This window comes from Gilliamella sp. CG25 (genome assembly GCF_046635705.1).
GTDB lineage: Bacteria > Pseudomonadota > Gammaproteobacteria > Enterobacterales > Orbaceae > Gilliamella > Gilliamella apicola_I.
This window is the reverse complement of the sequence record NZ_JBIDFJ010000004.1, coordinates 57,672-173,014: the sequence shown is the minus strand read 5'-3', so window position 1 is coordinate 173,014 and position 115,343 is coordinate 57,672. Positions and strand designations below refer to the sequence as shown.

96 protein-coding genes, 3 pseudogenes and 1 riboswitch (2 of these 100 cut by a window edge) are annotated in these 115,343 nt (G+C 34.7%); of the genes and pseudogenes, 72 read left to right on the top strand and 27 right to left on the bottom strand.

The genetic code is table 11. The features are described 5' to 3' along the window. The 3 genes from ACGH6P_RS04955 to glnE all read left to right on the top strand — a co-directional run. Positions 1 to 322, top strand: partial view of a ClpXP protease specificity-enhancing factor gene (locus ACGH6P_RS04955; RefSeq protein WP_411596865.1) — the 3' portion only. It extends 89 nt beyond the left edge of the window; the window shows 322 of its 411 coding nt (coding positions 90–411); the start codon falls outside the window, past its left edge; the stop codon is at positions 320 to 322. Positions 323 to 476: 154 nt separating this feature from the next. After that, a complete protein-coding gene (locus tag ACGH6P_RS04950) occupies positions 477 to 1,421 on the top strand; it encodes an inorganic triphosphatase (RefSeq protein WP_411596864.1) in 945 nt (314 codons plus the stop codon). Positions 1,422 to 2,555: 1,134 nt separating this feature from the next. Continuing rightward, positions 2,556 to 5,384: a bifunctional [glutamate--ammonia ligase]-adenylyl-L-tyrosine phosphorylase/[glutamate--ammonia-ligase] adenylyltransferase gene (glnE, locus tag ACGH6P_RS04945; RefSeq protein ID WP_411596863.1), complete on the top strand. Its 2,829-nt coding sequence runs from the start codon at positions 2,556 to 2,558 to the stop codon at positions 5,382 to 5,384. A 168-nt stretch (positions 5,385 to 5,552) separates the two neighbouring features. On the opposite strand, the gene ttcA is transcribed toward glnE, so the two are convergent. Together ttcA and yeiP are read right to left on the bottom strand one after the other, a co-directional pair. Further along, complete coding sequence (gene ttcA / locus ACGH6P_RS04940; RefSeq protein WP_411596862.1) at positions 5,553 to 6,449, bottom strand: tRNA 2-thiocytidine(32) synthetase TtcA; 897 nt, start codon at positions 6,447 to 6,449, stop codon at positions 5,553 to 5,555. A 14-nt stretch (positions 6,450 to 6,463) separates the two neighbouring features. Then, positions 6,464 to 7,036 (bottom strand): elongation factor P-like protein YeiP, encoded by a 573-nt coding sequence (gene yeiP, locus ACGH6P_RS04935; RefSeq protein ID WP_220216846.1) that lies wholly within the window; start codon positions 7,034 to 7,036, stop codon positions 6,464 to 6,466. 116 nt (positions 7,037 to 7,152) lie between these two features. On the opposite strand from yeiP, the gene ACGH6P_RS04930 reads away from it, so the two are divergent. Continuing rightward, positions 7,153 to 7,419, top strand: coding sequence for a YkgJ family cysteine cluster protein (locus tag ACGH6P_RS04930; protein WP_065559301.1), 267 nt, complete (start codon positions 7,153 to 7,155; stop codon positions 7,417 to 7,419). A gap of 213 nt (positions 7,420 to 7,632) precedes the next feature. Continuing rightward, positions 7,633 to 9,075, top strand: coding sequence for an amino acid permease (locus tag ACGH6P_RS04925; protein ID WP_267360167.1), 1,443 nt, complete (start codon positions 7,633 to 7,635; stop codon positions 9,073 to 9,075). 123 nt (positions 9,076 to 9,198) lie between these two features. On the opposite strand, the gene infA is transcribed toward ACGH6P_RS04925, so the two are convergent. The 5 genes from infA to leuS form a co-directional block, all read right to left on the bottom strand. After that, entirely contained in the window at positions 9,199 to 9,417 is a 219-nt protein-coding gene (gene infA / locus ACGH6P_RS04920; protein WP_025315083.1) for a translation initiation factor IF-1, read from the bottom strand. Positions 9,418 to 9,648: 231 nt separating this feature from the next. Further along, the gene (nadD, locus tag ACGH6P_RS04915; RefSeq protein ID WP_411596861.1) at positions 9,649 to 10,305 is read right to left on the bottom strand and encodes a nicotinate-nucleotide adenylyltransferase; all 657 of its coding nucleotides are present in this window, start codon (positions 10,303 to 10,305) and stop codon (positions 9,649 to 9,651) included. Next, the gene (gene holA / locus ACGH6P_RS04910) at positions 10,299 to 11,303 is read right to left on the bottom strand and encodes a DNA polymerase III subunit delta (RefSeq protein WP_411596860.1); all 1,005 of its coding nucleotides are present in this window, start codon (positions 11,301 to 11,303) and stop codon (positions 10,299 to 10,301) included. Before holA ends, nadD begins: the two co-directional genes overlap by 7 nt. A 7-nt stretch (positions 11,304 to 11,310) precedes the next feature. After that, positions 11,311 to 11,805, bottom strand: coding sequence for an LPS assembly lipoprotein LptE (lptE, locus tag ACGH6P_RS04905; RefSeq protein WP_267352465.1), 495 nt, complete (start codon positions 11,803 to 11,805; stop codon positions 11,311 to 11,313). Positions 11,806 to 11,838: 33 nt separating this feature from the next. Beyond that, the gene (leuS, locus tag ACGH6P_RS04900; protein ID WP_267380744.1) at positions 11,839 to 14,421 is read right to left on the bottom strand and encodes a leucine--tRNA ligase; all 2,583 of its coding nucleotides are present in this window, start codon (positions 14,419 to 14,421) and stop codon (positions 11,839 to 11,841) included. Between the two features lie 227 nt (positions 14,422 to 14,648). On the opposite strand from leuS, the gene ACGH6P_RS04895 reads away from it, so the two are divergent. The 3 genes from ACGH6P_RS04895 (at position 14,649) to ACGH6P_RS04885 (ending at position 16,360) form a co-directional block, all read left to right on the top strand. Next, positions 14,649 to 14,837, top strand: coding sequence for a hypothetical protein (locus ACGH6P_RS04895; RefSeq protein ID WP_411596859.1), 189 nt, complete (start codon positions 14,649 to 14,651; stop codon positions 14,835 to 14,837). Continuing rightward, complete coding sequence (locus ACGH6P_RS04890) at positions 14,831 to 15,265, top strand: hypothetical protein (protein WP_411596858.1); 435 nt, start codon at positions 14,831 to 14,833, stop codon at positions 15,263 to 15,265. Before ACGH6P_RS04895 ends, ACGH6P_RS04890 begins: the two co-directional genes overlap by 7 nt. A 474-nt stretch (positions 15,266 to 15,739) precedes the next feature. Next, positions 15,740 to 16,360, top strand: coding sequence for a hypothetical protein (locus ACGH6P_RS04885; protein WP_065559308.1), 621 nt, complete (start codon positions 15,740 to 15,742; stop codon positions 16,358 to 16,360). A 177-nt stretch (positions 16,361 to 16,537) separates the two neighbouring features. On the opposite strand, the pseudogene bamD reads toward ACGH6P_RS04885, so the two are convergent. Next, a pseudogene (gene bamD, locus ACGH6P_RS04880) lies at positions 16,538 to 17,260 on the bottom strand (outer membrane protein assembly factor BamD); the annotation flags it as partial. A gap of 89 nt (positions 17,261 to 17,349) precedes the next feature. Between bamD and rluD the strand changes: the two are divergent. Then, positions 17,350 to 18,324: a 23S rRNA pseudouridine(1911/1915/1917) synthase RluD gene (gene rluD, locus ACGH6P_RS04875; protein ID WP_411596857.1), complete on the top strand. Its 975-nt coding sequence runs from the start codon at positions 17,350 to 17,352 to the stop codon at positions 18,322 to 18,324. 10 nt (positions 18,325 to 18,334) lie between these two features. Next, the gene (gene pgeF, locus ACGH6P_RS04870) at positions 18,335 to 19,102 is read left to right on the top strand and encodes a peptidoglycan editing factor PgeF (RefSeq protein ID WP_411596889.1); all 768 of its coding nucleotides are present in this window, start codon (positions 18,335 to 18,337) and stop codon (positions 19,100 to 19,102) included. A gap of 353 nt (positions 19,103 to 19,455) precedes the next feature. Here pgeF and ACGH6P_RS04865 read toward each other — a convergent pair whose 3' ends face one another. Next, on the bottom strand, positions 19,456 to 20,070 hold the full coding sequence (locus tag ACGH6P_RS04865) for a 7-carboxy-7-deazaguanine synthase QueE (RefSeq protein WP_267352472.1): 615 nt from the start codon (positions 20,068 to 20,070) through the stop codon (positions 19,456 to 19,458). A 2-nt stretch (positions 20,071 to 20,072) separates the two neighbouring features. Further along, positions 20,073 to 20,495, bottom strand: a complete 423-nt coding sequence (queD, locus tag ACGH6P_RS04860; RefSeq protein ID WP_411596856.1) for a 6-carboxytetrahydropterin synthase QueD — start codon at positions 20,493 to 20,495, stop codon at positions 20,073 to 20,075. 3 nt (positions 20,496 to 20,498) lie between these two features. After that, a riboswitch (PreQ1 riboswitch) is annotated at positions 20,499 to 20,544 on the bottom strand. A gap of 283 nt (positions 20,545 to 20,827) precedes the next feature. On the opposite strand from queD, the gene clpB reads away from it, so the two are divergent. Both clpB and ACGH6P_RS04850 read left to right on the top strand, forming a co-directional pair. Next, a complete protein-coding gene (clpB, locus tag ACGH6P_RS04855; protein WP_411596855.1) occupies positions 20,828 to 23,398 on the top strand; it encodes an ATP-dependent chaperone ClpB in 2,571 nt (856 codons plus the stop codon). A gap of 342 nt (positions 23,399 to 23,740) precedes the next feature. Further along, the gene (locus tag ACGH6P_RS04850; protein WP_411596854.1) at positions 23,741 to 24,544 is read left to right on the top strand and encodes a Cof-type HAD-IIB family hydrolase; all 804 of its coding nucleotides are present in this window, start codon (positions 23,741 to 23,743) and stop codon (positions 24,542 to 24,544) included. Positions 24,545 to 24,581: 37 nt separating this feature from the next. Here ACGH6P_RS04850 and ACGH6P_RS04845 read toward each other — a convergent pair whose 3' ends face one another. Then, the gene (locus tag ACGH6P_RS04845; protein ID WP_411596853.1) at positions 24,582 to 25,343 is read right to left on the bottom strand and encodes a DeoR/GlpR family DNA-binding transcription regulator; all 762 of its coding nucleotides are present in this window, start codon (positions 25,341 to 25,343) and stop codon (positions 24,582 to 24,584) included. A 242-nt stretch (positions 25,344 to 25,585) separates the two neighbouring features. Between ACGH6P_RS04845 and alr the strand changes: the two genes are divergently transcribed. Together alr and mltG are read left to right on the top strand one after the other, a co-directional pair. Beyond that, entirely contained in the window at positions 25,586 to 26,674 is a 1,089-nt protein-coding gene (gene alr, locus ACGH6P_RS04840; RefSeq protein WP_411596852.1) for an alanine racemase, read from the top strand. A gap of 6 nt (positions 26,675 to 26,680) precedes the next feature. Continuing rightward, positions 26,681 to 27,694, top strand: coding sequence for an endolytic transglycosylase MltG (mltG, locus tag ACGH6P_RS04835; RefSeq protein ID WP_411596888.1), 1,014 nt, complete (start codon positions 26,681 to 26,683; stop codon positions 27,692 to 27,694). Between the two features lie 99 nt (positions 27,695 to 27,793). On the opposite strand, the gene ACGH6P_RS04830 is transcribed toward mltG, so the two are convergent. Next, complete coding sequence (locus tag ACGH6P_RS04830) at positions 27,794 to 28,111, bottom strand: YqcC family protein (protein WP_411596887.1); 318 nt, start codon at positions 28,109 to 28,111, stop codon at positions 27,794 to 27,796. Beyond that, positions 28,112 to 28,654 (bottom strand): annotated as a pseudogene (gene ampD, locus ACGH6P_RS04825) (1,6-anhydro-N-acetylmuramyl-L-alanine amidase AmpD); the annotation flags it as partial. A 200-nt stretch (positions 28,655 to 28,854) separates the two neighbouring features. Here ampD and ppdD point away from each other — a divergent pair. From ppdD to ACGH6P_RS04800, 5 genes and pseudogenes are all read left to right on the top strand, one after another. Beyond that, on the top strand, positions 28,855 to 29,286 hold the full coding sequence (gene ppdD, locus ACGH6P_RS04820; RefSeq protein ID WP_411596851.1) for a prepilin peptidase-dependent pilin: 432 nt from the start codon (positions 28,855 to 28,857) through the stop codon (positions 29,284 to 29,286). A 44-nt stretch (positions 29,287 to 29,330) separates the two neighbouring features. Continuing rightward, positions 29,331 to 30,422: pseudogene (locus tag ACGH6P_RS04815) on the top strand (GspE/PulE family protein); the annotation flags it as partial. Then, complete coding sequence (gene hofC, locus ACGH6P_RS04810; protein WP_411596850.1) at positions 30,419 to 31,594, top strand: protein transport protein HofC; 1,176 nt, start codon at positions 30,419 to 30,421, stop codon at positions 31,592 to 31,594. The pseudogene ACGH6P_RS04815 and the gene hofC, both read left to right, overlap by 4 nt. Further along, positions 31,594 to 32,343, top strand: coding sequence for a prepilin peptidase (locus tag ACGH6P_RS04805; protein ID WP_411596849.1), 750 nt, complete (start codon positions 31,594 to 31,596; stop codon positions 32,341 to 32,343). Before hofC ends, ACGH6P_RS04805 begins: the two co-directional genes overlap by 1 nt. 205 nt (positions 32,344 to 32,548) lie before the next feature. After that, positions 32,549 to 33,703 carry a M20 aminoacylase family protein gene (locus ACGH6P_RS04800; protein ID WP_411596848.1) on the top strand — a complete coding sequence of 385 codons (1,155 nt, stop codon included), beginning with the start codon at positions 32,549 to 32,551 and terminating at the stop codon, positions 33,701 to 33,703. Positions 33,704 to 33,842: 139 nt separating this feature from the next. Here ACGH6P_RS04800 and ygfZ read toward each other — a convergent pair whose 3' ends face one another. Further along, entirely contained in the window at positions 33,843 to 34,721 is an 879-nt protein-coding gene (ygfZ, locus tag ACGH6P_RS04795) for a tRNA-modifying protein YgfZ (protein WP_267352485.1), read from the bottom strand. Between the two features lie 271 nt (positions 34,722 to 34,992). On the opposite strand from ygfZ, the gene ilvI reads away from it, so the two are divergent. The 24 genes from ilvI to ACGH6P_RS04675 all read left to right on the top strand — a co-directional run bounded on the left by ilvI (position 34,993) and on the right by ACGH6P_RS04675 (position 70,655). Then, on the top strand, positions 34,993 to 36,711 hold the full coding sequence (gene ilvI, locus ACGH6P_RS04790; protein ID WP_267352486.1) for an acetolactate synthase 3 large subunit: 1,719 nt from the start codon (positions 34,993 to 34,995) through the stop codon (positions 36,709 to 36,711). Continuing rightward, positions 36,711 to 37,208: an acetolactate synthase small subunit gene (ilvN, locus tag ACGH6P_RS04785; RefSeq protein ID WP_267352487.1), complete on the top strand. Its 498-nt coding sequence runs from the start codon at positions 36,711 to 36,713 to the stop codon at positions 37,206 to 37,208. The genes ilvI and ilvN overlap by 1 nt, the downstream gene beginning before the upstream one ends. Before the next feature lie 75 nt (positions 37,209 to 37,283). Continuing rightward, positions 37,284 to 38,993, top strand: a complete 1,710-nt coding sequence (locus tag ACGH6P_RS04780) for an IgaA/UmoB family intracellular growth attenuator (protein WP_411596847.1) — start codon at positions 37,284 to 37,286, stop codon at positions 38,991 to 38,993. A gap of 231 nt (positions 38,994 to 39,224) precedes the next feature. Then, positions 39,225 to 40,862, top strand: coding sequence for a glutamine hydrolyzing CTP synthase (gene pyrG, locus ACGH6P_RS04775; protein WP_411596846.1), 1,638 nt, complete (start codon positions 39,225 to 39,227; stop codon positions 40,860 to 40,862). Positions 40,863 to 40,911: 49 nt separating this feature from the next. After that, the gene (eno, locus tag ACGH6P_RS04770; RefSeq protein ID WP_065559328.1) at positions 40,912 to 42,213 is read left to right on the top strand and encodes a phosphopyruvate hydratase; all 1,302 of its coding nucleotides are present in this window, start codon (positions 40,912 to 40,914) and stop codon (positions 42,211 to 42,213) included. Positions 42,214 to 42,461: 248 nt separating this feature from the next. Further along, positions 42,462 to 43,388, top strand: coding sequence for a VirK/YbjX family protein (locus tag ACGH6P_RS04765; protein WP_267360204.1), 927 nt, complete (start codon positions 42,462 to 42,464; stop codon positions 43,386 to 43,388). A 145-nt stretch (positions 43,389 to 43,533) separates the two neighbouring features. Next, entirely contained in the window at positions 43,534 to 44,436 is a 903-nt protein-coding gene (locus tag ACGH6P_RS04760; RefSeq protein ID WP_267360206.1) for a lysine exporter LysO family protein, read from the top strand. A gap of 125 nt (positions 44,437 to 44,561) precedes the next feature. Next, entirely contained in the window at positions 44,562 to 45,434 is an 873-nt protein-coding gene (locus ACGH6P_RS04755) for a helix-turn-helix domain-containing protein (RefSeq protein WP_267360208.1), read from the top strand. A gap of 25 nt (positions 45,435 to 45,459) precedes the next feature. Then, entirely contained in the window at positions 45,460 to 46,743 is a 1,284-nt protein-coding gene (gene aroA / locus ACGH6P_RS04750; protein WP_411590566.1) for a 3-phosphoshikimate 1-carboxyvinyltransferase, read from the top strand. After that, positions 46,744 to 47,424, top strand: coding sequence for a (d)CMP kinase (gene cmk, locus ACGH6P_RS04745; protein ID WP_267352494.1), 681 nt, complete (start codon positions 46,744 to 46,746; stop codon positions 47,422 to 47,424). A gap of 111 nt (positions 47,425 to 47,535) precedes the next feature. Further along, positions 47,536 to 49,218 carry a 30S ribosomal protein S1 gene (gene rpsA / locus ACGH6P_RS04740; RefSeq protein ID WP_267352495.1) on the top strand — a complete coding sequence of 561 codons (1,683 nt, stop codon included), beginning with the start codon at positions 47,536 to 47,538 and terminating at the stop codon, positions 49,216 to 49,218. Positions 49,219 to 49,316: 98 nt separating this feature from the next. After that, positions 49,317 to 49,607, top strand: coding sequence for an integration host factor subunit beta (gene ihfB, locus ACGH6P_RS04735; protein ID WP_065559335.1), 291 nt, complete (start codon positions 49,317 to 49,319; stop codon positions 49,605 to 49,607). A gap of 384 nt (positions 49,608 to 49,991) precedes the next feature. Next, a complete protein-coding gene (locus tag ACGH6P_RS04730; protein WP_411596845.1) occupies positions 49,992 to 52,229 on the top strand; it encodes a DNA internalization-related competence protein ComEC/Rec2 in 2,238 nt (745 codons plus the stop codon). Positions 52,230 to 52,815: 586 nt separating this feature from the next. Next, the gene (locus ACGH6P_RS04725) at positions 52,816 to 54,252 is read left to right on the top strand and encodes a MotA/TolQ/ExbB proton channel family protein (RefSeq protein WP_267360214.1); all 1,437 of its coding nucleotides are present in this window, start codon (positions 52,816 to 52,818) and stop codon (positions 54,250 to 54,252) included. Between the two features lie 98 nt (positions 54,253 to 54,350). Next, positions 54,351 to 55,748: a TolC family protein gene (locus ACGH6P_RS04720; RefSeq protein WP_179855830.1), complete on the top strand. Its 1,398-nt coding sequence runs from the start codon at positions 54,351 to 54,353 to the stop codon at positions 55,746 to 55,748. A 19-nt stretch (positions 55,749 to 55,767) separates the two neighbouring features. Then, on the top strand, positions 55,768 to 56,328 hold the full coding sequence (locus ACGH6P_RS04715; RefSeq protein WP_267352498.1) for a hypothetical protein: 561 nt from the start codon (positions 55,768 to 55,770) through the stop codon (positions 56,326 to 56,328). Positions 56,329 to 56,421: 93 nt separating this feature from the next. Then, a complete protein-coding gene (locus tag ACGH6P_RS04710) occupies positions 56,422 to 57,720 on the top strand; it encodes an HlyD family type I secretion periplasmic adaptor subunit (RefSeq protein ID WP_267352499.1) in 1,299 nt (432 codons plus the stop codon). 27 nt (positions 57,721 to 57,747) lie between these two features. Then, positions 57,748 to 61,635: a hypothetical protein gene (locus ACGH6P_RS04705; protein WP_411596844.1), complete on the top strand. Its 3,888-nt coding sequence runs from the start codon at positions 57,748 to 57,750 to the stop codon at positions 61,633 to 61,635. 26 nt (positions 61,636 to 61,661) lie between these two features. After that, positions 61,662 to 65,585: a beta strand repeat-containing protein gene (locus ACGH6P_RS04700; RefSeq protein ID WP_411596843.1), complete on the top strand. Its 3,924-nt coding sequence runs from the start codon at positions 61,662 to 61,664 to the stop codon at positions 65,583 to 65,585. A 15-nt stretch (positions 65,586 to 65,600) separates the two neighbouring features. Further along, entirely contained in the window at positions 65,601 to 67,643 is a 2,043-nt protein-coding gene (locus ACGH6P_RS04695) for an ATP-binding cassette domain-containing protein (protein ID WP_411596842.1), read from the top strand. A 338-nt stretch (positions 67,644 to 67,981) separates the two neighbouring features. Further along, positions 67,982 to 68,989 (top strand): tetraacyldisaccharide 4'-kinase, encoded by a 1,008-nt coding sequence (gene lpxK, locus ACGH6P_RS04690; protein WP_411596841.1) that lies wholly within the window; start codon positions 67,982 to 67,984, stop codon positions 68,987 to 68,989. 3 nt (positions 68,990 to 68,992) lie between these two features. Next, positions 68,993 to 69,178, top strand: coding sequence for a Trm112 family protein (locus ACGH6P_RS04685; RefSeq protein ID WP_267352504.1), 186 nt, complete (start codon positions 68,993 to 68,995; stop codon positions 69,176 to 69,178). A gap of 16 nt (positions 69,179 to 69,194) precedes the next feature. Beyond that, a complete protein-coding gene (kdsB, locus tag ACGH6P_RS04680) occupies positions 69,195 to 69,959 on the top strand; it encodes a 3-deoxy-manno-octulosonate cytidylyltransferase (RefSeq protein WP_267352505.1) in 765 nt (254 codons plus the stop codon). 3 nt (positions 69,960 to 69,962) lie between these two features. Further along, on the top strand, positions 69,963 to 70,655 hold the full coding sequence (locus ACGH6P_RS04675; protein WP_267352506.1) for a DUF2461 domain-containing protein: 693 nt from the start codon (positions 69,963 to 69,965) through the stop codon (positions 70,653 to 70,655). An 81-nt stretch (positions 70,656 to 70,736) separates the two neighbouring features. Here the strand turns inward: ACGH6P_RS04675 and ACGH6P_RS04670 are convergent, their stop codons facing one another. Further along, positions 70,737 to 71,399 carry a MarC family NAAT transporter gene (locus ACGH6P_RS04670; protein ID WP_411596840.1) on the bottom strand — a complete coding sequence of 221 codons (663 nt, stop codon included), beginning with the start codon at positions 71,397 to 71,399 and terminating at the stop codon, positions 70,737 to 70,739. A gap of 108 nt (positions 71,400 to 71,507) precedes the next feature. After that, positions 71,508 to 72,026 carry a single-stranded DNA-binding protein gene (locus ACGH6P_RS04665; RefSeq protein WP_267380701.1) on the bottom strand — a complete coding sequence of 173 codons (519 nt, stop codon included), beginning with the start codon at positions 72,024 to 72,026 and terminating at the stop codon, positions 71,508 to 71,510. Positions 72,027 to 72,239: 213 nt separating this feature from the next. On the opposite strand from ACGH6P_RS04665, the gene corA reads away from it, so the two are divergent. The 4 genes from corA (at position 72,240) to ACGH6P_RS04645 (ending at position 75,054) form a co-directional block, all read left to right on the top strand. Beyond that, positions 72,240 to 73,181, top strand: coding sequence for a magnesium/cobalt transporter CorA (corA, locus tag ACGH6P_RS04660; RefSeq protein ID WP_267352509.1), 942 nt, complete (start codon positions 72,240 to 72,242; stop codon positions 73,179 to 73,181). A 224-nt stretch (positions 73,182 to 73,405) separates the two neighbouring features. Further along, on the top strand, positions 73,406 to 74,374 hold the full coding sequence (locus ACGH6P_RS04655; RefSeq protein WP_267352510.1) for a glucokinase: 969 nt from the start codon (positions 73,406 to 73,408) through the stop codon (positions 74,372 to 74,374). A gap of 12 nt (positions 74,375 to 74,386) precedes the next feature. Further along, on the top strand, positions 74,387 to 74,635 hold the full coding sequence (locus ACGH6P_RS04650; protein ID WP_081299176.1) for a YcgL domain-containing protein: 249 nt from the start codon (positions 74,387 to 74,389) through the stop codon (positions 74,633 to 74,635). Next, positions 74,632 to 75,054 (top strand): YcgN family cysteine cluster protein, encoded by a 423-nt coding sequence (locus ACGH6P_RS04645; protein WP_267352511.1) that lies wholly within the window; start codon positions 74,632 to 74,634, stop codon positions 75,052 to 75,054. Before ACGH6P_RS04650 ends, ACGH6P_RS04645 begins: the two co-directional genes overlap by 4 nt. Before the next feature lie 31 nt (positions 75,055 to 75,085). Here ACGH6P_RS04645 and ACGH6P_RS04640 read toward each other — a convergent pair whose 3' ends face one another. Continuing rightward, a complete protein-coding gene (locus ACGH6P_RS04640; protein WP_411596839.1) occupies positions 75,086 to 75,640 on the bottom strand; it encodes a YggT family protein in 555 nt (184 codons plus the stop codon). Between the two features lie 37 nt (positions 75,641 to 75,677). Next, positions 75,678 to 76,379, bottom strand: coding sequence for a YggS family pyridoxal phosphate-dependent enzyme (locus ACGH6P_RS04635; RefSeq protein WP_411596838.1), 702 nt, complete (start codon positions 76,377 to 76,379; stop codon positions 75,678 to 75,680). Positions 76,380 to 76,402: 23 nt separating this feature from the next. Between ACGH6P_RS04635 and ACGH6P_RS04630 the strand changes: the two genes are divergently transcribed. From ACGH6P_RS04630 to ACGH6P_RS04615, 4 genes are all read left to right on the top strand, one after another. Next, positions 76,403 to 77,362: a type IV pilus twitching motility protein PilT gene (locus tag ACGH6P_RS04630; RefSeq protein ID WP_411596837.1), complete on the top strand. Its 960-nt coding sequence runs from the start codon at positions 76,403 to 76,405 to the stop codon at positions 77,360 to 77,362. Between the two features lie 123 nt (positions 77,363 to 77,485). Then, positions 77,486 to 78,295, top strand: coding sequence for a pyrroline-5-carboxylate reductase (gene proC / locus ACGH6P_RS04625; RefSeq protein ID WP_267352515.1), 810 nt, complete (start codon positions 77,486 to 77,488; stop codon positions 78,293 to 78,295). Between the two features lie 347 nt (positions 78,296 to 78,642). Then, positions 78,643 to 78,852: a cold shock domain-containing protein gene (locus ACGH6P_RS04620; protein WP_065559356.1), complete on the top strand. Its 210-nt coding sequence runs from the start codon at positions 78,643 to 78,645 to the stop codon at positions 78,850 to 78,852. A gap of 183 nt (positions 78,853 to 79,035) precedes the next feature. Beyond that, on the top strand, positions 79,036 to 79,317 hold the full coding sequence (locus ACGH6P_RS04615) for a DUF5339 domain-containing protein (RefSeq protein WP_267360240.1): 282 nt from the start codon (positions 79,036 to 79,038) through the stop codon (positions 79,315 to 79,317). Positions 79,318 to 79,341: 24 nt separating this feature from the next. On the opposite strand, the gene ACGH6P_RS04610 is transcribed toward ACGH6P_RS04615, so the two are convergent. The 3 genes from ACGH6P_RS04610 to ACGH6P_RS04600 form a co-directional block, all read right to left on the bottom strand. Continuing rightward, positions 79,342 to 79,827, bottom strand: coding sequence for a thermonuclease family protein (locus ACGH6P_RS04610; RefSeq protein WP_411596836.1), 486 nt, complete (start codon positions 79,825 to 79,827; stop codon positions 79,342 to 79,344). Positions 79,828 to 80,063: 236 nt separating this feature from the next. Beyond that, positions 80,064 to 80,585, bottom strand: a complete 522-nt coding sequence (fabA, locus tag ACGH6P_RS04605) for a bifunctional 3-hydroxydecanoyl-ACP dehydratase/trans-2-decenoyl-ACP isomerase (RefSeq protein ID WP_267352518.1) — start codon at positions 80,583 to 80,585, stop codon at positions 80,064 to 80,066. A 152-nt stretch (positions 80,586 to 80,737) separates the two neighbouring features. Beyond that, positions 80,738 to 82,357, bottom strand: coding sequence for an AAA family ATPase (locus ACGH6P_RS04600; RefSeq protein WP_411596886.1), 1,620 nt, complete (start codon positions 82,355 to 82,357; stop codon positions 80,738 to 80,740). A 341-nt stretch (positions 82,358 to 82,698) separates the two neighbouring features. On the opposite strand from ACGH6P_RS04600, the gene ACGH6P_RS04595 reads away from it, so the two are divergent. The 14 genes from ACGH6P_RS04595 (at position 82,699) to ACGH6P_RS04530 (ending at position 99,962) form a co-directional block, all read left to right on the top strand. Beyond that, complete coding sequence (locus tag ACGH6P_RS04595) at positions 82,699 to 84,471, top strand: DUF3413 domain-containing protein (protein ID WP_411596835.1); 1,773 nt, start codon at positions 82,699 to 82,701, stop codon at positions 84,469 to 84,471. 506 nt (positions 84,472 to 84,977) lie between these two features. Continuing rightward, on the top strand, positions 84,978 to 87,353 hold the full coding sequence (locus ACGH6P_RS04590; protein ID WP_411596834.1) for a type VI secretion system Vgr family protein: 2,376 nt from the start codon (positions 84,978 to 84,980) through the stop codon (positions 87,351 to 87,353). Continuing rightward, positions 87,353 to 88,252: a hypothetical protein gene (locus ACGH6P_RS04585; RefSeq protein WP_411596833.1), complete on the top strand. Its 900-nt coding sequence runs from the start codon at positions 87,353 to 87,355 to the stop codon at positions 88,250 to 88,252. The genes ACGH6P_RS04590 and ACGH6P_RS04585 overlap by 1 nt, the downstream gene beginning before the upstream one ends. A 25-nt stretch (positions 88,253 to 88,277) precedes the next feature. Continuing rightward, the gene (locus tag ACGH6P_RS04580; RefSeq protein ID WP_411596832.1) at positions 88,278 to 92,531 is read left to right on the top strand and encodes a toxin VasX; all 4,254 of its coding nucleotides are present in this window, start codon (positions 88,278 to 88,280) and stop codon (positions 92,529 to 92,531) included. Between the two features lie 6 nt (positions 92,532 to 92,537). Continuing rightward, positions 92,538 to 93,260 (top strand): hypothetical protein, encoded by a 723-nt coding sequence (locus ACGH6P_RS04575; protein ID WP_411596831.1) that lies wholly within the window; start codon positions 92,538 to 92,540, stop codon positions 93,258 to 93,260. A gap of 3 nt (positions 93,261 to 93,263) precedes the next feature. Next, complete coding sequence (locus ACGH6P_RS04570; protein WP_411596830.1) at positions 93,264 to 93,959, top strand: hypothetical protein; 696 nt, start codon at positions 93,264 to 93,266, stop codon at positions 93,957 to 93,959. Positions 93,960 to 93,979: 20 nt separating this feature from the next. Then, complete coding sequence (locus ACGH6P_RS04565; protein WP_411596829.1) at positions 93,980 to 94,663, top strand: hypothetical protein; 684 nt, start codon at positions 93,980 to 93,982, stop codon at positions 94,661 to 94,663. Between the two features lie 20 nt (positions 94,664 to 94,683). After that, the gene (locus ACGH6P_RS04560) at positions 94,684 to 95,367 is read left to right on the top strand and encodes a hypothetical protein (RefSeq protein ID WP_411596828.1); all 684 of its coding nucleotides are present in this window, start codon (positions 94,684 to 94,686) and stop codon (positions 95,365 to 95,367) included. Positions 95,368 to 95,399: 32 nt separating this feature from the next. Continuing rightward, positions 95,400 to 96,095 (top strand): hypothetical protein, encoded by a 696-nt coding sequence (locus ACGH6P_RS04555; RefSeq protein WP_411596827.1) that lies wholly within the window; start codon positions 95,400 to 95,402, stop codon positions 96,093 to 96,095. 34 nt (positions 96,096 to 96,129) lie between these two features. Next, positions 96,130 to 96,330 carry a hypothetical protein gene (locus ACGH6P_RS04550; protein ID WP_411596826.1) on the top strand — a complete coding sequence of 67 codons (201 nt, stop codon included), beginning with the start codon at positions 96,130 to 96,132 and terminating at the stop codon, positions 96,328 to 96,330. Positions 96,331 to 96,499: 169 nt separating this feature from the next. Beyond that, on the top strand, positions 96,500 to 96,772 hold the full coding sequence (locus ACGH6P_RS04545; protein ID WP_267352526.1) for a PAAR domain-containing protein: 273 nt from the start codon (positions 96,500 to 96,502) through the stop codon (positions 96,770 to 96,772). Continuing rightward, positions 96,772 to 97,974: a hypothetical protein gene (locus tag ACGH6P_RS04540; RefSeq protein ID WP_267360256.1), complete on the top strand. Its 1,203-nt coding sequence runs from the start codon at positions 96,772 to 96,774 to the stop codon at positions 97,972 to 97,974. The genes ACGH6P_RS04545 and ACGH6P_RS04540 overlap by 1 nt, the downstream gene beginning before the upstream one ends. Before the next feature lie 377 nt (positions 97,975 to 98,351). Then, positions 98,352 to 98,564 (top strand): hypothetical protein, encoded by a 213-nt coding sequence (locus ACGH6P_RS04535; protein ID WP_267352528.1) that lies wholly within the window; start codon positions 98,352 to 98,354, stop codon positions 98,562 to 98,564. 648 nt (positions 98,565 to 99,212) lie between these two features. Continuing rightward, positions 99,213 to 99,962 carry a glycosyltransferase family 25 protein gene (locus ACGH6P_RS04530; RefSeq protein ID WP_411596825.1) on the top strand — a complete coding sequence of 250 codons (750 nt, stop codon included), beginning with the start codon at positions 99,213 to 99,215 and terminating at the stop codon, positions 99,960 to 99,962. Positions 99,963 to 100,125: 163 nt separating this feature from the next. Here the strand turns inward: ACGH6P_RS04530 and pdxT are convergent, their stop codons facing one another. Together pdxT and pdxS are read right to left on the bottom strand one after the other, a co-directional pair. Next, positions 100,126 to 100,716 carry a pyridoxal 5'-phosphate synthase glutaminase subunit PdxT gene (gene pdxT, locus ACGH6P_RS04525; protein ID WP_267352530.1) on the bottom strand — a complete coding sequence of 197 codons (591 nt, stop codon included), beginning with the start codon at positions 100,714 to 100,716 and terminating at the stop codon, positions 100,126 to 100,128. 2 nt (positions 100,717 to 100,718) lie between these two features. After that, positions 100,719 to 101,606: a pyridoxal 5'-phosphate synthase lyase subunit PdxS gene (gene pdxS, locus ACGH6P_RS04520; RefSeq protein WP_065559362.1), complete on the bottom strand. Its 888-nt coding sequence runs from the start codon at positions 101,604 to 101,606 to the stop codon at positions 100,719 to 100,721. A gap of 148 nt (positions 101,607 to 101,754) precedes the next feature. Between pdxS and ACGH6P_RS04515 the strand changes: the two genes are divergently transcribed. The 4 genes from ACGH6P_RS04515 to ACGH6P_RS04500 all read left to right on the top strand — a co-directional run bounded on the left by ACGH6P_RS04515 (position 101,755) and on the right by ACGH6P_RS04500 (position 105,685). Then, complete coding sequence (locus ACGH6P_RS04515; RefSeq protein ID WP_411596824.1) at positions 101,755 to 103,155, top strand: PLP-dependent aminotransferase family protein; 1,401 nt, start codon at positions 101,755 to 101,757, stop codon at positions 103,153 to 103,155. Positions 103,156 to 103,184: 29 nt separating this feature from the next. Then, positions 103,185 to 104,405 carry an MFS transporter gene (locus ACGH6P_RS04510; protein ID WP_411596884.1) on the top strand — a complete coding sequence of 407 codons (1,221 nt, stop codon included), beginning with the start codon at positions 103,185 to 103,187 and terminating at the stop codon, positions 104,403 to 104,405. Between the two features lie 269 nt (positions 104,406 to 104,674). Continuing rightward, positions 104,675 to 104,938, top strand: coding sequence for a SemiSWEET family transporter (locus tag ACGH6P_RS04505; RefSeq protein WP_081299178.1), 264 nt, complete (start codon positions 104,675 to 104,677; stop codon positions 104,936 to 104,938). 444 nt (positions 104,939 to 105,382) lie between these two features. Further along, on the top strand, positions 105,383 to 105,685 hold the full coding sequence (locus tag ACGH6P_RS04500; RefSeq protein WP_411596823.1) for a DUF1161 domain-containing protein: 303 nt from the start codon (positions 105,383 to 105,385) through the stop codon (positions 105,683 to 105,685). Positions 105,686 to 105,840: 155 nt separating this feature from the next. Here ACGH6P_RS04500 and asnA read toward each other — a convergent pair whose 3' ends face one another. The 4 genes from asnA to lipB form a co-directional block, all read right to left on the bottom strand. Continuing rightward, positions 105,841 to 106,833, bottom strand: coding sequence for an aspartate--ammonia ligase (gene asnA, locus ACGH6P_RS04495; protein ID WP_267352534.1), 993 nt, complete (start codon positions 106,831 to 106,833; stop codon positions 105,841 to 105,843). 242 nt (positions 106,834 to 107,075) lie between these two features. Next, on the bottom strand, positions 107,076 to 107,489 hold the full coding sequence (locus tag ACGH6P_RS04490; RefSeq protein WP_411596822.1) for a hypothetical protein: 414 nt from the start codon (positions 107,487 to 107,489) through the stop codon (positions 107,076 to 107,078). A 296-nt stretch (positions 107,490 to 107,785) separates the two neighbouring features. Continuing rightward, positions 107,786 to 108,745, bottom strand: coding sequence for a lipoyl synthase (gene lipA / locus ACGH6P_RS04485; RefSeq protein ID WP_267352536.1), 960 nt, complete (start codon positions 108,743 to 108,745; stop codon positions 107,786 to 107,788). 9 nt (positions 108,746 to 108,754) lie between these two features. Next, complete coding sequence (gene lipB, locus ACGH6P_RS04480) at positions 108,755 to 109,375, bottom strand: lipoyl(octanoyl) transferase LipB (protein WP_267352537.1); 621 nt, start codon at positions 109,373 to 109,375, stop codon at positions 108,755 to 108,757. A gap of 376 nt (positions 109,376 to 109,751) precedes the next feature. On the opposite strand from lipB, the gene aceE reads away from it, so the two are divergent. The 3 genes in view from aceE to lpdA are tightly spaced (at most 16 nt apart) and all read left to right on the top strand, a layout consistent with a single transcriptional unit that may run on beyond the window. Next, on the top strand, positions 109,752 to 112,418 hold the full coding sequence (gene aceE / locus ACGH6P_RS04475) for a pyruvate dehydrogenase (acetyl-transferring), homodimeric type (RefSeq protein WP_267352538.1): 2,667 nt from the start codon (positions 109,752 to 109,754) through the stop codon (positions 112,416 to 112,418). A 12-nt stretch (positions 112,419 to 112,430) separates the two neighbouring features. Next, entirely contained in the window at positions 112,431 to 114,035 is a 1,605-nt protein-coding gene (aceF, locus tag ACGH6P_RS04470; RefSeq protein WP_411590202.1) for a pyruvate dehydrogenase complex dihydrolipoyllysine-residue acetyltransferase, read from the top strand. Positions 114,036 to 114,051: 16 nt separating this feature from the next. Next, positions 114,052 to 115,343 carry the 5' portion of a dihydrolipoyl dehydrogenase gene (gene lpdA / locus ACGH6P_RS04465; RefSeq protein ID WP_065559371.1) on the top strand. 133 nt of this gene lie beyond the right edge of the window, so only the first 1,292 of its 1,425 coding nucleotides appear in the window; its start codon is at positions 114,052 to 114,054; its stop codon lies beyond the right edge, outside the window.

Sequence of the window (115,343 nt, the reverse complement as noted above, 5' to 3'; positions counted from 1 at the left end):
CGTGGTAAATGCTTCGGTATTCGGTGTTCTTGTACCGCAAGAGTTTGTGAAAGATAATCAGATCGTGTTAAATATTGCGCCACATTCCGTTGCGCAATATAGGGCAACAAATGAAAAAATTGAATTTAATGCGCGATTTTCGGGTGTGCCACAACATATTGTTGTGCCGATGTCAGCCGTAGAAGCCATTTATGCTCGTGAAAATGGCGTGGGCATGGGATTTGAAGACGAACCCGAATATAAACAGCAACGCGAAACCGATATTCAGCAATCTGATAAAGTCGAGAAAAAATCAACAAACCCATTCCGAGTAGTGAAGTAATAATTTAACCCAAAAACTTGATGATAAATTTAGTTGAACAGTTGGTTAACTATAGAAAGTGATGATCAACTGTTTATTCCCACCTAATAGTGTATATTTATTTCATTAATCGGGATATGATATAGCAAATTAAATCATATTCCCGTTTAAATTCATGAGTAATGAAATTGAGTTAAAATTCCAGATAAATAATTGTGACATTGCTGATCTACAATCTTTTTTAAACCAATGGGCAAGTAGTGATGAGCTTGAGTTTTCGAGCTTATCGAACAATCAGCGTACATTTTCAACCTTATCTTTGTGTAACTGTTACTATGACACAGCGGATAATTATTTGCGAAATCATCATTGTGGATTAAGACTTAGAGTAACTGAAAGCAACGAAAGTAAACAGTACGAAATGACGTTAAAACGTGATAGTCATGCTATCGCCGGTTTGCATGAACGCGCTGAATATAATGTTGATTTAAGTTGTCCACAACTCGATTTATCTCTATTTCCTGTAGGCGTATTTCCTAACAATTGTGACATCGAAAAGTTACAGAAAAATTTACAACCACTTTTTACTACTAACTTTACCCGTCAAGTGTGGTTAATCTCGTTTGCGAATAGCGAAATTGAAGTTGCTTTAGATTTAGGCAAAATAACCTCAAATGGTAAATTTAAACCAATACAAGAAGTTGAACTCGAAATAAAACAAGGCAATAAACAAGATTTGATTAACTTTGCGATTGAATTAAGTCGTTTTAACTTACATCTTTTTTCGCAGAGTAAGGCCTCAAGAGGTTACCGTTTATTATTAAATAAACCTGTTACTTCTGAACTCTTTTCTGCACAAATTGAACAAGATTTACCAAATTTACTCAACTTTTGGCAACAAAATGAAGAATATGCTTTAGAAAATAATGATTTCATTTATTATAAACAGTTACTTATTCAAATAAACGAAGTATTAATAAACCTAAATCTTCAAATTGAGCCAGATTTTGAGCAGTGGCAAATGGCGATACAACGTATTGACTCGATTGCAAAGTTTGCTTATAGCGAGGTAAACACAAAACTCAAACTTAAACTAATTTCTGAAATAAATGGAATATAGGTATAACAATGAAATTGGACAGGACTTTTTTTAAACTACCACTATTATTAGTTTTATTTTATTGGTTATTTAATATTTTATATATCATAGTCTATGTTACTGGATTTGATGATTATCCTTTATTGTCAGATATGACAAATAATCAATTTATTCGGTATGTAACTAGGCAAGTCGTAATCAACTTCTTCTTCCAAATACCTTGTTCGATTGTTTTATTTGTTGTTTCCATCGTATTATTTAATAAATACTCCATTCATCAAGTCAATTCGAGAAATATTATTAATACTTTACTTGTTGCTATTTTATTTGCCTCAATGGAGGTTGCAGGACGATCGCTTTTCTACAGTGATATCTTTTTATGGGTTAGATCTAAACTTAATTATTCAAATTCTGTTATCTCTTCTTCGTCTCTAACTTATGAATTGATTAATTTTGTTAACATATTAATTAGTTATATTTTTATAACACTGTGGACTTATCTTAGTATCAAATTGTTGAATAAAAATTTTATTCGCAGCAATGACGTATTAACTCAATCTGAAAGTCAGCGGTTACATTTTGGGTTATTTATTTCGCTTTATAATTGTTATTTTAGCACGTTGTTATTTCCTCTAATTTTTTTCGGTTATTATCATAGTTTAACAAGTTCAATTATTAATCTAACAATTTTAGTTCTATTTTTATTCATGACTAATTTGATAGGCTATTTTTTGTTGAGAAAATGTTTTACAGGCGTAACAGAAATTTTAAACCTGAAAAAACTTATATTTAGTTCGCTATGTATATTTATTTTCAATTGTATCTTGGTTGCAATAATTTTTTGGGTATCTGTTTTTCTGTATGAATATTTACAAGCATTCTATAGATTCTCCAATAACTTTTTATTGTGTTATACATGGATAACGATAGCAATGGTGTTTATTTTAAGTTCGATACTGGTTAGAATTATGACTAAACTGTTATTTGATTCAAAAAAATAACATTAATATCACGCCATAATACAAGTTGTTATAGATGTATTGGTGAAAATGAGTTTTAAAGTAATATATAGATTATGTTTTCGGTTATAGTAAATGGCGTTGATGCAATGATCTAACAAATCAAACCCGATAATACCTTGTGTGAGACAGAAAAATGCCCCAATCTAATCTTTTTAAAGATCAAAAGCAAAGCGTTATCAATCAGCTTCAACATTGCGATCCAGTACTGGTACAAGCAAACCTTGATATTTTAGTGCAAAGTAATTTTCTTGTTGAGGCATTTTCTCGTTTTCCACATTGGCTTGCTGATTTTGTACAAAACCCACCACTGGCAGATGAAAGACAATATTATCAATCTTGGTTGAATGAACAGTTAGTTTCAGTCATAGATGAAGCCTCGTTAATGAAAATATTAAGGCAATTTCGCCATAAAATGCTAATTCGTCTGGCATGGTCTCAATTAATAAAGGCAAGCAGTGATGAACAGATTTTGTTACAACTCAGTGAATTGGCAGAAATAATTGTTGTAACGGCTCGTGATTGGCTCTATTCATTAAGTTGTCAAGAATGGGGAACGCCAAGCAATATGCAAGGTAAACCCCAACCGTTATTGATTTTAGGTATGGGTAAATTGGGTGGTGGCGAGCTAAACTTTTCGTCTGATATTGATTTGATTTTCACTTATCCAGAACATGGACAGACACAAGGCGGACGTCGAGAATTAGATAATGCGGTTTTTTTTACGCGTTTAGGACAACGTTTAATTAAAACGCTTGATCAGATTACTGAAGATGGATTTGTTTACCGTGTTGATATGCGTTTACGCCCTTTAGGGGATGGTGGTCCATTGGTTCTTAGCTTTTCTTCTATGGAAGATTATTATCAAGAACAAGGTCGAGATTGGGAACGTTATGCAATGGTGAAAGCAAAGGTATTAGGTGATCAGCATGATACTTATACCCAAGAACTCTATCAAATGCTTAAACCTTTTATTTATCGCCGTTATATCGATTTTAGTGTTTTACAATCACTGCGAAACATGAAAAGTATGATTGAACGTGAAGTCCGTCGTCGTGGCTTAAAAAACAATATTAAACTTGGCGCTGGCGGCATTCGGGAAATTGAGTTTATCGTTCAAGTCTTTCAACTTATTCGAGGTGGTCGAGTGGTTGGATTGCAGACACGTTCGTTATTAAGTGCTTTGCAGGTTATTGAACAAGAATCATTACTGAAACTCAGTGAAGTGATTTTACTTCGAGAAAATTATCTTTTTTTACGTCGTTGTGAAAACCTTTTACAAGCGATTAATGATGAGCAAACCCAAACTTTGCCAGACAATGAACTAGATCAAATGCGTTTAGCAATTAGTATGGGGTTTGACAATTGGGAAAATTTTGAACAAGACTTGGCAAAAAGAATGTTGATCAACCGTGAAATATTCAATGAATTAATCGGTGATGAACAGTCCGAATCCATCCAGTCTAAACAATATAATGATAAGTTTGATGATTTATGGGTACCAGACTTAGAATTAAGTGATGTCAAAGCGGTATTACCTAACTATTCTGATCAAACGGCAACCCAGCTTTGTCAATTGTTGTTACAATTTCGCAATGATATTGGTAAACGGACAATAGGTGTGCGTGGGCGAGAAATCCTCGATCAACTTATGCCGAGATTATTAGAAATACTCTGCAATGAAAAAAATGCCTTAATTGTGTTAGCAAGAATTTTTCCTTTGTTAGTCAATATTGTTAGCCGTACCACCTATTTAGAATTATTACTTGAATATCCTACCGCATTGAAGCAGTTAATTCGGTTGTGTAGTGCTTCTCCAATGATTAGTGATCAGTTGGCACATTATCCGATCTTGTTAGATGAACTGATCGATATTCATTCACTTTATCAAACGGTTGCCCCTAATGAATATAAAAGTGAACTTTATCAATATTTGCTTCGCATTCAAGTTGATGATGAAGAACAACAACTTGAAGCGCTACGCCAGTTCAAGCAAATGCAATTATTGCATATTGCCGCAGCCGATGTTGCGCATGTTTTAACCACCATGAAAGTCAGTGATCATTTAACGTTTGTGGCCGAAGCTCTCCTTGATTTTGTTGTTCAAATGGCATGGAATCAAATGATAGCTCGATATGGCAAGCCAGAACATCTTACTGATGATCATAAAGGTTTAGTGGTTATTGCTTATGGTAAATTGGGCGGTTGGGAGCTGGGTTATGGGTCGGATTTAGATTTAGTTTTTTTACATGACTGCCCTGTTAACAGTATGACTACGGGTGAAAAACAGATAGATAGTCGTCAATTCTATCTTCGCTTAGTTCAGCGTATAATCCATTTATTCAATGTACGTACCAGTTTTGGTATTTTGTATGAAGTTGACATTCGTTTACGTCCGCAAGGGGAAGCGGGTTTATTAGCTTGTAGTTTAGCTGCTTTTGAGGACTATCAAATGCATGAAGCATGGACTTGGGAGCATCAAGCATTAGTCCGCGCCAGAGCCATTTATGGCGAAGTTGAACTTATTGAGCATTTTAAACAAATCCGACATAAAGTACTTTGTAAAGTACGTGATGAACATCAATTAAAAACCGAAGTTAGAGAAATGCGTGAAAAAATGCGTACTCATTTGGGGTCAACTCAACCAGATTTATTTAATTTAAAAATTGATCAGGGTGGAATAGGGGATATTGAATTTTTATCACAGTATCTTGTGCTTAATTACGCACATCATTATCCTAAAATGACAACTTGGAGCGATAATGTTCGGATATTAGAATTAGCCGCTAATTATCAGATTATGGAACAGGATGAAGCCCAAAAGCTCACTCAAGCTTATATAGATATGCGTAACGAAATTCATCAATTATCATTACAACTATTACCCAGCACGGTTGATAACTCCTGTTTTGTTGAGGAAAAACAAATCGTCAATCAGAGTTGGTCTAAATGGTTAATAAATTGAAAAATATTAATGTTGATAATCAATTTAAACTTTATCGATAGAATAATCGATTGAATGTTATCAGTGAGTTAACGCTATTAAAATTGACGAAAAAATGATGTTTTAGATTTGTTATCCCACTAAAGTGTTGAGTGGGATAATTTTACAAAATAGCGATAATATAAAGATTTATTTAACTTCTTTCCATAAGATCATGTCTTGATCTTCAAGGTCGGATGCATCAAATCCAATCGGTTGGGGCATATCTTCGTGATCAAATGCTATATCTCCTCCATCAATTACGTGATCCCCCTTTTTAATTCCTTTGAAATCAAAAAGTGAAGTATCACAAAGATGCGATAAGGTGATATTTTGGGTTGCACGGAACATGGTTTCAATGCGTCCGGGATATTTTTTATCCCATTCATTAAGCATCTCTTTAATCACTTGACGTTGTAAATTGGGCTGTGAACCACAAAGGTTACAAGGAATTATTGGGAATTGCTTAATTTCAGCATATTTTGCAATGTCTTTTTCTTTGCAATACGCAAGCGGACGAATAATGATATGTTCACCTGAATCATTCATTAATTTGGGTGGCATTGCTTTTAGTTTACCGCCGTAGAACATATTTAAAAACAAGGTTTCTAAAATATCGTCACGATGATGACCTAAGGCAATTTTTGTGGCGCCCAGTTCGGTTGCGGTGCGATATAAAATTCCACGGCGCAGACGTGAACAAAGCGAACAAGTTGTTTTACCTTCTGGTATTTTTTCTTTGACAATTCCATAGGTATTTTCTTGAACTATTTTATATTCAATGCCTAATGACTCAAGGTATTGCGGTAATACATGCTCAGGAAATCCCGGTTGCTTTTGATCTAAATTAACGGCAATAAGATCAAAATTAATAGGCGCACTGATCTTTAAATTTAATAAAATATCAAGCAAGGTATAACTATCTTTACCGCCTGATAAACAGACCATAATACGATCGCCTTTTTCGATCATATTAAAATCAGCGATCGCTTCACCAGTAAGGCGACGCAATCGTTTATGGAGTTTGTTTTGATTATAGGTTTTCATGACAAATTAATACGTTATTCTGATCGTCCCATATAACGACGTTCGGCGATATGAATTTTGACCTTTTCATTGTTATCAATATATTCTGGAACTTGAATAACAAGTCCTGTTGATAATGTAGCTGGTTTAGTGCGAGCACTTGCTGATGCCCCTTTGATACTTGGTGAGGTCTCAATAATTTCTAGATCAACCGTTTGTGGTAATTCCAATGCAACGACTTCGCCATCAGCCATGAGTACTTGAATGCCGTTCATGCCACCTTCTGGAATAAAAAGAAGTTCTTCTTCAATTTGTGCTTTTTTGAAAATAAATGGCGTATAGTCTTCATTGTCCATAAAGACATATTCATCACCATCGATATAGGAAAAGCTGACTGGACGTCGAAAAAGTTCAATGGTTTCGATAATATCGTCACCTTTAAATCGCTCTTCAACTTTACCGCCTGTCTTGACATCGGTAAAACGCATTTTATAGAGTGTACTTGCACCACGGGCACTTGGACTTTGAACATCAATGTCTTTAACCAGTAATAATTTACCATTATAAGTGACGGCATCGCCACGTTTTATTTCATTTGCTTTTGCCATAATAGTTTCTTTGTAAGGTTTTAAAATTGAATTTAAAATTTAGCTCGCTATTTTACCGCTATCTTGCTATTGTCACCATCAAAATTTATCGATGTTCCTTAAATTAAAGGAATCTTATGACAGAATTGGTTAAATGTCGTCAAAATTGTGGGGCCTGCTGTATTGCACCTTCGATCTCGTCCATTATTCCCGGAATGCCCAATGGCAAGCCTGCCGGCGTGCCCTGTATCCATTTAGATAGTCGTTTTCAATGTCAACTCTTTGGACAATCTTCCAGACCAAGGGTTTGTTGTCGATTAAAGCCGTGTATGGAAATGTGTGGCAATGATCGTGAACAAGCTTTGGATTATTTAACTCAATTAGAACAGGTCACTAGCGCCTAAATATTGCTAATATTTAACAAACTTGCGCTATTATTAGAATTATTTATCTCGTGTTGTTTTTTTTTTGATACACTTCACCGCATTTCATTATTTAATGATAAATATACACAATAATTAAGATAAATAGTGTTTTCTATCAATTTGTTAAAATAACCGATTGGAAACTGAAGTTTTCTTAATTACCTTTACTCTCTTTAAAAGAAGATTTTTGTTATGAAAAATAAATTAAAACGGGATTTAAAGGCTCGCCATTTAGCCATGATTGCAATCGGTGGTTCAATTGGGACAGGGCTTTTTGTTGCATCCGGTGCGACAGTTGCACAGGCAGGGCCTGGCGGTGCTTTGCTTTCCTATGCCATTATTGGTGTAATGGTGTACTTTTTAATGACCAGCCTTGGTGAACTTGCAGCATATTTACCTGTATCTGGGACATTTGCGACTTATGGCGCGCGTTATGTTGACGAGGCGTTCGGATTTGCGATTGGTTGGAATTATTGGTACAACTGGGCAATTACCGTCGCGGTCGATCTGGTTGCTGCGCAGTTGGTGATTTCGTATTGGTTTGATGCCGGAGCGTATAGTTGGCTTTGGAGTTTGCTATTCTTAAGCATTATCTTCTGTTTAAATTATATTTCTGTCAAAGGTTTTGGCGAAGCTGAGTTCTGGTTCTCATTAATTAAAGTTGTGACTGTTATCATTTTTATTGCAGTTGGCTTATTAATGATTGTCGGTATTTTACGTGGGAGTGAAAGCACTGGTTGGCAAAATTGGACTGTTGGTGATGCGCCTTTTGTTGGTGGCTTTTCTTCGATGATTGGTGTTGCTATGGTGGTTGGTTTTTCATTCCAAGGCACAGAACTCATTGGTATTGCAGCCGGTGAATCAAAAGATCCTGAAAAAAATATTCCTAAAGCCATGAAACAAGTTTTTTGGCGTATTTTGCTATTTTATATTTTTGCAATTTTAGTCATCAGTTTAATTATTCCTTATACCGATCCTAATTTACTTCGTAATGAGGAGACCGATATTAGTGTCAGCCCATTTACATTAGTATTCCAACATGCGGGCTTATTATCGGCAGCAGCCATAATGAATGCGGTTATTTTAACGTCAGTCTTATCCGCAGGTAATTCTGGTCTATATGCCTCGACACGTATGCTATATGCCTTAGCAAAAGAAGGAAAAGCACCTAAAATCTTTTCAAGATTATCTTCAACGGGTGTGCCTCGATTTGCATTATTAGCCACAACATTTGTTGCTATGTTATGTTTTTTAACATCAATGTATAAAGATCAAGAAGTTTATTTATGGCTTCTTAATATGTCGGGGATGACCGGATTTATTGCTTGGCTTGGGATTGCGATTAGTCATTATCGATTCAGAAAAGGATATATGGCTCAAGGTTTTGATGTGAATAAATTACCTTATCGTTCAAGTTGTTTCCCTTTTGGCCCTATATTTGCTTTTGTACTTTGTCTCACCATCACCCTTGGGCAAAACTATGAAGCATTTTTACAAGATACCATTGATTGGAATGGTGTAATAGCGACTTATGTCGGTATCCCATTATTCTTTATTATTTATTTGGGTTATAAGATTGTGAAGAAAACTAAATGGGTGAAATACGAAGATATGGATTTTTCTCAAACGGATTAGTTTGAGAAAGTTGATAACATTTTTTCTCTTCCGTCGACATTTATGTCGACGGAATTTTATTAAAAAAGAGAAAAATAACCCATAAGGTTAGTTAATTTTTAAATAACAAGTTTGATAACGATATTAGCGACTACGGAAGATGATACGTGCTTTAGAAAGATCGTAAGGCGTCATTTCAACAGTAACTTTATCGCCAGTTAAAATACGAATATAGTTTTTTCGCATTTTGCCAGAAATATGTGCAGTAACGACATGACCATTTTCAAGTTCAACACGAAACATCGTGTTAGGAAGAGTATCAAGTATGGTACCTTGCATTTCAATGTTATCTTCTTTTGCCATTGGGGCCTCTTAATAATAAAAACAAATTAACTATACACAACTCGTTTATGATATCCCTTTTATTTTTGAGGGAAAGAAAAGTCAACTTTGGATGCTTTTCTTAAATGACTAGTTCAGTATTTTATCATAAGATAAAATGACAGTGTGTATAAACATAAAAAAGCTCAACTTACAACATATAAGTATCGCCGCAAAATAATGCCGAAAAAACTCCCAGAAGTAAAGTCATTTCTAAATTTTCTTTGTCTGGTAAAGACCTTGTTGGTGGATATATTGCCAAACTTTTAGTGGTAATAGACCTTCACAACTTTGTTGATTCTTAATTTTTTGCCTGATTTGGGTTGCTGAAATATTTTCTAAAGGTGTATTAGAAAAATAGATACATCCTTGAGCAGAATCATGCAAATGTTTTATATTAGTCGTACGATTTTTATCAATCCATTGTTGAAATTCAACGTTATCAGTTCTTGCGGCATAATTTGGTCGCTGACAAATAATCAAATGGCAATAATCGAGTAATGATTGCCATTTATACCAAGTGGGCAAATTCAGTAATGAATCTTGACCCATAATGAATGCAAGTGATGCGGTTTTCCCGTTTTCATGACGCCATTGCTTTAAAGTATCGATGGTATAAGAAGGTCGATTTACAGTGCTAGGAACAACTTCACGGGTGTCAACGGTAAACAAAGGTAAATCTTCAATGGCTAATGCTAACATTGCCAGACGCTGTTGTGTGGTTGCATCTGGTTGCGCTTTATGTGGTGGTATTTTATTGGGTAATAAAACTATCTGTGTCAAACCCACTTCTTGCGCTAATGAAATTGCAGTGCGTAGATGACCATAATGAATAGGATCGAACGTGCCACCAAATAAAGCGGTTAGCATTGATTTAATCCCATAAATTGCATCATCAAACTGGTTAAATTGTCCCAAATTTGCAATTGGCTATCGTGCTTTAAACCGATCTCAATATCGGTCAATTTTGCCAAAGTGGTAAATAAATTTTTGATATCACAACGCGTTAAATAGGCGGTATATAAAGCTCTTTTGTTTTGCCATATTTTATATTCATCAAACGCTTGTTTAAGCGATTTTTTTTCTGAAGATTTTTTTAAATTAATAAGTAGAATTAGCTCTCGTTGAAAAATTCGTATTAAAATCAGTGGTTCCAAATCATTCATTTTTAGTTGGTGTAATATATGTGTTGCACGTTTAGATTTATTGGCAACCATGGCATCAATCCAATGATAAGGCGTAAATACAGCCGAATCATTAATGTTATTTTCAACTTGATCATAACTAATGGTATGATTTGGATATAGTAATTTTAATTGTTCAATAATTTGTGTTAATGCGAGTAAATTACCTTCATAATAATAACAAAGTAGCTCAATCGCTTGTGGTTCGATGCTTATTTGTCTGTGCTGAAGATGACTTTTTATCCAATGAGGTAATTGTAAGGTATCGGGCGTGACGCAATTAACGACAACAAGTTTATCGTTTAACGCTTTATACCATGTTGCGTTTTCTTGGGTTTTAGTGATTTTGTTTAAACTGATTATTAGCGCAATTTCAGGGGTTAAAACGTCACTTAGTGTATTAAGCTTTGTTATTAAGGCTGTATTTAATGCATTATCACCAAAATCAAGAAAGATAAGCGTGTTATTCGAAAATAGATTTAATGCCTGACAACTGTCATAAATTGTTGACCAATCGGTTTGATTGTCTATCGTATATGTCAGTTGCTCATTGAATCCTTTCTGTTTAAAAGTATGACGCAATTGAGTTTGTGCATAATGTTGCAAATAGGGATCACTTCCTACTAATAAATAATAGGGTGATCCTAGGTGATTAGTAATTTGATCAGCATTGATTTTAATCATAACAACGTTATTTTTTGGCATCTACAGATTTTAATTTACCTATAATCTGTTTTGCTGCTTGCCTATACATTTCGTCTTCGATTAAATTTTGCTCTGCTGTTTTAGATAATGGCGTTGACGGATTATCAAAGAATGTACGGAATATCCGTACATTAATTGGATATATTTGCTTACCATTGATTACGGCTTGAGCATGGACGGTTAAAACTAATTGATATTCAGCAGCTTTACCGTCTTGATAAATCGATATGGTATTACGATCAATATTTTCATTGGTGATATTCAGTGTCGGATATTTGCCTGAAGCATCATCATTGACTAGTGTGATATGATTATCATGCAAGAGTTCTTTAACATATCTTGATAATTTACCGTAAGGATCATAACTTACGTAAGACATGGTTTTAAATCGTGCAGGTATCTCTGTTTCATTTTGCAAATGAAATCCACACCCTGTCAGTGATATTGCCATTAGCATGATTAAGACGATATATTTTTTCATAAGTATTACCACCAATTTTCGTTATTAACAATATTAACCAACAACCAAATTCAATAATTTACCTGGTACATAAATGACTTTACGAATAGTCACATCTGCCAAATATTTTTGTATATTAGGTTCTTGTTTAGCTTGTTCTACAACAAAATCTTGCTCAGCATTAGCAGGTACAGTGAATTTGCCCCGTACTTTACCATTAATTTGTACTACGATGAGTTTTTCATCTTCAATCATCGCTGATTCATCAGCAATCGGCCATGTTGCATCATCGATTGATTCACTATGTCCTAATGCTTGCCACATAATAAAACAGACATGCGGAATCATTGGATAAAGTAAACGAACAATCGCGTTTAAAGCTTCGTTCATTAATGCATAATCTTGATCGTTCTCTAAAGGTGCTTTTTGTAGACGATTCATAAACTCCATGACAGCAGCAATTGCCGTATTAAATGTTTGTCGACGTCCAATATCATCACTGACTTTGGCAATGGTTTTATGAAGTTCACGACGCAATGTTTTTTGTTCAGCATTCAATTGTGTCACATCTAATTTGACACTTTTACCTTGCTGCGCATATTCATACACTAAACGCCAAACACGTTTAATAAAACGGTTAGCCCCTTCAACACCTGATTCTTGCCATTCAAGCGTCATATCAGCAGGCGAGGCAAACATCATAAATAATCGAACTGTGTCAGCACCATATTTTTCAACCATTTCCTGTGGATCGATGCCGTTATTTTTCGATTTCGACATTTTAGTCATACCTGCATGCACAAGTTCATTGCCTTTGCTGTCGATTGCTTTACAAATGCGACCTTTTTCATCACGTTCAATGGTGACTTCGGTCGGTGATACCCAAATGCGTTCGTTTGTTGGACTGGTATAATAAAATGCATCAGCAAGTACCATACCTTGACAAAGTAATCGTTTAGCTGGTTCATCAGAACTGACTAAGCCAAAATCACGCATTAATTTATGGAAGAATCTAAAATAAAGTAAATGCATAATGGCATGTTCAATACCACCAACGTACTGATCGACAGGTAACCAGTAATTCGCTGCTTTTTCATCTAACATGCCCTTGTCATAGTGCGGACAAGTATAACGTGCGTAATACCATGATGATTCCATAAAGGTATCAAAGGTATCGGTTTCACGAAGTGCCGCTTGACCATTAACAGTCGTTTTTGCCCAATTTGGATCGGCTTTAATTGGACTGGTTATTCCATTCATTTCGACGTCTTCAGGTAAAATAACCGGTAATTGGTCTTCTGGCGTCGGAATGGTGGTTCCATCTTCAAGGGTGACCATTGGAATTGGTGCGCCCCAATAACGTTGACGGGAAACACCCCAATCACGCAAGCGATAATTGACTTTACGCTCACCAATACCCAATGCAGTCAATTTGTCGGCGATCGCATTGAATGCTTGCTCAAAATTAAGTCCATCAAATTCACCCGAGTTAAATAGCTTACCATGTTCTGTATAAGCATTTTCAGACAGGTCAGGAGCTTGCCCATCTTGATTTAAGATAACTGGTTTAATTGGCAGATTATATTTTGATGCAAACTCATAATCTCGCTCATCATGTCCCGGTACTGCCATCACAGCACCAGTGCCATATTCAATTAAGACAAAGTTGGCAATCCATACCGGCACTTTATTACCCGTTAACGGGTGAATAGCATAAAATCCAGTAGCGATGCCTTTTTTCTCCATTGTTGCCATATCGGCTTCTGCCGTTTTGGTATTTTTGCATTCTGCAATAAATTCAGCAATTTTCGGATTATTTTTCGCTGCTAATTGTGCTAGTGGGTGCTCAGCGGCAACTGAGACAAAACTTACGCCCATTAAGGTATCAGGGCGGGTTGTATAAACACGCAATTTATCATTGTAGTTTTCTACAGCAAAATCAAATTCGACCCCTTCAGAACGACCAATCCAGTTTCGTTGCATTGTTTTAACTTGTTCTGGCCAATCTTCAAGCGTATCTAAATCATTGAGTAGCTCTTCGGCATAGTCAGTAATTTTGATAAACCATTGTGGGATCTCTTTACGCTCGACGGGGGTATTACAGCGCCAACAGCAACCTTCAACGACTTGTTCGTTCGCCAGTACAGTTTGATCGTTAGGGCACCAGTTAACTGCTGAAGTCTTTTTGTAAACTAAACCTTTTTCATAAAGTTTAGTAAAAAACCATTGTTCCCATTTGTAGTATTCTGGTCGGCAAGTGGTGACTTCACGATCCCAATCATAACCAAAACCTAATAATTGTAATTGCTTTTTCATGTAAGCAATATTTTCGTAAGTCCATTTTGCTGGTGCGGTATTGTTTTTTACTGCCGCCCCCTCAGCGGGTAAACCGAAAGCATCCCAACCTATTGGTTGTAATACATTTTTACCATTTAGACGTTGATAACGTGAGATCGTATCACCGATTGTATAATTACGGACATGACCAAGATGCAAACGACCTGAAGGATAAGGAAGCATTGACAAGCAGTAATACTTCTCTTTAGATGCATCTTCAGTAACGTGAAATGTTTTGTTCTCTAGCCAATGTTGTTGAACTTTGGCTTCAATCTCATCTGGGCGATATTGTTCTTGCATGACGAATTAATGTCCTATCTATTATTGCTAATAAAAAATAATTTGCTAATTGTATTGGTTATTGGCACGTTTTACAAACGATATATGAAACAAGGAGAATGATTTGATACCAATATTTATAAGAATTAAAATCAATAGAGTTAACAAAATAAAAGAAATAAATCTTTGCTTCTCAATATATTTAAAAAAACTTAAGATATATTTCTAAAAAATATAAGGAATAGCTTATGGAAAATCGTACATTTGGATTTCGTTGTTTCACTCGTCGCTCATTTATTGTTTTAGTTATATCAGTTATTAGCTTTGCTTCATTTGTCGCAGGTTATCTCATTTTTTTATTTACCTCTGATGCTGTCATGCCTTTGATCCCCAACAATATTTTATGGAGATTCTTTTTGGTGGAATCCTTGTGTTGAGCTTACTTTCTGGCGTTTTGTTTGCTATAAGTATTGTGAGTTTATTCCGTAAAAAAATGACGTTTAATGTCAATTCATATTCGATTAATATTGATGACCATAAAAAATTGAATCAAATGTTTCAATGGTCAGCATTACAAAAAGTAATAATGTTTAAAGTCGAAAACGCTGTTTGGATTAATCAGACACTTATCCTGGAATTTGACAATGAGCGTATTAATATGCAGATAGTAAAGGGAAGAATTCCACTGTTATCCAAAAAAGATATCGATCAATTTTTTGAATTTACACAATATCTTCATGAACAAGTTCTCAAACCAGATTTTACATTATTCTCGGTGGATAAAACTTTATCATCTAAAACAGCTGAATTTCTAGTGGATGTTTCACATGATTTAGAATATCGTTACCTTTATATCAGAAAGTAGCTAATGCGCATATGTTGTTTGTAAATTAGTGATAAAACAATGGCTATTGAATGGTTAAATAGCCATCAACTGTTTTGATAAACGTTAACTGTCTTTTAATTGGTCAATATAATAGCTATCATTAAACACACTTAAGATACGAGAAAGAATGATTTTTCTCTTCAACCGGTATATTTTCGAAATTGGTTTAAATAAGTTCATCGACTTTTGGGGCTTCAATCTCATCTAGGCAATATTGTTCTTACGTGATGAATAGATGTCCTATCTATTATTGCTAATAAAAAATAATTTGGTAACTCTATTGGCACGTTTTATAAACGATGTAAGAAACAAGAAGAATGATTTGATACCAATATTTATATGAATTAAACACAATAAAATTAACAATATAAATAAAAAGAAATAAATCTTTTCTTCTCAAAGTATTTAAAAAAAACTTAAGATATATTTCTAAAAAAATATAAGGAATAGCTTATGGAAAATCGTACATTTGAATTTCGTTGTTTTACTCAGCGCTCATTTAAAAATTTAATGATACTCATTTGTTGCTTTGGTGTTTTAGTCCTTGGTTGTCTCATGTATTTATTTTTCTCTGATGCGATCATGCCGATGATTCCCAACCGGTACTTTGAGGTCATTTTTATTGTTGGACTGCTTGTTCCGGAATTATTTTCTATCTTTCTATTTGCTATATGTATTGCTCGCTTGTTTCGTAAAAAAATGACGATTAATGTCAATTCATATTCGATTAGTATTGATGACCATAAAACATTGAATCAAACGTTTCAATGGTCAGCATTAAAAACAGTAATAATGTATAAAAGTACCGTAGTGCTATATCAAACGATTATTTTGGAGTTTAACAATAAGCTTATTAATATGATGATGGCAAAAAGTATCTATTTATCCAAAAAAGATATTGATCAATTTCTTCAATTTATACAATATGTCGAAGAACAAATTATAAAGCCAGATTTTACATTATCCTCATCGGATACAACTTTATCAACTAAACTTACCCAAGAACTAACAAAAGCATTAACAAATATAAATGATGATCATGGAGTATACCGTTATTTATATGTCAGAAGATAACGAGGCAATGTTTCTTGATCATAAAATACTAATATGGCTATTTAAACAATTAAATAGCCATACTCGATTTTATACAAATTTGGATATGAAGTGATTAATGGTTAATTAGCCGCCATTAAAGACGCTAGTAAACCGTGAAAAGAATGACTTTTGTTGCTCTTTGGGTATGTTTTCAAGATTAGCTTGAATAAGTTTATCAACATTTTCGACTTCTGCCGTTAACCCTAATTCTTGATAAGCGTTGCGCATTAACAATAGCGCAGATTTTGTTGAATCTGTATCGGGAAATAGGGATAGCATTTGTGTCACACGATTAATGACAGCGACATACGCCCCACGTTTGGTGTAAAATTCAGCCACTTTTAACTGATAACGTGCTATTCTATTTTTTAAAAAAACTAATCGTTTTTGTGCATCAGCGGCATAATAACTTGATGGAAAACTGGAAACGAGGTAGGAAAAATCTTTAAAAGCCGTGATCGCATATTGGGAATCGCGATCTGAACGATCAACATTGAACCAACCCTGAATCATATTGTCATCTTGAGCCATATTAGATAGGCCACGCATATATATCACCCAATCAACATTTGGATGAGTCGGATTCAATTTTAAAAAACGGTCTATTAAGGCTACAGCTAGTGGTAAATCTGCAGTTTTGTAATATGCATAAATTAAATCAAGTTGAACTTGTTGAGAATAGGGACCAAAAGGGTAACTTTTATCCAATGCTTCTAAAACAGTAATACTTGATTTTAAATTACCACTATTAAGTGCATCTTGTGCTTTACTATGGAGTTCAACCTCTGATACATTTTCAACATCAGGCTTTGTTGATGTACAACCAATAAGCACACCACTTAATGCGATAGCCAATAACGAGTGTAAGCGTAATTTCATTCAGTTTCCAACCCAAAAAATAAACAATAACCGTTATGATTAGTATATAATACTCTAAAACATATCAGCTTAAAATAGATAAATTACATATGCAAGAATTAAAATTATCAAATCAAATTGAGTCAACTCAACTTGGGATGCGTTTAGACCAAGCATTATCAGAACTTTTCCCCGATTATTCTCGCTCAAGAATTAAAGACTGGATTATCAATAATAAAGTATTAGTAAACGATGTGATAGTTAATAAACCCAAAGAGAAAGTATTGGGTGGTGAAAAAATTATTATTCATACTGAGATTGAAGAAGAGACTTATCATCAACCAGAAGATATTAAATTAAATATTGTTTATGAAGATGATGATATTTTAGTGATAAATAAACCACGAGATTTAGTTGTTCACCCAGGTGCAGGTAATCCAAATGGCACAGTATTAAATGCGTTATTACATTACTGCCCTGAAATTGCTCGCGTTCCACGTGCAGGTATTGTTCATCGGTTGGATAAAGACACGACCGGTTTGATGGTCGTTGCTAAAACTATCGTTGCCCAAACGCATTTAGTCGAATCGCTACAATTAAGAGAAATAACCCGTGAGTATGAAGCGGTAGCTATGGGTATTATTACGGCGGGAGGAACGATAGATCAGCCGATTACCAGACACCCTACCAAACGAACTCATATGGCTGTGTTTCCGACAGGAAAACCTGCTGTAACACATTATCGTGTTTTAGAAAAATATCGATTGCATACAAGATTGCGTTTACGATTAGAAACTGGACGAACACACCAAATTCGAGTACATTTAGCACATATTGCTCATCCTTTGGTCGGTGATCCTCTTTATGGCGGACGTCCAAGACCACCAAAAGGGGCAAGCGAAACACTTATTAACACATTACGAGAATTTGATAGGCAAGCATTACATGCAACCATGTTAAGGTTATATCATCCAGTAACGGGTGAGCAAATGGAATGGCATGCGCCTATACCAGAAGATATGCAAAGACTAGTTGAAGCATTACAAGAAGATACAGAATTATATAAACATGAGCTGGATTGGTGAAAGAAAAATGATTAAATCGATTTATCCTTACTGGTTTGCGCCGAAAAATGTTCGAGCGTTGACCACAACACGAATGGGCGGTGTCAGTATGCCGCCATTTGAAAGTTTAAATATGGGAGGGCGTACCGGTGATAATATAAATGATGTTGCAGAAAACCGAAAACGCTTAATTACCGCTGAACAAATACCCAGCGAACCTTATTGGCTTAATCAAACTCATAGTACTGTCGCCCTTGATATTTCACAAATAAAATTACAACCCCCCACTGGAATCGTTAATAATAAACAAATATTTGAAGCTGACGCGGCTTATACTCATCAAGCAAAGCAAGTGTGTGTTGTGTTAACAGCCGATTGTATGCCTTTATTATTTTGCTCTTCGAAAGGCGATGAGGTCGCGGCAGCGCATGCGGGTTGGCGAGGATTGTGCAATGGAATTTTAGAAGAAACCGTTAAAAAATTCTCCTGTAAACCATCCGAAATTATGGTTTGGATGGGACCAGCCATAAGTGCCAAAAAATATGAAGTAGGGGAAGAAATAAAAAAACAATTTGAGGCCATCGATCCAGAAGCAAAAAGTGCATTTAAATTAATCAATATACCAGAGCAAAAATATTTGGCCGATCTCTACTTAATTGCCAAACAACGTTTGAATTCAATAGGTGTAAATAAAATATTTGGTGGTGATTATTGTACTTATACCGAACAAGATAAATTCTTTTCTTATCGACGAGAAAACCGAACAGGAAGAATGGCATCAATGATTTGGTTTGAGTGATATTTAAAAAAATGGTGCAAACATTCTCAGATTAGCTGGCAAATAAAGAAACCAATCATGACGTTCCTCAGTTATTCTATTTTGGTGACTTAAAATATAAAACTTCTCTTCTGCCAGCTAAATAATCATTCTTACGTGTTTAACTTAGTGAAGTTAAGTTAATTTTCATTAAAAATTTATCTTTCATGTTTTGAGCAAGTTAATCTTGGCTAATAGTATGCAAAGTTCAAACATGTTATTCTTATTTTCGTAACAAAAACTTTATTAAATTATTAAGTTATATAATCATTACAATCGTTCAGGGCAAAATTATGAGCCGTTAACGGTAAACAGATGTGCTTTTTCGTGATTAATTATTCAATATTAGCAAATTTATGCGTTTGAATATTCAGTAACCATTTATTTTCAATACGATTTTGATTAATTTGTCCAAGTAATATGATTGTGTCATGCATGTTAAACTCGCCATTTCTTTCACAAGGCGATAAGTAATAGCGTTTAGCTTGAATATTTTGTTCAATATATTGGCAAAACGAAATGAAGTCAGGATGATTTTCAGCAACGATTCTCACTTCATTAGCAATTGACTGAACTATTTTTTGATAACGTGATTGATAGCAAAACTTAGGACTGAGAGCGATATAGTCAATTAAAGCGTCGACTTTGCCTAAACCATTACTTTCAATAGCAATAAAATAACCCGCTTGTTTAAGGGGGAAGAGTAATTTAGATAGATCTTTAACTAAGGTTGGCTCGCCACCCGTAATAATGATATTTTTGCTTTTATACTGTTTCACTTTGTCGAGAAGTTGATCTAATGTGAAACGGGTATATTGGCGAAAATTGGTATCACACCAACAACAATTTAGATTACAACCTGCCAAGCGAATAAAAATGGCGGGCATACCGGTATTATAACCTTCGCCTTGCAGTGATTCGAAGATTTCAACAATACGAAACTCAAGCATAGTTAACCCCGTTGATACTCGCAGTAAGAGCTTGGGGTTTCCCACAGTTTAATCTTGGATATGGGTAAATAGTTCGATAAACAATCAAAAATGTATTGACTCATTCCTTCAGCGGTTGTTCGACACGGAAAAGCGAATGTTTTTCGATCCATTTCTTGCAATAAGTTAGCAATACGGCATTCATTAACATTATTTTGGTGGTAAAGATAAGCATGATCGAACGGATCAATAATATGTTTTTTTACAATGGATTTGAGATCAGCGTAATCCATTACCATATCTTCGCTGGAACCCTTTTTAATGAGTTCACCACTAATTTCGACAATTAAACGGTAAGTATGACCATGCAGGTTATGACATTTCTTGTTATGCCCGTCTAACATGTGACAAGCATCAAATTGGAACTCTTTGGCAATTTTGAACATTTTACATTCCTAGTTTTTTTTCGTGGGATGGATCACGAACCACGGTTAGATAACCTAACAAAAGAAAGCGGTTAATATAATAGATATCAAGTTATTTGTCACCTTTCAATGATTATCTGAAACCGGATATCCTATTTAGGATGCGATTGTAAATATATTTAAATTTATCATTTTTAGGTCTAAAATGTTTTGCGTAAGTTAATTTTTATTATCTGTAAAAAAATTCTTGACAAGCTCTTGAAATTTTTCCTTCCACACTCATTTAGTCATTATGCAAATGGTATAAGTGTTTAATCATTTATGCCAAATTTATTGCTAAGGAGATAGATAATATGAGGTTAGATAAACTCACAAACAAATTTCAACAAGCTTTAGCTGATGCGCAGTCTTTAGCATTAGGTAAAGATAATCAATATATAGAGCCTATTCATGTACTCTCAGCAATGCTTAATCAAGAAGGCAGTAGTGTTAATCCATTATTGGCAGCTGCTGGGGCAAATAATGCCATTTTACAACAAGAATTAAATCAATCCATTGACCGATTACCTCAAGTGCAGGGTGTCGGTGGCGAAGTTATCCCTTCTCAAGATTTAATTAAAGTTTTAAATTTATGCGATAAATTATCTCAAAAAAATGGAGATAGTTATATCTCTTCAGAGCTATTTATATTAGCTGCATTAGATGAAAAAGGGAGCCTTGGCGATATCCTAAAAAAATCGGGTGTCACTAAAGATAAATTTCTTCAAGCAGTCAATCAATTAAGAGGAAGCGACAACGTGAATGATCCAAATGCAGAAGATCAACGTGGTGCGTTGAAAAAGTATACTATTGATTTAACACAGCGTGCAGAACAAGGTAAACTCGATCCAGTTATTGGGCGTGATGAAGAGATTCGCCGTACGATACAAGTGTTACAACGTCGTACCAAAAATAATCCTGTGTTAATTGGTGAACCGGGTGTGGGTAAAACTGCGATTGTTGAAGGTTTAGCACAACGTATTGTGAATCGTGAAGTTCCCGAGGGATTACGTAATAAACGTGTCTTATCCTTGGATATGGGCGCCTTAATTGCTGGTGCTAAATATCGTGGTGAGTTCGAAGAGCGTTTGAAAGCTGTCCTTAAAGACATCGCTAAAGAAGAAGGTCGTATTATTCTGTTTATCGACGAAATTCACACCATGGTCGGTGCAGGTAAAGGCGATGGTGCTATGGATGCCGGAAACATGTTAAAACCAGCATTAGCTCGTGGTGAATTACACTGCGTTGGGGCAACAACACTTGACGAATATCGTCAATATATTGAAAAAGATCCTGCATTGGAACGTCGTTTTCAAAAAGTTTATGTGGCTGAACCGACTGTTGAAGACACCATTGCCATTTTGCGTGGTTTGAAAGAGCGTTATGAATTGCATCATCATGTTCAAATTACCGATCCAGCCATTGTGGCAGCGGCAACCTTATCGCATCGTTATATTTCAGATCGTATGTTGCCAGATAAAGCCATTGATTTGATTGACGAAGCTGCATCGAGTATTCGTATGCAAATGGATTCTAAACCAGAATCATTAGATCGTCTTGAAAGACGTATCATTCAACTTAAACTTGAGCAACAAGCGCTTAAGAAAGAGTCGGATGATGCCAGTAAAAAACGACTTGAGATGTTAAATAATGAACTTGCTGAAAAAGAAAAGGATTATGCGTCACTTGAAGAAGAGTGGAAATCAGAGAAAGCTGCACTTTCGGGCACTCAGAATATCAAAGCAGAGTTGGAAAAAGCTCGCACTGAGATAGAACAAGCTCGTCGAGCTGGGGATTTAAACAAGATGTCGGAATTGCAATATGGCAAAATTCCGGAACTTGAAAAGAAACTCGCAACAGCTACGCAATTAGAAGGTAAAACCATGAAATTATTGCGTAACAAAGTGACCGATAACGAGATTGCCGAAGTATTATCGAAAGCGACGGGTATTCCTGTTTCGAGAATGCTTGAAAGTGAAAAAGATAAATTATTACACATGGAAGACGCTTTACATAAACGTGTTATTGGGCAAGATGAAGCCGTTGAAGCTGTAGCAAATGCTATTCGTCGTAGCCGTGCTGGTCTTTCTGATCCGAATAAACCGATTGGGTCTTTCTTATTCTTAGGTCCAACAGGTGTGGGTAAAACCGAACTTTGTAAAGCATTGGCAAACTTTATGTTTGATAGTGAAGATGCCATGGTACGGATTGATATGTCTGAATTCATGGAAAAACATTCCGTTGCTCGCTTAATTGGTGCGCCTCCTGGTTATGTTGGTTATGAAGAGGGCGGATATTTAACCGAAGCCGTACGACGTCGACCTTATTCAGTGATTTTACTGGATGAAGTGGAAAAAGCGCATCCGGATGTCTTTAATATTTTATTACAAGTCTTAGATGATGGTCGCTTAACTGATGGACAAGGTCGTACAGTGGATTTCCGCAATACGGTTATCATCATGACATCTAACTTGGGTTCTGACTTAATTCAAGGACAAGTTGAGCTTAGTTATGACGAAATGAAAGCATTAGTTATGACTGTGGTAACTAAACATTTTAGACCCGAATTTATCAACCGTATTGATGAAACGGTGGTCTTCCATCCACTGGGTCAAGAAAACATCAAAGCGATTGCTAGAATTCAATTGGCACATGTTGAAAAACGCTTAGATGAACGAGGTTATGAAATGGATATTTCTGATGCAGCGTTAGAACATCTTGCTAAAGTTGGTTTCGATCCAATTTATGGTGCAAGACCGTTAAAACGCGCTATTCAACAAGAAATTGAAAACCCATTAGCACAACAAATATTGTCCGGTAAATTAGTACCAGGTAAAACCATTCATTTGGATTTGGTGGGTGATAATATCGAAGCTAAACAGTAATCAACAAATAAACCGACCTTAATGGTCGGTTTTTTTTTATTATACCGATCCGTCACTTTAACAGTGTATATTGCGGTAAATAAGTCATCGTCAATTTTAGATCTCTCAATAATCAATCGATCCATTCTCGTTTTAACTCATTTGCACTAATAATAACTTTAAAATGTTAATAATATTGAGTATTTCCTAATTGAAAAACATCAATAGAATTTAAATGACTTCATTTTTTGTGATCATGATCTCATCCTGAACGATTACAATATTGCTAAATCGATCATAAAGCATCATAATCAATCATATCTTGATTGATTAAATGAAATTGCAATGAGAAAGGATAATAAAATGATTAAATTGATTATAAGTGATCTAGATGGGACATTTTTAAATAGCCAAGGTGATTATGACCGTCAGCTATTTTCGCAAGTGTATGCGCTTATGGCTGAGCAACAAATTCATTTTGTCGCTTGTACCGGGAAACAATGTGAACGGGTTGAAGAACTCTTTGGTGATTACAGCGACAAAATCTGGATAGTCGGTGATAGCGCAACGACCATAAAACATAAAGGTGAATTTATTTATCGCTCATTCATCCCTAATGAACTAGGGCAGCGTATGATAAAAACCTTGGAACAAGTTAGTAAAGCGCACGTTATCATTGCTTGTACTGCTCAAGGAGCCGTCATCAAAGCCCATTTACCTGAACGATTAAAAGCTAAAGTCCGAGGTTCTTATGCAACCATAATTGAAGTGGATGATCTGACTCATATCGCTGATGACTTTATCAAAATCACTGTATATGATGAAAAAGGACAATGTTTACAAACTCGACAGGATTTAACCCCTTTTGAAAACCAAGCTTATATAGTGGTATCTGAAGCTACATGGATTGATATCACTCAGCATGATGTTCATAAAGGAAATACTATCAAAAAATTACAACAACTACTTAGGGTAAATTATCATGAAACCATGGCTTTTGGTGATGGTTACAATGACATAGAATTACTTGAACAAGCGGAGTATAGTTTTGCAATGCGTAATGCATTTGAAGAAACCAAAGCTGTCGCTAAATTTATCACCGGTTTCAATGATGATAGTGCGGTACTGAATACGATAAAGCAACTAATTGAATTGCAAAGCAAATGATGGCATGCTCAGATTGAGTTGATGACAGCTGAATCTATTAAGCGATTTCTATTTTGAGATTAAAATCTTCAAATCCCTCAATTTTGCTATCTCGACTAGCGATAATGATATCTATATCTTCACAAGTGGCAACTTTATAGCGAGCAACTTGTTGCATTTTGTCGGCAATCACTGCGGCTATAACCTCATTACTTTGAGCAATGACCTCTTTTTTGAAGCAGGCATCATCATAATAAACTGCGCTTAACCCCGCATGCGGGTCAAGTCCACAAACGCCAATAAAGGTTTGATCAAAGACCATATTTCGGATTTGATTAACGGTATCAGCCCCCATTGTTCCCCCCGTTAACGGATTAACTTTGCCACCTAATAAAATGAGTTCGCCATTGGTACGGCTACTTAAGACCGAAGCAATTTGAGGTGAATTGGTGACAATCGTTAATGTCAAATTTTGTGGGATATAACTTGCCATTGCTAAATAGGTGGAGCCAGTATCAATAAAAATGCAGGAATTATCTTTGATTAATTTTGCACATTTTATTGCTACTGAAGATTTTTCGTCTACACATTGATTAATACGAGTTTCAAATGTGGCTGATTGTTTTAAATGGCTAACTGCTCCACCATATACACGCTTGCAAACACCGTCACGGGCTAGTTTTTGTAAATCTCGACGAATCGTGTGTTCTGAAACCCCTAACAATTTAATTAAATCAGCACTGACAACACGCCCTTTTTCAGTCAAAAGCTGCCGGATAAAAGATTGGCGTTGTTCAGGGAATGCATTATAATCAATCATCTAATATCCTTTAAAAAATTATGCTGATTTCTAAAAATATCTTTAATGATCATACCGTTTTTAAGCGAATTATCCTATGATTTTTTAAAAGGATAAATTACTTATGCCCCCGAATTTTTTAATTAACTTATTGATTGTGTGGTTTTTTTGTATTAAAACTTGATTAACCTTTCATATTTTATTTGTTATTATTTAGAACAGAAATTAAAATATCTTTTTTTACCTGAGTTAGGTTGGAAGTAATGTCTATTGCTGTCGTTAATGTTAATCGTCAAGCTATTCTGCATAATATTGAGTATGTGAGACGAAATTCACCTAATAGCTCCTTAATGGCTATTCTCAAAGCAAATGCTTATGGTCATGGGATTGCTGGCATTGCTCAATTATTATCCGATAAGGTCGACTACTTTGGGGTTGCAAGACTTTCTGAAGCGCTTTTGTTACGGCAAATTGGGATCATTACCCCCATTGTTTTGTTGGAAGGTTTTTTTCCACATGATGAAATAACGGATTTAATTGATTTTAATTTGCAAACTGTGGTTCATTCAAGTTGGCAAATTGATGCGTTAAATGCGATTAAAATTGAAAATCAAATCACAGCTTGGTTCAAAATTGACACAGGTATGCATCGTTTAGGGTTTCGGTTTGATGAGGCTCAAGGTGAATTTAATCGATTAGCAAGTTGTTGCGTTGTGCGTAAACCATTAAATATTATCAGTCATTTTAGTTCTGCTGATGATTTTTCTTCCGATCAAACGTCAAATCAATGTTTGCTATTGGACGAATTTGTTGAATCAATTTCTAATAAATCATTGCTTGATAAGCAATCTATTGCTGCTTCTGGCGGTATTCTTGCCTGGCCAAATTCACATCGTGATGTGATTCGATTAGGTATTGCTTTATATGGCGTTTCTCCTTTTGAGAATCCCATTGCCGAATTACACCCAGCTATGACGTTTAAGTCAGAGCTAATTGCAGTAAGAAAGCATAAAAAGGGTGAATCTGTGGGCTACGGGCAAATTTGGACAAGTCATAAAGAGACAAAATTAGGTGTTGTTGCAATGGGATATGGTGATGGATATCCTCGCGGTATACCCGAAAATACGCCTGTATTAATTAATGGTAGACGTGTTCCTATTGTGGGGCGTGTTTCAATGGACATGATTATTGTTGATCTGGGACTGAATAGTTCGGATAAACCAGGCGACGAAGTCATTTTTTGGGGGAAGGAGTTGCCGGTAGAAGAAATTGCTAAACATACAGGTATTAGTGCATATGAGTTATTAACGCGCTTAACTACACGAGCTAAGGTTCACTATATAGATAAATAAGTTATGATTAAAAAAATATTTTTATACACGTTTTTGGCAATAATTTTAGTTGTTACCGCTTCGCTTGCGTTGGGTTACTATTTTTTACAACAGTTTTCTAAACAGCATATTCATGTTAATGATGATAATAAAGTGTTTATTATAAAAAAAGGAACGTCAATACATCAGTTAGTTGAACAAATAGATCAAGCAAATTTAATGGATAGGGCTTATCTACTTCCTTATTTGTATAAATTAAATCCTGAATTAAGTACTATTAAAGCTGGGGGATATAAGTTAGAGCCCCATATGACAGTTGATGAATTTTTAAAATTATTAGTGTCAGGCAAAGAAAGCAGTTTTACGCTAAGATTTGTGGAAGGGAAGCGAGCCAATGATTGGTTAAATACCATAAAAAATACTCCTTACATTCAACAAACTTTGGTTGATAAATCAAGCGATGATATTGCAAAAATTTTAGGTATTGAGGGGCCTCTTGAAGGGTGGCTTTCGCCAAATACTTATCTTTATACGGTCGACACCTTAGATATTAATATTTTAAAACGTGCTCATCTCACTATGAAAAATAACTTGCAAAGAGTGTGGGAAAATCGTGATAGTGGGCTGCCATATAGCACACCGTATGAATTACTTATTATTGCCTCAATTATTGAAAAAGAGACTAGTCTCAGTTCTGAACGTGCGAATGTAGCATCTGTTTTTGTTAATCGATTAAAAGCAAAAATGAAGCTGCAAACCGATCCTACAATTATTTATGGTTTAGGTGATAAATATACGGGTAAAATTAGACGTATTGATATGACCGATAAGACTAATCCTTATAATACCTATGTCATTAATGGTTTACCACCTACGCCTATTTCAATGCCAAGTTTAGCGTCGTTAGAAGCTGCGGCACACCCTGCTGATACCAAATATCTGTTTTTTGTCGCTAATGGTAAGGGCGGACATACGTTTACGACGAATTATAATAGCCATTTAAAAGCGGTCAATGAGTATCGAAATAAGTTAAAAAAATAAAAATTATGTTCTTTATTAAAATTACCGCGTGCAGAACGCGGTAATTAACTTCTCAGATCTATTCAATATCACTTTTTCATATGTTTAAGCCACCATTAACTATTTGGATTGGGTCAATTCATCAAGTTGTTTTATCAGATCTAACAAATGGTCAATATTTTTCTCTGACTCTTTTAACGCTTCTTCAAAATAGGGGTGTAACGCAAAGGGGGGAATAGCCGAATTGGCATCAATTATAGCTCGAATTCGGGGTATAAAAATCCATTGTAGCCATTCGTATGACTTCATGGTATCAAGAGCAAAAGGTTGTTGACTTAAAAAAGCATCCTGACTGGGTGGCAAGGCTTGCCATAAATCTATTTTTTTTAACGCTTGCTCAATTCGTTCTAATTGATCTTTAATTAAGTTAGCTTGCATTTTATTAGCAAGCAAATGCCTATAATATTGCCAATCAAAATAAGGCCCAGGATCTGTTTTACGTTCTGGTGCAATGTCACTGTGTCCGGTGATATTGTGAAGTGGATAAGTTTGTTGTAGTAGAAGGGTGACTTTTGCCAGTTGTTGATATTGCACTTCGGTAAATTTTTCACTATCACATCCTTCCAATTCGATTCCTATTGAAAAATCATTACAATTTTCTTGTCCTTCAAATGCTGATATACCTGCATGCCATGCTCGTTTATCAAAAGCTACAAATTGAATTATCTCACCGTCACGACGAATAAATAGGTGACTTGATACCTGCATTTGATAGATATCGGCAAAATAAGGGTGTTCATTTGGATCAAGCTGACCTGTGAACAGCTGTTCTACATAAGGGCCACCAAATTGATTGGGCGGAAGGCTTATATTATGAATCACTAATAATGAAATGGGTTTATCACTTGGTCGATCATTATAAAATGGTGAAATGACCTGTTTTACACCTTGTAACCAACCATTAACGATCTTTAAGGACATATCGACTCCTTATTTTATAAAACTTTGTTATCAAATGACTGATTTGTGATTTGACTTCCAATAATTTAAATAATGATGAAATCAGAAAAACAATTATTGTTATCCTTTTTCCATACTTGGCATACCGTTATTATTTCATTTTTTTTAAACGCTATAAAGTTGCTTGTGTTTCGTTAGCAATTTAATAACAGAGAATGAATATGAACAAACAATCGGGATTTTCCTTATTTGAACTCATGATAGCAATTATCGTAATTGCTATTTTAACGGCAATTGGTTTGCCTGCTTATCAAGGCTATGTAAAAAAAGCAGCCATGACCGATATGCTACAAGCCATGACCGCTTACAAAACAGCGGTAGAAATATGTGTAATTGAGCAAGGTGGATTAGCAAATTGTAATAATGCAAATAATGGTATTCCAATGACTAAATCAACCAATTATGTCACCTCAGTGACAGTCACAAATGGGATGATTGAATTAGTTGGACAAAATGCCTTATCTGGCTTAACAGTAACGATGACACCGACGCTGAATATAACCCATGGTAGTGTTGATTGGTCACGTAACTGTGTAACTAATCCTGTTGATGTAAGCTTAAATAGTGTATGTGAAGATATCTTTAAATTTTAAATTAATGCAACAATGAAATGGTTTTAGTCATGCAAGAAGATCAACTAGTCGACAGTATTGATAAATTATTGCTTAGAGCTTTAAAAAAACGTGCTTCGGATATTCATTTTGAACCTTATCAACAAAGTTATCGCATTCGTATGCGGATTGACGGTGTATTGCATACCATACTGGCTCCTCCTTTAACACTGGCAAAGCAAATCGTTGCCAGATTGAAAATAATGGCAAAGTTGAATATTGCAGAACAGCGATTACCCCAGGATGGGCAATTAGTAATAGATCGTTATGCTATGCGGATTTCAACCTTACCGGTTATGAATGGTGAAAAAGTGGTGTTACGCGTACTCGATAATCATGATTCACCGTTGTCGATTCACGATTTAGGATTAACGGATAGGGATCTTGCTCAATTTCAACAAATATTAAATTACCCACAAGGACTAATATTAGTTACAGGACCGACAGGCAGCGGTAAAACGGTAACGCTTTATAGTGGACTGAAAACATTAAACTTGCCTCATTGTAATATCTGTAGCGTGGAAGATCCGATTGAAATACCGGTTGAAGGTATTAATCAAACATCTGTAAATATGAAAATTGGGTTAAGTTTTGCAACCATTTTACGTGCTTTGTTAAGGCAAGATCCTGACGTGATGATGATTGGTGAAATTCGTGATCATGAAACAGCAGAAATAGCCATTCAAGCTGCCCAAACCGGACATTTAGTCCTGTCTACCTTACATACTAATTCAAGTATAGAAGCAATAACACGTTTGAATCAAATGGGAATAGAACGATATCTCATCTCTGCTAGTGTTAAATTAATCATCGCTCAACGATTAGTACGTAAGTTATGTTGTCATTGTAAAGTGGTGGCGAGCGAGCTGATTAGGCTAGGACAAAAGCCGATTCCACATTATGTCGCAATCGGATGTGAGAACTGTGTAGGTGGTTACTCAGGACGAATAGGGTTATATGAATTTTTAACTATCACCCCTGAAATTCAACACCAAATTTTAAATCAACAGGTTATAACACCTTCAAATCAAATTTCTTTAAGGCAATCAGCTGAACAATTAATACAGCAAGGGATAACGACCTTAGCAGAAATAAATAGAGTATTAGGTGAAACATGAAAAGGCTCTATTATTGGTACGACATCAATTTTGTAGAACATAAAATTATAGCGGCTTCACAAAACGAAGCGCGACGGAAATTATTATTGCAAGGTGATATCGCCATAAAATTCAAGGCAGGTCACTATGTATTTTCAAGTAGTTTTAAGCGTATTGAATTATTTATCTTGACAAAACAACTGGCTACCATGCTAAAAGCTGGATTACCTTTGCTTGAAATTTTGCATTTACTTGCGCATGAACACCCTAAACAGCATTGGCAATGTTTATTGACGGAAATTGCAAGGCAACTAGCTAAAGGAGAACGACTATCAACAGTACTAACTCAACATCAATCTGTCTTTCCACCACTTTATGCTGAAATTATTGCAACAGGGGAATTAACAGGACAACTTGATTTGAGTTTTGAACAATTGGCTTTTCAAATAGAGGCATCAATTAATTTACAAAAACGACTAAAAAAAGCATTGCGTTATCCATTATTCCTTTTGTTTATGTCAGTTGTTGTAACACTAATTATGTTATTGATAGTATTACCTAAATTTGTAGATATTTATCAAAGTTTTGAAGCTGAACTTCCCTTTTTTACATTATTGATTATTGATTTGTCTTACTATATTCAGAATAACTATGGGAAATGGGTCGGCATGATTGGTTTGTTTTGGCTTATTTATCATTATCACTTAAAAAAATCTTACGCCCCAAAAATGGATAAATTAATATTGAAATTACCATTCTTGAATTCGTTAATTCATACTTTGCATTTAACCCAAATATTTCAGACTCTTTCGATAACTCAAATAGCAGGTATTCCTATATTGAATGGGTTGAATGCGGTTGCAACAATTATGCAAAATTACCATTATCGTCATGTTATTTATCAAATTATCGCCGAAATTGAACAAGGCTATTCATTCAGTGCTGTTATCGAGCAGCAAAGTTTATTACCTCCATTGTGCAGTCAATTGATCTTGGTTGGTGAAGAGTCAGGTACATTAGATTTGATGCTACAACAACTAGCAGAATATTATCAGGAACAACATCAAACGCTGACTGATAATATGATACAGTTGTTTGAACCGCTATTAATGTTAATTCTAGGTTTGATTATTGGTGGCTTAATTATTGCCATGTATTTACCGATTTTCCAATTGGGGGATGTTATTCATTGATGATTTGGTTAATTATTGGATTGGGAATGTGTTTGGGAAGCTTCATTCATGTGGCTTACTGTCGTTTTAAGCCTATCTATTCAGGGTATGAATATTTAATTGCTATTTCTTTATATCGCTCTCGTTGTCCACATTGTCACAAACAACTTAGATTTTGGCAACTGTTTCCTGTTTTTTCATGGTTATTACTGAAGGGACAATGCTGGGTTTGCAAAGGGACAATTCATTATCGTTATATCGTATTTGAGATTTTATTTGCGGTTATTTTTGCTATTCTATTTTTGACAAAAGGCTGGACTTTAAATACGGTTTTATTAATGATATTAGCGTGTTATTTTGTCTTATTGGCAATGATAGATCTAAAATATTATTTATTGCCAAATCTATTTACTCAACCCCTACTATGGTTAGGGATTTTAGCTGGCTATTTTAATCTGTTTGGCATTACGTTAAATAAAGCGATCACTGGCATTATTTGGGGTTATTTTTTATTAATTGTCCCTAAAGAATTATTTTATTTGCTGACCAAAAAACAGGGACTAGGGCAGGGTGATGTTAAGTTATTGGCTGCTTTAGGCGCATGGATATCTTATGAAGATCTTCCCTTGTTGTTAGTTTTTTCATCATTTTTAGCTATCGTTTATTATCTTATTTTGCGTTATGGATTAAGTGATCAATCAATAACTGTAATTCCATTTGGTCCGTTTTTGTTAATGTCGGGTTATTTGATTTTGTATTACCATGTGTGAGTTTTTTCATTTATATACTGTTTTCAAAGCCGTTTTAATGTTTGATTGAAAATAGAGGCGTTTAACTAGTTTTAAATGTGAAACTTATAACTAAAATTAATAATCATAGTAAAATTAGTTATTTTTATTAAGAATGATATCGTATTATAGTGGCTATTAATTCGAGGTATAACTGGTAAATCAATTAGTCAGAAAGGAATAATTAATGGACTCAATTACACAACTAAAAAATGAGATGATCTCATGGCGTCACTATATTCACTCTCATCCCGAAACTGCATTTGAAGAAACTAATACCACCCAATTTATCATTGAAAAGTTGAAATCATTTGGTATATCAGAATTATACACTGACTTTGCACCCACAGGGGTTGTTGGCATCATAAAAGGTAATAAAGAAGGGCGGATGATTGCTTTACGAGCTGACATTGATGCCTTGGATATTACCGAAGTGAATAATATTGATTATAGTTCAACAATACACGGAAAAATGCATGCTTGTGGTCATGATGGTCATACAGCAACGTTATTGGGAACGGCAAAATATTTGAGCCAGCATCGTGATTTTAGTGGAACGGTAGTTGTCATCTTCCAACCAGCCGAAGAAAACGAAGGAGGTGGCCGTGTAATGGCGGAAAATGGGCTATTTGATAAATTGCCTATTGAAGCAGTATATGGAATTCACAATCAGCCCAATATGGCATTAAATCATTTCTATATTAATCACGGTGCAATAATGGCATCTTATGATGTCTTTGAAATTAATGTGACAGGTGTTGGCTCACATGCAGCGGCACCGCATCTGGGTAAAGATACAATTTTAACTGCAACACAAATCGTCAATGGATTACAAAGTATTGTGAGCCGTAATGCCGATCCTCTTAGCTCCTTAGTTGTCAGCGTAACACAAATTCATAGTGGTGATACTTGGAATGTATTACCTCAACAAGCTGTAATTCGAGGAACGGTTAGAGCATTTAGTTCCGATGTTCAGGACATGGCTGAATCAAGAATCAAACAGATAGCACAGGGTATCGCATCAACTTTTGACGCCAAAGCGGAAGTCAATTATCAGCGCCGTTATCCTGCTACCATAAACTATGCTAAGCAGGCGGATATAGCCATTAGCGCTGCAAGAAAAGTGGTGGGCGATGATAATGTAACGATTGATCCTCCTCCTTCAATGGGATCTGAAGATTTTGCCTTTATGTTACAAAAGGTTCCTGGTGCTTATGTTTGGTTAGGTGCAGGGCAAGGAGCAAATTTGCATAATCCTGCTTATAATTTTAATGATGAGCTATTAACAACGGGTGTAAACTATTTTGTGCAAATTGTTTATCAAGAGTTAGGTAAGGGATAATTAAAGATTTCATTGATAGCTAGAATATATTTATCTATATTCTAGCTATTCTTACCAATTCAAATTGTTTAATTTTAATGAATATAAATTGAAAAATCGATATCGTTTTTAATTGGAATGATTAATAGCAACTAATTAATCAATGAAAATTTAGCTTGCTTGTTGATTGTCCTTTAATTCTAAAGTCAGTATTGATATCTATACCATTAGGTAGTACTACTTGTACATACACATCATGATTTTGATTAAGTTTTAGTGCTGCTAACACTTTTCCCCCTTCTCGCCAATTTCCTTCTATTTGATATTCTATCGTATCACCAATGATAGGTAGTACATCACTTTTGCCAGATAATAGATAAAGTCCACGTTTATTTGTGCCACGAAATTGCGCTCTAGCAACCATTTCTTGTCCGCAATAACAACCTTTATCAAAACTAATGGCATTATAGAGTTGTAAATTACACGCTTGCGGTAATAAACTTTCTGTATTTTCACTATCAATAATGGCATAGCCTGCTTCTAAATCAAGTTGTAACCATTTATTGCTTGGTTGTAAATGACTTTCAATAGGCTGTGGTGTAATGACAATGATTCGGGGTTGAGGTAACATTAATTTAATATAAGTAGTGTCATTATCATTAACACAATTATCATCATTGAATTTTGATAGTATTTGCGCTGGTAATGCATCAGCCATAATCCCATACATATTTAAATCTTGTTCCTTTTCAATCGTCACTTTGGAAAAAATAGCATATTTTTTTAGTTCGGTAATTTGCTTTTCTGCAACACTTTTACGCAATAAATAATATATCTCAGCACCGCGCATAAATAATAATAGATTACTCCACATTCTCCCTTTAGCATCACAATGAGCAGCAAACAATGCTGAGTGCTCGGAAAGATTTTTCATATCAATAGTCACTTGACCTTGTAAATATTTAAGATTGTCTTCTCCTGTCACTTTTACTAATTGCCAATCAGTAAGCGAGATAGGTTCCAAAGAATAATTGCTCATGATAATACCTTTTAGGAATAATATGTCGGGTTTAGATAAGACTTAAATAGACTTTTCCAAAGTGTATAGAAAAAACATAAAAATAACAATAAAACACAAAAATTATATTTTGCGTTAAATTTTTTAACAATATGTTTTATATTGACTTTTATTAGAATTTGTTTACGCTGTTATCGTATAAAGAAAATTAATAACCTTATACAGTTTATTGATTTAATGTAGTAGTTAATGCAAAATAAATGACTAATTTGTAATATTGGAGGCAACAACGATGGCAAAACTGTCAGGCGCAGAAATGGTCATTCAATCTTTGATTGATCAAGGAGTAAAACAGATATTTGGTTATCCCGGTGGTAGTGTTCTTGATATCTACGATGCAATTCATACTTTAGGTGGCATAGAGCATATATTAGTTCGTCATGAACAAGCCGCTGTACATATGGCTGATGGTTATGCTAGGGCTACAGGTGATGTTGGTGTTGTACTCGTAACATCAGGGCCTGGAGCGACCAATACCATTACTGGTATTGCGACTGCCTACATGGATTCTGTGCCATTGGTTGTTATTTCGGGTCAGGTAGCAAGTAACTTGATTGGCAATGATGCCTTCCAAGAGTGCGACATGGTCGGTATATCACGCCCGATAGTCAAACATAGTTTTCTAATAAAAGACAGTAAAGACATTCCTGAAATTATTAAGAAAGCTTTCTATATTGCGTCAACAGGTAGACCTGGCCCGGTTGTGATTGATCTGCCAAAAGATATTGTTAATCCTGCAAATAAATATAATTACCATTATCCTAAATCTGTCTCAATGCGTTCATATAATCCAACTATTCAAGGACATAAAGGACAAATTAAAAAAGCATTAACGACATTATTGGCAGCTAAAAAACCCGTTTTATTTATTGGTGGCGGAGTAATTAGCGCCGGTGCAAGTGATGCTATTAAACGTTTAGCCGAAAAATTGAATCTCCCTGTTGCGTCAACATTAATGGGGATAAGTGCTTTTCCTGGTACAGATAAACACTATTTAGGCATGATTGGAATGCATGGGGTGTATGAAGCCAATATGGCGATGCATAATGCCGATGTAATATTTGCTGTTGGTGCCAGATTTGATGATAGAACAACCAATAATGTTGAAAAATATTGTCCGAAAGCAAAAATAATACATATTGATATTGATCCAACATCAATTTCAAAAACAATTTCTGCCACTATTCCTGTTGTGGGTGATGCTAAAGTAGTGGTTGAAACGATGTTATCCGAACTTAATGAATTGCAAGCTGATCGTGATCTTGATGCTTTAGTGGATTGGTGGAAACAAATTGATCATTGGCGTTCACGTCACTGTTTAGCTTATAGTCATGAAGGTGAAAGCATCAAACCACAAGAAGCAATCGAAGTTTTATATAAATTGACTCAAGGTAACGCATTTGTCACTACTGATGTAGGTCAACATCAAATGTTTACTGCTTTGTATTATCCATTTGATAAACCTCGTCATTTTATTACTTCTGGTGGTCTAGGTACCATGGGGTTTGGTCTTCCGGCTGCGCTTGGGGTGAAACTTGCTTTTCCAGATCAATGTGTCGTTTGTGTAACCGGTGATGGTAGTATTCAAATGAATATTCAAGAACTTTCTACCGCTTTACAATATGGTTTACCGGTTATTGTTTTAAATCTGAATAACCGTTTTTTAGGCATGGTTAAACAGTGGCAAGATATGATTTATGCTGGGCGACATTCTTGTTCGTATATGGAATCATTGCCTGATTTTGCAAAAATAGCGGAAGCTTATGGTCATGTTGGTATGGTCATTACCAAGCGTGAAGATCTGGAAACAAAACTTAAAAAAGCCTTGTCAATTAAAGATCGATTAGTCTTTATTGATGTCATGACCGATGCAACTGAACATGTCTACCCAATGCAAATACGTGGTGGAGCAATGAACGAAATGTGGCTGAGTAAAACGGAGAGAACCTAATGCGATATATTTTATCAATTTTAACAGAAAATGAACCCGGGGCTTTATCTCGAATTATTGGTCTGTTCTCACAACGTGGTTTTAATATTGAAACCATTACGACAGCACCGACAGAAGATCCGACCATGCACAGAATGACCATTCAAACAACAGGTGATGAACATGTGCTAGAGCAGATTCAAAAGCAGCTTCATAAACTTGTCAATGTTTACCGTGTACATGATTTAACAGAAGGGCCTCATGTTGAACGAGAAATTATGTTAGTGAAAGTGGCTGCTAAAGGGTCTGATGCACGAGATGAAGTTAAACGTTGTGCCGATATTTTTAGAGGCTCGATTGTCGATGTTACCGCAACGCATTACATTGTTCAATTATCGGGTACAAGTGAAAAACTAGATTCTTTCTTAGCGTCGATACGTGAAACTTGTCATATTGTCGAAATGGTTCGATCGGGAATTATTGGATTATCGCGTAGTGAAAAAACAGCAAATCACTAAATAAAAGAATCAGACTGACCAATTTTATCAGTTAAATATAACTATAATAATGTTTCATAAGGAATAAGTCACAAAATGAATATATTTGGTTTAATATTAGTCATTCACATTTTGGTTTTGATCGTTTCGTCGATTAGAAAAAACTTCAAAAGTAACAAAAAAAAGAAAAAGTTAATTGAAAAAAACTATATTGTTGATCTTAGGCCTATTAGGCAATTGTCCACACTAGAAGAACGTCTTATAACACCTTATCTAAAAACAACAAAACATTTATCTTCAGAGGTAAAAGAATCGTCATTAATAAATTCAGATGTAATATCAATATCTGGCAAATTAGTCAAACAAAATATCAATCACTATGTTGGCGAAACACTTTTTTATAAAATTAATAATATTGATGTCATTATCCCCTATGATATGGATCGTTTTATCTTAGATGATAATGTGGCTGAAGTAGTTTTCACTGAAGATTATGCCATTGTGATTAGGTTAAATGATCACGATATTCGTTATGCAGCGCATCAAAATATCATCAATGAAAAAAAATTAGAAAAAGATGATATGGAGTATTGGGCAAGTGAATTGTTTGATGTTCAACATCCAGAAAATTATAATCATAATCATGACAATGAGACTATAAACAATCGCATTGAAAATCAACAAAAATTTGGTTATGAAATTTTAATGACACGGCAAGAAACACCGTTAGAATCAGCGTATCGGAATAAAAATAATAAAGGGATAGTTGCGGTATTTTTTTGCTTTTTAACAATTAATTATTTTTTAGATTATTGGCAAAGTAATGAACTATTTGATCTGTTTTTATTTGGCATAAATTTACTAGCAGTTATCTATTTTTATTGTCGTAAACCAAAGTCTAAAGTAAAAATTCAATTTGTTAATCGAATAAGAGGAAAAGTTAAAAATAAAAACGCTAAAACGAAACAAATTACTGTTGGTCATAATTCTATTTTAAATTATCCTGATAATTGGCAAGCATATATACCCGAACATACATTAACTAATGTTGAGCTTGATGTTACTTTTGAGGATAAAAAAATAATTCGTTATGGTTATACATTGTCAGTTTCGAAAGAGATTGAAAATTTTGGACCACCAAAGTTTGCGGGACGTAATTTATGGCTTTTTCTTGTAGGTATTATTTTGACATTTATTGTTTATGCAAAATCCAATGTTAAAGATAATATCTTTTATATGTATCACTTTGCTAATCATGACCTGAAAAGTTGGAATTTTTATGATATTTCACAATTATTAACCAACAATCTAAAAGAGGGCGATTGGGTAAATGTTACCACGGAAGGGGCACTTTGTGATAAATATAACAAAAAGGTGAATAGTAAGTGCGGAAAAGTAGAAATCCATAATCAAACCGATAATGTTTCTTTCTTCATTACGCTGAAAAATAAGTTTTTTAACGAAACAGATAGCAAAGACCAAGAGGATTTAGAATCTAATCGGGTTTCGAATTCAACTTTTCAAAATAGTTTGAATAGCCAATCGGGGCGAGTCAATTTTTCTGGATTAGTCTCAGATATTTATTATCGAGATGATAATTCTATCTCAGGATTTACGATTAATCCTGACATTAGATATCAAATTAATGAACAAGACAGGTGGTTACCCATTATTTTAAGTATCTCTTTATTTGCTTTTTTTGCATTAAGTACGATTTTTAATGGTTTAATTTTCATTTGGAAACGGATACAAAATCGAGTTCGAAAAAGTAAGATTAATAACTTTTATGCTAATCTTACAGTTTAGATTGATTGTCGAAGATAATTCTGTTTTCAAATTAAAGTTGATTAGATTGAGTAGCATTAAATCTATCTAATCAGCTTAATTAAAACATCTGTTAAAGATAATTATTCAATTGTGAGCAAGGTCAGATTCTGTTATACTATTTTCCCGTCTGATTTATCGTATATTGTGTTGCTTTTATCGTTTGAAAACGACGCAATATTGTTCTTATAAATTAATAATGGTCTGGTATTAATGGTCACGAATTATATTTTTGTTACAGGCGGTGTCGTTTCTTCTCTTGGTAAAGGCATTGCCGCAGCATCACTCGCTGCAATTTTAGAAGCCCGCAATTTAAAAGTCACCATGTTAAAACTTGATCCCTATATTAATGTCGATCCGGGTACAATGAGCCCGATTCAGCATGGTGAAGTTTTTGTGACGGAAGATGGGGCAGAAACGGATCTTGATTTAGGTCATTATGAGCGTTTTATTCGCACTAAAATGACTCGCAAAAATAACTTCACAACAGGGCGTATCTATTCCGATGTATTACGCAAAGAACGTCGTGGGGATTATTTAGGTGCAACTGTTCAAGTCATTCCCCATATTACCAATGAGATTAAATCTCGCGTTATTGCAGGAGCTAAAGGCTTCGATGTTGCTATTGTTGAAATCGGTGGCACAGTTGGGGATATTGAATCACTTCCATTTTTAGAAGCGATTCGTCAATTAGCGGTTGATGTAGGTCGAGAACATACCTTATTTATGCATTTAACCCTAGTGCCATATTTAGCTTCTGCTGGAGAAGTTAAAACAAAACCTACACAACACTCAGTCAAAGAGTTGTTATCTATTGGTATTCAACCTGATGTGTTAATCTGTCGTTCAGATCGTATCATTCCAGCTAATGAGCGAGCAAAAATTGCACTATTTTGTAATGTGCCTGAACGTGCAGTTATTTCATTAAAAGATGTCGATTCAATTTATAAAATACCTGCTCTTTTAAAATCACAAAATTTAGATACTTTTGTCTGCAATCGATTCCACCTTGATTGCGTTGAAGCAGATCTATCAGAGTGGGAACAAGTGATTTATGAAGAGGCCAATCCTGTTGGTGAAGTCACAATAGGTATGGTGGGTAAATACACTGAATTACCCGATGCTTATAAGTCTGTAAACGAAGCATTAAAACATGGCGGGTTGAAAAACCGTTTAACTGTTCATATTCGTTATATCGATTCTGAAGATCTTAAATCGCGTGGTACGGATTTACTTTCAGGCTTAGACGCAATACTTATTCCGGGTGGATTTGGGTATCGTGGCGTTGAGGGTAAAATCATTGCTGCACGCTATGCGCGTGAAAACCAAATACCTTATTTAGGTATTTGTCTTGGAATGCAAGTTGCCATGATTGAATATGCTCGTAATGTGGCTGGAATTAAAGACGCAAATTCTACAGAATTTGTTAAAGATTGTGCGAATCCAATCATTGCGTTAATCACTGAATGGAGTGATGAATCGGGTAATGTTGTGCAACGTAATGAAAATAGTGATTTAGGTGGTACTATGCGACTTGGTTCTCAGATATGTCATTTAGAACCAGACTCATTAGTATTTGATATGTATAAAAAAGAGTCAATCACTGAGCGTCATCGTCATCGTTACGAAGTGAATAATAATTTATTACCTGAAATTGTAAAAGCAGGATTAAAAGTAACAGGACTTTCAACTGATAGAAAATTAGTCGAGATTATTGAGGTTCCTAATCATCCATGGTTTGTTGCTTGTCAATTCCATCCGGAATTTACCTCGACACCACGAGATGGGCATCCACTGTTTAGTAGTTTTATAAAAGCTGCCAAGGAGTATCAGCAGCTACAACAAAAATAGTTTTAAAGTTTTACATTTGTAATATATCTGTCATATAGAGGAAAATAACATGGCAAAAATCGTTAAAGTACATGGTCGTGAAGTCATCGACTCTCGTGGGAACCCTACAGTTGAAGCTGAAGTTCATTTAGAAGGTGGTTTTGTTGGTCTAGCAATCGTTCCATCTGGTGCATCAACTGGTTCGCGTGAAGCATTAGAACTTCGTGATGGTGACAAATCTCGCTTTTTAGGAAAAGGTGTTTTAAAAGCAGTTGAAAACGTAAATGGACCAATTGCGAAAGCAGTTGTGGGTAAAGATGCGTTAGATCAAGCGGCTATCGACCAAATCATGCTTGATTTAGATGGAACTGATTTTAAATCTAACTTGGGTGCAAACTCAATTCTTGCAGTATCATTAGCCAATGCTAAAGCAGCAGCAGCAGCAAAAGGTGTTCCACTATATCAACATATTGCTGATTTGAATGGTACGCCAGGTCAATATTCAATGCCATTACCGATGATGAACATCATCAATGGTGGTGAACATGCGGATAATAACATCGATTTACAAGAATTTATGATTCAACCAGTTGGCGCGAAAACAGTACGTGAAGCAATCCGTATGGGTTCTGAAGTATTCCATAACTTAGCGAAAGTTTTACATGCTAAAGGTATGAATACTGCTGTAGGCGATGAAGGTGGTTTTGCCCCTAATTTAGATTCAAATGCTGAAGCATTAGCTTGTATCAAAGAAGCTGTAGAAAAAGCGGGTTATGTACTAGGTAAAGATATTACTTTAGCGATGGACTGTGCTGCTTCTGAATTCTATAACAAAGAAACAGGTAAATATGTATTAAAAGGTGAAGGTAATAAAGAGTTTACTGCTCAAGAATTTACTCACTATTTAGAAGGTTTAACTGAACAATATCCTATCGTATCAATCGAAGATGGTTTAGATGAAAGCGATTGGGACGGTTGGGCATACCAAACTAAAGCATTAGGTCACAAAATCCAATTAGTGGGTGACGATCTGTTTGTAACTAACACCAAAATCTTCAAACAAGGTATTGAAAAAGGCATCGCTAACTCAATCCTAGTTAAAGTTAACCAAATCGGTACATTAACTGAATCTATCGCAGCGGTTAAAATGGCAAAAGATGCAGGTTATACTGCTGTTATCTCTCACCGTAGTGGTGAAACTGAAGATTCAACTATTGCTGATTTAGCTGTTGGTTTAGCTGCTGGTCAAATCAAAACGGGTTCTATGAGCCGTTCTGATCGTGTTGCTAAATACAATCAATTAATCCGTATTGAAGAAGCATTAGGTGCTAAGGCTCCATTCAACGGACTTAAAGAAGTGAAAGGACAATAATTGAGTTTATAAAAACTGAATAATTGTTTAATAAGAAACGGTGACCAGTTCACCGTTTTTTATTTTCTTTTCTTATAGAATAAGATGGCAAAGGTTGCGTTGATTTATGTTGTATTGTACTCTTTAAAGTTGGTATTTATGACTAATCTTTGATATCTATTGATATTTTATAATTTAGCCACATATAAATTTTTTATAAATTAACTAACTCAAATTTATTTTTTCTGCTTATGAATAATATTACGAATATGTCCCAGCCAAAAAGCAAATGGCAACTTTTTAACTGGCTATGTACCGGTAAACTTCCGCTAAATGAACTTTGGCTTAATCCGACTTATCGTTATAAATTTTTTTTTAGAACCTTATTTTTAAGTCCTATTACACTAAAATGGTTGGATAAATTAAGACAATATCCATTACTTGGCTACTATTTTTCTTGCCAAACCAATTTACCGTGTAAATTACAAAGACCGTATTTATCATCAAGTTTGTCGCAACAAGAGCGTTTTGATGCGTTAGCATATCACTATGATTTTTTAGCGAATCAGCCTGATAGCATGACTAAGGCTTTTTATAATCCTAAAACTCCATATGTATTGGCTAACCTAACAGCAAAAAATGAAGCTAATATTCAAATTGCGATTCAAGCGCGTAACAAGTTTGCTCGAGAAGGCGAAATAAGCCTTTATTTTTATGATAATGACGGTATTGATTTAGCAACATTAACTTTTTCAATCATTCAATATCAACAAAAAACGACTTTATTTATTGCAGGGTTGCAAGGTACCGGTCATCATGAAGCGCGAGTTCGGGTACAAAAAGCGACTAAGCAATGTTATGGATTATTTCCAAAACGAGTCGCCGTTGAGGCAGCATTAATCATTGCGCATTATTTTCAGCTTGAGCAAATTGTGGCGGTTGGAAATAAAACGCATGTGTATAACAATTGGCGTTATAACAGCAGACAAGAACGCATTTTGTCTGATTATGATGATTTTTGGTTAACAATCGATGGTCAACAAGATGATCGTGAGTTATTTATTTTACCCACTGAGATTACACGTAAATCGTTAGAAGATATAGCAAGTAAAAAACGTTCTGAATACCGTAATCGTTATGCTTTGTTAGATCAACTCAAACTGAATATTGAAACACAATTAGCATCATTAATATAATATACTAAAGGTAATGATTATTTACCTAATGTAGTGTCAAATTATCAAAATTGATTACAATCGATATTCAACTTGTTGTTTATCGATTTTTTTAATTAAAGCTCAATAAAATAATTGTCTTAAATTAATTAGTAGGGAATGAAATATGTATTTTGGTATTCTAATAGCACTTGTGCCTTTGTGCATTGGTTATTTAATTAAATGCAAACAAGAAAAATGGATAGCTAAAATTAACCAAATTCTAAGTTGGATGGTTTATTTTATTCTTTTTATTATGGGCGCAGAACTTGCTCATTTAGATAACCTTGCGACTAATTTGCAAAATATTCTATTTTATACTGCTATTATTTTTATCTGTACTTTTGGCGGGAATTTTATTTTTCTAATGTTATTTGACCTATTTTTACCGTGGAAAGCTTCAAGTGTTAATCAAACCTTTGGTTCACGCGTAAAAATGATATTGGAATCATTGCGTGTCTTTATTGCACTTGTTTTGGGATTTATAGTCGGACTTTTTCCATTGTTTGTATGGCAATATACCGAAAACATTATTCAGGTTGTTTTAGTTTTTTTACTCTTGTTAATTGGTATTCAGTTAAGAAGTAATAATATTTCACTTAAACAAATTTTACTTAACAAAGTTGGTATTGCAACAACGCTAATTGTCATTATAAGCACTTTTATTGGTGGAATGGTAGCCGCTTTACTATTAGATCTTCCTTTGCGTATAGGATTAGGTATGTCATCTGGATTTGGTTGGTATTCTTTGTCAGGCATTTTAATGACTGAAGCGCATGGGGCAATTATTGGCAGTGCCACATTTTTAAATGATATATTACGTGAACTTTTTGCCATTATACTTATTCCAACATTAATAAAACGGTATAAATTAACAACACTGGGTTTATGTGGTGCAACGTCTATGGATTTTACTTTGCCTATGTTACAGAAAGGAGCAGGAATAATGATAGTGCCACCGGCTATCGTGCAAGGTTTTTTGCTTACATTGCTAATGCCAATATTTATGACGTTATTTAATTATGGATGATAGATTATCCATTACTTGAGTCAAAAATCATATATTGATGAATTGAACAAAATTGCCTGGATTGCAAATTGGCAATATGATTACCTTATGTTACACTGCCAAAATCCGAATGGTTTGAGTGAATTATGAATACTGGATCGATTGATTATTGTGCGATAGGTCAGCGTTTACGGGCGTATCGTATAGCGGCTTCCTTAAAAGCAGAAGACATAGCACAAAATCTTAGAATTTCAAGAGCTGCGGTTTACCGTCTTGAAAAGGGTGAAATTATCAAAATCGAAACATTAGGACGTTTAGCGACTTTGTTAGATACATCCTTAGCAAGCTTGCTTGGTATTGATACTGAATATTATTCAAGTGGTGAAGGTTTTTTTGAACGTATGCGCCAACTTGAAGAACAATCAACACATATTTATTCTCATTTTGATCCTTTTTCTTTTTTACTCACTTCACCAGATTATCTTTCTCATCTTGCTATGATGCTAGATGAATCGGGCGATTCAATTAATTTAAAAAAATATGCAACAACGTTAGCCATTTTAAAAGAACGACAAACACAATTCTATCAATCAGCGCCTAAAGTCATTAATTTAATTAGTTTACGCAATGTAGAACGTTTTTTACATATTGGTTTAGTCGGTAATTTAAATCTTTCACCGGGTAAAAAGTCTGAACGCATGCTATTAGCTCGCAAAGAAGTCTATCACTTAATTGAATTAATTGAACAACAAACTTATTCGCCAACCATTGCTATTACAGAGCATGCAATTCCATCTATTGCTTTTCAACTATTTTATCAAAATGAAAACCCGATTTCGTTAGCAATGAGCCCGTTTCGATTAGGTGAATTACCGAATGTGACCACAGGGATTGCTTCTATTACCTCTTCTCACGATGCGATTAAGCGATACCGGTTGTTATTTGATAAATTGTGGCAAAATAGTGCTAAAGATAAACAAGCGATTGAATTGTTGAAAGCAACTTTAGATAAATTTTAAAAATCTTAAAAATATAAAGAGAACTATCATGTTATCCCTAACATTACAACCGATAAAAAGATTTAATGGTACGATAAACTTACCGGGTTCAAAAAGTGTGTCTAATCGGGCGCTACTTTTGTCTGCATTGAGTCAAGGTAATACACGTTTAACAAATTTATTAGACAGCGATGATGTCCGTTATATGCTTGATGCTCTTAAAGCATTAGGTGTTACGTATCAATTATCGAATGATCGCACGATTTGTGATATTCAGGGTGTCGGCGGAAAATTACATTCATCCCATGCATTAGAGCTTTTTTTAGGGAATGCCGGTACGGCGATGCGTCCTTTAACTGCTGCGTTATGTCTTGGTGAAAATAATATTGTGCTTACGGGCGAACCACGTATGAAAGAGCGTCCAATAGGGCATTTAGTTGATGCGCTTCGTCAAGGTGGGGCTAACATAGAATATCTTGAAAATGAAGGTTATCCACCACTGCATATTCATGGGGGCTTTATTGGCGGTAATATTCAGGTTGATGGCTCTGTTTCAAGTCAATTTTTAACGGCGCTATTAATGGCATCCCCACTTGCTGATAACGATACTGAAATTACTATTTTAGGGGATTTAGTCTCTAAACCGTATATTGATATCACGATCAAAATGATGGCGATATTTGGGGTGTCGGTCATCAATGATAATTATCAAAAATTTGTTATTAAAGCAAAGCAAACTTATAAGTCACCGGGTACTTATTTGGTTGAAGGTGATGCTTCATCCGCTTCATATTTTTTAGCTGCAGCGGCGATTAAAGGGGGCACTGTTCGCGTCACAGGTGTTGGTAAAAAAAGCTTACAAGGTGATACCCAATTTGCCCATGTACTTGAAAATATGGGTGCTAAAGTAACGTGGGCTGATGATTATATCGAGTGTAGCCGAGGGGAACTTAACGGTATTGATATGGATATGAATCATATCCCTGATGCGGCGATGACAATAGCAACAACCGCTTTGTTTGCCAAAGGATCCACAACTATTCGTAATATCTATAACTGGCGAGTTAAAGAAACTGACCGCTTATCTGCTATGGCAACTGAATTGCGTAAAATAGGGGCAGAGGTTGAAGAAGGTAACGATTATATAACGATTATCCCCCCTAAATCTTTAACACATGCTGAAATAAAAACCTATAACGATCATCGTATGGCAATGTGTTTTTCATTAGTGGCATTATCCGATACGCCCGTGACTATATTAGATCCTAAATGTACAATGAAAACATTTCCTGACTATTTTGAACAATTTAAACGATTGAGTGAATACTAAATGAATACATTAGTTCCTGTTATTGCTGTCGATGGCCCTAGTGGTGTGGGGAAGGGCACGTTGTGTCAAGCGTTAGCTAATCATTTCAATTGGCATCTTTTAGACTCTGGCGCGATTTATCGTGTGCTTGCGTTGTCGGCGCTTAATCATCACATTGCGCTGAATGATGAACTACAATTAACACAATTAGCATTAAATTTACCTTTAACTTTTGATACCCATCATGGCGAAGTCAAAGTGCTATTAAATGGCGTCGATGTCTCTAAAGATATTCGTACTGAAGAGACTGGGGGCGCTGCTTCTAAAGTGGCTTCGCTAAATCAAGTTCGGGCAGCATTATTGCAACGACAAAGAGATTTCAGGCAATTGCCAGGGTTAATTGCGGATGGGCGAGATATGGGGACAGTTGTGTTTACTGATGCACCAGTAAAAATTTTTCTGGATGCTAGCCCGCACTCAAGAGCAGAAAGAAGAATGAAACAGTTGCAAGATAAGCAAAAACATGCTAAATTCGCCGAAATTTTGCAGGAGATAACTGCGCGTGATGAGCGAGATCGTAATCGAGCCGTTGCCCCATTAAAACCTGCAACAGATGCACTAATAATTGATACCACATCACTCTCTATTCAAGATGTATTTAATCAATCTATTACGTATATAAACGAAAAACTTGCGTTGTAAATTTATTTATAACGTGAACAAAGCTCCATTATAAGGACGAGTGGAGTATCATAAACAACCCCACAAGACATGATGTAATGTGGACGTTAATATTAATTTAAGTATATAAATATGACTGAATCTTTTGCTCAACTCTTTGAAGAGTCTTTAAATCAACTAGACACTCGTTCTGGTAACATGATCCGTGGTACTGTCGTTGCAATCGACAAAGATGTTGTTTTAGTTGATGCTGGTTTAAAATCCGAATCAGCAATTCCAGTAGAGCAGTTTAAAAATGCCCAAGGCGAATTAGAAGTTAAAGTTGGCGACGTTGTTGATGTCGTACTTGACTCAATTGAAGATGGCTTTGGTGAAACCATTCTATCTCGTGAAAAAGCTAAACGTCATGAAGCGTGGCTTACATTAGAAAAAGCAGTTGAAGATGCTGCAACAGTTTTAGGTGTTATCAATGGTAAAGTGAAAGGTGGCTTTACGGTTGATCTTAATGGCGTTCGTGCGTTCCTTCCTGGTTCGCTTGTTGATGTACGTCCATTACGCGATACTTCTCATATTGAAAATAGAGAAATCGAATTAAAAGTTATTAAATTAGATCAAAAACGTAACAACGTTGTTGTTTCTCGTCGTGCAGTAATTGAATCTGAAAATAGCGCAGAAAGAGAACAACTTCTTGAAAATCTTCAAGAAGGTTCTGAAGTTAAAGGTATCATCAAAAATCTTACTGATTACGGTGCATTCGTTGACCTTGGTGGTGTTGATGGTTTACTTCATATTACTGATATGGCTTGGAAACGTGTTAAACACCCAAGTGAAGTGGTTGAAGTGGGTCAAGAATTACTTGTTAAAGTTCTTAAATTTGATAAAGACCGTTCACGTGTATCTCTTGGCTTAAAACAATTAGGCGAAGATCCATGGGTTTCAATTGCTAAACGTTACCCAGAAGGCACTAAAGTAACTGGTAAAGTAACTAACTTAACTGATTACGGTTGTTTCGTAGAAATTGAAACTGGCGTTGAAGGTTTAGTTCACGTTTCTGAAATGGATTGGACTAACAAAAACATTCACCCATCTAAAGTGGTTAGCTTAGGTGATGAAGTTGAAGTTATTGTTCTTGAAATTGATGAAGAACGTCGTCGTATTTCTCTTGGTCTTAAACAATGTAAACCTAACCCATGGTTACAATTTGCTGAATCACACAATAAAGGTGATAAAGTTAGCGGTAAGATCAAATCAATCACTGATTTCGGTATCTTCATCGGTTTAGATGGTGGTATTGACGGTTTAGTTCATCTTTCTGATATCTCTTGGAATATGCCAGGTGAAGAAGCAGTTAAAGCTTATAAGAAAGGTGATGATATCGAAGCGGTTGTATTACAAGTTGATGCAGAACGTGAGCGTATCTCTTTAGGTATTAAACAACTTGAAGATGATCCATTTAGTAGCTTTGCTTCAAACTTCAAAAAAGGTTCAATTGTTAAAGGTCATGTAACAGCTGTTGATGCTAAAGGCGCAACAATTGAAATCGCAGAAGGCATTGAAGGTTACTTAAAAGCTCAAGATATCGCACGTGAACGTATTGAAGATGCAACAACTGCATTAAAAGTTGGTGATGAAGTCGAGGCTAAGATTGTTAATATCGATCGTAAAACTCGCGCAATTTCATTATCTGTACGTGCTAAAGATGAAGCTGACGAAAAAGAAGCGCTTGCTGCTGTAAATAATACTTCAACTCAAGAAGAAGCATCATTTACTAATGCAATGGCTGAAGCATTCAAAGCTGCATCAAAAACCGAGTAAAAAATATTCAACTAAAAAGTAAAGAGGGCTTGCCCTCTTTTTCTTTTGTGGTATAAAATGAACAAATTATATATCACATACATAACTTAGGAGTGACCATGAACAGATCAGATTTAGTGGAAAAGATAGTCAACTGGCGGGCACACCTTCCTGTGCAACTTGTTGATGATGCTGTAAGAGATATTATTGAACAGATCGCTTTAGCTATGGAAAGCAACGATCGTGTAGAAATTCGAGGATTTGGTAGTTTCAGCTTAAATTATCGTGCACCACGTAAAGCGAGAAACCCAAGAACTGGTGGTAATGTTGAGGTGAAACATAAATACATTCCTCACTTTAAACCAGGTAAAGAATTACGTGAAAGAGTAAATAATGCCGCTAAAGCATAATATCTAAAATAGTATTTAGTTTAAAAGCCTTTGAGTTAACTCAAAGGCTTTTTTATTAATCCCTCAATTAATATATTGATTAAACATTAAAAAGTTATTTAAAAATAATTAAAAAGTTTGATGACTATTTAAAGTAATTTTAGTCTTAACACCTATCAAAATACATTTATAAATGTTCTTATCATAATGATCGATTTTTAACAAATGCGAATTAAGATTGGAACCAAGATCGCAATATCTATAAAAAGTTTCTGAGCATAATTTGTTGACAGGTTATGCTAACTTATTGTTAATTCGATAGCCTAATTTGAGTCAATGCGGCAAATTTATTCACATGATTTACTTATAATTACATTTTCATTAGGCTGCTTGCCATTAATGTTTATGTCTAAATTACTTTCAGACATATTTTGGTATGCGACAGCTTTTGGCGTGTTGATTATTGTCATTGCGAGTAAATTTCTATTTAGAAAAACGTTGTTACTTATTAGTATATTTATGTTAAGTTTCTTATGGTCGACGGCATATTCTAAACAGTATTTAATCAATATCGATCCTTACATTGACAAAACACTCGTCGTCAAAGCAAAAGTCGAAAGTATCAATATCCGGCATCCATCTCAGCAAATGAATCCTTACTATCTGCAATGGACTATTCTTGAAAGTAATCACCAAGCATCATCAACTCCTATCCCAATTTCAATTTATTGGGATAATGTTAATGTACCTAAAATAGGTCAAATTTGGCAATTAACGATAAAAACGAAAGTAATTCATAGTTATTTAAATGAAGGAGGATTTGATAGTCAGCGTTTTGCTATAGCCAATCGGACATTATTATCTGCAAAAATCAATAATGCTAAATTATTAAAAGATAAAAATGATATTAGACAAACTATTGTTGATCATGCTTTGCCTTATATGTATTTGTTTCATTACCGTGGGATATTATTTGCATTGGCTTTTGGTGATCGCTCTCAACTTGATCATCATTATCGGCAAATTATGATGAATACCGGCGTTGCTCACTTAATGGCGATATCAGGTATGCATATTTTGTTGGTCTTTGGTATGTGTTACAGTCTCGTCAAATTAATGTTATTTTTTATTCCACAGCGATTCAATAATTTATATGTCCCAATCATAATCGGATGGTTATGCGCCTGTTTTTATGCTTGGTTAACAGGATTCAATCCTCCTGCTTTACGTGCAATAATGGCATTAGGGATATGGATTTATTTACGCTGTCAAAACCAACATATCAGCGCATGGCAGAAAATTAATCGAATAATAGCCTTATTATTATTAACCGATCCGTTGATGATTTTGTCTGAAAGTTTTTGGCTATCTTGTTATGCTGTTGTTAGCTTAATATTTTTATATCAATGGGTACCATTATCAAAAAAGATTCAAAATAACAAAACGTGTTACCTAGTTAAATTAATACATCTACAATTAGGTTTAACAGCGTTATTGTTACCAATACAATTATTTGTTTTTCAAGGTGTCAGTACTATGGCTCTTTTGGCAAATTTAATTGCGATTCCAATCATATCGTTACTGACTTTTCCATCAATCTTGATAGCACTCTGTTTTAGTTTTTTTGATTGTTTCTATTTAGCATTATGGTTTTGGTTTATTGCTGAACAGTCACTTGATTATTTATTTTACTGTCTGAAGCTGATTGATTTCCCTTGGTTTACTACTTCATCTGATTTTTATTTATTAAGTATTATTGGATGGCTGGCCATAATTACTCTTAAAACGGAATTTTGGCGTCGTCATACTATAACCCTCTGCATTTTACTCATGATAATAGTGAGTCCATTTTTTAAAAAACAGCATTATCTATGGCGAATGGATATGTTAGATGTCGGTCATGGTCTGGCAATTGTCATACATGATGGGAAATCCGCAATATTGTATGATACGGGGGCGCAGTGGCAAAATAGTTCTGCCGCAGAACGTATAATCATTCCATTTTTACAATGGCACAATTTAGATGTAAAGGGAATTATTATTAGCCATCAACACAATGATCATATTGGTGGACTTTCTCTACTTCAACAACATTATCCCAATGCATGGCTGATGAGTTCATCAGTAAAATTAAAAAATCACTATCACTGTTTATCAGAAAATCATCTGACATGGAATAATCTAAGTTTAACTGTATTATGGCCAACTCATCTAGCCGAATATGCGCAAAACGAAGATTCATGTGTAATACACATTACAGATGGTCAATTTTCAGTATTATTATCAGGTGACTTAGAAAAAAATCAAGAGTATCAATTGATTGAAAAATATCGAAATACACTTAAATCAACAATTTTACAAATTCCTCATCATGGTAGTAACACGTCATCAAGCTATGCTTTTTTAAACGCTGTTAATCCTAGCGTGTCCCTTTTGTCGACTTCCCGTTATAATCCTTGGAAATTGCCTTCCAATAAAGTTATAGCACGTTACAAAGATCGACAATTAAATTTTTATACCACATCTAAATCAGGACAAATAAGTTTAGTTTTTTATCATCATAAATTGGAGTTAAAAACAATGAGGAATGAAATAAATCCGCGTTGGTATCATAATTGGTTTGGTCATTTGCCTGTATATTAACTAAATTTTCCTTTTGAAAAGGATAGATTAATTTCTCCAATCATCTTCTCAAAAAATCTAACACATAATATTTGCTAACGGGAATTCAACACAGTGACTTATTTGTTAATTTTCTGTAATAAAAGCAAACTTATTTTACAAAATAAATTTTTATGCTCTTCTATAAAATCTCAGTAATAGCTTATTTGGCTAATAATATAATTAACTTGAGGATATTGAACTTACTTAAGTAAGTTATTTAAAATGATTCGCCATAATTATTCATGGAATTTTAGGGCGTTAATCGGCGTAAAAAATTGATCTAAAAGTTTCTAATTTATAGTTTAATAAAAGTGCAACATTCATTAAAGCTAATAAAGATAATGGTTTATTATAGTTTTTTTAGATGTTTTTATTTCTAAATAATATTTATTTGGAAATTTTTGAATAAAAAGGTTTCAATTTTTTTAATCAGTATTATAATAAGAATTCATCATATTTTCGTTAAGAAGATTGATGAATATTAATTTTTTATAAAAAATTGGAAAATAAATATAGTTATACTAAATTATGAATGTTTTTATAATTTAGTTTAAGGATGGATAAAGTGAAGTTGAATTCTGTTAAACGATCGATAAGATTTATATTATTGATCCTCTTTGTAATAGTAATAGCTTATGCATATTTTTTTGATGATCTTTTAGAAGCTATTAATCATAATAAAATTATCAATACCGCTATTATTTCAATGCAAATTATTGGTGTAATTTATACTTTTATTGTTTCTGTTTCACTAATGAGTGGAATCAATAGCTGGAAAAAGTTTTTATCAGTAGCCTCAGAAAATCCCAATAATTTTGATAAATTAAATAACTTTCCTTTTAAAGGTGCAGTTAAAGGGTTAAGAGGGCGTGTATCTGATTTGGCACTTTCAGGTCCAGAAATCCGTAATTCTGTTCTAGACAAATTAAAAGATAGCTTTTCCCACCGTGTATCTGGCGCAGATTATTTATCAGGTTTATTAGTTGGTTTAGGGTTATTAGGTACGTTCATTGGATTAATCTTAACAATGGGCAGTATCCGTGAATCAATGGATATTGTTACTAATAATACCAGTGATATTTCAGCTTTACTTGGTGGTATTGCCGCACCTTTAGGTGGCATGTCAGCAGCATTTACTGCATCATTTCTTGGATTAATGGGTTCTTTAGTAATGGGCTTATTAGCGCATTTATTAGGCTCAATAGTTGATAATATCTATTTTTCAGTTGAAGATTGGGCTAAAACGAATGCTAATGATGTAGGCGTTTCTATATCAAGTGTAATTAATGGTTCTACTGAGTCTGCTCTTGCATCACCTTCGGACGTTAAATTGCAAACAACGAATTTAAATGCAGCTTTATTAGATTCATTTAATCAATTTCTTAATTATCAGAAAAAATTCGAAGATAATCAATTACAACAGATTGAAAGCACCAATAAATTATCTAATTATTTTGATAAGCTTATTCAACAGCAAGAGCAGAGTTTTGCCTCACAAAACCAAATATTCAATTCTATGCAATCTGTGTTGGGGCAAATACAAAGTGAGTTAGAAGGTGTCAATTCAATGCTTGCCTCTATTGATGGTCAACAACCTATTTTACGAAGTATTCAAGTCGAATTAGAAACAGCGAATAATGCGTTAAATGCAATTGATGAACATACGGTGAAAATTAATGAGGTTCAAAGTCAAACAATTGAAGTTATTGAAAATGTTTATACCTCAACAGATAGAAATCGTACTGCTCTAGTTGAAGCAATTGGTGGAATGAATGCGGATCGCATACAAATAGTTCAAACATTTAAAGAAGTAGCTGAAACACTGACATGTTTGCAATCTGAAATGGAAGGTGTTCGCCAACAGTTATTAACGATTGAATCCGTTGCTCGTATGAAAACAAGTGATTCCGAAGCAGTAGTACAAGTAGTGCGTCAACAAAATGAACTTTTGCAAGAATGTGTTAGTCAAATGACTACATTAAGAGCATCTGTTCAAAATTGAGTTAATACTTTGTGTAGCACAGTTAATTAACTCTATTTTATTAAAGATAAGATGGAGTTAATTATTTTTAAATAGTTATTTGTTATATGGATTATGTTGTGAAAAATAAAATTATCGTATTAAGTGTGCTTTCGTCCCTTATGATTGGTTGTACTGTTAAACATGAGCTACCAAATACCCAAAATACTTACGAAGCAAATGAAAATATTCTATTAGCTAATAAACAATTACCTAGTATATTGCAAAATGGTTTTGATATTGAATCAAGAGGATTATCTTTAGCAGAAGCCATAGAACTTGCTCAATATTACTCCTTGCGTACTGTTTCTGCGAACTCAAGATTAGAAGAAGCAGATGCAAGAATAGATGAAATGAAAGCAACATACTATCCTAAAGTTAATGTGTTAGCTAAAACTCGCGATAAAGCCTTCGATCGAATGAGCTCGATATCAAGGTCTAATGATGAATATGCTCAAGCTCAGGTCTCTTTTCAATATAACCTGCTTGATTTTGGTCGTACTCGTTATAGTGTAGATAGTGCAAAACAACTTCGTGAATCAGCTAAATATGTTGCTGATTATGAAAAGAATAAAGTTACGTTCAATGTAGTTAAAGCTTACTTTAATGTACGTCGTTACACTCAACAAAAAGATTACGCTCAAGATTATATAAAAGAAATGTCACAACTTGTAAATACTATTGGTGTACAAGTTACAGGAGGGCTTTCACCTCAGTCAGAATTAATCAGGGCACAATTAGCATTAACCAATGCACAAAATGCTTCTAAATCAATTGAACTTCAATTGAAAAAATCGATACAAGAGTTGAATTCTTTGTTGGGTCGTTCAGCGCCAACCCATCCTGTAAAATTGAAAGAAGTATTTATTACAAGTCAATTATATGACCAAATTTTGAATAATGTGTTGGAAAATAACCCTGATATTAAATCTTCTGAGGCTCAGTTAAACAGTGCTCGTTCAGAAATTGAGGTTGCAAAAAGTGCACGATATCCTTCAGTTGATGCTGTCGGATCGTATAGTAAACCTTTCCAACATCCAAGTGATAAAAATGGCAATTTCATCGGTGGTAAAGTGTCACTACAAGTTAGTATGCCTGTCTTAGATGGTGGTATTAATTCATCAAGAATCAGTCAAGCAGTAGCTCGATATAGTTATAGTATGGCTTCTTACAATCAACTGGTACGTGATATTAAAGAGGTTTCAAATAATTTGGTAGAAGATGCGCTTAACTCTACTGATACTTACCTAATACAATCGAAAGCCGAAGATGATGCAAGTAGAACTCGCAAATTATATATGGATGAATTCATTTTAGGTAAACGTAATCTAAACGATTTATTAACCGTAGAAACAGATTACTTTAGTGCGAAAGTAAGTCGATCATCAGCATTATATGATTATTATCTTTCTACACTCGGTTTATATTTACTTGCTGATAAGTTAGATGATGGAATGTTCAAACTTAGCTTAAAATAATGAAAAGAAAGGTATTTCTATGAAATCAAATTCACATTTCTGGCCAGCATATGTTGATATGATGACAGTATTATTACTTGTATATCTTCTAATCACGTTACTTTTTCAAATATTAATGATTATTGCTCAACAAAATGTTGGGATTAAATTGCGTGAGCGTAATCAATTAGTGACTAATGTTTATAAGTATGATCAGGGTGTCAATCCAAATGAATTACGTTTGGATTTTCAGGGGCCTAAAAATCGAAATTTCTTAACAGAAGCAAATAAAGAAAAATTGATTCAATGGATTGATGCGAATAAAGACCAAATCGAAGAAAAAGGTGCTGTTATTTTTGCTACTTCGTCAGATGACGCACAAGTTGGTTTTTCTTTAAGTCTACAATATCAACGAAGTTTAGAAGTGTTTAGTATTTTACAATCTCGAAAAGTTTCCGTTCAAAAAGTAAAAATAGAAAATGCTTCTGTTAATAGGAGTGATATTGGATTTGTATCTATCCGTATATTACGTGATGATGAAGTCAATGTGGTTGAAAATCAGCCTTCAGAGATTCAAAGTCAAAGAATGATACAGAACTAAAATATAGGCGCAATAAATTACTAGAACAGGTAAATTAAAGTGGTCATCGCTGCCAACTGATACCAACAAATTAATGACAATATTTGAATCAAAATGAAAGATAGATTTAGAGAAAAATTTCAAGATGGAGTGGTAGTTTTAAAAAAACTAGCTAACTATATGCCAACAGGAATAGCAGGTAGAACACTACTTGTTATCGTTCTATTTCTAATTTGGATTTCATTATTTAAAGTTGATGTGTTAGTTAAAGGTGTTGGTGTTATTCGTGTCGAAAGTCGAAATATCACTCTCCAACACCCTGAAGGTGGCGTTATTCAACAACTTTTGGTGCATGAAGGGCAGCATGTTACAAAAGGACAATTAATTGCGATTGTTGATAATAGCTATGTTAATGAAAGTTTTGCCAAAAATGAAATTGAACGCAAAGCTTTATTGGTCAGAATAGAACGACTTAATGCAGAATTAAGTAATGAAAAATTTGAACCTAAATTTACGGGTGAAAAATCATTAGATGAAATTATAACAAATGAATTGCATTTATTTGATTCAAGATCCGTAGCTTTACGGGCACAAAAACAAGTCATTAATGCTCAAGTAGAACAGAAGAAAGCGCAAATTTTAGAATTGGTCACTAAAATTGATGATCTTAGCAAACAAGCGGAGTTGGCTAAACAAGAAGTACAGCTTTACAAAAACATGGTAGCTAAGGGAGCAGCAGCACAAGGAGCTTTGCTTCAGAAAAAACTTGAAAATCAGCAAATACAAACCGCACTTAATGAGTCCAGATTAAGAGTACCACGATTAAATAGTGAACTTTCAGAATATGAAGCAAGATATGAACAGATTCAAGCTGACTTCATATCTGATGTTCAAAAACAACTAACTCAAGTTAATATCAATTTAAGCGATGTTGATAACTCGCGAACGCACAGTGAAGGACGACGAGAAAACTCAAAAATTGTCAGTCCTGCCGATGGCGTAGTTCAGCGTCTGTTTGTTGCTCATACAGGTGCAGTTATTCGAGCAGGGGGAGAAGTAGTTGAAATAGCACCTTCAGAAGTCCCTCTCATTGCTGAAGTAAAAGTAAGACCAGAAGATAGGGATCGTATTTGGGAAAAAATGGTTGCAAGATTGCATATCAGTGCTTTTGACGTTTCATATGCTAACACACTAGAGGGAAGAGTATCTGTTATCAGTGCAGATGCTGTTTCAGACGAAAATTTAGGTCGATATTACCTTGTTAGTATTGAAGTTCCTTCTGAGAAATATAATGTAACTATGTACCCAGGTATGAGTGTCGATGCATATTTGCTGACTGGAAAAAGGACATTACTGGAATACTTTTTAAAACCCTTATTGTCAAACAGTTCTCTTGTTTTTTCAGAACCTTAACTTATTTAGATGAATGGATATAAATAGATGTCACAATATAATGAATTACCAATGCCTGCATCATCAGAAACAGCTGTTGTTCCTGTTACCTATGCAGAAAACTATATACCCGTTAATTATAAAGATGTTGAATTATTAATTAATGGTACTGATTTGATTGTTCAGTCTGGTGATAAAAAATTAATATTACCATTAGCGGCTAAACTAGCATCATTAGACCCAAATATATTTACTTTTTCATTTAAAGATGGGGTTACAATCAATGCTAATGAGTTAATTTCCAAGTCTCAATCTATTAATACTGCGCCAAAGTTAACTGAAAATAATGAATCTGATGTTACTGAAAAAAATGAGATGAAGGGGCAAGATGAACATGAAGTTATCGAACCTGTCGCTAATGAATCTGTTGAAATTATCGTAGTCAATAATTTAGACAGTCAATTACAAAAAGATGAAGAGAGTGTTGAAGATCTTGAAAAGCTTATTTCAAAAAATTCTTCATCAACTATCAGTGATAATGATAACAATATTTCAGAAAATATCCCGTATCCATCAACATCCGATACAGCCGAATCTTCAAAGGAAAAATTTATTGCAGAATCGCATGAAATTATCGATATCAATGATAATAATAACAATAACGACGATAGCTCTGATGAAATCGATATTCCTTCAATAAAGTTATTACAAATCAAATCGGTTGTTAATAACTCAAGTAAAATTTGGATAGCGGGTACCGGTAATGACGAAGCAGCTGAATCAGAAAATTTTAATATCCAATATGAAAATATTCATATAGATCTATCGGGAGAAACAGAAAATTGGACAATTTACGCTAATGATGAAACGAAGCTACCTATTGGGCAAATAGGGCGCGTTATAGAAATTAATGATGCAACAAGTGTCGTTTCTGTTACTGGTCAACTCGGAAATATGAAAATCATTACAGCTGATTCGGCACTCGGTAAAGAATTTGGATTAGCTGCAAATCAATTTTTAATTATTTATCCTGAAGGAATAAAATCGTCTTTTAGCCTTGCTTTAAGCTATATTGATAATCAAGGCAATACAGTAAATGAACAGGCTAATTTTGATATTACCGATCACCCAGCAATTATTGTTGATAATACTGGGCATTTTCAACTTTCATCAACCAAAAATAATGTTGATATCACCGCTGGTAGTGGGGATGATACCATTTTTGCAGGCAATCAAAATGGACATTATGATGGAGGTGCTGGTACAAATACAGTTAATTATAGTCAACTTAAAGAATCACTGGTTATTGATTTAAATAATGGAAAAACTGACGCCAAAAATACCCACCATACATTAAAAAATATTCAAAATGTAATTGGAAGTAATAATGGCGATACCATAATTGGGCATAGCCAAGAAAATAATATACTCACTGGCGGTGATGGTAATGATACGATTATGAGTGGTGGGGGTAACAACATTATTGATGGCGGTAAAGGTATCAATACCATTGCCTTTGAAAATGTGACTAGCGGTGTTCACGTTGATTTATCTGCAAATAAAGTTATTAATAACGGTAATGGTGGCACAGACTCTGTTAAAAATATTCAAAATATCACCGGTAGTGATTTTGATGATATTTTAATAGGCGATGATCAAGACAACCTCATTGTCGGTGGTAAAGGTAATGATACTTTATCAGGTCGAGGTGGAAATAATACACTCGATGGTGGTGAGGGAATTAACACCGCTGACTATTCAGACGCTGAATCTGGAATTGAAGTGGATTTAACAAAAGATAATAACCAAGTTGAAGATAATGGATTCGGTGGAAAAGATACACTAATTAATATCCAAGCTATTGTTGGAAGTGATTATGATGATAAATTCATAACAGGTGTTGGCACTACCATTATTGATGGTGGCGCTGGTGATGATCACTTTAAAGTTGGTGGTAATGAAGCGAGCATCACATTTTTAAGTGGAAATAGTGGTAATAACACCTATGAAGCAGGAGCAGGATTTAACAATTATTTAGGGGGAACAGGTTTTGACACCCTTAGTTATGTAAATGCAGCTTATGGAATTAGCATTGATTTCAATAAAAGTATTGTTTATGACAATGGCTTTTCAGGTATTGATATTTTAAAGGATATTAATAAAGTCATTGGAACTAATTTTGATGATTATTTCGTTTTAGGTAATGGCGATCATTCAGTCGATGGGGGTCTTGGTAATAATACAATCATAGCAGGTTCTGGCAACAATAAAATTGATGGAGGAAGTCAAGGCGCAGGTTTCATTAATACTGTTGATTACAGTAATGCAACTTCAGGTCTGGAAATGGATTTAGTAACGGGTGATGTTGCTAAAAATGGCTTTGGTGGTCAAGATAACATAACAAACATTCAAAAAATTATAGCGACTGATTTTGATGATGTGATCTACAGTAGTGCTAACGATCTAAGTATTTTAGCTGGGGCTGGAAATGATACAGTTTACGGCAATTATGGTAATGATATTCTTGATGGTGGAGAAGGTGTAAACACATTAAGATATGATGCTCTCAGTGACGGTGTTACTATCAATATGAGTAACGGCACTGTTACTAAAACCTCTGGTACAGATAATTTTACCAATTTCAATACTTTTATTGGTTCAAAAGGCAGTGATGTTTTCATCGCTGCAGCAGGCAATCAAACAATTGATGGTAGCTCAGGTCACGATGCCATAGATTATAGTGGTATGTCTGGAAGAATGGTGGCTCATCTTGATACTAATCAGATTGATGATGATGTTAAAGATAGACATTTATTTCATCACACCGTAAAAAATATTGATGAAGTTAGATTTTCAAATGCTTCAGGTAATGTTGGTTATACTAAAACATCGGGTTCAACAAAGTTTGTCGGCGGTTCATTAAATGATACCTTCTATATTTTAGGCGGAAATAATGAAATTTTTGGTGGAAGCGGCACAGATATAATCAGCTATCGATACTCTACTACTGGAAAAGGTGTTGTAGTAGAACTCAATCAAAGTGGTACAGGTTATGCAACACAAAATAGCTATGGTGGTAAAGACCATATTGTGGATGTCGAAACCGTTCATGGTACCGAATTCAATGACTATATTAAATCTTTCGCTGAAATGAGAGGATTTTCTGGTAACGATACACTAGAAGGCGTTGGTAAAAATGCGTGGGTTGATTATGGCGATGCATCAAATGTGGATATCGATTTAGAGAAAGGTATTGCTGTAAAAAGTGGTGGGAAAACCACAGGTACAGATAAACTAATCAATATCAATAAAGTTGTAACTGGTTCGGGTGATAGTATTGTTCGAGGCAATGATAACGACAATGTTATAACCGGACGATTTGGAAACGATACATTTTACGCTTCTACAGGAAACGATAGTTATAACGGCGATCGCGGTAATGATACGTTAATTTATAATGAATTAAATAATACTAAAATTGAAGTTAATCTTAATACTAACACAATTGTCAAAACCCATGATAATGGTAATCAAGGTGTGGACAACTATAAAAGTATTGAAAACATCATTGGAACCAATGGTAATGATATATTCAAAATTACCTCATTAGCAGATTTAAATGGCTATCAATGTATTGACGGAGGTCAAGGATTTGATGTTGTTAAAAAATCTGGTCAAACAGATAATTTCTTTTTTGGAAGTTCAACTATTTTTAAACATATAGACAGTTTTGATTTCAAAGACAATAGCATGGATAGAATTTCCATTGATTTATCGACCTTTTTTGATGCTTTGGATACAGATTCAGTTGAGTTTGTTTTAGATAGTAATGACAGTTTAGCATTAATAAATTCTTCTTCTTGGTCACATAGTGTAAATGGTTCAAAAGAAATTTGGACAGATGGTACACATGAATTAATCGTTGACCGAGTATAAATAGAGATAAGAAGTGAGACAAGTTTATGAGTAACACAAATACAGCCTTAACACCGATGGAGCCAGCTCTTTCAATTATTCCTTTTACTTATGAAGACAATAAAATTAATGCTTCATGGGAAAAAGATAAAGTATCTTTATCAATTAATGGTTCGGATTTAATCATTACTACAGGTGACAATCGTAAATTGATTTTAACGATGGGAGCCGAATTAGCTTCTTTAAATGGAGGCGTGCTTTCATTAGCATTTAATGATGGAAAAAAATTAAATTCATATGAAATTATGAGTTTAGCGAAAATTGAAGATATTACACCAGAGATAATTGAAACAAAAGCACCTGAACAACTTACCACTAAAGAGGATGACATCACTGTCGAAAGTGTCGAAGATAAAACGGTTGATCTCACGACAAACATGACAGACAATTTTATTGTTATTGATACAAGTGGTGGTGCGGACACGTCATCAAATGAAATTCAATCTTCACTTGAAAATATGATGGATTTAGACATGCAAGTGAAGCCTGCTAAACTTAAGTCACCTCATGCAGATATTGTTTTTAAGAAGAGTTCATCATCCAGTTCGGATTCTGAAAAGTTTCAATCAAGTATCGATGGCGAAGTTCCAATTGTTGAAAGTAAACCACCTGCAAGTATTACGCCAAAGATGCCTAATGTTAAACTTTATCAATGGGAAGGATTAATTGATAGTGCTCAACATGTTTACGACGTCGGTGGTGGTAATCTAACAGCAAGAACGGATGTTACAGCCAATGCGCAGTATTCAACAACACTGGTTGATCTTTCGCAAGAAAATGCTGATTGGACGGTTAACGTAGCTAATCAAAATTATATTGAAGAAGGTAAAATTCTTCGTATTGTCTCTTTTGATGATGCTCAATCAATAGGTAACATAACAGGGCTTCCTTCTGACTATGAAATTATTCGAGGCGGTACAGCGCAGGGTGATAAATATGGTTTATCGCTCAATGAAATCATTATTTTATATCCAAAAGGTCAGATTAATAAATTCTCGATTTCGGTAACATACACTGATTCAAATGGAAAAACTGTAACAGAAGACTTTAATTTTTCAGTTGTTGATTCCCCTTCATCACTTATTGATATCGATGGAAACATACTGTTATCAAGTTCCGCTAATAATGTTCATGTTGTTGGTGGTGCTGGAGATGATGTCATTATTGCTGGCACAACACAAGATATTTATGACGGTGGAGCTGGAATTAATACTGTAGATTATAGCCAAGTAAAAGGTGACTTAATTATTGATTTACATACGAAAACTGTTACAGGAGCTGTAAATCAACAGGTTGAAAATATTCAAAATATTATTGGTAACAATGGTGATAATACTTTTATCGGAAGCTTAACAGAAAGTAACAACTTGATTGGCGGTGATGGCAAGGATATCTTTTTTGTTGGTGGTGGCAAAGATAATCAGATAGATGGCAAAGGCGGTATTAATACAATAAGTTATGAAACCACTGATAACGGAGTCAATGTTGATTTAACTAAGGGCATTGTTACCGATGCATTTGGTCGAAACGACTCAATTCGAAATATTAATAACATTACTGGTACACATTTTGATGATGTCTTAATTGGAGATGATAAAGACAATATCATAATTGGTAATGGTGGTAATGATATCCTTGTAGGTATGGGGGGTAACAATACGCTAATAGGCGGTAATGGAGGAAATAGTACGGCCAGTTATCAAGAATCCGTAAAAGGAATTAATGTTGACCTTTCTAAAACAGATAAACAAGTTATCAATAATGGCTTTGATGGTTCGGATACTTTAACGAATATTCAATCAATTAAAGGTAGTCAACATGATGATATTTTTAAAACCGCCAAAGGTAGTATAACGATATATGGTGGTGAAGGTAATGATACTTTTTATATTGAAGGTGATGCAATTAGTCGAGCTGTAATTCACGGTGAAGCAGGTAATAATCTTTATGTTGCTGGGCAAGGTTATAACTCCTTTATTGGTGGTTCAGGAATTGACGTTGTAGATTATCATCTAGCGTCTTCGGCCATTGATGTAAATCTTAAAACACGACGTGCCTATTCAAATGGTTTTGGCGGTGCGGATCAGCTAACTAACATAAATGGCATTGTTGGAACTGATTTTGACGATCGTATTGAATTGGCTAATGATACTAATTATCTCATTAGTACAGGCGCTGGCGATGATTATCTTATTGTAGGCAAAGGCGGAATGTCTAATTATTATGATGGAGGAGATGGTGTCGATACTATCGATTATAGTAATGTCGCTAATGGCATTGAAATCAGCCTGAAAAATCAAGTAGCAACAAAGAACGGTACCAAAGATAGCAATGGTCTTGATGGTGTAGATAAGGTCTCAAATTTCGAAAATATTGTTGGTTCAGCTTTTGATGATATCATTGAAGGAAGCGATGCTGATAATATTATTCATGTTGGTGGCGGGTCGGAAAATATCATCTATGGTTCTTTGGGTAATGACCAAATTATCACTAAAGGTAATGGAACGAATACGTTAGATTATAGTCGTTATTCTATTGTTGCACAGAATTCTGGGATTGAGATAGACGCTACTAATGGAACAGTAATAAAAGATATCAACGGACAGACATATCAGGATAGTTTTACAGCGGGTGGATTCGCAAAATTTGTTGGTACGGAATATGATGATACATTCATTATAAACCAGAATACAACATTTGTTGACGGTAGTGGTGGAACTAACTCGCTTATTTTAGATGAAACAATGCAAGGATCGTATATTGTTGATTTAGAAAACAATCGTATTACAGCTAATAATTATGATGCTGAAATAAAGAATATAAATAATGTGACCATTAAAAATGGTACTTTGCAGTTTTATGGAAACGAAACAGAAGGTAATACCGTTATTGCTGGTGCAGGTGATGATCATATCCATGCTAAAGGTGGTGATAATTTTATAGACGGTGGCGCTGGTAGTGACTGGCTCTATTACGATGATGGAATTCAAGGTGTGGTTGTTTCGTTAGATGCAAACGGTAATGGTACGGCGACTAATGGTTTTGGCGGAAAAGATACGATAAAAAATATCGAAAACATATATGGTTCACAATATGACGATATAATATCAGGAAAAGGAATTTTAATTGGTGGTGATGGAAACAATACATTAATTGGTATTGGCAATAATGCAGTTGTTCAATATAAATCACCAAATGGAATTAAAGCAAATCTTGACACAGGTATAGTAAGCGATAATGGGTATGGTAAAGAAGATCGTATCGTGAATATACACAAAATCATTGGAACTGATAAAGATGATGAATTTTATGGTAGTAGTGTAAGTGATGAAATTCATACTGGTGCTGGAAATGATATTGTTTACGGCAGTAGTGGTAATGATAGAATAGTGAATACTAGTGGTAATACGAAAATAGATTATACTAATTTAAGAGAAGGTATAAGAGTTTATATTACAAACAATAAAGATATGACAGTTTCTAAAGGTAATTGGGGGAGAGATACACTTACTTCCATTACCGATATTTCAGGGACTAATTTTAATGACGAGTTTCAATTCAGTTCGCTTACCGATTTCAATCGATATCACTCAATTGATGGTGGTTTAGGTATAGATAGTGTTACCAAAAAAGGAAGAGCTGGAACATTTGATTTTAGTGTCGTTAATAAAAATTTATTTAAACATATTGATATTTTCAATTTTAAAGATGGGGTCGCTGGTGATTTTATTCTCGTTAATTTAAGTGATTTATTTGAGAATATGGATAATAACAATATTCGATTTGATACCGATAGCACTGATTCATTACAAATTTTAGATAGTGCAGGTACTTGGGTACATTCTGAAATTTCACCGGGTGTTGATCAGTGGACAGATGGAACCCATACATTAACTTGGAATCATGTATAGGTATCAGATATCTTTATGAATAGTGAATTATCTACAAATTCTGGTGATATTTTTCAACTAAAGTCGGTCTTGTCAGAGGCCGCAAAAAAATTATCTTTACCTGTTGGTCAATGGGAATGGCAGGAGCAGATTGAAAAACTAGAGCAGACTGCTAACCGAGAAATGTTGTTTGAGTTGGCACAAAAATATCTTGGTATAGAATTATTTCCTTGTTCCGAAGAACATAATGCTGTCAATAAAGGGTTATACGTTGCTTTTGAAGAACAAACAGGATGGTCTCTGCTTACCGTTCATTCTAATAAGATAAAAAATGAAAAAAATGTTAAATTAGATAAACTGCCAAAGGAGACTTGGCGTGTCTTGCTAACTGAAAGAAAAAATAAATTAAGTTGGCGTTCATTGTTGGTTATGGGGCAAAAAGAAAATAGGATTATCAGTCGTCTTTTTTGGACAACTCTGATAATCAATCTCTTTATCATGCTCATTCCATTATATTTAAATGCAATATATGATCGAGTAATACCCGGGCAAGCTGACTCTTCACTTTGGACACTATCCTTAGGCGTAATGCTGGCTATTTTAGTTGAGTATTACTTTAGAATGGATAGAATAAAATTGGGGTGTGAATATTCATCTTTAGTACAATATCGTTTAGAACCTAAAATTATTTCTGAACTTATTCAAGTTATGCCTAGCTTTAAAACTCAATGGGGACGCAAAGTAATTGAGGCAATGAACAACTGGAATGTGTTTAGAATGCAGTTTTTAACGTTCTTTTCAAGCACAGTATTAGATCTGGTTTTCAGTCTGCTTTATTTTATTGTTATTGCGATTGTTGCGGGTTGGTTAATCGTTGTTCCTATTTTTATTTTTATATGTGCAATCGTTCGTATTACGCTTTTTTATTTTGAAAATAAATCTATTCCAACGATAAATGCTCAAGTCCCTTTTTCACCGACAACCCTTGAATATTATCAGTCTTCGGTTTCTTATAAAGAAGCGACTTATACCTTTCTAGCCGGTAATGAAAAAGCGCAGCAAAATGAACAAAAACGCTATATTATTCATAACCGCTGTAGTTCTTTTTTAATGGGTTTAACTAGTTTACAAACTGTGCTTGCCGTGATTGTTGCTTTTTACCTAATACAGACAGGTCATATGTCGCCAGCAGGTTTATTTGCGACAATTATTATTGGTGGTCGTTTGAGTCAACCGTTTTTCTCGTTAATGCATATGTTACCTAATCTTGAACGTATGACTAACTCCATGAAACAGATTAATGCGCTTCTTGATAAAGAACAAAATGAAAACGGATTATTAAGTGGCTTCAACGGCCCTAAAAATGGTTGGGGGGCATCTAAAGTCAGTTTCAAATATCACCCTTCCTTACCTTGTTTAGACGATATCAGTTTGCAAATCAAGTCAGGTGAACGAATAGCGATAGTTGGTGGGCCAGGATCAGGGAAAAGTACTTTATTAAAATTATTATTAGGTATTTTAGAAGCAGATGAAGGCAACATAACATGGAATGGTTTTATGTTAACTAAATCTATTGCGGATTCATTACGAAGTGAAAATCATTATCTATGGCAATATAGTGGTATTATCGGCGAAACAGTATACGAATATCTTACATTAAATAATAAACCTGACCAAATTTCGCATGATCGCGCTTTAGAAGTATTAAAACAAGTGAATTTGCAAAATTTGTTACCTTTTTTAAATAATGGACTTGATACTTACTGGCGCCAATTGCCTGTTCCGTTAACGATTTTACAACGTCAAAAGTTAGCTTTAGCTCGATTTATTTTATCTCCGCATAGCATATCATTTTTAGATAATCCTAGCGCCGAGTTAGATCCGAATACTGAGCAGTTATTGTTAGCACAACTTGATTTACGTGCAAAACAAGGACAAACAATGGTTATTGCAACAGACAGAACTAATCTTTTGAGCTTTGTTGATCGAGTTATTATGCTTAATGGTGGCAATATTGTTTTTGACGGAAATAAGCAAGATTTCCAACAATATTTGCAAAAGACAGCTCAAGATAAATAAATTTGATTGATTATTGATAATCAATTCATTTTTCAATGATAAAAAAGGATTTGATAAGAATCCTTTTTTATTTGTTGTTTCCCTTCTATATTAAAATTATTGTCAGTAATACTGAATGATTAAAAATTCTCAAATTTAAACTTTTAACATTGGTTTAATCGATTTTAAAATTATAAAATAGGGTGATTTTTTAAAAGGCTTACTTAACTATGCTTTGTTAGATTATTCTCATTGTCTAAATTAAAAATGACTAAAATGATTTGGATTAGTCAATAAACACCAGAATAGATTACAATAGCAAATTTAATATAAAAGCATAATTCAATGGTGAATAAACAATGATTGAAAAATTATGGTATGGTAAAACACATTTTTATTGGTTACTAATGCCATTATCATGGTTGTATGGATTAATAACATTGGTTAGACGCCAACTTTACAAAGCAGGAATATTAAAATCTTGGAAATCACCTGTACCTATCATCGTAATTGGAAACTTATCGGTAGGTGGGAATGGAAAAACTCCACTGGTAATAGGATTAATTGAAGCTTTAAAGACTAAAGGTTTAAAAATCGGTGTTGTTTCACGTGGATATGGTGGAAAAGCAGAAAGTTATCCGCTTATTTTAGATGAACAAACAACCACCGCACAAGCTGGGGATGAACCAGTATTAATTTATCAAAGAACACATGTGCCAGTTGCCGTTTCTCCCAATCGAAGTCAAGCGGTACAAGCTTTATTAGATAACTATCAATTAGATGCAATTTTAACTGATGATGGCTTACAACATTATGCATTAAAGCGAGATATTGAAATTGTGGTTGTTGACGGTAAACGCTTATTTGGTAACGGTTGGTGGATACCAGCAGGACCAATGAGGGAGCGACAAAGTCGATTAAAATCTGTTGATATTATTATTATTAATGGCGAAACTAAAAGTCATTTAGCTGAAAAATTCCCCGAAAAAACTTATACAATGCAACTAAAACCGCAATATGCAGTAAATTTATTAACAAAAGAAAAAATAGAATTGCATTCATTAAAAAATATCTGTGCTATGGCCGGTATTGGTGATCCAAACCGTTTTTTTACAATGCTAAATACACTCAATGCTGATGTGATCAAAACAGTATCATTTGCGGATCATCAAAATTATACTTTGCCATTGTTAACGAATATTGCTACACAAGATCAAACCCTTTTAATGACAGAAAAAGATGCGGTAAAATGTTTTCAATTTACATTACCAAATTGGTGGTATTTACCCATAGAGGCAATATTGCCTAATCAGGTAACTAATCAAGTCTGCTCATTGTTAGAAGAAATAAAATCTAAAAGAGAATAAAAAATGAAAGAAATCCTCCTTAAGGCGCTAGCTTGCCCTAAATGTCATGGTGAACTTCAATATGATACTGAACAAAATAGTCTAATATGTCCAAAGGATAAACTTGTTTATTTAATCAAAGATAATATTCCTGTGTTACTGGAAAACGAAGCGAAAACACTGAATTCTTCGATTTCAGTTCACGAATAGGTAAAAGGTTTTAATTATGAATTTTTCGGTTATTATTCCTGCGAGATATGCTTCAAGTCGTTTACCGGCTAAACCGCTTGCTGATATTCATGGTAAACCTATGATTGTGCGAGTGATGGAGCAAGCCAAAAAGTCTTCAGCAAATCGGGTAATTATTGCAACTGATCATCAACAAGTATTCGATGTGGTGAAATCTTATGGCGGTGAAGTAATTCTGACTAGCAATAAACATAATTCGGGTACAGAACGATTAGCAGAAGTCATCAATGCCTATCAATTTTCCGATGATGAAATTATTGTGAACGTACAAGGTGACGAGCCGCTAATTCCACCAATCATCATTGATCAAGTTGCTGAAAACTTAGTACAGTATAAAACAGGAATGGCAACATTAGCTGTTCCAATCGATTCAGCAACAGAAGCATTTAATCCTGGTGCAGTGAAAGTAGTGACTGATAAAGATGGGTATGCACTCTACTTTTCACGAGCAACCATTCCTTGGGAAAGGGATCGCTTTGCGAAATCTGAAGATCTTTTCAAACCAACAAGTATTGGTGATTTTTATCTTCGACATATCGGGATTTATGCCTATCGAGCTGGTTTCATTCGTCAATATATCAATTGGGCACCTTCTACACTTGAGCAGATTGAAATGTTAGAACAGTTACGTGTACTTTGGTATGGTGAAAAAATTCATGTGGCAGTTGCTAAACAGGCCCCTGCTATAGGGGTTGATACACAAGAAGACTTAGAAAAAGTCAGAAAGTTATTCAAGGATTAAAATATGGCACAATTTTCTGGTTTTACCCAAACAGGACTTAATTTTTTACAAGATGTATGGATTAATAATAGTAGAGCATGGTTTGACGAGCACCGATCAATCTATGATAATGAATTAATCAAACCATTCCGGCTGTTAGTAGAACAGTTAACCCCCAACATGCTGGAAATTGATGAATGGTTTGAAACAAAACCAGCTATTGGTAAAACGATATCTCGCATACATCGTGACACACGTTTTTCGAAAGATAAATCGTTATATCGTAGTCGTTTATGGTTGACATTTAAACGACCAAACCGAGATTGGAAAGAAGCGCCTGCTTATTTTTTTGAAATAGCACCAGATTGCTATCGTTATGGACTTGGCTATTATTGTGCATCAAAGCAGACAATGGATATTTTTCGTGAAGAAATTCTTAATGATAGTGCAAAATTTTTAGACATGATTCGTTGTGTTAAAAAACCATTTGAACTTGTTGGTGAAAGTTATAAACGCCCACTAATTAAAGATCAAGATCCAAAAATAGCAACATGGTATAATCGAAAAAGTTTAGCAGCAATGGTTACAAACTCCAATATTGAAGATTTGCTAAACGGCGATCTACCTAACAAATTATCAAAGGGTTTTAAACAACTATTACCGCTTTATGATTATTTAATGCGGGTGGAAATGATAAAAAATATTCCCAATTTATGATTTAACACTGTGATTAAATGAGCTAGCCTAAGTAAACGACATTATTATTAATAAACAACTTTTTCAAAATGATTTAGTTTACTAAATATTGGGAAAGCTCATGATTAATTCTTTTACACCATTGATAATAAATTGAGTACCAACACAAACTAATAAGAACCCCATAATTCTTGAAGTCGCTTCAATTCCACTTTTTCCCATAAAACGCATAATACTGCCTGCACTTCGCATACAAAACCAAAGGATAATACACAATAAAAGCGGAACTAAGATTGAAGAAGTATAAACAACCCAACTTGAAATATCATAACCTCCACTTTTTACTGTTGAAGCCATACTGATAATCATTGCAATCGTTCCAGGGCCTGCCGTACTTGGCATGGCTAGTGGTACAAAAGCAATATTATTCGATATTTCTTTCATTTTAGCATCGGCTTCTAACGTTCGATGAGAAGGTTGCTGAGGAAACAGCATTCTAAATCCAATAATACCAACAATCATACCACCAGCAATACGCAAACCAGGAATGGAAATACCAAACGTGCTCATCACTAGCTGTCCACCATAAAAAGAAACAACCATAATGATAAAAACGTAAATACAAGTCATCTTAGATTGGTAATTACGCTCTTCATTAGTCATATCACCCGACAAACCTAATAAAAGTACGACAGTAGTTAACGGATTAGTTAAAGGAATAAATAATATTAAACCAAAGCCAATAGTTTGTATCAGTTCAAACATAACACTATAAAATGAATAAAATTGGTAGGTTATAAGTATAATTGAAATTAAAAAGATAAGAAATATGGGCGCTTAATTACGCCCAATATTTTAAATGGGAGAGAAAAATTAAAAAGGAATATCGTCATCAAAATCCATTGGTGGTTCAGGAGCTTTAGGTTGAGCAGCGGGTGCGGCTTGTGGTGCTGGGCGAGCCGCAGCGGCAGGCGCAGTTGAAATATTATTAGCACTTTGGCCCCAATTTTGTGAATTATCATCAAAGTTATCATTGCCATTTCGTGAACTTAAAATTTGTAATGTGCCACCGATTGGATTAACAACAACTTCTGTCGTATAGCGGTCGTTACCTGTTTGATCTTGCCATTTACGGGTTTGTAATTGACCTTCTAAATAAACTTGCGTGCCTTTCTTAATATATTCACCAGCAATTTCAGCTAATTTACCGAAAACAACCACACGATGCCATTCAGTACGATCGCGGTTTTCACCTGTTTGTTTATCTTTCCATGATTCCGAAGTTGCTACGCTAAAATTTGCAACAGCGCTTCCGTTTGGCATATAGCGAACTTCTGGATCCTGACCTAAATTACCCACCAAAATGACTTTATTTATTCCTCGGTTTGCCATTATATACTCCTAAAAATTGCTTAAATATTTAATTTGCGTATTGTAACATGAGACAACAGCAACATCACCGTTTTTAATTTAATTCTGGAATATTACTTCTATTTTTAACATTACAAAAATAACTTTAGACATAGGAATTTAAAGATATTACGAGTATAATGCGCCACATTTGTTAATAGAATGTTCTAGAAACTTTCCTGTAAGGGGGGCCTTATGATTAATGCGTTTGGACTAAAGAACAAACAATTAGTAAAAGTTAATGAAGGCGACATCAATAATGCGGCTTGGATTGACTTAATTGAACCAGAAGAAGCCGATCGTGATTTTGTTTTAACTCATTTAGGACAAAATTTAGCAACCAGTATTGAGTTAGATGATATCGAGGCCTCTGCTCGTTTTTTTGAAGATAATGAAGGATTGCATGTTCACTCTTTCTTCTTTTATGAAGATGCTGAAGATCGGGCGGGAAATTCAACCGTTGCTTTTACCGTACACAATGGTCGATTATTTACTTTGCGTGAACGGGATCTGCCTGCTTTTCGTTTATATCGTATGCGATCTCGTTATCAAAGCATGGTTGATGGAAATCCTTATGAAATATTACTGGATTTATTTGAAGTCAAAGTTGAACAACTAGCCGATCAAATCGAAAGTATTTATAGCAAATTAGAAGAATTGAGCCAAGTAATTATGGATCGTTCTGCACAAGAGCAATACGACGAAGCAATGACATCGTTAGCTGAACTTGAAGATACGGCTTGGAAAGTAAGATTGTGCTTAATGGATAGCCAACGTGCGGTTAACTACCTTGTTCGCCGAGCAAAAATGCCGGCAGATCAACTTGAGCAAGCTCGTGAAGTTATTCGCGATGTTGAATCATTGGTACCACATAATGAATCATTATTTCAAAAAGTTAATTTTTTAATGCAAGCAGCAACAAGCTTTATCAACATTGAACAAAGTCGAATTATTAAAATTTTCTCAGTGGTATCTGTTGTATTCTTACCGCCAACTGTGGTTGCATCTGCATATGGTATGAACTTTGAAAATATGCCAGAACTGAAATGGGAATATGGTTATCCATTTTCATTATTACTCATGTTATTGGCTGGTGTTGCACCCTATATTTATTTTAAACTTAAAAAATGGTTATAAACATAGACGTTAATTATATGTTAACCTAGTCTTTTTAAGGCAGTGAATAAAAAAATGCGTTAATTTCAAAAGTTAACAAAGGGAACTGAGTAACTCCACGAATAACTAGGAGACAACGAGGTTGCCTTTTATGCTTTTTAATCTCAATTACCAAGTACAATAAGTATAGAAAGATATTGATTTTAGATCATTAGTAAAATTAGTTTGTCAAAAAAGGGAGTAACATGAGTCAGTACGCACTAGTCACCGACATCGGTGGAACCAATGCCCGTTTTGCATTGTTTAATTTAGTTACAAACGAGTTATCGGCAATCACAAAAATTCTCATTTCAAAAGAAGATATATTACTAACATTAATCAAAAATTATCTTCAAGCGCAATCCGTAAAAATTGAGATTGCGTGTATTGCCATCGCTTGTCCAATTGATGATGCTGACACTGTTACTATGACAAATAACAATTTGTCGTTTTCTCGCCGTGAATTAATCGAAGAACTCAAACTAAAAAAACTTGAGGTCATTAATGATTTTACTGCAGTCTCGACATCCATTCCAAGACTGTCACCGCAAGATTTGGTAAAAATTGGAGGGGATGAACCTAATCTAAATTATCCTATAGCAATTTATGGTGCGGGAACTGGGCTTGGCGTTTCACATTTGATAAAAGTTAATCAGCATTGGGTAAGTTTGTCCGGTGAAGGGGGGCATACAGAATTACCCATGATAAATGAAGAAGAAGATCGCATTTTGGTTCAGCTGCGTAAAAAATTTGGACGAGTTTCAGCCGAACGATTTTTATCCGGAAATGGTATTATTAACATTTATCAAGCCATACAGCAAATTAATCATCAACCATTAACTGATATCACTCCAGATATCATTGTCAACAAAGCACTAACAAATAGTTGTGATTTATGTTTGCAAACCTTAAATTACTTTTGTACATTTATGGGAAGATTTGGCGGTAATTTGGCATTAACGCTAAATACTCAAGGGGGAGTATATATTGCCGGTGGTATTGTTCCTCGTTTTATTGAATTTTTTAAAGCTTCGCCGTTTAGATCTGCTTTTGAATATAAAGGGCGAATGTCTACGCTGGTCAAAAAAATTCCTGTATATGTGATTACACATGAAGATCCAGGGCTATTTGGTGCAGGTGTTTATTTACAAAATAGCCTTCTAAATATTGATTAAAGGTTTTATTTTATGATGTGGTGTTATATTTATCGTAGTCCAAAAAAAGAAAATTGTTACTTGTATATGAAAAATGAAAATGATTTTTCTGGAATACCTGAAAGAATACTCTCAATTTTTGGTTCTCCGATATTTGTTATGAAAGTATTATTAGATGGAAAAAGACGTTTTGTAGTTGGAACATCCGAAGAAATCGAAGAAAAGATTAAAACGGATGGGTTTTTCTTACAAATGTTAAAAGAAGATGATTTTAAAGCATGATTGAGCCATTTTGGAAAGGTAAGACATTAGATCAACTTAGCGATGACGAATGGGAGCAGCTATGTGATGGTTGTGGTCAATGTTGTCTGAACAAATTAATGGATGAGGACACTGACGAAATCTTATACACTAATGTAGCTTGCAATTTGCTCGACGCCAACACATGCCAATGTAAACATTACGTTAATCGATTCAAATATGAACCCGATTGTATTAAGCTCACTCGAGAAAATTTACTTACTATTGAATGGCTACCTTTGAGTTGTTCTTATCGATATTTCCAAAAAAATGGGGATTTACCTGAATGGCATCCACTAATAGTGGGCAACAAAAAACTGATGCATGAATTAAAAATATCGGTTAAAAATCGAATTGTATATGAAAAAGATGTGATTTGTTGGGAAGATCATATCATTTAAAAAAAGGAGCAACAGCTCCTTTTTAAATCATCTAAAGAATGATCCACAGTGCACCAAAAATTTTGGTGGCAAAATAGTTCATAAACATAAGCACGACAGCCACAATTGCAAACGTAACATCGATCATGCCAATAGGTGGAATAAAACGACGAATTGGTGCCATTAATGGCTCTGTTAATTGGTAAAGAATTTCGTCAGGTACTGATTGTCCACGACTAATCCAACTCAAAATCGCTCTGAATAGCAATAACCAAAATAGCAGATAACCCATAGCATGCAAAATTGCGACCAAAGCAAACCATAAATAATCAACATTAAATGGTAAATTTATGGGGATAAAACTAAAAATAAACAAAATTTTAATTAAGGCAACTAAATACAAAAGTAGCCACGTTGCATAATCAAATTTTCCTACTGAAGGAATAAATCGGCGCAATGGTCCGATAATAGGTTGAGTAATTTTTACAATAAATTGAGTGATTGGATTATGAAAATTAACTCTGACTTGCTGCATCCACAAACGTAAAATTAAAACATACAGACAAAACGTTATAACCGTCCTGCCAAGAAAGTAGATCAATTCCATTGAAAACTCCTTAAATAAAAGTCATTGAGCCAATATATCATAAATACTTTCGCTCGCCAAAGATTGCCGTTCCAATACGAACCATTGTGCTACCAGCTAAAATCGCCGCTTTTATGTCTCCGCTCATTCCCATAGATAATGTATCGACATAAGGAATATCAATTTTTAATTGTTGTAAAAGCGCCGTCATTTTTGAAAAAATAGTGAATTGTTTATCGAAATCATCTTCGACTTCAGGGATAGCCATTAAACCACGTAAACAAAGGTTAGGTAATGTAATAATCTGGTGAGCTAAATCGAACACTTCTTCTGGTTTTACGCCGGATTTGGTAGCTTCTTGACTTATATTAACCTGAATAAGTACATTTAATTTAGCCATATTGGCAGGGCGCTGATCACTTAAGCGCTGAGCGATCTTGAAACGATCAATTGTATGCATCCAATCAAAGTGTTCTGCAACCAATTTGCTTTTATTCGACTGCAAAGGTCCAATAAAATGCCAAATAAGGGGACAATTTGGCATCGCTTTTTGAAAATAATTTATTTTTTCTACACCTTCTTGTACATAATTTTCACCAAATGCGAGCTGTCCTGCGTCTATCGCTTCTGTAATCAATGTAACTGGTTTGGTCTTACTTACCGCAATAAGTTCAATTGTTTTGGGATCTCGACCGCAATTTGAAGCTATTTTCTCAATATCTTTTTTTATAGCCATTAAATTGTCATGTACTGTATTCATGTTTATACCTAATTATCATTAGTATGTCTAAATTAATATTACATTCTTTATTATCGCTTAGTGTAACCCAAAAAGCATCCGATTTGCACCTATCTAGTGGCGAAGTGCCTTGTATGCGCATTAATGGACAACTGCAATTTTTGTCTGTTTTTCAACTATCAGCACAAGTTTTGGAAATAGAATTATTTAAATTACTCAATGATTCCCAGAAAAATCGATTACAACAAAATGGTCAAATTGATATCGCTTATCATCCCGCAGAAATAGGGCGATTTCGAGTAAATATATTTTATCAAATGCGAGGTATTTCAGCTGTCTTTCGTGTCATCAATCACCAAATTCCAAGTTTACAAGAAATTAATGCCCCCAAAATTCTACCTGAATTAACACGAACTCAAAGCGGGATTATTTTAGTTACCGGTGCAACTGGTAGCGGTAAATCAACAACGCTGGCGTCATTGATACAATATATCAATATGACAGCAACTAAACATATTATTGCTTTAGAAGATCCGATAGAATTTATTTATCAAAATAATAAATCGCTTATTCAACAACGCGAGATTTCTGATTTTGGCTCGGCAATTGATAGTATTTTAAGACAAGATCCCGATATTATCATGCTTGGCGAATTACGGCATAAACAATCTATTCAAGCTGCGTTAACCGCTGCTGAGACAGGACATCTTGTCTTTGCAACTTTACATACAAGCTCTGCAATTAAAAGTATCAACCGAATTATTGATGTCTTTGAAAATCATTCACATAATTTTATACGAGCACAATTATCGACAAGTTTAAAAGCGATTATTACCCAAAAATTAGTCACAAATAACCGGCAGCGTAAAGCATTATTTGAAGTTTTGATTAATACGCCTGCGGTAAGCAACCTTATCAACGAAGGCAAAACTAAACAAATACTTTCATTAATGCAAACGGGTCAACAATATGGTATGCAAATAATGCAAAATGATGATTTGTAATGATCAGTAATACAATAAAATTATCATTATATTAAAATAAAAAATGATTAGATAAAATTTAAAGTTTTCTAAAAAAATAAATTATACTAGTGATAAAAAATTTAAATGAAAAAGGGGTAAATAATGGAACAACGCATTGGTTTAATTGGTTTAGGTAATATGGGTAATGCTATCTTACAAGGTATTTTATCAAGTAAAATTGTATCAGGTAATCAAATCAATATTTATGATACCCATCCAGAAAAAGGGATTTCACTTAATCAATCTTATGGAATTAATAATTTAGATTCAGCCAGAAATGTAGCAAAAGAATCGGATATGGTTATTGTGGCTGTTAAACCCAATGCTATTATTGATGTTTTAAATGATATCCAAAAAGAGTTAAAAAAAAGTACTATTGTTATTTCTATTGCAGCAGGGGTTAGTATAAAAACGATTGCAAAATATGTGGGATATGAACAAAAAATTATAAGAGTCATGCCAAATACACCTGCCTTAGTCAATGCAGCAATGTGTTCAATCACGCCAAATACAGAAGTCACAGAAGAAGAATTAGCTACGGTTCAAACATTATTTAATTGTATTGGTGAAACTGAAATTGTACCTGAATATTTAATCGATGCTGTAGTCGGCGCAAGCGGATCCTCTCCTGCGTTTGTATTTATGTTTATTGAAGCTTTAGCTGATGGCGCAGTAAAAGGCGGTTTATCCAGAAAACAAGCCTATAAATTTGCTGCCCAAACAGTAATGGGATCTGCGAAGATGTTACTTGAAACGGGTAAGCATCCTGGTGAATTAAAAGATATGGTATGTTCACCAGCCGGTACGACCATTGAAGGCGTGCAAATGCTTGAAGAAAAGGGATTCAGAGCGGCGGTTATTGATGCTGTTGAAGCAACAATAAATAAGTCTCAAAGCATGAGTGAAAAATAACTTAGTCTCAAAATTTACATTTGGCAAAACTCTAAAATTAATTAAAACAAAAAAATTAAATTAATTTAACTAATGAATGCAAGTTAGGTTTTGCCTATTAAATAAATTTGTAAAACTTTACAAACAACACTTGCATTAACAATTAATATATGAGTTAATAGTTTACAGCATATAACGTGCAGATTTATTTAGTGACATCTTGATTTAAGCAGTTTGTAGTTTACTTTCTATTTACATTAGTATTAGTTCTCTTCAGCTTTCACGTTTCAGTGTTTATAAGTAGTCCAAGTTTTATGTTTTTTTTAAATTAGCCTTGTTGGCTTAAATTATTTTATAGGAAGATTATTATGTCTAAGAAAACTGGTCAAGTTAAGTGGTTCAACGAAAGTAAAGGTTATGGTTTCATTTCTCCTGCTGATGGTAGTAAAGATGTATTTGTACATTTTTCTGCAATCTCTGGTGAAGGTTTTAAAACTTTAGGTGAAGGTCAACAGGTTGAATTTTCAATTCAAGACAGTGAACGTGGCCCAGCTGCAGCAGATGTTGTTGTAATGTAATTCTGCACCCATCTTTATATTTTATCAGCATATTATAAATATGCTGATAATTTCCTACATCCTATAAAATATTTTATTTGCTTTTCCAAAATCTCTAATGTATTATTTTTTGCGATATTAGATGTGATAAATATACTAATATTATCAAAAAGATATTTTTTAAATCGAAAGGAAAAGTAAATAATGAAAAAAATACTAGTTTCAGCTGTACTTTTAAGCCTATCTTCAGTTGCGATGGCTGATTTATCTGATAGTTGTAAAACTTATTTTGAAAAAGTGGATAAATTAGTTGAATCTTTACCTAAAGATGCAGCAACAAAACAGCAAACTGATATGATGAAACAAAATTTAGAAGCAGGTAAAAAACAAGTTGCTGCTATGTCTTCAAGTGATCAAGAAACAGGTTGTAAACAAGGCTTAGATGCACTTAAACAATTAGAATCTCTTTATCCTGCTTTAAAATAAATTAATAAATTTTTGATGAAAAATCTATTTCTGATTTAAGCGTCGGAATTTCCATGGGGCTATTGGATTTTTATCTTTCCATAGTCCCTTTCTATTTTGTTTGGCTTGCGATTCAAGGGCTATTAATTGCTTATTTTTAGCCACACCTTTATAGCGATATACCCAAGCATATCCACTTGCAACCATTTTCTGATTGATATTAATGCCATTATAAAAAACGGTTCCTAATGTTCTGTTATAAATATCTTTGTTACTTTCTTTAATATAAACAGATTTTCCTGCGATGAGTGAAGCTAGGTATTTTCTAGATGCATTACCGTAGGCTTGTTTGCTTTCTGGTGCATCGATATCAACTAAACGGATTCGGATTTTTTGTTTCACAGGGGTTAATACATCAATTGTGTCACCATCTATTACTTTAACGACTTTTCCACTGAAATTAGCATAGGCAACGGTATTGAAAAAACAAGATAAAATAAAAACAACAACAAAACGATTAAGTAAACTCATGATTAATAAAGACTATAAAAAAATTGCCACATTATACCTTGAATAGCAAAAAATACGAATGAAAAATCATTAACCTAAAGAAATTTGTATTCAATAGTTAATTTTTTAAGACAATAAAAACGGACGAGAATATATTATTATACAAGGGATAAATGTATCATCAGAAACTGCTTGGATAATCGATATTCAAGGTAGCCTTACCGAATAATGTGTAAGGCTAGTTAAAATCAAAAAAATTAAAATTCACTGGTATCTTTGAATAACCCAACTTTAAGATCGGTAGCTTCGTAAATCAATTTACCATCTACATAAACTTCGCCATCACCGATTCCCATAATTAACTTGCGGTTAATCACACGTTTAAAATGGATTTTATAGGTAACTTTTTTGTTTTTAGGTAATATTTGACCTTTTAATTTTAATTCTCCAACCCCAAGAGCTCGACCTTTACCCTTACCGCCAATCCAGCCAAGGTAAAATCCGACTAATTGCCATAAAGCATCAAGCCCAAGACAACCAGGCATGACAGGATCATTTTTAAAATGACATTTGAAAAACCACAAATCTGGATTGATATCAAGTTCCGCTTCCACATAACCTTTATTAAAGTTTCCACCTTCTTCATTCATTTCGATAACACGGTCCATCATAAGCATTAAATCTGATGGTAAAGGCGGTCCGTCATGACCAAAAAGTTCACTATTTCCTGATTTAATCAGATCTGCTTTATCGTACGAAGATTTACGTTCAAATGTCATAAAAAAACCTTTTATTTTCTGTCATTACTTACATGATTATAAAAATAATTATTCAATAAAATATTATGAATAACCAATACTGTAAAATCCTTTGCCGCTTACTAAAATGTTACATCTCAACCAAATTCGGCTTTCAAGTTTATTGGGTATTACTATTTTTTGCAATATCTTTGCCATTTTGCAAACCAACCATCTTGTTTTTTATCTTGTAATAGCATAGTTTGCATACGTGCATAAATAAGCTTATAAAGACTAATTGCATTATCATCTTTATAAGGAATTCCTGTTAATAAATAAAGTGCATCCGCAATATGTTCAACAGTCCAAATAGAAAACTTTTCTTGAGCTATTGCTTCAATCACATTATCACTCAAGCACAAATGGCGTTGATTAGATGCGGGAATAATAACGCCTTGCTGACCGGTTAACCCCTGATGCTGACAAACAGTAAAAAAACCTTCAATTTTTTCGTTGATACCACCAATTGATTGTACATGACCAAATTGATCTACCGATCCGGTAACAGCTAATTGTTGATCGATAGGCTGACCTGAAAGCGCACTAATAATTGCACATAACCCAGCAAGCGATGCGCTGTCTCCGTCAATTTCATTATAAGATTGTTCAAATACTAAAGAGGTTGAAAAAGGTAATTGATGATTAATAGCAAATTCTGACATAATAAAAGCCTGCATGATCATCATACCTTTAGAATGAATATTTCCTGCAAGTTCAGTTTTGCGCTCGATATCAATTAACTCACCGTCTCCAAAATGAACAAGGCAACTTAAACGCGTTGGCTCACCAATCGCTAAAGGATAGCCAGGATATTCAACAACAGATAAACCATTAATTTGACCAACAACCTGATCTTGAGTATTAATCATGATCTGTTTATTAAAAAACTCTTCATGAAATCGTTTTTTAAGATAATCTTCACGCCATAATTTATTTTTAGTCGATGAAGCCACTGATAACTCATCAATAACCTCATTTTTGGCATAATAACTAGCGTTAACTAATAAACCATGAACCCAATCAATCGCAAGGGGAAGATAAAACTGATCGCCTGTAAAACGCACCGCTTCTTGATATATTTTGTTAAAGGCGGATGGAGCAATACTTGGCAAATGAAATTTATCAGCAATAAATTGTAAATAATCTAGCCACGTAGTGAGCTTGTCAGATGAGGTAATCTGCAATTCATTTTCAAATTCAGCATAGATAGACGTATTATAAAATTCTGGATCAAAATCCTGTAATTCAGCTAAACTTAGCCGATCACCAACCAATATAATTCTTAAATCCAGTGGCATTGAAGGAATAGATAACGGCAATGGATGCGACTCATCAGCTGAAAACCAGTCGAATTCCTGTTTAAATACCATCTGCTTTAATTTAATCAATAAAGTAGGTTGGCTTAATAAAGATCGTAAACCTAAAATTAAAACCCCACCATTAGCCTGATGCACTAAACCTGGATCGAGTTTAATTTGGCTATTCTCTGGTTGTCGAACACAACCAAATAATTTCTCGCCATCAACATAACTTGATGCTAAACAATCATCTAAAATGGCAAAGTTATCCTGCTTGCTTTTGGCCTCAGTCAAAGTGACTTTATTATCATTAATAAAATAGCTGTAACCCAACGTTGAAGAGGACGCATGTAATTTAACTGCTTGTTTTAACAAATCAAAAAATAGTTCACTTTCTGACGCTTTCAGTAACATAAAACGAGGGTGATAACTTGCTCTTTTACTCGGGCATAACATGGATAATGCAGACGCAATCCGAGGTTGCCAAGAAAGAATATTGTTTGACTTTTCTATCACAGATTTAGTTTCTGCTTTACTAGGGTTACCAAGCGCACTAATCTGAGACAAATCAGGTTGGATTTGATGTATTTTAAGTTGTGAGATAGCCAAAATTATTATCTTTGTTGTTAGCGAATTTAATCCTTAAATTATAACAAGTATCGATTATAACGCCAAGATCATACCAAAATCTTTATGCTAACAAATAAAAAAATTACAGAAAGATTTTTCAAAATCAGGTAAACTGTAAAGTATCTTACAGTAAATATTCTTCATTACTATCGTTACCAATAATAAATATGCTCAAACTCAAAAATAATCATATCAAAGATACCCAATCCTCACAAATTGTAAGCTGGGGACACTGGTTTACATTATTTAATATTTTTGTTGTTATATCTTTGGGTAGCCAATATTTAATCATTGCAGACTGGCCAAGAACATTTATGGGGCGGTTTTATGCAATCATTAGTGCAATTGGGCATTTTAGCTTTTTAACGTTTATTACCTACCTCATATTACTTTTTCCATTAAGCTTTTTTATTCACTCAGCGCGTTGGCATCGAATATTAGCAACCATAATTGCCACATTAGGAATCGCCTTACTTTTAGTTGATATTGATATCTTCTCGCATTTTAGAATGCACTTAAATTTATCCATATGGCAGTTATTTACAGCGCAAAACGCCACTTTTTTAAGTAGTGCGTTTATAATCATTCCATTTATTTTATTAATTGAAATATTATTTGCATTATGGAGTTGGAAAAAATTACGCAGCTTAAATAAGCGTAAACGTTATGCAAAACCAGTCGTGGTTATATTTATTCTTTGTTTTGTCTTTTCGCATCTGATTCATATTTGGGCCGACGCAAATTTTTATCGCCCAATAACCATGCAACGTTCAAGCTTACCATTATCCTATCCATTGACCGCAAGACATTTCCTTGAACGATATGGATTTATGCCAGAAAATGATTACCGAACTCGGGTCAGCCAAGAAGGTAATCCTTTTGCTATTGCTATAGAATATCCTCTTGCACGGCTGAGTTATGATGAAAAACAAGCAACCCAAAATATACTAATGATAGTTATTGACGGATGGAATAGTCGTTTATTAAACGACAACATGCCATGGTTAAATGAATTTGCGAAAGAAAACCTTAAATTTACGGATCATTACTCGGCAAGTAACCAAACAAATATTAATAAATTTTCATTATTTTATGGACTCGATCCCAACTATTACAACAGCATATTAGCGGGTCATAAACCTTCAGTACTATTTGATGCTATTAATTATCGTCATTACAACTTAGGGATGTTTTCGTACGATGGATTTGATGAACCATTGTATCGATATGCATTGCTATCCAATTTTTCAATACCGCCGGCAAAAAAAATGACTAATAAACAGGTTACTGATAATTGGATGGCGTGGCATGATGAACAAAATAAATTAGAAAATCATGCACCACTATTTTCACTGGTACAATACTCACTCGGCGTAAAACATAAAAATATACCGCTAAAAGAACTTGAAACAGAAGCAAGAAAATTAGATCAATATCTTGAATCATTAATAGCGTATTTAAGACTAACCAATACCTACGAAAACACCGTAATTGTCATTACCGGAACCAATGACATCACTATAAAAGAAGCGAAAAAAACAGCGATACGTAATGACGACATTAATTACAGTCGAGAATCACTTAATGTGCCACTGATTATCTCATGGCCAAATAAAGAACCCGCTCAAATCAGCCGACTAACATCGCAAACTGATATTATGCGCACCTTAATGCAAGATGTGCTTTATGTTAACACCTCACCACATTTATATAATCAAGGTGAAAACTTATTCAACAGCAAGTCACGGCAATGGATAGTGGCGGGGAACGAAAAAGAAATCGCTGCACTATACAATGATAAAACAATTGTTTTAGATGGATTTGGACGATCTAAAATTTACGATATCAATAATACACTACAAAAAGAAGAAAAAATAAGTCTTCCTATATTTTTACAAATTGTCACGGCAAACCGTCGATTTATGGTGATGTCTAATTAATTTAACGACTTAAAACACTAATGTTTAAAGTAGTGGACTTAAAATAAGAATATAACAGTATGATCATCTTTAATGATTGATATTTTTTCTATACAGCACATGTATAACATAGCTATCACAAATTAAAATGGCTAGAAATATCGCTCAAATTTGTTAAACACTAACTATCAATTTTTAACGGCTGGATAAAATCATTCAAATTGGCTTTATTCAGCGCAATAAAAAACCAATAACTCATCATACAGAACATCTAAAAAAGTAAATTTTTCTAGATGATATTGTCACTTTCTAAACAAAAAATAAAACTCACTCATCCCAACCCCTAAAAAAACCAAATTTACCTAAAATTACTGATTATTTATAATCATAATAAAAAATAAATAAAAATGTTGACTGTTTAAACAAAAGCCCCTATTTTGTAAACTTTAAATTTAATTTATAAAAAATTTACGAAACTTATAAAAAATACATTATAGAGTAAAGAATCAAAAGTAAGGATTTGTGGCATGAATATAATGGATAAGTTGACAAATAGTATTTCTTCACTTAGTGAAAATTTGCCTTTTGCTAGCTCTGCACTGAATAACTATTCCCTTTCAATTGAACGACTTGATGCTTCATCAAATATTTCAATATTATCGATTGAAGGAAAGGAACAAATTAATCAGCCATGGCGATACATCATCAATTTAACAAGCCAAAATAAACAGATATCAATTAATTCGGTATTAAGCCAAGCAGCATCGTTGACTTTCCATCCACGGGGTAAATCACTCGAATTAAAACAAATAAGTTCACAAGACATTCATGATAAGCCCAGAACAATTTACGGGGTAATTACCGAATTTAGCTTAGTATCCATGAGCGAAGATCAAGCGCAATATCGAGTAGTGCTTGAACCAAGAGTTGCACTGCTATCTAACAATTATCAAAGTGCTATTTTTCAAAATAAAAGTGTAGTAAATGTTGTTGAAGAAGTATTACGAAATCATGGATTAACCGGTATTGATTTTCGATTTGAACTAAACGAAACCTATCCTGCTCGTGAATTTATAACTCAATGGCAAGAATCCGATTTAGTCTTTATCCAAAGGCTGCTTGCTGATGTAGGTATTTGGTTCTATTTTGAAACCCATCCAGAACATCACTGTGATGTCATGGTAATTAGTGATTACGAACAAGGGTTTGATAATGCGGGTAGCATCATTATTAGACAACCAAGTGGCTTAAATGATAAGCAATCTCATAGTGTATGGGATCTACAGTTCAGCAGTAAAACAAAACCAAATCAAGTAAGTGTCAATGATTACAACTACCGTATAGCAAACAACTCTCTACATGGTATAGCCAACAGTCAACCCAAAGATATCACAACGCGTGGTGATGATTATCGTTACGAAGAACATCATAAAACACTGGGTGACAAACACACAGTAGAAAGTGGACAATGGTATGCGAATATACGACATCAACACTACATATCTGAACAATTATTTATTTACGGTAAATGCAATAATTACACATTAGTACCTGGTCAACGCATTATCATTGAAGGATGCCCAATTAATGATATAAAAGATGGTATTATCATTCTGACTACAGAGTGTCAGGGTGATCGAACAAATTCATACCAAACTCATTTTACAGCAATCCCCTATGACGTATTAAAACCTTATCGCCCAGCCCCCCTTAAATGGCCTCAAGTTACGGGTACATTACCTGCACGAGTAACGAGCCCGGATGATGACACCTATGGATACATAGATACTAAAGGGCGTTATCGCATCAAATTCAATTTTGACTTAAAAAACTGGAAAAAAGGCGAAGAAAGTTTATGGGTAAGGCTTGCAAAACCTTATTCAGGTAATACATATGGCTTCCACTTTCCGCTTATTGACTCAACCGAAGTCGCTGTAGCTTTTACCAATGGTAATCCAGACAGACCTTACATTGCTCACGCAATGCATGACAGTACCCATCCAGACCATGTTACGACGATTAACAAACACCGAAATGTTATTCGAACACCAGCTAACAACAAATTACGCATGGATGACAAACGAGGGCAAGAACATATCAAGCTGGCGACTGAATACGGTAAAACTCAGCTAAATATTGGTCATCTTGTTAATGAAAAGAAAGAAAAACGTGGCGAAGGTTTTGAACTACGAACAGATGAATGGGGAGCGATACGTTCGGGAAAAGGGCTATACATAACCACTGAAGAACAAGTTAAAGCCGGTAAAACTCAACTTGAAATGGGTAGCGCAATTGAATCATTACAACAAGCAAGTGAAATGGTCAAACGGCTTAATGAGCTGGCTGAAGCGGCCGAAGCTGAACTAGCTGATTTATCGACGCAAAAAAAACTATTAGAGCAAAGTTTAAATGAATTAAAAGAACCGGCAATTTTAAATTATGCACCTTCCGGTATTGCACACACAACACCAAGTTCAATCCAGCACAGTGCAGGTGAAAACATCATCCAAACAGCACAAAACACGGTAGACATCAATGCTTTCAAGCGTTTTATGGTGACTGCGGGCAATATGATAAGCCTATTTGCAAATAAAATGGGGATTAAAATATTTGCTTCAAAAGGGAATGTCGATATACAAGCACAAAATGAAGAAATGCATTTAACTTCTAAACAAGATATGAAGATCACAAGTACAGACAGTGAAGTCATCGTATCAGCGAACAAAAAACTGACCTTAAGCTGTAATGGTGTTGCCATCGTATTAGAAAATGGCGAAATAAACTTTTATGCACCAGGTGATGTTAAAGTGAATGCTGCTAGTTTTGGCTTAATCAGTCCAGCGACATTATCCGTTGATCAAACAGCGTTACCATCAGGCAGTACATGTAAGGAAAATGCTTAATGAAACAGCAATTATTAAACCTATTAAATAGTGAAAGCAATCAACAATATTATCGATATTTACTCTTAGATCCACTTGTAGCCGTAAGCGAATTGGATTTTATCAGCCTCAATAATATTAAAGATCATTATGGTGAACAAGCGGTTACCCCTGTAATAAGAACAGACTTAGCCTACGATCTTGATGCGTGTCCACAGCTTGTAAAACTTGGAAAACCTGAGCAACCGATTGAAGAACGATTATTAAAATTTAGTTTAATAGAAGCCGAAAGTGAATTATTACAAAGCAAGCGTTATGTCTGTAGTTGGCTAGTGAGCCAACATCCACCGAATATAATAGCTCAAATATTAGCTGACATAGGTAAATATTTAACTCAATTTATTGGCACAAAATTTGTTCCTTTTTATGAACCATTCCGCATGCAGTTATTACATCAAGGTAACATGATATGTACTGAATTTTTAGCGGATGTATTTAACAGTCTAATCAGTTACAGCTATTTAACCACTAATAAAACCATTTCGACAATCAATCGGTTAAATTACAAACCCGATTCATATAGTATTTTTCTTAGTGAGGAAGCAAAATTTTATCAACAACATATAAAAGTCATATTCGACATCTACTTATCTCAAGTTAATATTTATACCAAACTGGGCAAAGATGTGACGCAAATCAACTTAATTCAATTAGCTAATACCTATCAAAAAGCGTGTCAGTATGGATTAACAGATTTAAATGACCAAAAGATTTTTGTATTGATGTCATTACGTTATGGTGATTTGCTTAGTGTCAGCAAAATAAAAAATGCAATCGACCAAGCAAAACAAGATAAAGGAAGTCTGGCAGAGAGATTTCAAGCAATCGATAGGCAACAATTTTTATCAATAAAGCAATAAGATAGATAAATACAGGAATAGAAAAATGGAAAAACAAGAAACAAACAAAACCACAGAAGAAGAACAACAAAAAAAACGAAAAGAAGAACAAGCCGCTGAACTCGAAGATCGCATTATTTATGCCGAAGCAAACAAAGATGGTAAAGACTCCCGTTCAGCTTTAGCAAATGGCGGTTGTGGCGTTTGTGAACGTAAAGGATTTCCCATTTTTCTAGTTCGAAAAGCCCCGATTAGTACAAGCTTTAGCTTAGCCCAACAAATGGGAGAAGCTATTAAATTTACCGATACAAAGCGTGAGCCACAAGTTGACTTGCTTACTCATAAATACGTTTATCGAACGTTACGAGTTGGTTACGTTTATATCTTAGTGAAACATAAAACCAAAGGATGGGAATTTTTAGGATACGAAGTGACACCATCAGGGGTATTTCGTCATAAAACCATTACTGACTTAAAAGAGCGAAACGTTAAAGAGATCCCCGCAGCGTGTACCAAAGACGGTAATAATCACCATATACCTGGATCTTTTATCAATATTGACACCTCGGTATACGAAGGCGAAGCCTACATAGCTTACACCCGTCGAGCATGGTCTCAAGGTGAAAACAGTGCGGTAGAAAAGTACCTAAAATTGATGAATGAATCCTCGATCACAATTGATTTACCATCCAAACAAAATCAAGGAAATGATTCATCACAAAATGGGCAAAATAGTAATACCGAATCAGCAAAACGCAATACCAAAACTATCGATTTAGATACGGCGTTAAAACGGTTTACCAAAATCAATTTAAATCAGGCAGCTTATAAAGATCCCAACCAACTCACTGAAGGGGGTAAACGAAGTTTTGAATTCAATAAATTATTATCAGATAATTCATTATTAGAATTAGCCGCAAAACCGACAACCATCGTGCATAATGAAGGAAATGATGATGAAAATGATAATGATGATAAACAACTAATTGAAAATAAAAATACCTTTATTACAGCTCATAAATTCAACTCGTTACGAGATCGCCATAAAGCAAACAAAAAAGAGTATTTAGATTCTTGCGATGTATTAAAAAACCAAATTAATACATTTGAAAAAGATAAGCGTTTTGTCGTGCCAGTTGTTGTGATTGAAGATCCGTTTGGTATTGCAGAAGAGCTAAGTTTACAAAGACAGCTAAAAATCGAACCCATTACGCAGTTAATTATTCAATCGGAAGAAATCTATGCTAAGAAAATCGATGAAAATTACAAAAAAATCATCGAAGCAAACAAACGGTTAGATGAAAAATACAATGCGATATTAAACAATAAAGAGCCGGTAAGTGATAAAAGTATCTTTGATGACATTAACGAACATCAATATTATGACACCTACCACTCGTTGAGTTCAAATATTATCAGTAAAGAATATTTTAAAGAAGAAAGATTGCATAAACGCAAAACTTTAGCGTTAATAAATGAATACCGCAACCAAATTATCTCGTCTGAAACAGCAAAAGCGAAAGATAAGGTTTTCTATGACTATTATACATACATTGACACCGGACAAGGCCCACTTTTTAATAATTTTCCTAAATCAGAAGGTTATTTAAAGCAAGGCTTTGTCGAAATAGCCATGAGCAAAGAGGAAAAAAGTAAACATTTAGAAAAATTTAAAGGTTTAATGGGTATAACATATCTTGATGTTAGAGCTTTCAAGCAAAATAACACTGCTGAACAAGCCGCCAATGAAAACATAGAAAAACAATTAGAAAAATACAACAGTTTAATCAACACGTCAGAAGAGCAAAATTTTATAGCGAAAGAACAAGCGGACTATAACAAGTTAGTTGAATCAATTGTTAAGCTTTCTCAAGACTACTTTTATTACCTAACCTGGTTATTTGGTTTCAATGGATGTTCACAATATGCCCCTTCGGTAATTAATCAATACAATGATTGTGAATTTTGGTTAATCGAGTGTGATACTAACTGTTCCAATAATCATGTTGGCTACCTAACCGATTTTATAAAACTGATTGATTTTACTTGTCTGGGTAATGTAAAAATGGAAGAACAATCAGCGGTATGGGATACCCTGCTTAACAATGCAGACAGTCTGTTTTATCACCTGATTGACGGTCAACAAGGCAGTTTTTGGGAGTTAGTTTTCAATAAACGCCTGAATATTATGCAAGACGAACTCGCATTACATTCAAGTTTTGCACCACAATTAACGAATAAAACCGAAGATCAAATTAAAGCTTATTTGCAACAGCAGTATGATAACGAACAAGCAGCGAAGCAAAAGCGCGTAGAGCAAACGAAAGTTCTTTTACAAGAACTGGAAGAAGATCTAGGGCAAGGCAAGTTAGCGAATAACTTTTTTGCCGAAAAAGGTGAACTTATGCTAAATCTCTATTTCATGCTATTTGCGCGTGTTTCAGCAGGATTGGCAAACCGCCCGCCAATGCAATCTCAAACCAACCAGAAGCAAGGTACAAAACAAGCTGACGGCTTGCAATTAAAAGTCATGCCATTAATTATTCAGAGTAATCTGGTCATTCATGGTTACTTAATGCTGTATATTAAGCTGCAAAATATCCCGATTGCAAAATTATCTGAAGTTTTGAATTACTGGGAACCATTTGAAAGCAGTGACCAAGAACTGTCTTATAAAAATTACACCCTGACGGATGATAGCCAAGACAGTACCATCGATTGGGATTTGGTGTCTACGTATGCCGATTATGCATCATTCGGATTACAAATAATCGAAATTGGCGCTAATAAAAAGATATTAGAAAATGGTATAGCGCTGTTTTATGCGATTAAAGAGTCGTTAACATTTGCATTGAATCGAGATTGGTTTAATGCAGCATTATCATTTGGATTTGCCCAAAGTCGAAGCTTAAATATCGTCAACCAGATCAAAATTGATTTTTGTACGAGTATTTTGAAAAATATTAAAGAAACCCGCATAAGTACCCGTTTACCAAAAACAGCCGATATAGCAATCGGTATCGGTAATATGGCAGTCGCTGGCGTACAGTCTTGGGTGGCTCATACGCAATATTTGGAAAATTTGAAAAAATTAGACGATCCCACTTTAAGTGAAACCGTTCGCTTTGAAATAAAACGTGATGTGCAATTTGGCTTATGTAAAGTAGCTGCAAACCACGCATCAACAGTTAGTGAAGTGTTATTGTTTCTGAATAAAACACTACCAAGAGTTTGGCGAAGAACATTAAGATTCAATAAAAGTATGAGATTGATTAGCAATAGTGTTCTTAAAGGTTCGGTAGGGGTAACAGCAGTATTAGGCTCAATAACGAGTTTTATCACTATACTGGAAGGGGGCATATTATTTTTAAAAGGTTATGCCAAAGGGGGCGAAGTAGGCACAGCCCATATGATTGCAGGTGGCTTGCAAATGTTTTCGGGTTTTGTTTTTTTGATTCAATCAGTTGGATTATTAGGATTATTTTCTGGCCCGATTGGTGCAGCAATATTTATCCTAGGACTAGTTGCGGGTGTTGCTGCTGCAATTATACAAATGATCTATAAAGATGAAACCGATGACTGGGATAAAATGCAAATCTGGTTTAATTACTGCCTATTTGGATTACAACAACCAAGTGACAAAGGCGTACCTTATTTAGCCAACTTTGACAGCATGGCATTAGCCATTAATGACTTTATGGTGGCAAGAACAGGGCTCTATGCGGTGCTTCAGTTAGAAAATTCCACATTTTATGCTTCCGAAACACGAGACTATAAGCAGATAATTGAAAGAAATCGTAACACCAGAGTATCTGTTTATATTGGTTCAGTAATCAAAAAAGTCTCTAAAGAGGTCTATCTATCCGTAGGATTACCTAATTTTAAATCGGAACTGAGTGATTATGAAGGTAAAATTCGATTTCTTGATGTAACATCGCAAGAACTGGTGACATTAAATATTAGTAATGGCAAACAGTATCCAATTCTAACCTTTACACAGGATTCGGCTGAAGATTTACTGATTAAACGCAAAGAGCATTTGATGCCTGTGACATTCGAAATTGATCTAAAAACCAATAAAGTCGGTAGAGTAGAATATTATGAAAAAGCAAAAGATGAAGATAATAATGATTTAGGTTACTTTAAAATTTTCTATAAAACGGGTGAATGTTGTTTTTCGGCTAATAAAGAAATTAATTTACAACTCTATTATTGGCCAACCGGCAGAACCACCAAAGATAACCAAGGCAATACAGTGGATGCCAATCCAATTATCATTTCGGATACATATAAAAGGTAATGATTTATGCAGCAAAAAAACAGTAAATTCACCAAACTACTAGCCCTATTGATAGTTAGCAGTAGTTTAACAGGTTGTTATAATAAAGAAGAATTTAAAAACATTATTCAAAACGGGTATGACAATGGGAGAGCCAAAACAAAAGTAAAAGGTGATTTTTGCTATTACTTAGGGGTACTAAAATTCCCCTATACCGATGAGCCAAAATTAGACGAAGACAGTCGGTGGAAGACTTGGAATAAAGAAGATCTTGCTGTAAGTTTACCCCTTTTTGCTGAAATTGGCTTATTAAGTCGACAACCTGTGGAAGGGCAATCGGAACTGTATCATTATGACTTAACCGACTTAGGTCGAGAGTATTTATATCAATATGTTGAAAAAGGTGTTTCAGGGCCACTTCACCATACTCAGTTTTGTTATGGACCAATAGTGGTTGAACGAGTGACAGATGTCACCAAAAATGAGTACACCCGAGCACAAGGTTATAGCTACAACAAAGTCAACCTTGATGTCTATTATGAATATCATGTTATCGATGTGCCAAATTGGGTAATAAATAATCAAGATAAGCTTAATGCGGTGTATATTCAAACTAAAGCAAGATTACCCAGAAAAACTTATAAAGATATTGTAACGTTTAATGTTGGTAAAGAGGGAAAATTATATCAAGATACTTTAGGTTACAAACGTATTAAACCAGTAGGCGGAGCACAGTCTGATAAAGAATGATTTATGAAACCAAAAAACAGTAAATTGACCCAACTATTATTGCTATTGATTGCTTGCAATAGTTTAGTTGGTTGTTATAACAAAGAAGAATTTAAACACATTATTCAAGTCGGTTATGACAAAGCACGCGCCAATACGAAAGTAAAAGGCGATTTTTGCTATTACTTAGGGGTACTAAAATTCCCCTATACCGATGAGCCAAAATTAGACGAAGACAGTCGGTGGACAACTTGGAATAAAGAAGATCTTGCTGTAAGTTTACCCCTATTTGCCGAAATTGGTTTATTAAGTCGACAACCCGTGGAAGGGCAATCGGAACTGTATCATTATGACTTAACTGACTTAGGTCGAGAATATTGGCATCAATATATTGATAATAGAGGCCCAAGACCACTCTACCATAATGAATTTTGTTATGGACCGATAGTGGTTGAACGAGTGACAGATGTCACCAAAAATGAGTACACTCGAGCACAAGGTTATAGTTATAACAAAGTCAATCTTGAAGTAGATTATGAATATCATGTTATCGATGTGCCAGATTGGGTAATAGACAATCAAGATAAACTCAACGAGATTTATACACAAACTAAAGCGCAACTACCCGGTAAAACTTACGAGGAAGTTATAACATTTAATGTTGGTAAAGAGGGTAAGTTATACGAAAATAGTCTTACTTACAAACAAATTAAACCGTAAGAATTTAGGTGATGGAAAAGATGAGTAAACTCATTCAACTATTAGCGCTATTGATCGCGGGTAGTAGTCTAGTTGGTTGTTATAACAAAGAAGAATTTAAACACATTATTCAAAACGGGTATGACAAAGTACGTGCCAATACGAAAGTAAAAGGCGATTTTTGCTATTACTTAGGGGTACTAAAATTCCCCTATACAGATCAGCCAAAATTAGACGAAGACAGTCGGTGGACAACTTGGAATAAAGAAGATCTTGCTGTAAGTTTACCCCTATTTGCCGAAATTGGTTTATTAAGTCGACAACCTGTTGAGGGGCAGTCGGGACTGTATCATTATGATTTGACCGACTTGGGTCGAGAATATTGGAATCAATACGTTAAGAAAGGTGTATCAGGATCACTTTATCATAATCAATTTTGTTATGGACCGATCGTGGTCGAACGAGTGACAGATGTCACCAAAAATGAGTATACCCGAGCACAAGGTTATAGCTATAACAAAGTCAATCTTGAAGTAGATTATGAATATCATGTTATCGATGTGCCAGATTGGGTAATAGACAATCAAGATAAACTTAATGAGATTTATACACAAACTAAAGCACAGCTACCCGGTAAAACCTATGAGGATGTTATAACATTTAATGTTGGTAAAGAGGGTAAGTTATACGAAAATAGTCTTACTTACAAACAAATTAAACCGTAAGAATGTAGGTGATTAAAAAGATGAGTAAACTCATTCAACTATTAGCGCTATTGATCGTTGGCAGTAGTTTAGTCGGGTGTTATAACAAAGAAGAATTTAAACGCATTATTCAAGACGGTTATGACGAAGCACGCGCCAAAACAAAAGTAAAAGGCGATTTTTGTTATTACATAGGAGATCTTAGATTCCCTTATACCGATGAGCTGGCGAAGGAAGACGATACCAGAGGTATGATTTGGAATAAGGAAGATCTTGCTAAAAGTTTACCTTTATTTGCCGAAATTGGCTTATTAAGTCGACAACCTGTGGAAGGGCAATCAGGAATATATCAATATGATTTGACCGACTTGGGTCGAGAATATTTACATGAATACATTGATAATAGATTTAAAAGAACACGCTACTATAAACAATTTTGCTATGGACCGATCGTGGTTGAACGAGTGACAGATGTCACCAAAAATGAGTACACCCGAGCACAAGGTTATAGCTACAACAAAGTCAATCTTGAAGTCTATTATGAATATCATGTTAACGAAATTCCCGATTGGGTAATAAACAATCAAGAAAAACTTAATGCGGTATATACTCAGATAAAAGCAAGACTACCTGAAAAAACCTATAAAGATATAGTTAAATTCTCTGTAGGAAAAGGTGATGCATTATACCAAAATAGTTTAGGTTATAAACAGTTTAAACCGTAGAAAAGAGACCATAAATAACAAATAAAAAATTTATGAAACAAAAAAACAGTAAAATCATCAAACTATTAGCGCTATTGATCGCTGGCAGTAGTTTAGTTGGTTGTTATAACAAAGAAGAATTTAAACACATCATTCAGGATGGTTATGACAAAGCACGAGCCAAAACAAAAGTAAAAGGCGATTTTTGCTATTACTTAGGCGTATTAAGATTCCCTTATACCGATGAGCCAGTTCTAGAAACGGATATAAGATGGGATATTTGGAATAAACGTAAATTATCAAGGTCATTACCCCTATTTGCCGAAATTGGTTTATTAAGTCGACAATCTGTGGAAGGGCAAGCGGGACTGTATCATTATGACTTAACCGACTTGGGGCGGGAATATTGGCATCAATACATTGATAATAGAGATGATGAACCTCTCTACCATAATGAATTTTGTTATGGACCGATCGTGGTTGAAAGAGTGACAGATGTCACCAAAAATGAGTATACCCGAGCACAAGGTTATAGCTATAACAAAGTCAATCTTGAAGTAGATTTTGATTATCATGTTATCGAAGTGCCAGATTGGGTAATAAACAATAAAGAAAAACTGAATTCGATATATCCACAATCAGATGTAATGTTACCAAATGAAAGTTATTCGCATACCATAAAATTTTATGTGGGTAAGGATGATAAATTGTATCAAGATAATCTTTCCTATTTTCAATTTAAACCATAAATTCTAAACCATAAATTCAAAGGTTTTAAAAAAGATGAGTAAACTCACCCAACTACTAGCCCTATTGATCGCGGGTAGTAGTCTAGTTGGTTGTTATAACAAAGAAGAATTTAAACGCATTATTCAAGACCGTTTTGACAAGGTACGTGCCAATACAAAAGTAAAAGGCGATTTTTGCTATTACTTAGGTGTACTAAAATTCCCTTATACCGATGAGCAAATACTAATGCTATAAAAGGCATTCAAACAGAAATCTAAGACAAATATGAACCCAATAATTGTATAAAAACTAATGGAATATTAATTAAAGATAATAACTTTAATTTGAATGTTAATTAGCTATAATTAGTTGCAGTATAAACAAATAAAAAAGTTAACAAAGGTAAATAAAAAAGGAATTAAAAATGACTAATTTACGAGGCGTTATTCGTTTAGGTGATGATACTAATCATGGCGGTAAAGTTATTACCGCGTCAACCACAATGAAAGTAATGGGTAAACCTGTTGCTCGAGTCGGTGATTTAGTTAGTTGCCCCATTCATAAGCATGGTGTCAATTCAATTATAGAAGGTGAACCAACAATGACAGATCAGGGTAAAAAAATTGCTTTAGATGGGCATAAAAGTGCTTGTGGTTGTTCGTTAATTTCATCTATCTCTAAAGTAGGAAAAAGCTAATGCCCGTTAATCTAAATGCTATCCCTGACTCACTGCCTAAACAGAAAAAAGGTAACTTTTGGCTTTGGCTTGGTTTTCTTATCTTGTCTGTCGCTTTAGGTGTATTGGGTACTTTAATTTACAGTGTTTTTTATAACCTTTCTAATTTTTGGTTTATTTGTTTTTCGATTATTTTTCCAGTCTCAATATGGATGTTTTGTTTTTTTTATAATCTTTATATTCGTTTTTGTAATGATATATATATTGAAAATTGGAATATTGATTGTGAAATCGAACGCCAAGAGCTAATTGAATTTGCAAGACGAGGTTTATACGTGTTAAGTCATTCTCTTGAAACACATCATGGCAAACAGGGTAGTGGTGTCGGCGTGGCTAACAATAAAGTGTTATTAAGTTCGATGCCTGTTGTTAGTGGTAGAAAGTCTATTGCATATAGTTCATTAGCTATACCTGAAAGTTTGTTAGGTAACTATATTGAACAACGATTAAAAGCAAAATTTGATGAGTGGAAACTTGAATACCAAACAATATTTAATCGTCTTTCTCCAAAATTAAATATTCATGTACGATTGTTCATTGATTCAGAACCAAGTATTGATAATCTTGAAGATATTTGGACACAAACCTTAGGAAAATTAATTAAACCTACTAGTTTTGAAATAAAAAACCCTAAAAATAGTACTTTATTCACTGAGTCATGGTTGGATCATCGTGATCATGATTCTGATTTATTAATTGTCATTGCTGGTCATCTTTTTCAAATACCTTCTGAAAATGAAGGCGAATTTTTATCGTTCATGTTGTTTGCTGGTGAAGAAGCGATTAATGATCCTTGTCTTTCTGATTTTAGAGAATCAGCTATTAAAGTCTATCGTAGTGAACAAACTCAAACATTAGAAGAAACAATCGACAAGGCATTACTTTGGGGTGATGGTAAAGATAAAGATTATGACGGAATTTGGACAAGTTTTATCAGTGAAGATCAAAACAAAGCGGTATTAAATCATTTAAATATTATTGATTTTAAACCAAATAATTTTTTTAGTGTCGATAATTCAATTGGTAAATCAGGTAATTGTGCTTTATGGTTGGCAACGGGATTGGCTATTGAACAAGCGTTAGATAGTAAAAATAAGCAGTTTATCTTAATTGGTCAACCTGAATTAACTGCTTCTGTTGTTGCTTATCCTCAGCTCAGTTAAAAGTAATGAGTGATGAATGACTTAAAATGTTCTTCATTTAGGCAATGGTATACAGCTTCGAGACGTTTTAACAATTAAAATGAACATAATTGACATTAGTTATTGTTGATTCGCGTTTAAATTATTTAACCATAACATTATGGAATCTAGTTTAAACTTTTTCGAAGCTTTTTAAGCATTCAAGAAATATCCGTAGTTGAAAATTACCGTTTAAAAATGGCGTTACGGTTAAGTAATATAAACATTTAATTTGTCTAACTAGTTGTAATAATTAAAAGTTTGTATATACAGTGACCGCACCGCAAACTTTAACAAATCAATAACATTCGCATATCTATAAAGTCTATGTTTTAAAGCAGAAACGAACTGGTAGCGAAGTGTTAAAACATCTTAGAACCCATACCCCGTTTTTTTCTTGTGCGAAAACGCCTTTTTTAGAACTGCAAAAACTTATATTTAGTCAAGATCATTTATTATTAATGACTAAAAATAGCAAACAAATTAATTCATATCGATATCAGTCTAAACCAGACGATCAAGATTATTTTGATGAAAATATGGAGTTAAAAAAGAGTTTAACGGAAGCATAAAAAGAGCCATGAAAAACCCATGCATAAAAAAAATTGGAATGCCTAGGCTACCATGTTCATACCTAACTGATACGAAAAAACTGTTTAGAATAAAAAATCATGACAATGTTAACGTCGAAATTCTAAATTTACCAACGATGTTACGCGGTAAAACAATCGACCTAATGGAAAAATTATAATTGATAGGGCTACTTTGAATGCCGTTCGGTAAATTGATTTAAGTTAGATTATTTGTGCTCAGGGTTATCGAGCGCAATAATATGTAGGACTATTTTGCTTTAATTGCATTCTAATACTACTTACTATTACATATATTTGTCAAAAAATAAAAAAAAACATGAACATTTAAATAATTACTAATTGTGGCACGAACGAGCATGAGTTATTTAAACTGATTTACTCACGTCAACTATTAGTAAAATCGAGAAAGGAATCGACTATTGGAGCATGAAAACACTATTTTTAAATATTTGGATGGATGTAAATAGACGACGATTTTGTCAAATCCTATAACAAACATTGGTTATTGTAATAATTTTATAGCTATGTAATCTAATTGTTTTTTAGTAAATTATTGTCAATTAATAATATCCAGTGTATATTTAGTGGTCGTATTATTTGTAAATAATGATTGAGAATATTTAATTAGTGAAAGTGTTTGTAATAAATTTGAGTAGTGCAGTAAATAGACGGGATAGAATTTCTAATTTATGTAAAAAATTGAAAATGGATTTTGAAATTATTACAGCGATTGACGGGCGTGAATTAGATGAAAATTTTATTAATGACAATGTTTATGATTATAAAAATTGTTTTTTAACGAAAGGTGAAATTGGATGTGCCCTCAGTCATATAGGTGTGTATAAAGAAATTATAAATCGGAGGTTACCTTATGCACTAATTATTGAGGATGACGCAATCTTCGATAGTAGAACAGTAGATTTTATGAGTGCATTCGAAAAAAAACCAAAAAACGGAATTTTTTTGCTAACTGGTGACGTCGAATACGCAAAAAATAAAAAAATGAGACTTGGCGATTTTAATGTTTTCCCAATAGCTAAGGCTATTCGCGCTACAGGCTATATAATTACATTAAAAACAGCAAAAAAGATGGTTGAGTTTCTAATGCCTATCAGATACGAGGCAGATATGTTTGAAATTTTCAGAACGTGCGGAAATATAAAAACATACTTTACCCTACCACATCTCATTGAAACCAACGATCGCGATAAGAACGATTCCTCACTTGAAGCGGAGCGCAAATTGGTTGTTGCTAATCGAGAAAATTACCGAAAAAAATTATATAGCCTAGAGAAACGACCTAAAGTCAATTTTATTGTTTCGATACTGCAAATGTTTTCAAAAAAACCTAAATATAGGAATTATTTTGATTACTGATTGCTAAACAAACGGTATGAGTTTGCAATATCAACATTATTAACATTAATACGTACTAATAGTAATTGGTATTTTTTACAATTGTGTTCCCCATACATATGGGTATAGATATTTAATAACACAGATTAAATATCTATCCCTTGTCTTTTGAAAATACTTCCCATCAACATTTATCAACAAAATATTTCATCACCCGATTATCGTTAGATAGCTCGGGATGAAATGAGCAGACTAAAATATTATCTTGTTCTGCCATTACACAGTGATCATCAATAAATGCCAGTTGTTTTACTGGGTTACCTGCATGGATGATATAAGGAGCACGGATAAAGATGGCTGGAATGTGCTTGCCAATTGACGCTATATCTAAAAAGGTTTCAAAACTTGCTACTTGCCGACCAAACCCGTTGCGTTCAACGGTAATATCCATTAATTCAAGAAGTTCAACTTCATGATGAGTGGTTGTCATACCACAAAGAACTAAGCCGGCACAGGTGCCTAAAATACCTTTGCCTTGACGGGCAAATTCTTTAATGGGGTCAAATAGTCCATTTTGTTTAATTAGTCGGCTAATTGCGGTAGATTCCCCGCCTGGAATAATTAAACCATCTAACCCCGCTAAATGGTCAGGTTTTTTTACTGTTACCGCAATCACATTTTCGATACTCAGCAACATGGTTATATGTTCACTAACTGCGCCTTGTAAGTTAAGCACGCCAATTTTTTTTAACCGTAAGGGTTTGAGTGATTGCATCGTTACCATCCTCGTTCTTGCATTCTTTCGGATTCAGACAATTTACTGATCTCAATGCCTTTCATTGCCTCACCTAATCCTTTAGATAGTTCTGCTAAGCGTGGATAATCGTCATAATACGTCGTTGCCTGCACAATCGCTTTTGCAAATTTTTCAGGATGTTGCGATTTAAAAATACCCGAGCCAACAAAAACGCCGTCTGCGCCAAGTTGCATCATTAAAGCTGCATCGGCTGGGGTTGCAATGCCTCCAGCCGCAAAGTTAACAACAGGCAATTTACCCAACTGTTTGATTTGTATGACGAGTTCATAAGGCGCACCGATTTCTTTTGCCAATGTCATTAGTTCATCTTTAGATTTACTGTTTACCAATCGAATTTGTTCGTTCACTCTGCGCATATGGCGTACTGCTTCAACGATATTACCTGTCCCCGGTTCACCTTTAGTTCTTAGCATGGATGCCCCTTCACCTATACGACGTAGTGCTTCGCCTAAATCACGACAACCACAAACAAAAGGTACGGTAAATTCATCTTTGAGTAAATGGTACTGTTCATCGGCAGGTGTTAATACTTCGCTTTCATCAATATAATCAACACCCATTGATTCTAAAATACGGGCTTCAACAATATGACCAATACGCGCTTTTGCCATGACAGGAATTGTAACCGCATTCATCACAGCTTCAACAATAGTTGGATCTGCCATTCGGGCAACACCACCAGCAGCACGAATATCTGAAGGAACCCGTTCTAGTGCCATAACTGCGACAGCGCCAGCTTGTTCAGCGATTTTGGCTTGTTCTGCATTCACCACATCCATTATCACGCCACCTTTTTGCATTTGTGCCATACCCCGTTTTACGGTCTGTGTTCCGGTAATTTTATTCATCACATCTCCTAATTGAAATCAATTAATACTGGATGACGTATTATTTAAAATTAACGATAGGTAAGATACAGCCAATTGGACTATAATTAGGTCATCCAATTTTTTATGCGTTGTCTGGCAAGGTTTAAAATGTTGAGTAATCGATAACATGTGGAATCATCAGAAATTAAATGCCTATCAAGGCGCACTTTTTAATAAAGTAAGTCAACTAATTGAATATTATATTGAGCAAGGCATATTGATTGCTGGCGAACGATTACCATCAGAACGTGAACTTGCTAACATTTTAAACATCAATCGAACAACGGTGGTTCGTGCTTTGGATAATCTCTCTGAACGAGGACTTTTAATCCGCAGGCAAGGAAGTGGAACATTTGTTAATGATAAAAAATGGGGTGTTCAGGCGTATACTTCAATAAATTGGCGGTTACCAGCACGTTTTTACCAAAATAAACAATCTCGTTATCAACAAAAAGTCGAACTCATACGACGTCAGCAATCTAACATCATCGATCTTGCTAATGGGGACTTACCCACAATTTGGATGCCCAAATTGTTATTACCCAATATCAGCTCAGATGAGCTTATCATGCATGAAAAAAATAGTGACCAATTACAGTTAGGTTTGCCAGCACTAAAAACGCAAATAGCCAATTACATGCAACAACGTTTTGCTATGTCGGTAGAGACATCTCAAATACTCATTACATCAGGCACACAGCAATCACTATTTTTAATTACCCAGGGATTACTTAAATCAGGCGATGCAATTGCTATCGAATCGCCTTCTTATTTTTACTCTTTGCCACTTTTCCAAGCAGCAGGGTTACGCTTATATGGGATTGAGTGCGATAATGAAGGTATTACCTTAGACAGTTTAAGTAAAGTCGTTAGTCAGCAACCCATAAAATGGCTGTTTCTCAATCCTATCTTTCAAAATCCATTAGGCTTTGTGATGAGTGATAAACGCAAAAAAGCAATATTAGCATTTTGTCGTTCGCAATGTATTGGTATCGTTGAAGATGATCCTTATAGTTGTTTAGCATTTAATTCTCAATTATCCATTTCACCCATTAAAAAGTTTGACCACCATAATCAAGTTATCTATTTAGGATCGCTTTCTAAATATATTGGTCGAAATATACGGGTGGGTTGGATGATAGCACCTCGTAATATTATTGAAAATCTAGCGAATATTCGTCAACATATCGATTCTGGGTTGAGTATTTTGCCGCAATTATTGGCAGAAGAATATCTAAAAAATCATTATTTCATTCATCAACACTTTTTGAGTGAACAGCTCAATTTTAAAGCGAATCAATTAATGGTATGGCTCAATAATTATTTTGATGACACAATAAATTATCAAAAACCTTTAGGTGGTTTTCATTTATATGCCCAATTACCTGTTAAATCATCACAACAAGAAATCGCTATTTTAAATCAATTGCTTGCTCAAAATATTATCGTATCACAAGGAAGTGATTATGGTGATAAATTAGGGTGGATACGTTTAAGCTATGGACATTTCAATCAGAATTTGGTTTGATCTTAAAAAATTACTATTATTTTTATGTTATGCAATATTCAACAAAACGCTCAATATCAACAAAAAAACTTTTATTTATTGCCGGTACAGGCTGGCTGTTTGATGCGATGGATGTCGGATTACTGTCGTTTATACTCGCCGCTTTAAAACAAGATTGGGGATTAAGTCCTGAAAAACTTAGCTTAATTGGCAGTGTCAATTCTATTGGTATGGCGATAGGCGCTTTTCTGTTTGGGATCTATGCGGATAAAAAAGGACGTAAATCGGCATTTTTATTTACTTTATTAATGTTTAGTATTGCCAGCGGATTAAGTGCATTTGCTTGGGGACTGGCAAGTTTAGTTATTTTACGTTTTTTTATTGGTATGGGATTAGGCGGTGAATTACCGGTTGCTTCTACTTTAGTAAGCGAAAGTGTCGAGCCTGAACATCGGGGTCGAATTGTCGTATTACTTGAAAGTTTTTGGGCTGTCGGTTGGATTTTAGCTGCTCTAATCGCTTATTTTCTTATTCCTATTCCGGCAATAGGTTGGCGAGGAGCGATGATTATTTGCGCTATCCCTGCGTTTTATGCGCTTTACTTACGTTTTAACTTACCCGATTCATCGGCTTTTAATAGTTTGAATGCAAACTCTAAAAATGATTCGGTAATTAAAAAAGTTAATTCATTACTCACTTCAGAGTTTCGCCGTTCGACCATCATGTTATGGATAGTATGGTTTTGTGTGGTTTTTTCATATTATGGCATGTTTTTATGGTTACCTAGTGTCATGATGATAAAAGGATTTTCCATGATAAAAAGCTTTCAATATATTTTAATTATGACATTTGCTCAGTTACCGGGGTATTTTTCGGTTGCTTGGTTGATTGAGCGAGTAGGGCGTAAATGGGTGCTAATCACCTATTTATTAGGTACATTAATTAGTGCCTATTTATTTGGTGAGGCTAAATCTGTTAATCATTTACTCGTGTATGGTGCATTTTTATCATTTTTCAATTTAGGTGCTTGGGGTGCTATGTACGCTTATACTCCAGAGCAGTATCCTACCAATATTCGTGCAACAGGTTCAGGTATTGCCGCTTCGGTTGGACGAATAGGGGGAATATTAGGCCCTCTCATGGTTGGTTTTCTAATGGCTAAAGATATTCGTTTAAGTGTGATTTTTGGGTTATTTAGCTTATCTATTTTAATGGCAATAATGGCTATTGTCCTATTAGGTAAAGAAACAAAGCAAACACCATTAACCTAACTGTTTCCTAAAATGTGAGTTGTATAAATTCAGTGTTGACCTATACTAGTAAAGTCATCCGGTCGTTTCGTGTGATAAATAAATGATAAACATGAAGCGATAACACTGAATTTAACTTTAACGTTGATACCGTTGCTCAAATCTTTTCGTTCTTTATTAATTAATCTTTAGTCATGAATGAGTTTTATACCATTTAAACGTTTTCATTCAAAATGATGAGTATTGCAGTTATCAACATTATCGATTTAACTAATCATTAGGAGGTCATTTTGTATCTTTCAGCAAAAGCTTTCCATTATCTGGGTATTATTGCAACCATTGCTTCACTGGGTATGTACATTTCTTACATTCCACAAATCATTGATAATTTACAAGGTATGAAATCAAATCCTACTCAGCCATTAGCGGCAGCAATCAACTGTTCCTTATGGGTCAGTTATGGTCTTTTACGTGAAAAAAAGGATTGGCCTATTGCGATAGCGAATTCACCAGGAGTGATTTTTGGCCTCATCGCTTTTTTTACCGCCTTATAATTGTCAATGAAAGCGGAAGTATTTGCTTCTGCTCATTTATCTGAAGTCTTTTTTCGTCTATTTAATCCGTCTTAATTTAGCCTAATTTTAACAATTTAATACTTGATTTTTTCTTTAAAATAATATCATTTTTGAGGTCGTTTATTATTTAATCTGAATGATAAATTACTAATAATTAATAAGATAAAGAGTTATCAACAGGTTTGTTAAATACTTATCAAATAGTACAGTGCATAATTTTGATGTTACTCACAGCATCAATAATTATGTTTAAAAGTTTCCGTCTGTTCGATTATTCGTGTACCTATTTGAAAAGGGTATTTGAGTTTATTTGTCTTAAAATCTGCTAAGATAAATGTATGGCAAAGTTAATCGTTATCATTTAATAAGTAATTATAACAATATGATTTATTTTAATTTCATAGAATATTATTAAGGAAAGAGATGAAAAAAGTAGTTTCTGTTTTGATGATATGTATGCCAACATTTGCGCTGGCATCAAATTGTGACGCCATTTGTGCCGATATTGCTGAAAAAATTGAAAATAATGGTGTAAAAACGTCTGACTATATATTAAAAATTTCACCCACCGATATTGCCGATCAAGTTGAAGGTAAAATTGTCGGATTCTGTGAAGCCGGACAGAAAAAAATTATTTATCTTCGGTTAAATCATGTCTCAGCGGAATTTTTAGATTTATCATCAGAACATCATTCAAGGGTCATTGAATGTACAAAAAGAAGGTGATTTAAAGCAAAGTACAGAAAACAAAATTGAATGAACAGCGTGAATAATTGAAGAGGGATAAAGTTATGTTATTCGGTGATCTAAGCAGGTCATTTTTCTAATCAGAAGTGAGTAATATCTCTTCTACCATGAAAATAGAAGAGATAATCATTACATTATAATAAATTAGTGTAATTTTGATGAGTTACATCGTTCCAAACACTTGATTGTACTTGTCCAATATGTTTTTGTTGTAAAAGTAGCATCGCTAAACGAGATTGACCAATTCCACCCCCTATAGTTTGAAGTAGATCACCATCCACTAAAGCTTTATGCCACGCATATTGTAAACGATCTTCATCATTGGTTGCTTTTAATTGGCGCTTCAACGCTTCTGGATTAACTCGAATTCCCATAGACGAAATTTCAAACGCACTATTTAAAATTGGATTCCAAACTAAAATATCGCCATTTAAACCTTTTGAACCCATTTCATTATCGCTACTCCAATCATCATAGTCGGGTGCACGTACATCGTGTTTTTCATTGTTAGACAAATCACCCCCTATACCGATCAGGAACACAGCGCCAAGCTCTTTTGTGATGGCATTTTCACGTTCTTTAGGTGATAAATTAGGATAACGTTTTAATAATTGCTCACTATCGATAAATGTGATCGATTCGGGTAAAAATCGTGATAGATGATATTTATCGGATACTGCACTTTCAGTCGCTTTGATGGCGGCATAGATCTTTTCGACAGTTTGCTTTAAATACCCTAAATTACGATCTTCTGGTCGCATTACTTTTTCCCAATCCCATTGGTCAACATAAACAGAGTGAATAGGGGAGAGTTGATCTTCGTCGGGGCGTAATGCTTTCATATTCGTATACACACCTTCGCCGACTGGAAAATGATGCATACTTAATATTTTTCGTTTCCATTTTGCCAGTGAGTGAACAACTTCAAATTGTGATTGAGGAATAGCTTTAACTTTAACTTGAACGGCTTTTTCGGTTCCCGATAAATTGTCTTGTATCCCATCACCTACTTGACTTAATATGGGGGCTTGCACTTCAATAAGCGATAAGTTTTTTGCTAATTGTTCAGCAAAAAATTGTTTTACAAAACTGATACGTTGTTGTTGTTCTTTAAATGATATCGTCATGTTTACTCTTCAATTATTAGTTAATCCAGATAGCTAAATTAAACTAGAAAATAAAAATATGCAAGTTAGAACATATCGGCACTTTTTCAAAAATACTAAGCAAAATAGTTAACGAGTTTACTTTGGACTTTTCATCAATGATAGGAGCCGATATTAAATGTAAAAACTAAAAATTAAAACCCCTAATAAGACAATATATTAGGCAATATTTTAATAACACCAGTAAAAGATAAATGGGTTAATTATTGATTAATATAGGTGGTAATAATATTCGCTAAATTTGGTTTTTGCCATTTTGCGGTCATCACAAAATTAGGCACTTTAAAAGGATATCGTTTATTTTCAGTAGTCGTAAATTCAAATTTGCTGTTAATCCAACCTTTTTTGAAGGTCATATTTGAAATTGATGTCATCGGTATTTGGAGAACATTATAGGTAAAATCTCCTGTTACAGTTAAACCTATTAAAATAATTTCATTGGAATCAAAATAAATAAGGAAATGTTTAATATCTAAAACAGCTAATTCCTGATAAAGTGCAAATTTCCAAAATTTTGGGTTGATACAACCATAAATTACTGATGAGCTGTTAAAATTGGGTAATTCAAATTTTTCAAATAATGCGTTAATGTTTTCTAACTTTAAGCCTTCGTTCATGTTAATATTCCTTATGTATCGAGAATTTATTTTTAGTTTTTATTAAAGAAAATTATTTTTTAGTTTATATACTGTTTAATGTTAGTTATAAGGATTTTCGTATTTTACTCTAATGAAATGTTTCATGATATTACAAAGTAGTGAAATAATTGTTTTATCTTCCGTTTTTCGTCATAGGTAATATTCTTTTTTTCAAAAAAATTTTGCAACAATTTTATAGCAGAAGTTTTAGATTCTGAATCTGTTTTAAAATCAGCTTCCATTTCTGCACAATATAAACCGTTTTTTTAAATTTATTATTTCACTTCTTTACCCATAGCCTGTAAATCAGCATGATACGATGAACGGACAAAGGGGCCACATGCGGCATGAGTAAATCCCATATTTAAGGCAATTTGTTTTAATTCATCAAATTCTGATGGTGATACATAACGCTCAACAGGAAGATGATATTTACTTGGTTGTAAATATTGCCCTAAGGTTAACATTGTCACACCATGACTACGTAAATCTTTTAAGACTTGGATAAGTTCTTCATTTGTTTCACCCAAACCAACCATTAAGCCCGATTTTGTTGGAATATCCGGATGTTTTTCTTTAAAGGCTTCTAATAACTTTAAAGAGCCTTCATAGCTAGCACCGGGGCGTATTTTCTTGTATAAACGAGGAATGTTTTCAAGATTATGATTGAAAACATCGGGCGGGTTTTGACTTAAAACTTCGACAGCTTCATTTATGCAGCCTCGAAAGTCTGGTGTTAAGGTTTCGACTTTAATAGTCGGGCTTAATGCGCGAATCTCTTTTGTACATGCTGCAAAATGACTTGCACCACCATCTTTTAAGTCGTCTCGGTCAACCGAGGTAATAACCACATAGCGTAATCTCATCTCTTGAATCGTTTTAGCAAGTTTAATGGGTTCTTCATGGTCTGGTGGTAATGGTCTACCGTGCGCAACATCACAAAATGGGCAACGGCGTGTACATATATCACCTAAAATCATAAAAGTAGCCGTTCCGTGATTAAAACATTCCGCTAAATTTGGACAAGACGCTTCTTCACAAACCGAATGTAAACCATGTTTACGCATAGTATTTTTTATATGGGCAATATTATCACTGTTAGCGGATAATTTAATTCTCATCCATTCAGGTTTTTTTAAGGGGGCAGAATCTTCCACCGTAATAGTTGGAATTAAACGTGTTTTATCTGCATCACGGTATTTTGAGCTTCGGATTATTGGTTCATCATTTTGCATAATTTTATCTTATTGATTTTGTAACTGGCTAATAAAGTTATCCGTTAATTGTTGTTTAATAACTTTGCGATCGATTGAAGAGACATATTCTTTTAATTGTGTCATTTGCAATCCAGCATAGCCACAAGGATTAATATAAGTAAAGGGAGTGAGATCCATATCAATATTTAAAGCAAGTCCATGCAATGTGCAACCACGTTGAATGTGCAAACCAAGTGAACAGATTTTTTTTGTATCAATATAGACGCCAGGTGCATCAGGTTTGGCATAGGCTATGATATCATAATTAGCTAAAGTTTGTATGATACTGTTTTCTAGATAACTGACCATATCACGAATGCCGAGTTTGGCTCTTTTTAAGTCAAACAAAATATACATGATTTGCTGACCGGGAGCATGGTAGGTGATTTGTCCACCTCGATCAGTTTGTACGACAGGAATATTGGTTTGTTTAAGTAAGTGTTCAGGTTTACCCACTTTACCTTGAGTAAAAACAGCATTATGTTCGACAAGCCAAATTTGATCTGGCGATTGATTATCACGACGTTGAGTATACTCATGCATAGCTTGATACGTTTGCATGTAAGGTTGTAGGTTCAAATCTTTGATAATGATGTCTTTCTTAGTCATGCTTGTTTTTTTCAATCTCTACGTTGCATTGCTTTAAAATTTACATTTATATATCAGATTTTACTATAGCTTGACAACCTATGCTTGAACAAGGTATAACCATATAAATAATTCTTTAGTTTTTCACTTCTTAAAAACTCTTTTATATCAATAGAATATGTGTTGAAAGTTATATTTATTGGAATAGTTGATTAATTTGATAGGAATTAACATTCTTTTCTAAACTCAGGTTTACTTTACTTTTTTTGTGAAAATGGCAGACTGATATTAGTAAAGCTCCATAGTGCAGAATTGAAGCTAATATATTTAGTTATGCTTTTGTGATAGCTAAGGATAGCAAAAACTGCATTTTTTTTAACAAAAAAGAGGTTTTTATATGTCGGACATGCAAATGAATGATATCGATCCATTTGAAACGCAAGATTGGCTTAAAAGTATCGAGTCAATTATCCGTGAAGAAGGTATCGAACGTGCTCAGTACATTATCGAACAAATAGTCAACAAAGCGAGAGATGGTGGTGTTCCACTACTTTTCGGTTCTTCAACAAGTAATTATATCAATACCATTCCAGTAGAAGAACAACCTGCTTATCCAGGGGACTGGGAGATTGAAAGGCGCATTCGTTCAATTGTTCGTTGGAATGCTATCATGATGGTATTACGAGCGTCTAAAAAGGATTTAGAGCTTGGCGGTCATATGGCTTCATTCCAATCGGCAGCCACTTTTTATGAAGTCTGTTTTAATCACTTCTTCCGCGCACGTAATGATAAAGATGGTGGGGATTTGGTCTACTTCCAAGGTCACATTTCACCGGGTATCTATTCTCGTGCTTTCATCGAAGGACGTTTGACTGAAGAACAATTAGATAATTTCCGTCAAGAAATTCATGGTAAAGGTTTACCGTCTTATCCACACCCTAAATTATTACCGGAATTTTGGCAATTCCCTACCGTATCAATGGGATTAGGGCCAGTAAGTGCTATTTATCAAGCTCGCTTCTTAAAATATTTAAATCATCGTGGATTAAAAGATACCTCTGAACAAACTGTGTACGCTTTCTTAGGTGATGGTGAAATGGATGAGCCAGAATCTAAAGGCGCAATTACGGTGGCAACCCGTGAAAAACTGGATAATTTAGTTTTCGTTGTCAACTGTAACTTGCAAAGACTTGATGGCCCAGTAACAGGTAATGGTAAGATTATTAACGAACTTGAAGGGATTTTTGCTGGCGCAGGTTGGAATGTTATTAAAGTGCTTTGGGGTGATCGTTGGGATAAATTATTACAAAAAGATAAATCAGGTAAATTGATTCGTTTAATGAACGAAACCCTTGACGGTGACTATCAAACTTTCAAATCAAAAGATGGTGCTTATGTGCGTGAGCATTTCTTTGGTAAATATCCTGAAACGGCTGAATTAGTAAAAGACATGAGCGATGAAGAAATTTTCAGACTCAACCGTGGTGGTCAAGATCCAGAGAAGATGTTTGCTGCATTTAGTCGTGCTAAAGAGACTAAAGATCGTCCTACCGTGATATTAGCACATACTATCAAAGGCTATGGTATGGGTGAAGCAGCTGAAGGTAAAAATATTGCTCACCAAGTGAAAAAAATGAATATGGACGGCGTTCGTCATGTTCGTGATTTCTTTAACATCCCGGTTAATGATGAATCACTTGAAAAATTACCTTACATTAAATTTGAAGAACATACACCAGAATATAAATATATTCATGAACGTCGCCAAGCATTACATGGTTATGTACCTTCACGATTAACTAAATTCTCAGGCACAGTGTCAATTCCACCGTTAAGTGAATTTGCACCACTTCTTGAAGAGCAATCAAAAGAAATTTCGACCACTATTGCTTTTGTTCGTGCGCTTAACATCATGCTTAAAGATAAAGATCTTGCACCACGTTTAGTGCCAATTTTAGCAGATGAAGCAAGAACATTTGGTATGGAAGGTTTATTCCGTCAAATTGGTATTTATAATCCACACGGTCAACAATATACGCCACAAGACAAAGAACAAGTGGCTTATTATCGTGAAGACGAAAAAGGGCAAATTCTACAAGAAGGTATTAATGAATGTGGTGCAACCGCTTCATGGCTTGCAGCCGCAACATCTTACAGTACCAACGACTTGCCAATGATTCCATTTTATATTTACTACTCAATGTTTGGTTTCCAACGTATCGGTGACTTAATGTGGGCTGCTGGGGATCAACAAGCACGTGGATTTATGATTGGTGGGACTTCAGGACGAACAACGTTAAATGGTGAAGGTCTACAACACCAAGACGGTCACAGTCATATTCAATCTTTAACCATTCCTAACTGTATTTCATATGATCCAGCTTACGCTTATGAAGTAGCAGTAATTATGCAAGATGGCTTACGCCGTATGTATGGTGAGCAAGAAAATGTTTACTATTACATTACCACATTGAATGAAAACTATGCACAACCTGCAATGCCAGAAGGTGTTGAAGACGGTATTCGTCGTGGTATCTATAAACTCGATACGGTTAAAGGTAAAAAAGGTAGTCCAACTGTTCAATTATTAGGTTCAGGGGCAATTTTACGTCATGTTCGTGAAGCGGCAGAAATTTTGGCTAAAGATTACGGCATTGGATCCGATGTATATAGTGTTACTTCGTTCACTGAATTGGCTCGTGAAGGTCAAGATTGTGAGCGTTATAACATGTTACATCCAAGTGAAAAACCAAAAGTACCTTATGTAACACAAATTATGAATAATAACCCAGCCGTGGTTTCAACAGACTATATGAAACTGTTTGCTGAGCAAATCCGTGCCTTTGTACCTGCTGAAAGTTACAGAGTACTGGGTACTGATGGTTTTGGTCGCAGTGATAGCCGTGAAAACTTACGCCATCATTTTGAAGTGGATGCATCTTATGTTGTTGTTGCAGCATTAGGTGAGCTTGCTAAACGTGGTGATATTAAAGCCAGCGTTGTTGATGAAGCGATTAAAAAGTTTGAAATCAATGCTGACAAATTAAACCCACGTATTGCATAAGAGGTAACCAACATGAGTATTGAAATTAAATTACCTGACATTGGCAGTGATGAAGTCGAAGTTACCGAAATCCTTGTAAAAGTGGGAGATAAGGTAGAAGTCGATCAATCATTATTAACGGTTGAAGGCGATAAAGCCTCAATGGAAATCCCTGCGCCACAAGCAGGGATCGTAAAATCTATCTCAGTCAAAGTCGGCGATAAAGTTAAAACTGGTGTCGATATTATGGTATTTGATACCGAGAATGGCGCAGAATCTGCGCCAGCTCAAGCAGAGTCTGCCCCGAAAGTCGATGTTGCTCCAGCGGCTGCAACCGTAAGTCAAACAGTCGATGTTAATGTGCCAGATATTGGCGGTGACGAAGTCGAAGTGACCGAAATTTTAGTGAAAGTCGGTGATACTATATCGGTAGATGATTCACTTATTACTGTTGAAGGCGATAAAGCCTCAATGGAAATACCTGCCTCTATCGCAGGTGTGGTTAAAACGATAACAGTTAAAGTTGGCGATAAAGTGAAGACAGGTTCCAAAATTATGGAATTTGAAACGGCATCCAGCAGTGCGCCAGCTAACGCTGCAACTGCAACGCCAGCGCCGACAGCACCAGAAAAATCAGCTTCAGTTGCTGCACCGGTGAGTAATGTTTCTACTCCTGCTGCAACGGCTTCTACAACGGCAAGTAATGATTTTGTTGAAAATGATGCATATGCACATGCAACACCTTCTGTTCGTCGTTTAGCGCGTGAATTTGGCGTGAATCTGGCTAAAGTATCACCAACAGGGCCTAAAAACCGAATCCTACGTGAAGATATTCAAGCTTACGTTAAAAATGCGGTGAAACAAGTTGAGAGTGGTACAGCAGGTGGAGCATTACCGGGATTATTACCATGGCCGAAAGTTGATTTTAGCAAATTTGGTGAAACTGAAACTTTACCATTAACTAAAATCCAAAAAGTGTCAGGTGCAAATTTACATCGTAACTGGGTCATGATTCCTCATGTTACTGAATTTGACGAAACCGATATTACGGATTTAGAAGCATTCCGTAAACAACAAAATGCCGAAGCAGAGAAGAAAAAACTTGATCTTAAGATCACGCCATTAGTGTTTATTATGAAAGCGGTGGCAAGTGCATTAACTGCTTATCCACGTTTTAATAGTTCATTATCGGAAGATGCGCAAACCTTGATTATCAAAAAATACATCAATATTGGTGTCGCAGTTGATACGCCAAACGGTTTAGTCGTACCGGTATTTAAAGATGTCAATAAAAAAGGCATCGTTGAGTTATCTCGTGAACTTGCCGAAATCTCGAAAAAAGCTCGTGAAGGTAAATTAACCGGTGCGGATATGCAAGGCGGATGTTTTACAATTTCAAGTTTAGGTGGTATTGGTACAACTTCATTTACCCCAATTGTGAATGCACCTGAAGTTGGTATTTTAGGGGTGTCACGCTCAAGTATGAAACCTGTTTGGAATGGTAAAGAGTTTACGCCACGTTTAATGTTACCTTTATCTCTGTCATTTGATCATCGTGTGATTGATGGTGCAGACGGTGCACGCTTCTTAAGCCATATTGTTAACGTCTTATCTGACTTACGTCGATTAGTGATGTAGTTTAGGAGAATAAATTATGAGTCAAGAAGTTAAAACACAAGTGGTGGTTTTAGGTGCTGGTCCAGCAGGTTATTCTGCTGCGTTCCGTGCCGCCGATCTTGGATTAGACGTAACGTTAGTTGAACGCTATTCTACATTGGGTGGCGTATGCTTAAATGTGGGATGTATTCCTTCTAAAGCACTTTTGCATGTAGCTAAAGTCATGGACGAAGCCAAATCACTGACAGAACATGGAATTCATTTTGGTACACCTAAACTTGAACTGGATAAAGTTCGAGGTTGGAAAGAGAAGGTCATTAATCAGTTAACTAATGGATTAGCAGGTATGGCTAAAATGCGTAAAGTCAATGTTATTCAGGGCGAAGCGCAATTTACCGGTAGTCATACTATGGATGTGACATCTGCAAAAGGTATTACTAAAATTACGTTTGATAATGCTATTATTGCAGCTGGGTCTCGACCAATTAAATTACCTTTTATTCCGCATGATGATCCTCGTATTTGGGATTCCACAGATGCGCTTGCTTTGACAACCATTCCTAAAAAATTATTATTAATGGGTGGGGGAATTATTGGGCTTGAAATGGGCACGGTTTATCATGCCTTAGGTTCAGAAGTCGATGTGGTTGAAATGTTTGATCAGGTCATTCCTGCTGCTGATAAAGATGTGATCAAAGTCTTTACTAAGCAAATTCAGGATAAATTCACCTTACGTCTTGAAACAAAAGTAACGACGGTTGAAGCAAAACATGATGCGATTTACGTCACTATGGAGAAAAAAGACGGAACCACTGAAACACACACTTATGATGCCGTATTAGTGGCAATTGGACGTTCGCCAAATGGAAAACTAATTAGTGCTGAAAAAGCCGGCGTGAACGTTACTGATCGTGGTTTTATTGAAGTCGATAAACAAATGCGCACCAATGTTCCACATATCTATGCTATAGGTGATATTGTTGGTCAACCAATGCTTGCGCACAAGGGCGTTCACGAAGGACATGTGGCTGCTGAAGTGATTGCGGGCAAAAAACACTATTTTGATCCAAAAACAATTCCTTCTATTGCTTATACTGAGCCAGAGGTTGCTTGGGTTGGTTTAACCGAAAAAGAAGCGAAAGAAAAGGGTATCGATTATGAAGTGTCTATCTTCCCATGGGCAGCATCTGGGCGAGCTATCGCATCGGATTGTTCACAAGGGATGACTAAGCTGATCTTCAATAAAGCAGATAATCGCCTTTTAGGTGGCGCAGTTGTTGGTGCTAATGGCGGTGAATTGCTTGGAGAGATTACCCTTGCGGTTGAAAT

Bases quoted from the DNA above. Each gene is read 5' to 3' on its own strand.
- ACGH6P_RS04950 (WP_411596864.1), top strand. From the start codon at position 477: ATGAGTAATGAAATTGAGTTAAAATTCCAGATAAATAATTGTGACATT.
- glnE (WP_411596863.1), top strand. From the start codon at position 2,556: ATGCCCCAATCTAATCTTTTTAAAGATCAAAAGCAAAGCGTTATCAAT.
- ttcA (WP_411596862.1), bottom strand. From the start codon at position 6,449: ATGAAAACCTATAATCAAAACAAACTCCATAAACGATTGCGTCGCCTT.
- yeiP (WP_220216846.1), bottom strand. From the start codon at position 7,036: ATGGCAAAAGCAAATGAAATAAAACGTGGCGATGCCGTCACTTATAAT.
- ACGH6P_RS04930 (WP_065559301.1), top strand. From the start codon at position 7,153: ATGACAGAATTGGTTAAATGTCGTCAAAATTGTGGGGCCTGCTGTATT.
- ACGH6P_RS04925 (WP_267360167.1), top strand. From the start codon at position 7,633: ATGAAAAATAAATTAAAACGGGATTTAAAGGCTCGCCATTTAGCCATG.
- infA (WP_025315083.1), bottom strand. From the start codon at position 9,417: ATGGCAAAAGAAGATAACATTGAAATGCAAGGTACCATACTTGATACT.
- nadD (WP_411596861.1), bottom strand. From the start codon at position 10,305: ATGCTAACCGCTTTATTTGGTGGCACGTTCGATCCTATTCATTATGGT.
- holA (WP_411596860.1), bottom strand. From the start codon at position 11,303: ATGATTAAAATCAATGCTGATCAAATTACTAATCACCTAGGATCACCC.
- lptE (WP_267352465.1), bottom strand. From the start codon at position 11,805: ATGAAAAAATATATCGTCTTAATCATGCTAATGGCAATATCACTGACA.
- leuS (WP_267380744.1), bottom strand. From the start codon at position 14,421: ATGCAAGAACAATATCGCCCAGATGAGATTGAAGCCAAAGTTCAACAA.
- ACGH6P_RS04895 (WP_411596859.1), top strand. From the start codon at position 14,649: ATGGAAAATCGTACATTTGGATTTCGTTGTTTCACTCGTCGCTCATTT.
- ACGH6P_RS04885 (WP_065559308.1), top strand. From the start codon at position 15,740: ATGGAAAATCGTACATTTGAATTTCGTTGTTTTACTCAGCGCTCATTT.
- rluD (WP_411596857.1), top strand. From the start codon at position 17,350: ATGCAAGAATTAAAATTATCAAATCAAATTGAGTCAACTCAACTTGGG.
- ACGH6P_RS04865 (WP_267352472.1), bottom strand. From the start codon at position 20,070: ATGCTTGAGTTTCGTATTGTTGAAATCTTCGAATCACTGCAAGGCGAA.
- queD (WP_411596856.1), bottom strand. From the start codon at position 20,495: ATGTTCAAAATTGCCAAAGAGTTCCAATTTGATGCTTGTCACATGTTA.
- clpB (WP_411596855.1), top strand. From the start codon at position 20,828: ATGAGGTTAGATAAACTCACAAACAAATTTCAACAAGCTTTAGCTGAT.
- ACGH6P_RS04850 (WP_411596854.1), top strand. From the start codon at position 23,741: ATGATTAAATTGATTATAAGTGATCTAGATGGGACATTTTTAAATAGC.
- ACGH6P_RS04845 (WP_411596853.1), bottom strand. From the start codon at position 25,343: ATGATTGATTATAATGCATTCCCTGAACAACGCCAATCTTTTATCCGG.
- alr (WP_411596852.1), top strand. From the start codon at position 25,586: ATGTCTATTGCTGTCGTTAATGTTAATCGTCAAGCTATTCTGCATAAT.
- ACGH6P_RS04830 (WP_411596887.1), bottom strand. From the start codon at position 28,111: ATGCAAGCTAACTTAATTAAAGATCAATTAGAACGAATTGAGCAAGCG.
- ppdD (WP_411596851.1), top strand. From the start codon at position 28,855: ATGAACAAACAATCGGGATTTTCCTTATTTGAACTCATGATAGCAATT.
- hofC (WP_411596850.1), top strand. From the start codon at position 30,419: ATGAAAAGGCTCTATTATTGGTACGACATCAATTTTGTAGAACATAAA.
- ACGH6P_RS04805 (WP_411596849.1), top strand. From the start codon at position 31,594: ATGATTTGGTTAATTATTGGATTGGGAATGTGTTTGGGAAGCTTCATT.
- ACGH6P_RS04800 (WP_411596848.1), top strand. From the start codon at position 32,549: ATGGACTCAATTACACAACTAAAAAATGAGATGATCTCATGGCGTCAC.
- ygfZ (WP_267352485.1), bottom strand. From the start codon at position 34,721: ATGAGCAATTATTCTTTGGAACCTATCTCGCTTACTGATTGGCAATTA.
- ilvI (WP_267352486.1), top strand. From the start codon at position 34,993: ATGGCAAAACTGTCAGGCGCAGAAATGGTCATTCAATCTTTGATTGAT.
- ilvN (WP_267352487.1), top strand. From the start codon at position 36,711: ATGCGATATATTTTATCAATTTTAACAGAAAATGAACCCGGGGCTTTA.
- ACGH6P_RS04780 (WP_411596847.1), top strand. From the start codon at position 37,284: ATGAATATATTTGGTTTAATATTAGTCATTCACATTTTGGTTTTGATC.
- pyrG (WP_411596846.1), top strand. From the start codon at position 39,225: ATGGTCACGAATTATATTTTTGTTACAGGCGGTGTCGTTTCTTCTCTT.
- eno (WP_065559328.1), top strand. From the start codon at position 40,912: ATGGCAAAAATCGTTAAAGTACATGGTCGTGAAGTCATCGACTCTCGT.
- ACGH6P_RS04765 (WP_267360204.1), top strand. From the start codon at position 42,462: ATGTCCCAGCCAAAAAGCAAATGGCAACTTTTTAACTGGCTATGTACC.
- ACGH6P_RS04760 (WP_267360206.1), top strand. From the start codon at position 43,534: ATGTATTTTGGTATTCTAATAGCACTTGTGCCTTTGTGCATTGGTTAT.
- ACGH6P_RS04755 (WP_267360208.1), top strand. From the start codon at position 44,562: ATGAATACTGGATCGATTGATTATTGTGCGATAGGTCAGCGTTTACGG.
- cmk (WP_267352494.1), top strand. From the start codon at position 46,744: ATGAATACATTAGTTCCTGTTATTGCTGTCGATGGCCCTAGTGGTGTG.
- rpsA (WP_267352495.1), top strand. From the start codon at position 47,536: ATGACTGAATCTTTTGCTCAACTCTTTGAAGAGTCTTTAAATCAACTA.
- ihfB (WP_065559335.1), top strand. From the start codon at position 49,317: ATGAACAGATCAGATTTAGTGGAAAAGATAGTCAACTGGCGGGCACAC.
- ACGH6P_RS04730 (WP_411596845.1), top strand. From the start codon at position 49,992: ATGTCTAAATTACTTTCAGACATATTTTGGTATGCGACAGCTTTTGGC.
- ACGH6P_RS04715 (WP_267352498.1), top strand. From the start codon at position 55,768: ATGAAATCAAATTCACATTTCTGGCCAGCATATGTTGATATGATGACA.
- ACGH6P_RS04710 (WP_267352499.1), top strand. From the start codon at position 56,422: ATGAAAGATAGATTTAGAGAAAAATTTCAAGATGGAGTGGTAGTTTTA.
- ACGH6P_RS04705 (WP_411596844.1), top strand. From the start codon at position 57,748: ATGTCACAATATAATGAATTACCAATGCCTGCATCATCAGAAACAGCT.
- ACGH6P_RS04700 (WP_411596843.1), top strand. From the start codon at position 61,662: ATGAGTAACACAAATACAGCCTTAACACCGATGGAGCCAGCTCTTTCA.
- ACGH6P_RS04695 (WP_411596842.1), top strand. From the start codon at position 65,601: ATGAATAGTGAATTATCTACAAATTCTGGTGATATTTTTCAACTAAAG.
- lpxK (WP_411596841.1), top strand. From the start codon at position 67,982: ATGATTGAAAAATTATGGTATGGTAAAACACATTTTTATTGGTTACTA.
- ACGH6P_RS04685 (WP_267352504.1), top strand. From the start codon at position 68,993: ATGAAAGAAATCCTCCTTAAGGCGCTAGCTTGCCCTAAATGTCATGGT.
- kdsB (WP_267352505.1), top strand. From the start codon at position 69,195: ATGAATTTTTCGGTTATTATTCCTGCGAGATATGCTTCAAGTCGTTTA.
- ACGH6P_RS04675 (WP_267352506.1), top strand. From the start codon at position 69,963: ATGGCACAATTTTCTGGTTTTACCCAAACAGGACTTAATTTTTTACAA.
- ACGH6P_RS04670 (WP_411596840.1), bottom strand. From the start codon at position 71,399: ATGTTTGAACTGATACAAACTATTGGCTTTGGTTTAATATTATTTATT.
- ACGH6P_RS04665 (WP_267380701.1), bottom strand. From the start codon at position 72,026: ATGGCAAACCGAGGAATAAATAAAGTCATTTTGGTGGGTAATTTAGGT.
- corA (WP_267352509.1), top strand. From the start codon at position 72,240: ATGATTAATGCGTTTGGACTAAAGAACAAACAATTAGTAAAAGTTAAT.
- ACGH6P_RS04655 (WP_267352510.1), top strand. From the start codon at position 73,406: ATGAGTCAGTACGCACTAGTCACCGACATCGGTGGAACCAATGCCCGT.
- ACGH6P_RS04650 (WP_081299176.1), top strand. From the start codon at position 74,387: ATGATGTGGTGTTATATTTATCGTAGTCCAAAAAAAGAAAATTGTTAC.
- ACGH6P_RS04645 (WP_267352511.1), top strand. From the start codon at position 74,632: ATGATTGAGCCATTTTGGAAAGGTAAGACATTAGATCAACTTAGCGAT.
- ACGH6P_RS04640 (WP_411596839.1), bottom strand. From the start codon at position 75,640: ATGGAATTGATCTACTTTCTTGGCAGGACGGTTATAACGTTTTGTCTG.
- ACGH6P_RS04635 (WP_411596838.1), bottom strand. From the start codon at position 76,379: ATGAATACAGTACATGACAATTTAATGGCTATAAAAAAAGATATTGAG.
- ACGH6P_RS04630 (WP_411596837.1), top strand. From the start codon at position 76,403: ATGTCTAAATTAATATTACATTCTTTATTATCGCTTAGTGTAACCCAA.
- proC (WP_267352515.1), top strand. From the start codon at position 77,486: ATGGAACAACGCATTGGTTTAATTGGTTTAGGTAATATGGGTAATGCT.
- ACGH6P_RS04620 (WP_065559356.1), top strand. From the start codon at position 78,643: ATGTCTAAGAAAACTGGTCAAGTTAAGTGGTTCAACGAAAGTAAAGGT.
- ACGH6P_RS04615 (WP_267360240.1), top strand. From the start codon at position 79,036: ATGAAAAAAATACTAGTTTCAGCTGTACTTTTAAGCCTATCTTCAGTT.
- ACGH6P_RS04610 (WP_411596836.1), bottom strand. From the start codon at position 79,827: ATGAGTTTACTTAATCGTTTTGTTGTTGTTTTTATTTTATCTTGTTTT.
- fabA (WP_267352518.1), bottom strand. From the start codon at position 80,585: ATGACATTTGAACGTAAATCTTCGTACGATAAAGCAGATCTGATTAAA.
- ACGH6P_RS04600 (WP_411596886.1), bottom strand. From the start codon at position 82,357: ATGTTATGCCCGAGTAAAAGAGCAAGTTATCACCCTCGTTTTATGTTA.
- ACGH6P_RS04595 (WP_411596835.1), top strand. From the start codon at position 82,699: ATGCTCAAACTCAAAAATAATCATATCAAAGATACCCAATCCTCACAA.
- ACGH6P_RS04590 (WP_411596834.1), top strand. From the start codon at position 84,978: ATGAATATAATGGATAAGTTGACAAATAGTATTTCTTCACTTAGTGAA.
- ACGH6P_RS04585 (WP_411596833.1), top strand. From the start codon at position 87,353: ATGAAACAGCAATTATTAAACCTATTAAATAGTGAAAGCAATCAACAA.
- ACGH6P_RS04580 (WP_411596832.1), top strand. From the start codon at position 88,278: ATGGAAAAACAAGAAACAAACAAAACCACAGAAGAAGAACAACAAAAA.
- ACGH6P_RS04575 (WP_411596831.1), top strand. From the start codon at position 92,538: ATGCAGCAAAAAAACAGTAAATTCACCAAACTACTAGCCCTATTGATA.
- ACGH6P_RS04570 (WP_411596830.1), top strand. From the start codon at position 93,264: ATGAAACCAAAAAACAGTAAATTGACCCAACTATTATTGCTATTGATT.
- ACGH6P_RS04565 (WP_411596829.1), top strand. From the start codon at position 93,980: ATGAGTAAACTCATTCAACTATTAGCGCTATTGATCGCGGGTAGTAGT.
- ACGH6P_RS04560 (WP_411596828.1), top strand. From the start codon at position 94,684: ATGAGTAAACTCATTCAACTATTAGCGCTATTGATCGTTGGCAGTAGT.
- ACGH6P_RS04555 (WP_411596827.1), top strand. From the start codon at position 95,400: ATGAAACAAAAAAACAGTAAAATCATCAAACTATTAGCGCTATTGATC.
- ACGH6P_RS04550 (WP_411596826.1), top strand. From the start codon at position 96,130: ATGAGTAAACTCACCCAACTACTAGCCCTATTGATCGCGGGTAGTAGT.
- ACGH6P_RS04545 (WP_267352526.1), top strand. From the start codon at position 96,500: ATGACTAATTTACGAGGCGTTATTCGTTTAGGTGATGATACTAATCAT.
- ACGH6P_RS04540 (WP_267360256.1), top strand. From the start codon at position 96,772: ATGCCCGTTAATCTAAATGCTATCCCTGACTCACTGCCTAAACAGAAA.
- pdxT (WP_267352530.1), bottom strand. From the start codon at position 100,716: ATGCAATCACTCAAACCCTTACGGTTAAAAAAAATTGGCGTGCTTAAC.
- pdxS (WP_065559362.1), bottom strand. From the start codon at position 101,606: ATGAATAAAATTACCGGAACACAGACCGTAAAACGGGGTATGGCACAA.
- ACGH6P_RS04515 (WP_411596824.1), top strand. From the start codon at position 101,755: ATGTGGAATCATCAGAAATTAAATGCCTATCAAGGCGCACTTTTTAAT.
- ACGH6P_RS04510 (WP_411596884.1), top strand. From the start codon at position 103,185: ATGCAATATTCAACAAAACGCTCAATATCAACAAAAAAACTTTTATTT.
- ACGH6P_RS04500 (WP_411596823.1), top strand. From the start codon at position 105,383: ATGAAAAAAGTAGTTTCTGTTTTGATGATATGTATGCCAACATTTGCG.
- asnA (WP_267352534.1), bottom strand. From the start codon at position 106,833: ATGACGATATCATTTAAAGAACAACAACAACGTATCAGTTTTGTAAAA.
- ACGH6P_RS04490 (WP_411596822.1), bottom strand. From the start codon at position 107,489: ATGAACGAAGGCTTAAAGTTAGAAAACATTAACGCATTATTTGAAAAA.
- lipA (WP_267352536.1), bottom strand. From the start codon at position 108,745: ATGCAAAATGATGAACCAATAATCCGAAGCTCAAAATACCGTGATGCA.
- lipB (WP_267352537.1), bottom strand. From the start codon at position 109,375: ATGACTAAGAAAGACATCATTATCAAAGATTTGAACCTACAACCTTAC.
- aceE (WP_267352538.1), top strand. From the start codon at position 109,752: ATGTCGGACATGCAAATGAATGATATCGATCCATTTGAAACGCAAGAT.
- aceF (WP_411590202.1), top strand. From the start codon at position 112,431: ATGAGTATTGAAATTAAATTACCTGACATTGGCAGTGATGAAGTCGAA.